Origin of the sequence: Capnocytophaga granulosa ATCC 51502 (assembly GCF_000411115.1) — a bacterium.
In the GTDB taxonomy this organism is placed as follows: domain Bacteria; phylum Bacteroidota; class Bacteroidia; order Flavobacteriales; family Flavobacteriaceae; genus Capnocytophaga; species Capnocytophaga granulosa.
In genome coordinates this window covers 403025-518367 of the sequence record NZ_KE150253.1, presented here as the reverse complement: position 1 = coordinate 518367, position 115343 = coordinate 403025, and the positions used below count along the sequence as shown (strand labels likewise).

General features: G+C 41.1%; 82 protein-coding genes and 3 tRNA genes (2 of these 85 running past the window's edge). 43 read left to right on the top strand and 42 right to left on the bottom strand.

The window, feature by feature from the left end:
• From HMPREF9331_RS07310 to HMPREF9331_RS07290, 5 genes are all read left to right on the top strand, one after another.
• Positions 1 to 511 carry the end of a TonB-dependent receptor plug domain-containing protein gene (locus HMPREF9331_RS07310; RefSeq protein WP_016420358.1) on the top strand. 2162 nt of this gene lie to the left of the window's left edge, so the window shows 511 of its 2673 coding nt (coding positions 2163-2673); its start codon lies off the left edge, out of view; the stop codon is at positions 509 to 511.
• A gap of 79 nt (positions 512 to 590) precedes the next feature.
• A complete protein-coding gene (locus tag HMPREF9331_RS07305; protein ID WP_016420357.1) occupies positions 591 to 1916 on the top strand; it encodes a DUF4876 domain-containing protein in 1326 nt (441 codons plus the stop codon).
• Between the two features lie 58 nt (positions 1917 to 1974).
• Positions 1975 to 3513: a DUF6850 family outer membrane beta-barrel protein gene (locus HMPREF9331_RS07300; protein WP_234945850.1), complete on the top strand. Its 1539-nt coding sequence runs from the start codon at positions 1975 to 1977 to the stop codon at positions 3511 to 3513.
• A gap of 80 nt (positions 3514 to 3593) precedes the next feature.
• The gene (locus HMPREF9331_RS07295) at positions 3594 to 4730 is read left to right on the top strand and encodes a cytochrome-c peroxidase (protein WP_016420355.1); all 1137 of its coding nucleotides are present in this window, start codon (positions 3594 to 3596) and stop codon (positions 4728 to 4730) included.
• Between the two features lie 180 nt (positions 4731 to 4910).
• A complete protein-coding gene (locus HMPREF9331_RS07290; RefSeq protein WP_016420354.1) occupies positions 4911 to 5999 on the top strand; it encodes a PD40 domain-containing protein in 1089 nt (362 codons plus the stop codon).
• Positions 6000 to 6068: 69 nt separating this feature from the next.
• Here HMPREF9331_RS07290 and HMPREF9331_RS07285 read toward each other — a convergent pair whose 3' ends face one another.
• The 3 genes from HMPREF9331_RS07285 to HMPREF9331_RS07275 all read right to left on the bottom strand — a co-directional run bounded on the left by HMPREF9331_RS07285 (position 6069) and on the right by HMPREF9331_RS07275 (position 12788).
• Entirely contained in the window at positions 6069 to 9683 is a 3615-nt protein-coding gene (locus HMPREF9331_RS07285; RefSeq protein WP_016420353.1) for a M12 family metallo-peptidase, read from the bottom strand.
• 147 nt (positions 9684 to 9830) lie between these two features.
• A complete protein-coding gene (locus tag HMPREF9331_RS07280; RefSeq protein ID WP_016420352.1) occupies positions 9831 to 12332 on the bottom strand; it encodes a T9SS type B sorting domain-containing protein in 2502 nt (833 codons plus the stop codon).
• Positions 12333 to 12353: 21 nt separating this feature from the next.
• On the bottom strand, positions 12354 to 12788 hold the full coding sequence (locus tag HMPREF9331_RS07275) for a DUF417 family protein (RefSeq protein WP_016420351.1): 435 nt from the start codon (positions 12786 to 12788) through the stop codon (positions 12354 to 12356).
• Between the two features lie 177 nt (positions 12789 to 12965).
• Between HMPREF9331_RS07275 and htpG the strand changes: the two genes are divergently transcribed.
• Positions 12966 to 14855, top strand: coding sequence for a molecular chaperone HtpG (gene htpG, locus HMPREF9331_RS07270; RefSeq protein WP_016420350.1), 1890 nt, complete (start codon positions 12966 to 12968; stop codon positions 14853 to 14855).
• Positions 14856 to 14868: 13 nt separating this feature from the next.
• On the opposite strand, the gene HMPREF9331_RS07265 is transcribed toward htpG, so the two are convergent.
• Positions 14869 to 18660: a T9SS type B sorting domain-containing protein gene (locus HMPREF9331_RS07265; RefSeq protein ID WP_016420349.1), complete on the bottom strand. Its 3792-nt coding sequence runs from the start codon at positions 18658 to 18660 to the stop codon at positions 14869 to 14871.
• A 243-nt stretch (positions 18661 to 18903) separates the two neighbouring features.
• Positions 18904 to 20622 (bottom strand): M23 family metallopeptidase, encoded by a 1719-nt coding sequence (locus HMPREF9331_RS07260; protein WP_016420348.1) that lies wholly within the window; start codon positions 20620 to 20622, stop codon positions 18904 to 18906.
• Positions 20623 to 20792: 170 nt separating this feature from the next.
• Here HMPREF9331_RS07260 and HMPREF9331_RS07255 point away from each other — a divergent pair, with 170 nt between their 5' ends.
• Genes HMPREF9331_RS07255 through HMPREF9331_RS07245 form a run of 3 tightly spaced genes read left to right on the top strand, consistent with a single transcriptional unit; the run spans position 20793 to position 23639 of the window.
• Positions 20793 to 21254 (top strand): FixH family protein, encoded by a 462-nt coding sequence (locus tag HMPREF9331_RS07255; RefSeq protein ID WP_016420347.1) that lies wholly within the window; start codon positions 20793 to 20795, stop codon positions 21252 to 21254.
• The gene (locus tag HMPREF9331_RS07250) at positions 21255 to 21953 is read left to right on the top strand and encodes a sulfite exporter TauE/SafE family protein (RefSeq protein WP_016420346.1); all 699 of its coding nucleotides are present in this window, start codon (positions 21255 to 21257) and stop codon (positions 21951 to 21953) included. It begins immediately after the preceding gene.
• Positions 21954 to 21965: 12 nt separating this feature from the next.
• Entirely contained in the window at positions 21966 to 23639 is a 1674-nt protein-coding gene (locus tag HMPREF9331_RS07245; protein ID WP_016420345.1) for a C45 family autoproteolytic acyltransferase/hydrolase, read from the top strand.
• On the opposite strand, the gene HMPREF9331_RS07240 is transcribed toward HMPREF9331_RS07245, so the two are convergent.
• The 4 genes from HMPREF9331_RS07240 to HMPREF9331_RS07225 all read right to left on the bottom strand — a co-directional run bounded on the left by HMPREF9331_RS07240 (position 23606) and on the right by HMPREF9331_RS07225 (position 27659).
• Positions 23606 to 24718, bottom strand: a complete 1113-nt coding sequence (locus HMPREF9331_RS07240; RefSeq protein ID WP_016420344.1) for a hypothetical protein — start codon at positions 24716 to 24718, stop codon at positions 23606 to 23608. The two genes, HMPREF9331_RS07245 and HMPREF9331_RS07240, sit on opposite strands and share 34 nt — an antisense overlap.
• Positions 24719 to 24941: 223 nt before the next feature.
• Complete coding sequence (locus HMPREF9331_RS07235) at positions 24942 to 25703, bottom strand: hypothetical protein (protein ID WP_016420343.1); 762 nt, start codon at positions 25701 to 25703, stop codon at positions 24942 to 24944.
• Positions 25704 to 25708: 5 nt separating this feature from the next.
• A complete protein-coding gene (locus HMPREF9331_RS07230; protein ID WP_016420342.1) occupies positions 25709 to 27028 on the bottom strand; it encodes a cation:proton antiporter in 1320 nt (439 codons plus the stop codon).
• 262 nt (positions 27029 to 27290) lie between these two features.
• On the bottom strand, positions 27291 to 27659 hold the full coding sequence (locus HMPREF9331_RS07225) for a hypothetical protein (protein ID WP_016420341.1): 369 nt from the start codon (positions 27657 to 27659) through the stop codon (positions 27291 to 27293).
• 365 nt (positions 27660 to 28024) lie between these two features.
• On the opposite strand from HMPREF9331_RS07225, the gene HMPREF9331_RS07220 reads away from it, so the two are divergent.
• From HMPREF9331_RS07220 to carA, 3 genes are all read left to right on the top strand, one after another.
• Positions 28025 to 31168, top strand: a complete 3144-nt coding sequence (locus tag HMPREF9331_RS07220) for a cytochrome c biogenesis protein CcsA (protein ID WP_016420340.1) — start codon at positions 28025 to 28027, stop codon at positions 31166 to 31168.
• Positions 31169 to 31175: 7 nt separating this feature from the next.
• Positions 31176 to 32627, top strand: a complete 1452-nt coding sequence (locus HMPREF9331_RS07215) for a DUF4832 domain-containing protein (protein ID WP_016420339.1) — start codon at positions 31176 to 31178, stop codon at positions 32625 to 32627.
• Between the two features lie 184 nt (positions 32628 to 32811).
• Positions 32812 to 33924: a glutamine-hydrolyzing carbamoyl-phosphate synthase small subunit gene (gene carA / locus HMPREF9331_RS07210; protein WP_016420338.1), complete on the top strand. Its 1113-nt coding sequence runs from the start codon at positions 32812 to 32814 to the stop codon at positions 33922 to 33924.
• 466 nt (positions 33925 to 34390) lie between these two features.
• Here carA and atpA read toward each other — a convergent pair whose 3' ends face one another.
• From atpA to HMPREF9331_RS07155, 10 genes are all read right to left on the bottom strand, one after another.
• Positions 34391 to 35971 (bottom strand): F0F1 ATP synthase subunit alpha, encoded by a 1581-nt coding sequence (gene atpA, locus HMPREF9331_RS07200; RefSeq protein WP_016420336.1) that lies wholly within the window; start codon positions 35969 to 35971, stop codon positions 34391 to 34393.
• Positions 35972 to 36154: 183 nt separating this feature from the next.
• Entirely contained in the window at positions 36155 to 38581 is a 2427-nt protein-coding gene (locus HMPREF9331_RS07195) for a DUF2339 domain-containing protein (RefSeq protein ID WP_016420335.1), read from the bottom strand.
• A gap of 49 nt (positions 38582 to 38630) precedes the next feature.
• Positions 38631 to 39527, bottom strand: coding sequence for a helix-turn-helix transcriptional regulator (locus HMPREF9331_RS07190; RefSeq protein WP_016420334.1), 897 nt, complete (start codon positions 39525 to 39527; stop codon positions 38631 to 38633).
• 5 nt (positions 39528 to 39532) lie between these two features.
• A complete protein-coding gene (locus HMPREF9331_RS07185) occupies positions 39533 to 39760 on the bottom strand; it encodes a hypothetical protein (protein ID WP_016420333.1) in 228 nt (75 codons plus the stop codon).
• Between the two features lie 72 nt (positions 39761 to 39832).
• Complete coding sequence (locus HMPREF9331_RS07180; protein WP_016420332.1) at positions 39833 to 41977, bottom strand: DUF262 domain-containing protein; 2145 nt, start codon at positions 41975 to 41977, stop codon at positions 39833 to 39835.
• Positions 41970 to 43721, bottom strand: coding sequence for a DUF262 domain-containing protein (locus HMPREF9331_RS07175; protein ID WP_016420331.1), 1752 nt, complete (start codon positions 43719 to 43721; stop codon positions 41970 to 41972). Before HMPREF9331_RS07175 ends, HMPREF9331_RS07180 begins: the two co-directional genes overlap by 8 nt.
• 46 nt (positions 43722 to 43767) lie before the next feature.
• Entirely contained in the window at positions 43768 to 44613 is an 846-nt protein-coding gene (locus HMPREF9331_RS07170) for a metallophosphoesterase (RefSeq protein ID WP_016420330.1), read from the bottom strand.
• Between the two features lie 67 nt (positions 44614 to 44680).
• On the bottom strand, positions 44681 to 44968 hold the full coding sequence (locus HMPREF9331_RS07165) for a cyclic-phosphate processing receiver domain-containing protein (RefSeq protein ID WP_016420329.1): 288 nt from the start codon (positions 44966 to 44968) through the stop codon (positions 44681 to 44683).
• A 147-nt stretch (positions 44969 to 45115) separates the two neighbouring features.
• Complete coding sequence (locus tag HMPREF9331_RS12615) at positions 45116 to 46741, bottom strand: PDDEXK-like family protein (RefSeq protein WP_016420328.1); 1626 nt, start codon at positions 46739 to 46741, stop codon at positions 45116 to 45118.
• Between the two features lie 5 nt (positions 46742 to 46746).
• Positions 46747 to 47961: a PDDEXK-like family protein gene (locus tag HMPREF9331_RS07155; RefSeq protein ID WP_016420327.1), complete on the bottom strand. Its 1215-nt coding sequence runs from the start codon at positions 47959 to 47961 to the stop codon at positions 46747 to 46749.
• 565 nt (positions 47962 to 48526) lie between these two features.
• Between HMPREF9331_RS07155 and glgP the strand changes: the two genes are divergently transcribed.
• The 3 genes from glgP to HMPREF9331_RS07140 all read left to right on the top strand — a co-directional run bounded on the left by glgP (position 48527) and on the right by HMPREF9331_RS07140 (position 54781).
• On the top strand, positions 48527 to 52723 hold the full coding sequence (glgP, locus tag HMPREF9331_RS07150) for an alpha-glucan family phosphorylase (protein WP_016420326.1): 4197 nt from the start codon (positions 48527 to 48529) through the stop codon (positions 52721 to 52723).
• 246 nt (positions 52724 to 52969) lie between these two features.
• Positions 52970 to 54097, top strand: coding sequence for a tetratricopeptide repeat protein (locus HMPREF9331_RS07145; protein WP_016420325.1), 1128 nt, complete (start codon positions 52970 to 52972; stop codon positions 54095 to 54097).
• 30 nt (positions 54098 to 54127) lie between these two features.
• Positions 54128 to 54781: a DedA family protein gene (locus HMPREF9331_RS07140; protein WP_016420324.1), complete on the top strand. Its 654-nt coding sequence runs from the start codon at positions 54128 to 54130 to the stop codon at positions 54779 to 54781.
• 492 nt (positions 54782 to 55273) lie between these two features.
• Here the strand turns inward: HMPREF9331_RS07140 and nrdD are convergent, their stop codons facing one another.
• Positions 55274 to 57061 carry an anaerobic ribonucleoside-triphosphate reductase gene (nrdD, locus tag HMPREF9331_RS07130; RefSeq protein ID WP_016420322.1) on the bottom strand — a complete coding sequence of 596 codons (1788 nt, stop codon included), beginning with the start codon at positions 57059 to 57061 and terminating at the stop codon, positions 55274 to 55276.
• 82 nt (positions 57062 to 57143) lie between these two features.
• Positions 57144 to 57599 (bottom strand): anaerobic ribonucleoside-triphosphate reductase activating protein, encoded by a 456-nt coding sequence (gene nrdG, locus HMPREF9331_RS07125; protein ID WP_016420321.1) that lies wholly within the window; start codon positions 57597 to 57599, stop codon positions 57144 to 57146.
• Positions 57600 to 58000: 401 nt separating this feature from the next.
• On the opposite strand from nrdG, the gene HMPREF9331_RS07120 reads away from it, so the two are divergent.
• The 11 genes from HMPREF9331_RS07120 to HMPREF9331_RS07070 all read left to right on the top strand — a co-directional run bounded on the left by HMPREF9331_RS07120 (position 58001) and on the right by HMPREF9331_RS07070 (position 73233).
• Entirely contained in the window at positions 58001 to 58204 is a 204-nt protein-coding gene (locus HMPREF9331_RS07120) for a hypothetical protein (RefSeq protein ID WP_016420320.1), read from the top strand.
• 623 nt (positions 58205 to 58827) lie between these two features.
• Complete coding sequence (locus tag HMPREF9331_RS07115) at positions 58828 to 61920, top strand: SusC/RagA family TonB-linked outer membrane protein (RefSeq protein WP_016420319.1); 3093 nt, start codon at positions 58828 to 58830, stop codon at positions 61918 to 61920.
• A gap of 32 nt (positions 61921 to 61952) precedes the next feature.
• The gene (locus HMPREF9331_RS07110) at positions 61953 to 63614 is read left to right on the top strand and encodes a SusD/RagB family nutrient-binding outer membrane lipoprotein (protein WP_016420318.1); all 1662 of its coding nucleotides are present in this window, start codon (positions 61953 to 61955) and stop codon (positions 63612 to 63614) included.
• Positions 63615 to 63844: 230 nt separating this feature from the next.
• Positions 63845 to 66952, top strand: a complete 3108-nt coding sequence (locus tag HMPREF9331_RS07105; protein ID WP_016420317.1) for a SusC/RagA family TonB-linked outer membrane protein — start codon at positions 63845 to 63847, stop codon at positions 66950 to 66952.
• Between the two features lie 21 nt (positions 66953 to 66973).
• On the top strand, positions 66974 to 68647 hold the full coding sequence (locus HMPREF9331_RS07100; RefSeq protein WP_016420316.1) for a SusD/RagB family nutrient-binding outer membrane lipoprotein: 1674 nt from the start codon (positions 66974 to 66976) through the stop codon (positions 68645 to 68647).
• Positions 68648 to 68730: 83 nt separating this feature from the next.
• Positions 68731 to 69693: a GSCFA domain-containing protein gene (locus HMPREF9331_RS07095; RefSeq protein WP_016420315.1), complete on the top strand. Its 963-nt coding sequence runs from the start codon at positions 68731 to 68733 to the stop codon at positions 69691 to 69693.
• Positions 69694 to 69784: 91 nt separating this feature from the next.
• A complete protein-coding gene (locus tag HMPREF9331_RS07090; protein WP_009642200.1) occupies positions 69785 to 70015 on the top strand; it encodes an addiction module protein in 231 nt (76 codons plus the stop codon).
• Positions 70002 to 70301 (top strand): type II toxin-antitoxin system RelE/ParE family toxin, encoded by a 300-nt coding sequence (locus tag HMPREF9331_RS07085; RefSeq protein ID WP_016420314.1) that lies wholly within the window; start codon positions 70002 to 70004, stop codon positions 70299 to 70301. Before HMPREF9331_RS07090 ends, HMPREF9331_RS07085 begins: the two co-directional genes overlap by 14 nt.
• A gap of 3 nt (positions 70302 to 70304) precedes the next feature.
• Complete coding sequence (locus HMPREF9331_RS07080) at positions 70305 to 70922, top strand: DUF4230 domain-containing protein (RefSeq protein ID WP_009642146.1); 618 nt, start codon at positions 70305 to 70307, stop codon at positions 70920 to 70922.
• A gap of 70 nt (positions 70923 to 70992) precedes the next feature.
• A complete protein-coding gene (locus tag HMPREF9331_RS07075) occupies positions 70993 to 72300 on the top strand; it encodes a Na+/H+ antiporter NhaC family protein (RefSeq protein ID WP_016420313.1) in 1308 nt (435 codons plus the stop codon).
• 18 nt (positions 72301 to 72318) lie between these two features.
• Positions 72319 to 73233, top strand: a complete 915-nt coding sequence (locus HMPREF9331_RS07070) for an alpha/beta hydrolase family protein (RefSeq protein ID WP_016420312.1) — start codon at positions 72319 to 72321, stop codon at positions 73231 to 73233.
• Between the two features lie 5 nt (positions 73234 to 73238).
• On the opposite strand, the gene HMPREF9331_RS07065 is transcribed toward HMPREF9331_RS07070, so the two are convergent.
• The 13 genes from HMPREF9331_RS07065 to HMPREF9331_RS07005 form a co-directional block, all read right to left on the bottom strand.
• Positions 73239 to 74297, bottom strand: coding sequence for a DUF6688 domain-containing protein (locus HMPREF9331_RS07065; RefSeq protein WP_016420311.1), 1059 nt, complete (start codon positions 74295 to 74297; stop codon positions 73239 to 73241).
• A 111-nt stretch (positions 74298 to 74408) separates the two neighbouring features.
• Positions 74409 to 76544: a S46 family peptidase gene (locus tag HMPREF9331_RS07060; RefSeq protein ID WP_016420310.1), complete on the bottom strand. Its 2136-nt coding sequence runs from the start codon at positions 76542 to 76544 to the stop codon at positions 74409 to 74411.
• Positions 76545 to 76630: 86 nt separating this feature from the next.
• On the bottom strand, positions 76631 to 77872 hold the full coding sequence (locus HMPREF9331_RS07055; protein ID WP_016420309.1) for a peptidase U32 family protein: 1242 nt from the start codon (positions 77870 to 77872) through the stop codon (positions 76631 to 76633).
• A 44-nt stretch (positions 77873 to 77916) separates the two neighbouring features.
• Entirely contained in the window at positions 77917 to 79356 is a 1440-nt protein-coding gene (locus HMPREF9331_RS07050) for an SGNH/GDSL hydrolase family protein (protein WP_040357157.1), read from the bottom strand.
• 72 nt (positions 79357 to 79428) lie between these two features.
• Entirely contained in the window at positions 79429 to 80106 is a 678-nt protein-coding gene (locus HMPREF9331_RS07045) for a TIGR02117 family protein (RefSeq protein ID WP_234945851.1), read from the bottom strand.
• Positions 80107 to 80114: 8 nt separating this feature from the next.
• On the bottom strand, positions 80115 to 80603 hold the full coding sequence (locus tag HMPREF9331_RS07040; protein ID WP_016420306.1) for an SMI1/KNR4 family protein: 489 nt from the start codon (positions 80601 to 80603) through the stop codon (positions 80115 to 80117).
• A gap of 22 nt (positions 80604 to 80625) precedes the next feature.
• Positions 80626 to 81309, bottom strand: coding sequence for an RloB family protein (locus HMPREF9331_RS07035; protein WP_016420305.1), 684 nt, complete (start codon positions 81307 to 81309; stop codon positions 80626 to 80628).
• A 5-nt stretch (positions 81310 to 81314) separates the two neighbouring features.
• On the bottom strand, positions 81315 to 82574 hold the full coding sequence (locus tag HMPREF9331_RS07030; RefSeq protein ID WP_016420304.1) for an AAA family ATPase: 1260 nt from the start codon (positions 82572 to 82574) through the stop codon (positions 81315 to 81317).
• 75 nt (positions 82575 to 82649) lie between these two features.
• Positions 82650 to 83234, bottom strand: a complete 585-nt coding sequence (locus HMPREF9331_RS07025) for a GrpB family protein (protein ID WP_016420303.1) — start codon at positions 83232 to 83234, stop codon at positions 82650 to 82652.
• A 24-nt stretch (positions 83235 to 83258) separates the two neighbouring features.
• Entirely contained in the window at positions 83259 to 86045 is a 2787-nt protein-coding gene (gene polA, locus HMPREF9331_RS07020; RefSeq protein WP_016420302.1) for a DNA polymerase I, read from the bottom strand.
• 89 nt (positions 86046 to 86134) lie between these two features.
• A complete protein-coding gene (locus HMPREF9331_RS07015) occupies positions 86135 to 86704 on the bottom strand; it encodes a YceI family protein (protein ID WP_016420301.1) in 570 nt (189 codons plus the stop codon).
• 84 nt (positions 86705 to 86788) lie between these two features.
• Positions 86789 to 87814 (bottom strand): FAD:protein FMN transferase, encoded by a 1026-nt coding sequence (locus tag HMPREF9331_RS07010; protein ID WP_016420300.1) that lies wholly within the window; start codon positions 87812 to 87814, stop codon positions 86789 to 86791.
• Positions 87815 to 88174: a hypothetical protein gene (locus HMPREF9331_RS07005; RefSeq protein ID WP_016420299.1), complete on the bottom strand. Its 360-nt coding sequence runs from the start codon at positions 88172 to 88174 to the stop codon at positions 87815 to 87817. It abuts the gene before it with no gap.
• Positions 88175 to 88307: 133 nt separating this feature from the next.
• Here HMPREF9331_RS07005 and HMPREF9331_RS07000 point away from each other — a divergent pair, with 133 nt between their 5' ends.
• From HMPREF9331_RS07000 to HMPREF9331_RS06980, 5 genes are all read left to right on the top strand, one after another.
• Positions 88308 to 89009 (top strand): DNA alkylation repair protein, encoded by a 702-nt coding sequence (locus tag HMPREF9331_RS07000; RefSeq protein WP_016420298.1) that lies wholly within the window; start codon positions 88308 to 88310, stop codon positions 89007 to 89009.
• Positions 89006 to 89680, top strand: coding sequence for a hypothetical protein (locus tag HMPREF9331_RS12610; RefSeq protein ID WP_016420297.1), 675 nt, complete (start codon positions 89006 to 89008; stop codon positions 89678 to 89680). Before HMPREF9331_RS07000 ends, HMPREF9331_RS12610 begins: the two co-directional genes overlap by 4 nt.
• Before the next feature lie 62 nt (positions 89681 to 89742).
• On the top strand, positions 89743 to 90183 hold the full coding sequence (locus HMPREF9331_RS06990; RefSeq protein WP_016420296.1) for a hypothetical protein: 441 nt from the start codon (positions 89743 to 89745) through the stop codon (positions 90181 to 90183).
• 47 nt (positions 90184 to 90230) lie between these two features.
• Positions 90231 to 90431, top strand: coding sequence for a hypothetical protein (locus HMPREF9331_RS06985; RefSeq protein ID WP_016420295.1), 201 nt, complete (start codon positions 90231 to 90233; stop codon positions 90429 to 90431).
• Positions 90428 to 90844, top strand: a complete 417-nt coding sequence (locus HMPREF9331_RS06980) for a type II toxin-antitoxin system VapC family toxin (RefSeq protein ID WP_016420294.1) — start codon at positions 90428 to 90430, stop codon at positions 90842 to 90844. The genes HMPREF9331_RS06985 and HMPREF9331_RS06980 overlap by 4 nt, the downstream gene beginning before the upstream one ends.
• A 22-nt stretch (positions 90845 to 90866) precedes the next feature.
• On the opposite strand, the gene HMPREF9331_RS06975 is transcribed toward HMPREF9331_RS06980, so the two are convergent.
• Positions 90867 to 91244, bottom strand: coding sequence for a helix-turn-helix domain-containing protein (locus HMPREF9331_RS06975; protein WP_016420293.1), 378 nt, complete (start codon positions 91242 to 91244; stop codon positions 90867 to 90869).
• A 133-nt stretch (positions 91245 to 91377) separates the two neighbouring features.
• On the opposite strand from HMPREF9331_RS06975, the gene HMPREF9331_RS06970 reads away from it, so the two are divergent.
• The 10 genes from HMPREF9331_RS06970 (at position 91378) to HMPREF9331_RS06925 (ending at position 101404) form a co-directional block, all read left to right on the top strand.
• Entirely contained in the window at positions 91378 to 91953 is a 576-nt protein-coding gene (locus HMPREF9331_RS06970; RefSeq protein WP_016420292.1) for a TerD family protein, read from the top strand.
• Positions 91954 to 91962: 9 nt separating this feature from the next.
• Positions 91963 to 92517 carry a TerD family protein gene (locus tag HMPREF9331_RS06965; protein ID WP_016420291.1) on the top strand — a complete coding sequence of 185 codons (555 nt, stop codon included), beginning with the start codon at positions 91963 to 91965 and terminating at the stop codon, positions 92515 to 92517.
• A 13-nt stretch (positions 92518 to 92530) separates the two neighbouring features.
• On the top strand, positions 92531 to 93190 hold the full coding sequence (locus tag HMPREF9331_RS06960) for a TerD family protein (protein ID WP_016420290.1): 660 nt from the start codon (positions 92531 to 92533) through the stop codon (positions 93188 to 93190).
• 10 nt (positions 93191 to 93200) lie between these two features.
• Positions 93201 to 93839: a vWA domain-containing protein gene (locus HMPREF9331_RS06955; RefSeq protein WP_016420289.1), complete on the top strand. Its 639-nt coding sequence runs from the start codon at positions 93201 to 93203 to the stop codon at positions 93837 to 93839.
• A 3-nt stretch (positions 93840 to 93842) separates the two neighbouring features.
• Entirely contained in the window at positions 93843 to 94481 is a 639-nt protein-coding gene (locus HMPREF9331_RS06950; RefSeq protein WP_016420288.1) for a vWA domain-containing protein, read from the top strand.
• A 12-nt stretch (positions 94482 to 94493) separates the two neighbouring features.
• Positions 94494 to 95537, top strand: coding sequence for a TerY-C metal binding domain-containing protein (locus HMPREF9331_RS06945; protein ID WP_016420287.1), 1044 nt, complete (start codon positions 94494 to 94496; stop codon positions 95535 to 95537).
• Entirely contained in the window at positions 95537 to 96919 is a 1383-nt protein-coding gene (locus HMPREF9331_RS06940; protein WP_016420286.1) for a PP2C family serine/threonine-protein phosphatase, read from the top strand. Before HMPREF9331_RS06945 ends, HMPREF9331_RS06940 begins: the two co-directional genes overlap by 1 nt.
• 2 nt (positions 96920 to 96921) lie before the next feature.
• Complete coding sequence (locus HMPREF9331_RS06935) at positions 96922 to 98430, top strand: helix-hairpin-helix domain-containing protein (RefSeq protein ID WP_016420285.1); 1509 nt, start codon at positions 96922 to 96924, stop codon at positions 98428 to 98430.
• Positions 98431 to 98480: 50 nt separating this feature from the next.
• On the top strand, positions 98481 to 101207 hold the full coding sequence (locus HMPREF9331_RS06930; RefSeq protein ID WP_016420284.1) for a calcium-translocating P-type ATPase, PMCA-type: 2727 nt from the start codon (positions 98481 to 98483) through the stop codon (positions 101205 to 101207).
• A gap of 125 nt (positions 101208 to 101332) precedes the next feature.
• Positions 101333 to 101404 (top strand) — tRNA-Arg (locus tag HMPREF9331_RS06925).
• Positions 101405 to 101791: 387 nt separating this feature from the next.
• Here the strand turns inward: HMPREF9331_RS06925 and HMPREF9331_RS06915 are convergent.
• The 7 genes from HMPREF9331_RS06915 to HMPREF9331_RS06885 all read right to left on the bottom strand — a co-directional run bounded on the left by HMPREF9331_RS06915 (position 101792) and on the right by HMPREF9331_RS06885 (position 112976).
• Positions 101792 to 102907 carry a glycoside hydrolase family 6 protein gene (locus HMPREF9331_RS06915; protein WP_016420283.1) on the bottom strand — a complete coding sequence of 372 codons (1116 nt, stop codon included), beginning with the start codon at positions 102905 to 102907 and terminating at the stop codon, positions 101792 to 101794.
• A gap of 21 nt (positions 102908 to 102928) precedes the next feature.
• On the bottom strand, positions 102929 to 103633 hold the full coding sequence (locus HMPREF9331_RS06910; protein ID WP_016420282.1) for a slipin family protein: 705 nt from the start codon (positions 103631 to 103633) through the stop codon (positions 102929 to 102931).
• 470 nt (positions 103634 to 104103) lie between these two features.
• The gene (locus HMPREF9331_RS06905; protein ID WP_009642177.1) at positions 104104 to 104337 is read right to left on the bottom strand and encodes an AAA family ATPase; all 234 of its coding nucleotides are present in this window, start codon (positions 104335 to 104337) and stop codon (positions 104104 to 104106) included.
• Between the two features lie 97 nt (positions 104338 to 104434).
• Positions 104435 to 105988 (bottom strand): RNA-dependent DNA polymerase, encoded by a 1554-nt coding sequence (locus HMPREF9331_RS06900; protein WP_016420281.1) that lies wholly within the window; start codon positions 105986 to 105988, stop codon positions 104435 to 104437.
• Between the two features lie 481 nt (positions 105989 to 106469).
• Positions 106470 to 109322, bottom strand: a complete 2853-nt coding sequence (gene carB / locus HMPREF9331_RS06895; protein ID WP_016420280.1) for a carbamoyl-phosphate synthase large subunit — start codon at positions 109320 to 109322, stop codon at positions 106470 to 106472.
• A 198-nt stretch (positions 109323 to 109520) separates the two neighbouring features.
• Positions 109521 to 109593: transfer RNA gene (locus HMPREF9331_RS06890), tRNA-Gly, on the bottom strand.
• A gap of 80 nt (positions 109594 to 109673) precedes the next feature.
• A complete protein-coding gene (locus HMPREF9331_RS06885; protein WP_016420279.1) occupies positions 109674 to 112976 on the bottom strand; it encodes a glycosyltransferase family 117 protein in 3303 nt (1100 codons plus the stop codon).
• A 146-nt stretch (positions 112977 to 113122) separates the two neighbouring features.
• Here HMPREF9331_RS06885 and HMPREF9331_RS06880 point away from each other — a divergent pair.
• Together HMPREF9331_RS06880 and HMPREF9331_RS06875 are read left to right on the top strand one after the other, a co-directional pair.
• Positions 113123 to 113193: transfer RNA gene (locus HMPREF9331_RS06880), tRNA-Gln, on the top strand.
• Positions 113194 to 113342: 149 nt separating this feature from the next.
• A protein-coding gene (locus HMPREF9331_RS06875) for an HsdR family type I site-specific deoxyribonuclease (RefSeq protein WP_016420278.1) crosses the window boundary here: on the top strand, positions 113343 to 115343 show its 5' portion. Its footprint extends 1176 nt past the window's final position; the window shows 2001 of its 3177 coding nt (coding positions 1-2001); its start codon is at positions 113343 to 113345; the stop codon falls past the right edge of the window.

The window sequence follows — 115343 nt, the reverse complement described above, 5'->3', positions numbered from 1 at the left end:
CAGCAATTTGCCCAACCAAGTGGCTAATACCAATTTTGCTGACACCGAACACCGATATATCCTATACCCTAAGGACATCACAAGTGCCGATAAGCTAAGCTTGCGCCTAACGGCTACCTATCACCTGCCTTTCTTAGGACTATTGACCTCCTTGACAATAGAGCAATTCACCTTTAGTCATCAGTTTGCTTCTATTAAGGATATCTATCCTTTGGGGTATCTAAATAGTCAGCTACAACATATTGCAATCCCAGAGGCAGAGCGAAGCAGCAGTCGCTACCAGTCCCTCCACCGAGTGGCAGGTACCACAAGCCAAGACAGACGTACCCCTATGTATCATAACTTCCACTTGCGCCTTACAAAAGAATTACAAAACGGACTCTCTCTGTCCTTTTATATCAATAATGTAGCTAATTACCGCCCCACAGTGGTGATTGCTGGTTCTGAAACACGTATGAACGAAGCCATTTCTTTCGGAGCTACTGCTACTTTCAACTTTGGAAAAATATAATCCTCGTGGTTAGTGATTAGTAATGAGTGATCAGACACTAAAAACTAATCACTAACAACTAAAAACTTAATATATTTTTATGAAGAAAATTGTTTTACTTCTATCTTGCATAGCGCTACTGAGTGCTTGCCGCAAGGACGATGAGGGCTTTGATAATAATGGTCAAAGCCAAGAGGTGTCTCGTATCTCCTACACAGTAGAGGCTACTTATGGGGACAAATTCAATAATATCAAAGCCGCTGGTGCTGTGGTAAAACTTACCGACACTTCTACTGGCCAGCAGTATGAAGCTACCACCTCTGACGAAGGAAAGGCTATCCTACAACTACTCCCTGGCACTTACAATATAGAGGTGTCTAAATCCCTTACCAAGGAACAGAACAATACCCTCCTTGGCTTTGACAATGAGGCTCATTTCTCTGCCTCCAAACAGGGAGTAACTATTTCCAAAGAAGCAAACGCTCTTTCGTTCAAGATGAGCACTGCTCGTATGGGCGATTTGGTGATCAAACAGTTATACTATACAGGTTCCAATATCCAGACAGCGGCCAAATACTATGATAACTTCTTTGAGGTACATAACAACTCCTCCGATACGCTCTATTTGGATGGTATCTACTTTGCTAAATTGACTGTATCAGCCAATGCCAAATCCAACAAAGGTAAAAAAGGATTTGATGCCGAAGGGAAATATGACTGGAGTCAAGCACAAGGCCTAGAAGGTTTAAATGAGAAAGCCAATACCGACTATGTATATGCCAAAACAGTTATTGCCTTTCCAGGTAGCGGAAAAGAACATCCTTTAGCTCCAGGCAAATCCAAGATTGTAGCGGCTTCTGCTCGTAACCACAAAGAACCTATCGCCGGACAACCTGTAAGAAATCCTGAACTAACTCTTGATTTAAGCCGTGCTCACTTTGAAGTATATTTAGATCCTTCTTTTGTCAAAGACGGAAAAACTTTGGACACCGATAATCCTGCGGTCACCAATATGGTCATACTCCACAAAAGTGGGGGAAAGGACTTCCTTTTGGATACACATGGTAGGGAAGCCTATATTCTTTTTAGAGATACTAAAGAACACTTTGATGCTTATAAGCGTGTTGCACTGCCTACAATAACTACTCCTAAGCCTGACACTGCTAAGTACGTACAGATCCCTATAGATAAAATCATTGATGGAGTCAATGCCCAACATGATGATGCTAACAAATCCTTCCCTCATAGTCTGCCCAATAGCATAGATGCAGGAGAACTCAAGGCCGAAAGTTTCTACTCCTCCGAGGTGTTTATCCGCAAAGTGAAAGATACTAAAAATGGTATTACACGCTATCAGGATACCAACAACTCTACCAATGACTTTGATAGAAAAGTAAAAGTATTTGACCTTAGTGCTTTAGATTAATTACTATATTAGTTATATGAATGAGTGTCTTAAGGCACTCATTCTTTCCATTTTTACTATGAAAAGACTCTTTTTACCCTTATTTGGACTCCTTGTAATCACTTCCTATGGGCAAATCACCCCAGATACCGATATGTTTGGAAAGATGTATGCCATATATGAACAATCTCCTATCTTCTTTACAGAAATACCTATAGAGAACTTTACTTCTAGCAGCTTATACTTAAACCATAGGGAGGGTAACCTACACCTTGCCCAAGAAGCCAAAGAACAAACAGATTTTGGTCTGCGCTCCTATGGCTTCTATAGGCATAAACGTATCAACTTCTTTGGAAAGCTCAACTTGCAACGTATCTATCAGAAAGACAAGGCGTGGACGCTTTCCGATGGGGAGGTACAGCCCAATGGTCTCATGCCTGATCCTCATTACTTTGCCGTAAGCCGACCTGCTCCATGGGTGAACCAACAGTACAATATCTTCGGAGGGGCTGGTATTCCTATCTATAAGCAGATATGGGATATGACTCTTTCTGCCCGTATCAACTACGAAGAAAAATTTCGAGAAATCTACGATCCTCGTCCTAAAACAAGCCACAATGAACTATTTTTCGCAGGACAAACGGCCTTTCATATTTCTAATAAACACAAAATAGCCCTCTCTGCCGAATATGGATACAATAAAGTAACTAATAAAATGAAATTCACCGACGAAGAGGGGCAAACACCTAACAATTTTACCAAGTATAATCGTTGGCAACTTGGTTATGGTACCTTTCAGCTTACCTCTAACGCTAATAACAAACGTAATAACGACTATTATGGCTTTTCCTTTGGCTACCATTATACAGGAGAACTACATAAACTCTTAGTGGAGGGAAGTTACAAAAACACGCTCACTCATACCTATCGCAATGGCAACGATAGTGAATTTGATGAAGATATCTTAGCGCGCCTCTATGAGGATACTTTCTTAGCTAAAGCACATTATATCAACCAATTAAAAGAAGACCAAACCCTAAGTCTGTCCCTTATAGCCTCTGACAGGCAAACCACCAATCGCCTTATGAATCGTCAAGGACGCAATTATCGTGCTTACCAAGAGGACATCTCTTTCTCTGCCAATCTGTTAAAGCGACTTGGAAAAAACCATCGTGAGTTAGCCTTAGAGGCTATCTATGAGGGGGCTTATCAGAAAGATATCATGGCAAAAACTCTTACTGATCATTCCTCCCTTGCCCTATCTCTGTTTTGGACAAAAGGATATGAGTTAGATCGCTTTGTGGTACAGCCCTCTCTAAAGACTACTCTTATCAGTCCCTTGTACAACAAGCTGATAAACCAAAACGAAGACTATCACAAGCCCTATCGTCCTACAGACTATGCCGCCCGTACATTACGCCTTTTCTATCAAGAGGTAGTCTATCCTGACTATGCTTATTTTGACAAGACTCACTATCTGCTTGACTTAGGCGTAGATTTCAAAAAACGCCTCTCAAGTGGTACGCTGCTTATCACAAGCATCCATTCCACCTACCTAACCACCTTCAAGGGAACTGATCGCTATGGTGCTGCTATCTCAATTTCTTTACTCAAATAAAATTTGTACCTTTGTCTCCCAGAGTCTAAAAGACTATACCCCTTAATTTCATAATCTTAAAACTAACTAACAACTGAAAAATGAAAAAAATATTTATTTTACCCCTTTGTATGGGCGTTTTCTTCTCCTTTACACGACTGAAGGAATCTTTGTACGAACCTGAATATATAGCACAGCTTAGAGAAGCTTATAGCAGCGGAGATTCTAAAAATTGGGAAGCTCCCCTGTTGGACGAAAGCGTAAAAGCTCGTTATGTGGAAATCGGCTCCTTACCTAAACTCTCTTTCCCTGAGAACAACCCTTATACGGATGCGAAAAAAGAATTAGGCAAGCTCCTTTTCTTTGACCCTCGCCTCTCAAAATCCAAACAAATCTCCTGTGCCAATTGTCATGATCCTGAATTGGGCTGGGCGGACGGACGTAGCCTTTCCTTTGGACATAATCGCAAAAATGGGGTAAGAAACTCTCCTTCAGTATTTAACATGGCTTACCATACCACCTTTTTTGGGGACGGCAGGGCGAGCACCCTCGAATCCCAAGCCATGTTCCCTCTTACCGACCCAGTAGAAATGGCCTCTCATGAAGTAGTTGCCCTAAAGAATATTAAGCGTATCAAAGGCTATCGTTCATACTTCAAAGAAGCCTTTGGCGATGAGACCATTACCCTTTCTCGTATCTTTGATGCCATTGCTACTTACGAACGTACCATTGTCAGTGGCAAAAGCAAGTTTGATCGCTTTATCGCAGGCGAAAAAGACCTTTTCACCGATGAAGAGGTCTTGGGCTTGCATCTGTTCCGTACCAAGGCTCGTTGCGTGAACTGCCATTTCTCTCCTATTTTTTCTGACCAGCAGTTTCACAACTTAGGTATGTCCTACTATGGACGCAAATATGAGGATTTGGGCAGATACAAAATCAGCAAAGACAAAGATGATGTAGGCCGATTCAAAACAGCTTCCCTACGTGAAGTGAGCCGTACAGCTCCCTATATGCACAATGGCCTAATATCTACTTTAGACGAAGTAATACAAATGTACGATGCAGGTATGGCGCACCCTAAGCCTCGCAAAGATCAGGAAAACGACCCTCTTTTCCCCACTACTGATCCTCTGCTACAAAAGCTCTCCCTCACCAAGGAGGAAAGAGCAGCCCTCAAGGCCTTTCTCCTTACCCTCAGCTCCCCTTTCAAGCGAGAAAGAATTCCTGAATTACCATGACTGAGGAATAAAGAGTTATAGTTTTTTAGTCAAGGAGTAAAGAAATTTAGGGTTATAGGGTTTTAGCAGGAATCCTATAACCCTTTACTCCTATATTCCTAAACTATTGTTAATCATTGATTATTAAGGATTTATATTTCATACTTTTGCATCCTATATAACCCTTAATTCTTAATTATCATGAAAAAACTTATCTTTTCAACACTCATTGCCACAGCATTATTCATTTCCTCCTGCTCCAAAGAAGGAGGCGGGAACGGCAATGCAGCTTCGCTCCCTGGTACGCTCTATGTGGATTTCGCTTCCGACGGTATTCAGTCCTATAACTTCTCCAATGGAAAGCTCAGCAAGGTAGTAAAAACAATGAACGGCCCTGGTATTACGGGCTGTGATATTACCTATGGTAGCAAGGAAATAGCACTGGCTATCAGTACTGACCGTTCGTTTGGCACTCAAGATACCCAAACTTTCTTGTTGCGCCCTTGGGACGGTAGTCATGTATGGTTCGCCTACGATGATCTTCCCAAAACGGGCAATACTTTTTCATTTAGCTTTACCTATGACCCCCAAGAGTTTTACAAGAGATGTATCATTCGACTCTCACCCAACAAGAGATTCATTGCGGTTGATTCCTATGATTGGGACGAGCGTGGGGTGCTCTTACTCAATACCGAGACAGGTAAGCTCATAGCCGACTTTACTGAGGGGCTTACCCGCGACGATTTGAGCTACCAAAGCACCCCCGTATGGACAGAAAACAACGAAATGTACAGCGCTATCAGAGGGGTACTCTATCGCTGGAAGGAGGCATACGGAGACCGTGTAGAAGAAGTACTTACGCTCAACGAAGGCAAAGGCGCCAGCTATGTAACCGTAAACCCACAAGCTACTCGTGTGGCTTTCCGCTATAACAAACACCTTTGGGTACAGAATATAGACGGCAGCAACTTGCACCAAGTAACCACTTCCCAGCTCACAGGGTCTGATAAGGCCGATGGTGAATATCATCCTGTATTCTCTCCCGATGGCAAGTATATTGCTTTTGTAGGGGCTCCAACTGTTGGTCGTGGTTGGACAGACTATGACCCCTTACAACCCAGCTACGGAGGGGTGCATGTTGTAGGTAGCGGCTATGGCTATGTGTTTGTCATTCGCGACGACGACAAGCTCTATGACCTTGAAAACGACAAAAGTGGCTTCATTGTACTCCGCCAAGAAGGCGGCATACATGGGGTTCCCTCTTACTTCAGCGGTATGATGTGGCGGTAATCAATAAGGTGGAAGATAAAAGGTAAAAGGCAAAGACTATAGGTGTTTTTACTTTTTACCTTTTATTTTTTACTTTACATAAAGAAATCCTTTCTTTAGCTGTTTTTCCCCATGGAGGGTATAGTTCATTATATAGAAATAAGTCCCTGAGGGAAGACGTTGGCCTCTTCCCACTACGCCACTTACATTGGCATAGCCTTGGAATACGTCTCCATTGTCCTGATAATGAGCACTCTCATAGACTACTAAGCCCATTTCGTTAAAGATAAGCAGCTCTATAGGCGTATTAGTATCCGTATTTTCTACTTTAAAATAGTTCTCTCCTCCCCCCTCTACAGAAACTCCATTATATACCTCTACCTCTTGTGATACAACATCAGGGGTCGGTATAGGATCAGGAGTTGGCGTTGGCTCTGGGGTCGGCGCTGGCTTAGGCGTAGGCTCTGGAGTCGGTGCTGGCTTGGGCGTAGGCTCTGGAGTCGGTGCTGGCTTAGGCGTTGGCTCTGGAGTCGGTGCTGGCTTAGGCGTTGGCTCTGGAGTCGGCACTGGCTTGGGCGTAGGCTCTGGAGTCGGTACCGGCTTAGGCGTTGGCTCTGGTGTCGGCGTTGGCTCTGGTGTCGGTGCTGGCTTGGGCGTAGGCTCTGGAGTCGGTGCTGGTTTGGGCGTAGGCTCTGGAGTCGGTGCTGGCTTAGGCGTTGGCTCTGGTGTCGGTGCTGGCTTGGGCGTTGGCTCTGGAGTCGGTGCTGGTTTGGGCATAGGCTCTGGAGTCGGTGCTGGCTTAGGAGTTGGCTCTGGTGTCGGCGCTGGCTTAGGAGTTGGCTTAGGAGTTGGCTCAGGGGTTGGTGCTGGCTTGGGCGTTGGCTCTGGTGTCGGCGCTGGCTTAGGCGTTGGCTCGGGAGTCGGTACTGGGGTCGGCGTTGGCTCTGGGGTCGGTGCTGGCTTGGGCGTTGGCTCGGGAGTCGGTGCTGGCTTAGGCGTTGGCTCGGGAGTCGGTGCTGGCTTGGGCGTTGGCTCGGGAGTCGGTGCTGGCTTAGGCGTAGGCTCTGGAGTCGGCGCTGGCTTGGGCGTAGGCTCTGGTGTCGGTGCTGGCTTAGGAGTCTCGTCCGCTTTGGGGTCAATGGTAATAATTTGTTCGTAACGGTTTTCATTATGGGCTGCATCTTCAGCAAACCATACATTGCGCTCTCCTATCTTTTTACCCTGCTTGTCATAGATAGGTTCAGAGCTTGAGGAAACATCTACTTGAGAATCACAATTGTCGGTAGCTGTAAGGGTAGGTTTGAAAGGTATTTCACTCTCATCCTTCACGGTTAGGTTCTTAGGATAAGCTGAAAATTCTGGTCGTTGGGTGTCCTTTAAGAAAATTTGTTGAACATGTCGGATAGCAGGTGCATCAGAGGCATAGGCCGTCCATACACGAGTGAGCTTGTAGGCTTTCTTATCGCCTTCGGTCATTTCTTCCTCGTATTCTATCTCTACCGAATCGCTTCCTTCTGCCTGCAATGTGGCTTTAGGAGGAATCTCTCCTGGGCATTGTACATGTATATCTTGGGGAAGATCTCCTACAAAATGTAGGGTCTTGGTAGGTATTTCCTTTTCAAAATAGATATATTGGACAAAAGTAGCTTTGTTTTTACATTTATCCGTGGCTACCCAACGGCGCAGTATATAGTCAGCATGCGATTCCTCTGAAAAGGAAACCTCTGCTCTTTTGTCAGTACAATAAACGGATTTAGCAGTAACGTTTGCTCTTTCAGGAATTTCTGTCCTTTTTACGGTAACGACAGGCTTGGGCAAATTATTGAAGATAATATCCGATTTTACCATGTCCTTCATATAGAGTTTGTCCAAATCGACAGCATAAGCTATATGATCCAGCACTTCTATCTTAAAGATACCTTCCACATAGCCAGCATAGCCTTTCCAGCCTTTTGCTTGAGGAAAAGTCACTGTTGCTTCTCCGTTATTAGGTATCCCTTCTGCTAACACATAGTCATAGGTCTTTCCATAGTTATCCGAGAAAAGAATACGTACCTTACTATCGGAAGCAAATATCTTCTTATCTACATTCCAATGTAGGGTAACATCCTCTCCTCTCTTGTAAGCTCCTGACTTACTACTTCTTACAATATTTGTAATTCTAAAAGGCATTCCATCTTTTATTTGTACTTTGGTCTGATAAACATCATAGAGAGGGGTATGGGGTTTGCCTGCTTTATAAGCCCCTACAGAGCCGTCACATACACCTAACCAAAAAGTAAAATCTCCTGTTTCGTATTCACCTGTGAATTTGTAAGGAACTTCCTTCCATTCATTTGTGCTTTTATCCTCAGTATATGGCCGATAGAAAGCAATTTTATTATCCGTAGTAGGGCGGTTGGAAGGAAAACGCGCCTTTCCAAACACCTTAAAATCAGCCTGATGCGCCATATAAAGCAAAGGATCTCCATCAGGATCACTCGCTTCTATGGTAAATTGGAAATAGGTATTAGGGGGTAAGGTATAACTTTTCTTGAGTTTGCTACGGTCAATCATCGGTGCCTTGTTATCGGAAGGCTCCCCATAAGGAATATTGGGCTGAGCAAGCCCCACGAGCTGAATGCGTGCCTTATCGGCATAATAGGCATCATGCAGATTGGTACGGTTATGAATGGTATAGATAGAAGGCAAGGAAAAATAAGTGCCATAAGGGTCATTGATATAACTCATAATAGAGTTGCCCCTATCAGGTTCGGTAAAGGAAGAGGCGGTAGCCCCTCCTATGGTAAAAGTATGCGCGGAACCCAATAGGTGTCCAAGTTCATGCAGAATGATATAGAACTCCTCATTGGCCACACAGCCTCCCTTGAGCTTACCTGTAATCTCTCCCAGATGTGCCAATCCACGATTGTCCTTATATACAGCAAAGACGATACCTGCATCGTAATTCTCCTCCCCTATGAGTTTATTAAACGCATCTGTAGCCGTATTTACAACGGTACGTACCAATGGCTTATCTGGATAGATTTCTTCTTTCTCTACAACTCGAATCAGGCGTGGATCATCTACTAATTCAAATTGATAGCCCAATTCTCGTCCGCATACCTCATTGAGCTTGGTTTGTACATCCGTCATAAAGGCCTTGGCCAGTTCCATACGTCCCTGACAGTGCCCTTTGTAAAAGCTATAATCTATCAGCATGGCCAAACGGAAAGTCCTCAGTACATGCACATTATACAACACCCGCTTGTCTTCAGAAGGAAGCGATTCTTCGGCCAAGATAGTACCAGGAGCCAGACGAGTAGGCAGCATTGCCCGCTGAGGGGTCGCTCCATCGGCACAAGCCTCACAAGAGGTGTGCAATTCTTGAGGGCTTACCCTAAGCTGTCCCTTGTCATCTGAGAGGGAATAAGTATGTCCGTTGTGCCATACCTCTCCCGATAAAGTAGTGTCATTCATAGAGATACTACCCGAAAACACCCCTTGATGATAGGCTACAAAACTACGAAAACCCTCAGAGGAAAGCGTATTATGTCGTTCCTCCCACTCCAGAGGAAGACTCCCCTGAGGAGTGGGTACAGCCCACTGCAAATGAGTGGCTTTGGAGAAATGTGCTATTACAGCACTCGTTTTCTCTTGGCCATAGAGTGCTGAAAAACAACACCCTATAAGCAACCAAAAGATAAAATAATGAATTGTTTTCACAACAAATATTTTTGTTAATAATGGATTATCAATAATGAATGTTCAGAAATATAAATCCGCCAATTCCACTCTCAAGCTCCAAGTATTCTCTTGGCTTTACTTTTTACCTTTTACTCACATACCCAAGCTCCATGTATTCGCTTGGCTTTACTTTAAATAAAGGTATCCCTTTTTTGTTTCTTGTTTTCCGTTATGGGTATAAGAAAGTATATAGAAATAAGTACCTGAGGGGAGGCTTTGACCGCTGGTGATCACACCTTTTACATTGGCATACCCTCGGAATACATCTCCATTTTGTTGATAATGCACATTTTCATAGACTATCAAGCCCATTTCGTTAAAAATAAGCACCTTTATAGGCGTATTGGGATCTGTATTTTCTACTCTAAAATAATTTTCACCTCCGTTTTCTGCAAAAACTCCATTATATACTATAATTTCCTGCGCCTCTGGAGTCGGTACTGGCTTGGGCATTGGCGCTGGAGTTGGTGCTGGCTTGGGTATTGGCGCTGGAGTCGGTGCTGGCTCTGGAGTTGGTGCTGGCTTGGGCGCTGGCTCTGGAGCTGGTGCTGGCTTGGGCGTTGGCTCTGGAGTCGGTGCTGGCTTGGGCGTTGGCGTTGGCTCTGGAGTCGGTGCTGGCTCTGGAGTCGGTGCTGGCTTGGGCGGCGCTGGCTCTGGAGTCGGCGCTGGCTTAGGCATTGGCTCTGGAGTTGGCGTTGGCTCTGGAGTCGGTGCTGGCTTGGGTGTTGGTGCTGGCTCTGGAGTTGGCTTAGGCGTTGGCTCTGGAGCTGGTGCGGGCTCAGGGGTTGGTGTCGGCTTAGGCGTTGGCTCTGGAGTCGGTGCTGGCTCTGGAGTTGGTGCTGGCTTGGGCGTTGGCTCTGGAGTCGGTGCTGGCTTGGGCGTTGGCTCTGGAGTTGGCTCAGGGGTTGGAGCTGGCTTAGGATCAGAGGGCGGTACGGATTCTTGTTTTTTAGGATTGATAGTAATCACTTGGGTATGAGTAACCTGATTGCCACAAGAGTCTGTAGCAAGCCATTGATAAGTAATTTTTGTGAGTTTGCCCTCTTTCCTTTCCTCTGTTACTGAAGGGGTTACTGTAGGAATATCACAAGGGCCTACCGCCCTAAGTGTAGCTTGAGCAGGAAGAGGCTCTCCCTCCTCTATGTTTTTATCTTGGGGTAAGGGAAGCACAAAGGCAAGTGGCAAGTCGTCATCTTTTTCGAGGATAAATCCGCCCCCCGCTTTAGGATTCTCATCGCTAACGGCAAAGGCTATATGGTCTATCACCTCTATCTTAATCACGCCTGCTCCTACCTCAAGCCCTGAAGAGCCATAGGGCTGTTTTCTTATCGCAATATTGGGTAGCGTAACTTCATAACTGCCAGTGTTCTCTACCCCATCAGCTAAAAGATAAGGATAGGTCTGTCCATGGTCATCTGAGAGCCAGATACGCACCTTAGTTCCTTCAAAAATAGGTTTGTCCACAGACCAAGTAAGGGTCAGTTTGCTCCCTCCTCTATAAGTCTTATTAGCGGTAGAGGTCGTAATTTTAAAGGGCGTTCCCTCTGTTACAACCACTTGTGTTTCAGCCAAATCATATTGGGTAATATAATCCTTATCACTATGCGGCTGGGCATCACTTACGGCCAACCAAAAGGTAAAAGTACCCGTTTGCAGCTCACGAATCCAGCTATTGGCTACCTCACTACCTGTGTGCTTATGGTACTGTCGCTTAAAGGCTACCAAAGGAATGGTCGTAGGCTGAGGAATGGTATATTGTGCTACGGAAGTCTCTTCGCCCAAGCGTACATCATGTTGCTCTGCCATATAATAGAGCTGCTGGCTATCTGGGTCTGTAGCAGGTATAGCAAAAGAGAAATAGGTATCCTTCGGGAGGGTATAGCGTGGTTTTATCTGGCTCTTATCTATACGAGGGGGAGCGGAGGCAAAGGAAACATCTTTAGAGCGATGTCCCGCCTGCTCACTGAGGTATCTTCGAATCAACTCAATACTGGATAGCGAAAAGAAATCCCTTGGGTTACCCGAACTCATAACTGATTGTCCCTTATCATATTCCGTTTTTTCGCTCGCATAGTCAAAATTCACACCACTGAAAGTATGACGTGCTCCAAATAGGTGCCCTATTTCATGAGCTATCACCTCTTTAGTAGGTACTGCTACAGCGGCTCCCTTATGTTCGTTGTGATATACGCCCCCAATATGGGAAAGTCCTCGCAGTACCATGCTTTTCCTATTATTCGTAAAATAGGTTACACAGATACCTACATCATAGTTCTCGCTACCTATAAGGTCATTGATTGCCTCCGTAGCAAGTCCTATAATATAGCTAGCATTGTGCTGGCGCTTAAAGACTTCTTTTTTAGGGTCTGTTATAATCAGTCGTTCGTCCTTTACCAGCTCAAAACGTACTCCAATATCACGCATATACATTTGGTTAAGAAAGTGTTCTGTTTCTTGCCAAAACTGTTTCACCTTATCGGTATCTTTTTCAAAAAGCCAACTGCTATACGTATTATAGGGTATATTGATCGCCAAGCGATAGACTCTTAGGGTTGGTGTATTGGCAATCGTGGGTTGCGCACTTAGTTGGGCTATCCCTAATAATAAAACACAGATAAAAAACCTCATTTTTTAGTCGTTAGTTCTTAACTACTTAGGCTTGTTCATACTTATCATTCCAAAGCCTAACATAGGAATGTCCTTTAAGATAAAGAAATCGGTAACAGGAACTCCTTCTATGTAGTAGTAGGTTTTAGCAGAGGTAAAAAGAAAGCTCAAAGTAATAAGAAAAGTAATCGTACAACCTACAAAAGCTAATTTACGTACTATCGGTGAGAATATCCCTACTATTAGTGCCAGTGCTATGGCTATCTCTATTACACCTATGAGGTTGGAAACTCCTTGCAAGCTCAGTATTTTATAAAGCCATGAGAGCAGAAAGCTATGTTCTACCAAAGGTTTAATTCCCTCTGCTTCAGTGTGTGTAAACTTGAATGCTCCTATCCAAAGTAGAATAGTGGCCACTCCAAAAAGGCTGATGTAATACCCTATTTTGTAACATAGGACGGTACTGCTATTTTTCATTTTTATAATTTATTACAGTTGCAAAATTACGATTTTTTAAGTAAAAAACAAATAGTAAATAATAAAATTTCTCATTCACTCAAAACTCAAGACTTAGAACTCAAAACCTTCCTGCCATTTTGTCAGTCTTGTAAGTGCGGCATTATCTTTGCTAAAAAGGAAAGAAAAAAAGCACGTATGAAAGGACAAATAAATGTTTCTGTGGAAAACATTTTTCCACTTATTAAGAAATTTCTATATAGCGACCACGAGATTTTCCTTCGTGAGCTGATCTCCAATGCTACCGATGCTACTCTTAAGCTCAAGCACCTTTGCCAAATTGGCGAAGCTAAAGTACCTTATGGCAACCCTATTATTGAGGTAAAGGTGGATAAAGAAGGAAAAAAAATACATATCACCGACCAAGGTATTGGAATGACCGAGGAAGAGGTGGAAAAATATATCAACCAAATCGCTTTCTCTGGAGCTGAAGAGTTCCTTAACAAATACAAGGACTCAGCCAAAGATGCAGGTATCATTGGACATTTCGGTTTGGGCTTCTATTCGGCTTTTATGGTGGCCGATAAGGTTGAAATCCTAACCCGTTCTTACCAAGAAGGAGCACAAGCCGTACGCTGGGAGTGTGATGGTTCTCCAGCCTACAGTATAGAACCTATCGAGAAAGAAGGACATGGTACCGAAATTATCCTCCATATAGCTGAAGACTCCACAGAGTTCTTGGAAGAGAACAAGATACGCCAACTTCTTGTAAAATATAACAAGTTCATGCCTATCCCTATCAAGCTAGGCATGCGCAAGGAAGCCCTTCCTCGACCTGAAAATGCCCCTGAGGACTATAAAACAGCGTATAAGGAGGTAGATAATATCATCAATAACCCTAACCCTGCTTGGACTAAACAGCCTTCAGAGCTTACCGATGAGGATTACAAGGCGTTCTATCATGAACTCTATCCTACTCAATATGAGGATCCTATGTTCAGCATTCACCTGAATGTGGATTATCCTTTCCATCTTACAGGGATTCTCTATTTCCCTAAGCTAAGCAATGACTTGCAATTGCAAAAGGACAGAATCCAGCTCTATCAGAACCAGGTCTTTGTAACTGACAATGTGGAAGGTATTGTTCCTGAGTTCTTGACCCTCTTGCGTGGGGTGATAGACTCTCCCGATATTCCGCTAAATGTCTCTCGTTCCTACCTCCAAGCCGATGGAAATGTAAAGAAGATCTCCAGCTACGTAACTCGTAAGGTAGCCGATAAACTTCAATCTCTTTTCAAAGAAAACCGTGAGGATTTTGAAAAGAAATGGAATGATATCAAAATCGTGATAGAATACGGTATGCTCTCCGAAGAAAAATTCTTTGAGAAAGCACAGAAATTTGCGCTATACCCTACCGTAAATGACAAATACTATACCTTTGAAGAGCTTTTAGAAAAGATTAAACCGCTGCAAACCAACAAGGACGAGCAGACAATCATTCTTTATGCTCAAAACAAAGAAGCCCAACACAGCTATATCGCTGAAGCAGAAGCCAAAGGCTATGAGGTACTCCTTTTGGACTCCCCACTGGTCTCTCACCTGATCCAAAAATTGGAAAGCACCCAAGAGAAAATATCCTTTGCCCGTGTAGATGCCGATTCTATAGAGAACCTTATCAAGAAAGAAGATACTCAGATCTCCAAACTTTCTGAGGAGGAAACCGAAAAGCTCAAGGACTTTGTAACCACTGCTATAGAGAATACCGCCTATACAGTACAACCAGAAGCCTTGGAGAGCGAAGCGACTCCTTTCCGTATCACCCAACCCGAATTCATTCGTCGTATGAAAGAGATGCAAGCGGTAGGCGGAGGCATGGGCTTCGGAGGCTTCCCAGAGATGTACAATTTGGTAGTAAATACCAATAGTGCCTTAGCTGGTCAAATCCTCTCCACTACTGATGAGGCTGCACGTAAGGCGCTTATCAGTCAGTCCTTTGACTTGGCACGCCTATCTCAAGGTCTGCTCAAGGGGGAAGCGCTGACAGCCTTTGTTAAGCGTAGCTTCAACTTAATGACAAGTGACAAATAATAAACATTCTCCTTTACCTTAAATAGAGGAATCCTTTCTTTGTTTCCTGTTTCCCGCTATGGGTATAGGAAAGTACATAGAAATAAGTACCTGATGGGAGGCGTTGTCCACTGGCGACAACGCCTTTTACATTAGCATACCCTGTAAATAAGTCTCCTTGAGCCTGGTAATGGTCACTTTCGTATACAATAAGTCCCATTTCATTGAAGATTATCACCTCAATAGGCGTATTAGGGTCTGTATTTTCCACTTTAAAATAGTTTTCTGAACCACTTTCAGCAGAAACACCATTATACACTTGTATCTGCTTAGACTCTTCTACTCTATCTGGAATAGGTAGCGGCTCAGGTGTTGGTGTTGGTGTTGGTTTTGATTCAGGCTTAGGTGCTGGCGCTGGCTCAGGTTTCGGTGTTGGCGCTGGCTCAGGTGTTGGCACTGGTGCTGGTTTCGGTTCAGGTACTGGTGCTGGCGCTGGTTTCGGTGCTGGCGCTGGCTCGGGTTTCGACTCAGGTTTAGGTGTTGGTTTGGGCTCAGGCTTAGGTGCTGGCTCAGGTTTCGGCGCTGGTTTAGGTTTAGGAACCAGAGTGATAGTCTGGGTATGGGTAGCCTTGTTACCACAGGCATCAGTGGCTATCCATTGGTATAATACTTTGGCAGGAGTACCTTTTACTTCTGTTTTTTGGAATGTAATGGTTACCTCTCCACAATCATCGGTTGCGGCAAGGGTTTGTTGGGCTGGTAGAGGGGTGCCTTCCTCTATACTTCTATCTTGTGGAAGCGTACCTACAAAAGCAGGAGGGGTATTATCCACTACCTTTATCAGTTGGGTATAGTGTATAGCAGCACCACAGCGATCTGTGGCAGTATACATACGCATAATCGTATAGGAATGAGGACAATAACCTTGCTGTTTTATATCCTCATGAGTGAGCGTAATAGGAGGACATCCCCCCTTTGTCTGTAGTGTCACTGCCTGAGGGAGTGCCACAGCACAGGGTTGCTCTATATCCTTGGGAAAGTCTGTTGTCAGAAACCTAAGTGGTTCTCTGGGGGTAATGGTAATCGCCTGTATATGAGTGGTTCGATTCCCACAATTGTCAGTAGCTACCCATTGGTAAATCACCTTAGCAAGCTTTCCTTCCTTAAGTTGTTGCTGCTGATAGGTAGTTACCTTTACCCCTTGACAATTATCGGTAGCCGTAAGGGTAGCCTGAGCAGGTATAGGAGTCCCCTCCTCTATGGTTAAGTCCTTAGGCAAAGATTCCACAAAGACAGGAGGTTGCTCGTCCTTAACCCTAATTATCTGTTCAAAAGTCAGTTGGTTTTGGCACTCATCTGTAAAGGTATAGGTTCGCTTAAGGGCATAACAAGCCTCGGTTGTTGAGACTGACTGCTGTTGCACCCTTTCGGTAATGACCCCACACCCCCCTTGTAAGGCTATAGTGGCGGGGGTAGCAATAGCCTCCCTGCAAGCAACCGTAAGCTGTTGCGGAGGGAGAGAGCCACTTACAAAAGCCAAAGGTGCTGGTTTAGGTTTAGGCTTAGGTTGTGGCTGGGGCGCAGGGGTTTCTCCCCCTTCAGGCTTAGAGGTAGGAAAACTTATCTTGTTCTCCCCTATGAGTATCAGTTGGGTATGAGTGATATAGTTACCACAACTATCCTCCGCCCTGAAAGTACGTTCTATGGCTGTATTGGGTGCATAGTCAGTAGTATTGCGGTGATCTTGGTAGCTTACCACAGGTGTTGTACACCCCCCTGTAGCAGTAGGCAACTGCACGGCAGGAACGTTCGCTTCTGTCCTAACTGAAATATCCTTAGGTAAGGTAGCGGCAACAAATTGTAGTGGTGCTGACGCTTTATTATCTTTCTCTAGGATAAAGCCTCCGTCCTTATAAGGTGATTTTGTAGAAAGAGCATAAGCTAAGCCGTCAATCACTTCTACCTTGATGATTCCCTGCCCTTTGGGATTGCCAAAGTAGCCATGCGTGGTACCAATGGCTACATTGGGAAGGGTAATCTCACAAGTACCATTATTGGGTGCTTCCCCCACAAGGACATACTTATAGGTCTTACCTGAATCATCAGAGAGGAGGATACGCACTTTGCTCTGTGGTGAGAAAATATCTGTATCCACTTGCCAGCGAAGTGTAAGACGATCACCTGCATGATACACCTTATTGGGCTTGTACTTGGCGCCATTGTCAAAGCCCTGTATCTCAAAGGGTTTGCCTTTTACGATTTTCACTTTAGTCTCCACTACATCATACTGGGGAACATGGTGAGGATCACTCTTGTTATGATCGGCTACCCCCAACCAAAAGGTAAAAGTACCAGGGTGATAGGAGACCGTACCCTTGGCCACTGCAAAGGTATTGCGTTCTACCTCAAACCATTCCTCTTGGAAGCGGATATGATTGCTTGCTGTACCCTTATAAGTGAGGAACTGCGCATTAGACCTAGAAGAATGGAAGCGCCTATCGGCAGGATGCGCCATATAAGTAAGCGCGTCCCCTTCGGGATCAGTGGCTGTGAGGTAGAACTGGAAATAGGTATTTTGAGGTATTACATATTCCTGTTTGAGGCGTGCGCGCTCCAAGGAAGGAGGCCTATTCTGTGTCTTAACCCCATATACTAAATTACTTCCTGTTCCCTCTACCCTCTTTCCCCTTTCCTGAGTATAGGCTCTATCGGCATAGTAGGCCATGGAATTGCCTAAGAAAGCGCGAATAATCTGAACACTGATCAGGGAGAAGAAATCACGGGGATACTCATGACCATAGCTCATGATAGACTGTCCACTATCGGTTTCTGTCTTTTCAGAATATTGTCCTCCGTTAGAGAACGTGTGGTCAGCACCGAACATGTGCCCTATCTCATGCGCTATGGTAGAGGGGCCAACGGGACGAGCGGCAGCGCAAGCCTTCTGATGCTCCTGATAGGCTGCATATACAGCGGCTAAACCATTGTAACGCTCCTTAAAATCGGTTAGAATGACTGCCAAATCGTATTTCTTTGGGTCGTACTTTTTGTTAAAGACAATAGTACCATTATTAACTACTTCATTTCCCCCTTGTATATTAGGGAAAAGAGCATCTTTGGGGGAAGTGAAGATCAATTGGTCATCGTCTATTAGTTTAAAATGAACCCCTATATCATTGCCATAGAGTTCGTTAAGGAAAGTCTCTGTGGCATACCAAAAAGCCCTTATCTTAGCCTTATCCCCATTGAAAGGTTTCTTCATAGCGTAGTAGCTATAATCCACGGGCAGGGCAAGGCGATACTCACGCCATACCCCATCGGTATGAATTAAGCTATTAGGGTAGAGCAAGTTATACGGCTTGGGTTGGGTGATAGGAGGATCGTTTTTGTCCTCATCACTTTCAGGAAACATATTGCGGAAACCCACGCCACGGCTGGCCTTAGGGGTATTTTTCTTTTGAATAGCTACTGCCCCACAACGTGTTTTTCGCTCTTGGGTGAGCTGTAGCACTCCCTTATCAGAAACCGTCAGTACATAGGCCTTCCCTCCGTAAAGGATTTCTCCAAAGAGTGTTTGCTCACTCAGCGTAAGGGTACCTACAAAGGCATCTGCATGGTAGCCTACAAAGGAGCGATACCCCTTGCTGTTGAAAGCCCCTTGGCGTTCTTGCCAATGGATAGGGAGCGGCTCCCTCATATGAGGAAGTGTAATAGACCACTCTACGGAAGAGGAGGCAAAGTGTGCATATATCGCTTGCAGATTGTCCTGTGCCTGAACTACTTGTATGCCTATAAGAAGACATAAGCAGCGTAAGATTGCTTTCATCTCAAAGAAGATTATTGAGCTGCTAATTTACGATTTTTTACTAAACAAACCTAATAAATTTTAATTTTTTATTCTTAATTTACATAAAGAACAAAAAATCAAGGCTTTTTATTAATGTATGTTTGAGATAACAAAAAAACGTCCTCAGATTTTCATAGATTTTTATAAGACATAGGCACGAGCTACAAGACAAACGACAGCGAATAGAAATTAGTCGTTTGTCACTTGTCATTAGTCACTAAATCAGGGTTTATACACCAAAGGAATGGTCAGCACACTTTCGTTGCCCACTTTGTCGGCAACGGTAAGTTCAAAAGTATAGTCTTCATCGGGGGTGAAATAGCGGTCGGCAAGGGTAAATGTGAGTGTCTTATCCTTATGCTCATACTCCATAAGCACCCATTTGCCATTGATTGTAGCGGAGAATTTGCCTATACCACTGAAATCATCGGTAACGTTCACCTTGAGCTTGTCTAGCTTGGCGATATTATTCTTTACCTTAGAAAAGTTGAGTGGCTTTATCACAGGCGCTTTTGTATCGGTTGTCAATACAAAACGCCCTAAAGTCTTCACCTTAGCCGAAACAATATTGTCCTTACGATAGGTGTATTGGTAATATTTCTTAGAATTTTTACCCTTTACGGAGGCTACACATACATAAGGAAGTTGTGCTTGGGTATATTTGGAAGCATCAAATACGACATTGTATTGATTTTTGAGAGGTTGAGTCGGCGCCAAGACAGAAAGTGTATCCCCATTTTGTCTTACCTCAATAAAAGTATCTTGGAAAAAGGTATCTTCGGGGATATATACGGACATGTTTTCCGTTTTATACATATTATCGCGCTTGGCAACAAGAGGTGTCCCCTTGCTTTCTGGACGAAGGCCTGTGATAGGCTCTTTTTTACCCTCTATAGTAAGGTTGAGAGTGGTCGTGTTTCTATTAAAATCCTCTATTTTGACCTCTACAAGGTAGGTCATACCATCCTCCACTTGGATAATTCCATCACTTTCCTGTGGAGTGGTGTAGATAGAGAGCTTATTCTGAGGTTCCCTGTATAAGTGCTGCACCCTTGCACCTGTTTTTACATAAAGAGGGTAGTCAATAAGGGTATTCAGGTAAGGGTCTTCACCCTTTATAAGTTCATCAAAGGTATAAGAGAGTTTCTCGCTGCCATTGACCCATAGGGAAATCTTGTACACCCCATAGGAGTTGCGAGTGCCTGTCATCTTATCCAAGGTATATACGCCCAAGCCTATACGCCCTTGAGCAGTAATCTTGGAAGTGAGGTATTCGTCCGTATTCTTATCCTTGCCCAAGAGTACATTGCGCTCCTCTTGTATACCCTCAATAGCGGACTCCTCTCCTATGGGATAGGCCACGAACTTATATACCAAGGGAGCTATATCATCTTCATTAGGATAGCCAAAGAGTAAAGGATTGTAGGCATTGGTAGTTTGTGTATCCCGTATCTCGTAGTGCAGGTGAGGGCCAGCGCTGCCGCCTGTATTCCCACTAAGAGCTACCCAATCGCCTTTTTTGACAGGAAAGTCGGTGGGTTTGAACTCTATTTCTACATCGTATTTCTCCAACAGATACTGGCGTTCCTTGACAAATTTCTCTATTTCAGGAGCAAACTTCTGCAAGTGCGCATACACAGTAGTATAGCCATTGGGGTGGTCTATATACATCACCTTGCCATAGCCATAGGTGCTCACTTTGATACAAGAGACAAAGCCCTCCGCAGCGGCATATATCTTAAGCCCCTCCTTGCCATCGGTTTTGATATCTAAGCCTCCATGAAAGTGGTTGGGGCGCAATTCGCAGAAATTTCCTGCATAAGAAAGCGGAATATCCAAAGGCGACCCGAAATAATCCTTAGGGAACTCCCTTTGTGAGGCTGCCTGCTGTTGGGCATACAAAAGAGAAAAAGAAAAAAATGCAATAAGAAACCTTAGCATAGTTGTTAGTTATTAATTATTAGTCATGGCTCATTGCCTCACAGTTCAAATTTGGTGCAAAGTTACTAAAATATCTCTTAGAAAAAGAAAAATAACTATCAAAAAAATCTATAGAATTATGAGCTACAATTCCTTTTTTTGTAGTAAATTTGCTCACAAAAAAGATACCTATGAAATTTACTTGGGGCACAGGCATTCTTTTGGCTATTTTGGCCTTTGCTGGATTTATTATGTACTTTTTTATCATCACTTTAGTGGATAAAAAGTATGATCATGAGCTGGTTACTGAGAACTATTACGCTCAAGAGCTGGATTTCCAAAAGAATATAGATGCCGAAAAACAAACCTTAGAGGCTCATATGCAAGTGGATATTGCTTATACTACGGGCGCCAAAGAAGGCATTCGCCTTGATTTCCCTACTGCTGTAACAGGCAAAGAAGTCATCGGGGTGATTTTTTGCTATCGCCCATCGGATAGCAAACTGGACTTTACCCTACCGATCACGACTCTTGATGGTTGTTCGCTGCTGATTCCCGACAAGTTGCTCACAAAGGGGCGCTGGAATATTCGCGTGGAATACGGCTTTGAGGGAAAGAATTACTTGAGCTTATTTGACAAAGTCAATTATTAGATGTACCTACTGGCTTTCACCTTAGGCCTTGTGGGCAGCCTACACTGCGTGGGTATGTGTGGCCCTATTGCCTTGTTGATTCCTTTGCAAAGACAGCACAAGGGCTTTCGCTACCTACAGTTAGGAGCCTATTTCATAGGCAAGACCCTCGCCTATAGCCTTATAGGGCTTCTCTTTGGCTTGGTAGGGGAAGGGCTTTTTATAGCCGAATACCAGCAAGAGTTCTCCATCTTGGCTGGGCTTGTTATGGTGAGTATGGGGCTTTTTTCGCTCTTTCATATCTCACTAAAGGGCGTTCAGAACCCCTTGCTCAAGGGCTTTGCCCTACTCAAGAATGCTTTAGGGCGACAGCTGACAAAAAAGACACTTTCAAGTTCCTTCACTATAGGTTTTCTCAATGGATTTCTGCCTTGTGGTTTGGTCTATACTGCCCTCTTTGGTGCCTTGACTATGGGAAACCTATGGGGTAGTATGGGCTATATGACGGCTTTCGGGCTGGGTACCATTCCACTGATGCTCCTGCTTGTGCTTTTGGGAAATTTCCTACCAGTGGCCTTGCGCCGCCAGCTGAACCAGTGGCTACCTATAGTGGTTATTATCGTTGGGATTCTCTTTATCCTACGTGGTCTGGGGCTGGGGATTCCTTACCTCTCCCCTGCTGATACGCACTTATTACTGCACCCTAAGGCTGATTGCTAACTCTTTATACCCATGAAAAATGTCTGCTATGCGCTCCTTCTTTTGCTTTGCTCTTGTGGGGTCTTCCACAGAAAAATAAGTCCGCCCAATGTCTCTTCATACTCCGCACAAACACCTGTGGTAGCGCATATTAAGGATTCCTTATACTACTTTGAGGATAACTATCTTATTCGAAACCAACAAGGGATATGGGAGCTATACCTTTCAGGCAATCCTCTGCAATTGGGGCTCAACTCTGGCGCACTTACCCAAAGACTTTATCATAGACAAGACAGCTTATTATTCAGCAAATTAAAAGACTTTGTTCCCTCCGAGCGCAAACAGCACTTTCTCTACCGTTTCCTTAAGTGGTTCAACCGAGATATTGACCACTATATCCTCCCTATTTATAGGGCAGAACTCTATGGGCAATCCCGCTATGCCGATAGCCTTTTCAACTACATTGCCCCCAAGTACGAACGGAGTCTATACCTACACTCAGCTCATGACATAGGCCACGCCCTACAAGATTTGATGCTGGTAGGCTGTTCCTCCTTAGCTGCTTGGGGAACTCATACCCAAGGCGGCAAGCTGCTTATCGGACGCAATTTTGACTTTTACCTCTCGGACGATTTCGCTACTGAGAAGCTCGTCCGTTTTGTTCGTCCGACGGAGGGTTATCCCTTTATGTCCTATGCGTGGGGCGGTATGATCGGAGTCATGTCGGGCATGAATACCGAAGGGCTTACGGTAACCATCAATGCAGGTAAGTCCAATATACCCCTGAAGGCACGCACCCCTATTTCGCTCCTATGTAGGGAAATATTGCAATTTGCTTCCACTACTGAGGAAGCTATTGCTATTGCCAAAAAACGAAAAGTATTTGTCTCCGAGGCGATTATGGTAGGTAGTGCCAAAGAAAAGAAGGCTGTCATCATAGAAGTATCCCCAAAGAAATTCGGTGTATATGAGGTCGATAATGGGCTACTACTCTGTACCAATCACTTCCAAAGTACCCCCTATGCCAAGGACAAAAAGAACCGCAAGCAAATCCAACAAACCCATACCGCCTACCGCTATAAGAAGCTACAGGAACTCACCCAAGGCGATACCCTTACCCCTACCCATATGGCCGCTATCCTGCGCAATACCGAAGGGCTAAAGGGCAAAGCTATAGGCTATGGCAATGAGAAGGCACTGAACCAACTCTTGGCCTATCATAGTGTGATCTTCTCACCCGAAGAGCGCATCGCTTGGGTATCCACTGCCCCCTATCAGCTGGGGGAATACATAGCCTATGACCTCAAGGAGATTTTCAAAGGAGAGACATTCGCTCCCCATACGGCATATCCACAGACCCAGCGGAATATCCCTGCCGATCCTTTTGTGCAAACACAAGCCTATAAGAATTATGAGCTATACCGACAGTTGGAAGAGAGGCTTACGAAGCAATTACGAGAGAAAGCACTTATAGAACCCTCTGATTATCGGGATCTTACGAGCCTAAATCCCGATTATTGGAAAGCTTATTACCTATTGGGGGAAGCCTATTGGGCAAATGGGCAGTACGAAGAGGCTCAGGAGCAGTATAAAATAGCCCTCACCAAGGAGATTCCTTATACTGTAGAGCGGGAACAAATAGAAAAGCGCATTCTTCTCTACCAGCCTTCGTCTCATTCTTCGTCTCCTTCGTCTTCTTCTCCATAGCCAAAGTAGTACTCTTCAAAAGAAAAATGTTCAAAAGGAATCTCACCAAAGTCTTTTGTAGAGAATTGTTGTTCTTTCTTTCCATCTTTATAGGAGATAATTCCCAAACGATGTAGTAACGCCTTGTCTTTTTCTACTTGGAAGGTGATATAATAATCTTGGTTATCATCACCATCCTCTTCTATGTTCTTAATCTGGTGTTCTATAGTGAAATATTTCCCCTTGGTTACCAAATTGAAGTGATTACTATAATTCTGCTTGGAAGGGTAATAGCAGAGATCATAAAGCAGTCGGTAGTTGTCCTCTCCTTCACTTAGCAGCAATGCATACAAGGAGGCTTCTACCCCTTCTCCTTGGGGTGTAAAGACAAAGATATGATCTTTGTAGCCATCACCATTGAGGTCTGCCGCTTTTTCTTGGTCTTTTCTATAGTCACCTGACGACTCTATACGCCTAACAAATGCGGGGATATCGGTTATATGCACCCTATCCAGATCAGGTTTCATCAGCAGTTTCCATTGCTCATCTATGGATACTATATAGTTATAAATCTTCCATAACTTATCGGATATCTCAATCAAGGGAGCTTTTGTCCATTTGCCATCCTTAAGACTATAGATGGCATACTTAGCTGGAATTTTGGCTTCATAGCCCGATGGGTCAGAAGAGGGCTGTAAATATTTTTTATCCATGACGACAAGCATCACATTGAAATGCTGAGCGATTTGCTCAGCAGACATGTCTTTTATTGGATCAAAGACTGTATCCACCCACTTTTGTTCATCACCTCTGTACATAGCCGCCTGTACTACTTTCAGATCAAACTGCTCATCTTTAGGAAAAAGATAGACATCTACCCAGCCGAAAGGATTCCCTTCTATAGGGCAAGCATTATAAACATAGTAATAACCAGATTCCTCAAATTCTGCTCGCTTATCTAAGTCAAAACGCGCACAACTGATGAGGTTATAGAGCTTTTGCTCTATCTCATCGGTCAGAGGCAATTCCGTAATGGTAGGTGTATGTTTGGGGCATCCCCACAAAAGAAGTGCTAAAAAGACTAAGAGGATTCTATACATATTATAGTTTTCTCTTTATAAGGTACAATAACAGATGCCATAAATATCTACAAATATAGACGCTATAAACTCACGTCTCTACCTTGTTTATGCTATTTTGCCTCTACGCCTACTCATATCATTTTTTACAATCCTCTTCCGATTGTCTATAACTCTTCACCCACATACCCAACTCCAAGTATTCGCTGGCTTTACTTTTCATTCTTCATTTTTCACTTTTCACTTAAAAGTATTCTATCTGTCGTTCAATAATCGTTGTGGGTTTGCCATCTTGGTATTCAAAGCGTCCTATCCAATTGCCTTTTTTATCATATTTGTACTCAAAACTCTTCTTCTGAGCAAAATTTCTATTGAGCAGTGAGAGGATTCGATCACAATCCCCATGGCTATTGTAGCGATATTTGGCCTTATTGAGAATATTCTCCCCCTTATCCACTATATGTTGTTCCTGTTCTAAGAGGCGCCCCTTATGGTCATAGGTAGAATTGAACTTGGCCGAGAAATCATCGCGTAGAAAGTTACTTTCGGTTTCTCTTCCTGCCTGATCATAGACGAAAAAAGCAGAATACTGTAACGTCCCCTCTTGGTCATAAGTCTCCTCTTTGGTTACATTGCCCCTTCCATCACAATTGAACACGGTAATACCTACTTTCTCCCTTTGAGGATCCAAGTGTAGTTTGTATTTCTTTACCTTCTGCTTGCTATAGGTATATTCGTAGCGCAAGGTCTCTGCATTGCGCTCGTCAAAGAATATTTCCTTGACAAGGTTACCCTGTGCATCAAAGGTTTTTTCTATGTTCATCTCGGCCAGAAGCGACCCTTTTTGAGCTACTGCACCATTTTCCTTGACATGGTAGCCCCTGATACGAAGTGTTTTTACCCCCTTGTGTAGAAATTCATGCTCCCAATCTGTCCTCTCTTGTGCATAAGAGTAACAGACTAAAGCAAATAGGCTAAGTACATGTAACCAATGGCTTGTATTCATTTCATTTACAAATCGTTTTGTGTATTTAACTTGCGCTGATGTGCGGCTCTTATACGCTTAAGGCGAATCATCACCTCGTCTCGGTGCAAGGCATCTTTGGCTACTTTACCCACGGTAAGTCCCTGTACCAAAATAGAGAAGAGCACCACTATATAAGTAACCTGCAAGAGGGTTTCCTTCATCACCCCCTGATCCTGAGGGATAGAAAGCACCAAAGCAATAGAAACGCCGCCACGTACCCCCCCCCATACCATGGTAATAAGGGAACCTCGCGAATAGGAGCTAACCTTGCGCAAGATTGTCTGAGCTGGGATATAAATCGCCAAGGCACGACCCAAAAGACATACCACAATGGCAATCCCGCCCAAGAGGAATTGTTTGTCTAAATTATCTATCAAAAGCATCTCAAACCCGATAAAGAGGAAGAGAATAGCGTTCATGATCTCATCCACAATCGCCCAAAACTTACTCAGGTAATCCCTATTCTCCTCACTGCTGGCCTTCTTGCCTACATTACCTACAAAAAGCCCTGCAATAACCATCGCCAAAGGCGAAGACACATGGGAAGCCTTGGCTATCAAGAAACCACCCATCACTACCGCAAGGGTTACCAAAACACTCACATGGTAGTCATCGGCCTTCTTCATCATCTCGGAGGCAATCCAACCCAAGATAGCCCCTAAAAATATCCCTCCCCCTGCTTCCAAAAGGAAGAGCTTGGTTATAGCATTAAACGAAGGTTCAAAAGTAGCGTCGGTAGCCAGCTTAAGCACTACGGCAAACATCACTACGGCTACCCCATCGTTGAAGAGAGATTCACCTGTGATCTTTGTCTCAATACGCTTAGGTACATCGGCCTGCTTGAGTACTCCCAAAACCACAATAGGGTCGGTAGGTGAGATGAGCGTACCAAAAAGTAAGCAATAGACATAAGGGATATCTATCCCTATCCAAGAGGCAATATAGTAGAGTAAGCCCGAGATAAAGAAAGCCGAAAGTACCACACTTATCGTCGCATAAGTGAGGATCGGGAGCTTATATTCTTTTAGGTCAGAGACATTGATATGCAAGGCCGCTGCAAAAAGTAGGAAGTTAAGCATGGCACTCATTAGAATTTCTGTAAAATTAAACCCCTCTAAGAATGCTTCCAACCTATGCGCTAAACCCGAAAAGATAGCCCCTCCGAAAAGGCGAATCCCTACCGATACCATCATGGCAATCACCATGATCCCAATGGTCATCGGGAGCTTTACATACCTGACATTCAGATAAGAGAACACAGCAGCTAAAACAATAATTACTGAAAAGGCGTAGTATAATTCCATAGAGTCTTTTATTTTGTTGCAAAAATACAAAAATAATAATAAATAACAAACGACTAAAGAGAATTTTATTCCTTAGTAATACGCTATTTCGTACCTGGATAATTCTACGGGAGAATCACTTATAACAAGTCTTTCTATAGGATTATGATATGTATCTTCTTGATAATAGTACTGCCTCCTATAAGTTTCTCCTTCTTGACTAACATAAACCTCTTCTACAAGGTGCTGACACTCATCATAACATTCTCGCCAACGAAGTTTCCTATACAGAAGAGTCTGGCAGTGTACTTTTAGACTTTGTCTTTTTACTTAATTTGGTTTGTGTTTTTTTAGCTTTCTCTTCAAGTAACAGCTTTTCAAGCAATTCATTTTGAGCAAACCACTCCTGATAAGTACGTCTGTAACCGGTTGTAGGTTTTGTTGCCTGTCGAGGTGTATTGGTTGCCTGTTGAGGTGTATTAGTTGTCTGCTGAGCTATATTCTCTGTTTTTGGAGGTGTTCTCACTACTTCAGAATCAGATGGTTGTACGGCAGGGGTATCTTTAGCAGTGCAAGGTAAGGCTTGGGGGACAGGCTTTTCGTCCTCTATAGAAGCTACAGAAGGCAGCTCCTGCCAATCGTCTAAGGACATAAGTATCTTAATCGCACTGAGTTGTTCTCGTATGGAGGGATAGACTGTTTTCTCTCCTTGCTGTTAGGGTTGCCCATTGGTAATAGCCCAAAGGGCTTGAATGAGTTGTTTTTTCATGACTGTAGTGTTTTAGGGTTACAGCTGACTGAACCCCTTTATTTCTTAAATTTCAGAATACAAAATTACAACATTTTAGAAGCAAAAACAACATCTTATAATAATAAAATGAAGTTGATTAACAGTAATTAGTTGTTGGCAATGTGTGGTCAGTGTCGTAACTCAAAATTCAGAACTCAAAACTCAAAACTTGTTTGCCTTTTATCATTATATTTCGTATTTTTGCCCCTTAGGAAAACACTCAAAAAATGCTTAAAAAACTCACGCAATTCCTTATTTCTACTCGCCTGATGGCAGTGCTTTTCTTGGCCTATGGGGCTGCCCTTGCTATGGGTACTTTTGTGGAAACTTGGTATAATACCGACACAGCCAAAATCTGGATCTATAACGCTTGGTGGTTTGAACTCATCATGGCGCTTTTTGTCATCAACTTTATCGGGAATATTGGCCGCTATCGCCTGCTCAAGCGCGAAAATTGGGCGGTTTTCGTCCTGCATGCCTCTTGGATCTTCATCATCGTGGGGGCTGCCGTTACCCGCTACATCAGCGACGAAGGCAAGCTCGCCCTACGCGAGGGAGAGGAGGCTGACTTTTATACCTCGGAGCTGACCTATATCACTGCTCAGGTAGATGGCTCTTACGAGGGACAACCCTTACGCAAGGCCAAACAAACCGAGGTGCTCTTCTCCGAATTTACCTCCAACTCCTATAGCTGGTCTTCTGACTTCAAGGGAAAGGATTTCCGTATAGACCTCAAGCGATTTATCGCCCATGCCGAGGCTACCTTTGTAGCGGATCCCCAAGGTGAATCCTATCTGAAGATTGTAGAGGCCGCTGGCGGAGAAGGACATGAGCACTATCTCAAGAGTGGCGCTACTGAAAACTTCCATGGCCTGCCCATCTCGCTGAACAACCCTACCGAAGGAGCTATCAACCTACAAATAACCCCTGAAGGAAGCTATATTCATACCCCTTATATGGGTAGTTATATGACCATGGGAGACCAAAAGGTATTTGAGGTAGCCAAAGATAGTATGCAGCCTCTCCAATATCGCTGCTTGTACAACATAGGCGGCATGCGCTTTGTTCTGCCTGAGCCAATGCAAAAAGGGAAAATGGTCATGGCCTCTATCCCTGAGAAAAAACAAAATGCAGGTGATCTCAGTGCCCTTATGATGACTATCACCTGCGAAGGTGAAACCAAGAAAGTGGAGGTCATCGGTAGGCGTGATGAGATCAACCCTCCCTCCTCAACAGAGGTAGGCGGACTTACCTTCCACCTAAGCTATGGTTCGGTGCGTACGCCCCTGCCTTTCAAAGTGAGGCTGGACGACTTCATCGCTGACAAATACCCTGGCACCGAGCGTAGTTACTCCTCTTTCAAGAGTAAAGTAACTGTAACCTCACCAGAGGAGACTTTCAAATATGATATCTACATGAATAATATCCTTAACTATAAGGGCTATCGCTTCTTCCAAGCCAATTTCTTCCCCGATGAGAAAGGGACTATTCTTTCTGTCAATCACGATTTCTGGGGAACCTTGCTCACTTACATAGGCTATACCCTACTCTATATAGGTCTTATCGCCAGTATGTTCTTCGGAAAGACACGTTTTGTCCAACTGAGTCAAAAACTCAAAAAGCTCTATGACAAACGCCGAGGTGCTCTTACTCTTTTGGCTTTGCTCTTTTCCGTAGGTGCCTATGCCCAACATGATTCTTTTGAACTGACCCCCAAGCAGATAGACTCGCTTATCAAGGCCACTACTGTCAAGAAGGAACATGCCGACCGCTTTGCTCACTTGGTAATCCAAGACGAAGACGGCCGTATGAAGCCAATCAATACCTTTGCTTCTGAATTGCTTAGAAAAGTCAGCAAGGCCGATACTTTCCGCGGACTGGATGCCAATCAAGTTTTCCTCTCCATGCTGCTGAATCGTCAGCTATGGTACAATGTGGATTTCTTCTATATCAAAAAAGATAACGACAGCTTACACAAGATTTTAGGTGTAGAAAAAGGCCTTAAGCGCGTAAGAGCTTTGGATTTCTTGGATAAGGAATATAACAACAAACTCAATCCTTACTTAGTGGAGGCCTATTCCACCTCCAACCCTAACCAATTCCAAAAGGAGTTCAAGGAAGTAGATACCAAGATGCACCTTTTGGAGCGCGCTCTTTCGGGGAGTATGTTGCGTATTTTCCCACTGAAAGACAGCCCTAACAACAAGTGGATTTCTCCATTGGACATCTACGAAAATCCTACCTATACGCAGGACACCCTCGAAGCAGGCTTTATCAAGCACGCTTTCCGCTGGTACCTCTCCTCTGTGAAAGATGCCGTGGAGACAGGTGATTACAGTGAGGCCGATAAGATCCTTGGCGTACTCCAGCAGAACCAACGCGCCGTAGGTAAGGCGGTAATTCCTTCCGAAAAACAGATAGAAGCCGAGATACTTTACAACAAGTATGATGTCTTCAAAAGCCTCTTTAGCTGGTACTTATATGTAGGAACAATCATGTTTGTCGTGCTTATCGCGCGTATCTTTAAGGAGCGCAAAGCGCTGCGTATCACCACCCAAGTATGTACAGGATTGCTCTTTTTCCTCTTTGCCCTACATACCGCTGGGCTTGCTTTCCGCTGGTATATCTCAGGCCATGCCCCATGGAGTGATGCTTATGAGAGTATGATCTATGTGGCATGGGCAACTATGGGTATTGGATTGTGTTTCGCCCGTCGCTCACCACTGAGCCTCGCTTCCACCGCCTTTGTAACCTCCATGATCCTGATGATTGCCCACTGGAACTGGCTTGACCCTTCCATAGGCAACCTACAGCCTGTACTCAACAGCTACTGGCTGATGCTCCACGTAGCGGTAATTGTAGGTAGCTATGGCCCTTTCACCTTGGGTATGATCTTAGGGGCTATCAACCTCTTACTCATGATTGTCACCACGGCGAAGAACCGAGAAAAAATCAAGGGTGTAGTAGATGAGCTAACTATCGTCAATGAACTAGCCCTTACCGTGGGACTTATCATGCTCACCATTGGGAACTTCTTGGGTGCCCAGTGGGCTAATGAGAGCTGGGGACGCTACTGGGGATGGGATCCGAAGGAGACTTGGGCGCTGGTGAGTATCATGGTCTATGCCTTTGTCATTCACATGCGTATTGTCCCCTCCTTACGTGGCATATGGGGCTTTAACTTTGCCAGTGTGGTAGCCTTTGCCAGTATCCTGATGACCTATTTTGGGGTTAATTTCTACCTTTCAGGACTACATAGCTACGCCAGCGGAGAGAAAGTGATTACTCCAAACTTTGTCTATTATGCGGCTGTGTTTGTCATGATTTTAGGCATTGTGTCTTTTATCAGAAGGAAGAATCTAAAAGAATAGCTTTTCCATGAAACCTATTCTTCTATTACCATTCTGCTTACTGCTCTTTGCCAATTGTGAGAAAACCAATTCTGAAGCAGCACCTTCTGTCCCTACAGATTATGATCAAATGCAAATAAAACAGTATATCGAAAGTCAGGCAAATATCCTTAATCCTGAACGAGGATTCTATACGCATCGTGGTTTCTCTGCAAGCAAGAACGAAATGCTCTCGGCAAGTGATATCCAGAAATATCGTGAGGAAGGCATCTCCCTTGTGTTCACTATATACTATCTAAAGGAATTCCGTGACAAACCTATATCTGAGGCTTTTCTTGAGCTAATCCGCCACAATATGCGGGTGCTGCGTGAAGAAGGGAATAAGGCTATTGTGCGCTTTGCTTATACTTCTTCTAGAGAAGAAAGACCTTGGGATGCCCCTTGGGAGATTACCCAAAGACATATAGCTCAACTCAAACCCATCCTCCAAGAATATTCAGACGTAATTTGTCTGATGGAGGCTGGTTTTGTAGGTGTGTGGGGAGAATGGTACTATACAGATAATTATGTATACAAACCTAAAGAGGAGGCGTATGCTCCCAGAGCACGTGTTCTTGCAGCTCTTTTGGATGCGCTCCCCTCTGATAGAATGATTGCTGTGCGTACACCTCAGGCCAAGCTCCTAACCCAAGGTATCACCCCAAAGGATACACTCAGCCTTTCGACAGCCTTCAAGGGAACACCTCTGGCTCGTATTGCCGCCCATAATGACTGTTTTTTGGCAGACGAAGATGATAGAGGCACCTTTGCTAATAACCTCACATATAGAAATTATTGGGAGGCCGAAAGCAAATATACTGCTATGGGAGGAGAGACTTGTGCACTTTCTTCCCTAGCGACATGTAGCCATGCTTTAGCCCAATTCTCTCAATATCATTGGTCTTACCTCAATCGAGACTATCATCAAGATGTTTTCAAACAATGGAAGGGAGGAAAATGCCTCAATGAAATTCAAAAGCGATTGGGTTATCGCTTTTCTCTAATGAAAGGTTACTTCACCAAAAATCCCAAAATAGGAAGCCCCTATCAGATAGAATTACTACTGAAAAATACGGGATGGGCATCTCCTTTCAACCCTCGCAGAGTGGAGTTATTGTTCATATCTGAAGAAAAACCTAATGAGAAATATAGAATTCCCTTAGCCGATGATCCTCGTTACTGGTTTGCAGGAAAAACAAATACACTAAAGACTACTTTCTTGCTACCGCGTGGCATGAGCAAAGGAAAATATACTATCTTCCTAAACCTACCCGATCCGCGAGAGCCTCTTTCCAAAAGAAAGGAATATAGTATCCAATTAGCAAATAAAGATATATGGAACTCTCAAAAGGGATATAACAAGATACAAGAGGTCACACTCTCTGAAATAGGAGAAAATAACCTAAGAGGTATCCCCTCTTTAGAAAAATTCACAGAGTAAAAACAATGCTATTTTATTTGGAATAAGGCGTTACTTACTGAAAAACATAGCCTTACAAGTCCTAGCCAATTTAGGAAATCTCTTCCCCTTAAAAGCAAGATTGGCTATCAAAATTTAATTAAAAAACCAAGTATAGTCAGAAAAATGACGTATATTTGCAGCACAGAATCATGGTGATTATCCAATGAAATATACACAAAAAAAACCAGCAATTGTCCTCTTGGAGGACGGCACTGTTTTCTATGGAAAAGCCGTAGGAAAAGAAGGTAGTGCTTTTGGTGAAATCTGCTTTAATACAGGGATGACTGGCTATCAGGAAATCTTTACCGACCCCTCCTACTTCGGGCAAATCATGGTAGCAGCTACCGTTCATATAGGCAATTACGGAGCTTTCTCCGAGGAAAACGAATCCGACGGGGTGAAGATTGCAGGACTGGTATGCCGCAACTTTAGTGAGTATGGCTCCCGCCCTATTAGTGAAGAGTCCTTAGGCGCTTTCCTTGAAAGACAAAATCTCTTTGTAGTAAGCGATGTGGATACTCGTGCCTTGGTGTCCTACATACGTGATCATGGGAGTATGAATGCGGTACTCTCCACCGAAGTGGACAACATAGAAGGACTCAAAGCCCAGCTCAAGGCGCAACCTTCCATGAAGGGCTTGGCCTTAGCCCCTGAAGTATCCACCAAGGAGGCTTATTTCGTAGGAGATGAAAATGCCCCCTATCGTGTGGCTGCCTTGGATCTGGGTATCAAGCGCAATATATTGCGCAACTTGGCGGCTCGTGGTGCCTATATCAAGGTGTTCCCACATACAGCTACCTTTGAAGAACTTAGTGCTTTTGCCCCTGATGGCTTCTTCCTTTCCAATGGCCCTGGCGACCCTGAACCACTAACCGAGGCCATTACACTTACTCAGCAAGTTATTGACAGTGGTAAGCCTGTATTTGGCATTTGCTTAGGTCACCAGCTCATTGCCCTCTCCCAAGGAGTACCTACCTATAAGATGCGCAATGGCCACAGAGGAATCAACCACCCTGTAAAAAACCTCCTTACAGGCAAGAGTGAGATTACCTCCCAGAATCATGGTTTTGCTGTTGATAAGGAATTAGCGGAAAAGAACCCCAATATAGAGATCACCCACCTACACCTCAATGATGGTACTGTAGCGGGTATTCGCCTAAAGAACCGCCCCGTATTCAGCGTACAATACCACCCTGAAGCAGCTCCAGGCCCTCATGATGCAAGCTATCTTTTTGATGAATTTATTACAAATATAGAAGCATATAAAAGAAAATAAATAACGTGAGTTCGATATACAAAAGCTCCCCCTGATTTTCACGGATTTCACAGATTCTCTATGTTTGTGTAATCATGCTGTTAAGATTTGCACTTAGTTGTTGTATCATTCTCTCTGTGGAGTCTGTAGGAGAAAAAATATAATTTTATTTATGTCGAACTCATGTTAGCTTTAGCAGATGTAGCAGGTTGTTTTTTAAAAAACACATATATGAAAATTTTTTTTATATTTCTGATTATTCTATGTTTGGCTTTAGAGGCTTTTATCTCATGTCTTCTTCTGCTAGAAAAGATAAATTTATCAAATTTCATATTGACTTCTGTAACAAATTCTCTTATTACCATTTGTTCAGTTTTGAATGTGAAGAAAATTATTGAAAAAGGTTCAAAATAGAAACCCATAAAATAATAGAAGGCTGTCCAGATATTTAGGACAGCCTCTTTTCTTACATTATGGAAACTTGAGGTTATTTTGTATAGTTCTGAGCTATATCTTTAGCTACTTTTTCCAATACAGAAGTAATCTCATTATTGATTTTTCCTGCTTTGAGTTCTGCAAGGGTATCTTGGTGAGCTGTGCGAAGGTTATCTAAGTATTCTTTTTCAAACTCACGTACGCGCTCTACTGGAACTTGGCGCAATAGGTTCTTAGAACCTACATAGATAATCGCTACTTGGTCTTCTACCTTGTATGGAGTATTAGAAGATTGTTTAAGGATTTCCACATTGCGCTTTCCTTTCTCAATCACGTTGCTGGTAGCTGCATCAAGGTCAGAACCGAACTTAGCAAAAGCCGCCAATTCGCGGAACTGTGCTTGGTCAAGCTTAAGGGTACCTGCTACCTTCTTCATAGACTTGATCTGAGCGGAACCTCCCACACGGGATACAGAGATACCCACGTTGATTGCTGGACGCACCCCAGAGTTGAATAGGTCTGATTCGAGGAATATCTGTCCGTCGGTGATAGAAATCACGTTGGTTGGGATATAAGCGGAAACGTCACCAGCTTGAGTTTCTATCACAGGAAGTGCGGTAAGAGAACCACCACCCTTTACAAGGTGTTTGATAGAATCAGGGAGGTCATTCATATTGCGAGCTACATTATCGTCCTTAATCACCTTAGCAGCGCGTTCCAAGAGGCGAGAGTGCAAGTAGAACACGTCCCCAGGATACGCTTCACGTCCAGGCGGGCGACGAAGCAAGAGGGATACCTCACGGTAAGCCATCGCTTGCTTGGAAAGGTCATCATAGATAATAAGTGCTGGGCGACCTGTATCACGGAAGTATTCCCCAATAGCTACCCCTGCAAAAGGCGCATATACCTGCATAGGTGCTGGGTCAGAAGCATTGGCCGCTACGATAGTAGTATAGGCGAGTGCTCCTGCATCTTCCAAGGTTTTAGCGATCCCTGCTACAGTAGAGGCTTTTTGACCAATGGCTACATAGATACAATACACTGGATTACCTGCATCGTAGAACTCTTTTTGGTTGAGGATCGTATCGATACATACGGTAGTTTTACCTGTCTGTCTGTCCCCGATTACAAGCTCACGCTGACCGCGCCCAATAGGAATCATAGCATCAATAGCCTTAATCCCTGTTTGCAAAGGTTCATTTACGGGTTGGCGATAGATTACCCCTGGCGCCTTACGCTCGAAAGGCATTTCGTAAAGTTCGCCTAAGATAGGGCCTTTACCGTCAATAGGTTCACCTAAGGTATTGATTACACGTCCTACGATCCCCTCCCCTACTTTGATAGAGGCGATGGTTTTGGTACGTTTTACAGTGTCCCCTTCTTTTATTTGGGTAGAAGAACCAAGGAGTACCACCCCTACGTGATCTTCTTCAAGGTTAAGCACCATTCCTTCTTGTCCTGATTCGAAATGGACAAGCTCTCCGTTTTCCACTTTGGAGAGACCGAAAATGCGAGCAATCCCATCTCCTACTTCTAATACCGTCCCTACCTCTTCTAAAGATACCGACGCATCGAAGTTTGCTAATTGTTTCTTAAGAATCGCTGAAACTTCAGCCGCCTTTATTTGTGCCATTATTTTTATGTATGAATGTATTCTTTATTTTGCCTTTATTTATAAAAGTTACCTATTGACACTTCTATAAATTTCCGTGCAAAGATACAAAAAAAAATCAAACCCACCAGCAGTTAAATCACTTTTTTTAGTGACAAGTTACTAGTGACAAATCCTATTATGGTATTAGTCACTTGTCATTGGTCACTTGTCATTATTACGTATTTTCTTATCATACTTCACATAGAGGAAGGAAGCGATCATAAGCAATACACCAAGTATGACCAATACCACCACTCTAGAAATAGTACTTAGGTGCGCTATATCATAGAAAAATAGCTTGACTAAAGTAAAGAGAATTACAGATATACTGGCTATTCGCATATAGCTTTTGCTCTGATGTATTCCCTTTACAAGCATGAACACACCATAAGACACCCATAAGATGCTCAGACCCAATTTGTAATTAGCCGTAGCTCCCAAAAGTTCTGTCCAGTGTAGCCATTCGCTACTTACCACCCATAGAACAACCCCATAAAGCACCAAATCACGTACCTTATTGTTTTTGAAGTTGATAGCCTCTGCATCGAGCAACTTGTACGTCTGCCATAACAACAGAGCAAAAGCCAATAGAGCTATATAACGGATGATTACATACATCATACCAGGGGTATAACTTAGGTATAGCCCTCTGAGTTCGCTGAGCAAATACAAGCCTTGTGTGAGCATGATCATTCCTATAACAAGATTGAAAACCAAGTTGTTAAACAAGATTTTTTCTTTGCAAATATAGCGCGTATCTATCCATGTAAAGAGTGCAAAGTAAGCCACTGTATAGACAATAAGCCACATTTGCTTAAAGTACTGCAAACTATCATAGGCTTTCATTCCTGTATCTGCTTCTACTACATATTGGTTTATCCTTATCGCCCAATAATTATATATCTCTATATAAAAAGTGGCATATAGCACTATAAATAGGAGTATATTGATCCCATAATCAAACGTTTCTGAGGCCTTTTCCCTATAACGGCTATTGATATAGGAGATCCCCGCCACTATACCCACATAAAGCAATGAGTTAAGGAAGGTAGTATTGAGAAAAGCTGTTACCTTCTCTGGAATTGAGGCGACATGTTCCTGCATTTCTATCCAATTAGTCCAAAGGCTAAAAGTCGCTAAAGGGAGTACTATATAGGAGAGCATCTCATACATACGGATTTTTTTGGTACGTCCTACCCAGAAGAGACCTCCTGCTTCCATTGCCCAGAAGAGAGTAATCCAAACCCCTTCAAAATAGATAGGTATGGTAAGTGTCCCAAAAGAAATGGCCAAGATAAGACTTAGGTACTTCAGCTCCTTGGAAGCGCCCCGACTACGGGTATAGTAATACACCAAGAAGTGGAAGAGCGCATTGGCCAAAGTGAATACCGTTAGATAATCATGTGTCTGCTCAAATACACTTTCAAAGGTAAAGGATAGCCCTAACGAATAGAATAACAAGGTGTTAGAGAGCAAAATAAGAATATCCCCTATGGTAAAAGTATCCTTTGCCCAGAGCTTGCGTACAATGAAGGCAAAATGGAAAATCAGGTAATACACCAATAGGAATGAGAAATAAAGTCCCTGGTTATCGTTGTATTTGAACACATGAAGGGTCAGGTAAAGTGCCCAAGTAAAGACAAAGGCCGAATGATAGAGCCAGCGCCATTGCTTATAGAAGGATATAATCAATATCCCTACATTGATAAAGGCCACATAGGAGAAGAGCACCCATACATGTCCGCCCCCATTGCTAAGCAAGAAAGGCACCGCATAGCCCCCTACCATACCAATAAGCGCAATAATCTGCTGGTTGTAGCTCAGAGCAAACCAAATAGTGGCAACTGTCACAAAAAACATCAGTGCGAAAGCTACCCCTGTGGGGAACATCTGGTAAAAGTCATACGCTACATAGGTCAGGAAATAGAAAATCGCCATCGCCCCACTGACGAGCACTGCACTGAATTTCTCATACTTAGGCTTTAGGTAATAGCCCACTGCAAAGAGGGCACCCCCTGTGAGGTAACCCAAGATAATACGCATGGTAGGACTGATAAGATCATGGTCTATGGAGTACTTCACCCCAATAAACACCCCAATAAGGATAATGGCAATCCCAATCTTATTAAAGAGATTACCCCCAATGAAGCGTTCCCAATCCTCTTTTTTTATCAGTTTAGACCACTCTATCACAGGTTTGTTCGTATCTTTAGAAGCAGAAGCAGCAGCCTTAGGAGGGGTAATAGGTGCCTCAATAGCTACCTTTTGGATAGGTTTTTCTATGACCTCTTCTGCCTTTGGTGTTACAACCTCTTGCGCCTTCGCTGCCGGTGTCTCTTGCTCTTTGGGCGCTGGTGCCTCTTGCACCTTTGGCGCTGGTGCTTTTTCTATAGATGGGATTATCTCTTTGTCTGTTACTGGTTGAAATACCTCTTTAGGTTTGGGTACGTCTCCCTTAGCTGGGGCAGCTGTAGAAAGCTGCTCCAACTGGCTCTGCATTAGTAAGACTTTTTGGATAATATAAGACTGGTTGCGGAGGATTCCGTCCAATTTTTTGTCCAAGGAAGCCCATTTGTCCTCTAAGCTCATAATTATATGATTTTATTAGGGACAAATGTACGAAAAATTTTCCAATTTGCTAAGTATATTGTTTGTATGCTGCCTTAAGGCGTGCTTTAACCTGCTGGGCTAAGGAGACGGGAGCGAGTACCTTTACCGAATCGCTAAAAGAGCAAAGTCGCATGACCAAGTCGTAGGGAGCTTCCCCATGGGGAAAAGCAAGGGTTAGCTGTACGCGCACCTCTTTATCATCTTCAAAAACAACTACTTGCGATGGGTGTAGCTTGAGTGTTTTAGCATATTGTCCTTGCTCATAGTTGAAAGAAAGGAGTATCTGTTGGCATGGTTCGCCTTCAGCCATGGAGATCCCATAGAAATGGTCAAAGAACGTTTCCATATCCAATTTTTGGCGTTTTACCTTTGTCTCTGTTACTCTTAGGCCGCTTATGCGGTCAAAGGCAAATGCCTTGAGCTTGAAAGGTGGTTTGTCGTCCGTAGCGATAAGGTACCAGCGTCCTTGGTATTCCCTTACAGCATAAGCCAACACCTGTCTTTCGGTGGACTCTTCCGAGTAAAAAGCCTTGTAGAGGAAAGTAATCAAGAGGTTTTTGTCAATAGCCGTAAGGATAGGGTCAAGCATCTCCAACCCTCTTTCGGGTTGGGGTTCCACAAGGAGGATATGCTGATCTTTTGCCCTTCGGTAGGCCTCCATAAGCAGGAGGTGGTCTAAGAGCAGTTGTTGGTCTGAGAGGGTTTCAGGATCTATTGTCCATACCTTTTCCTTAGCATTAAAGACAATCTCTATACCAAAGGCACTTTCTATATCATCAAAGTCTCTCCTTATGGTTCTATCACTGAAGTTTATTCCCTCTTCCTTCAATTTTTCACTAATTTTTTGTGCTGACAGACCCTTTTTATTAGCTGTAAGCAAACTTACTATACGTACTAAACGTTCTATTTGGATTGTTTTTGCCATGATTTTTAAGGGTTAGTGGTTAGTGATTCTAATAGGTGTTTCCATATGCGTATGTCAATCTCAGCGAAGCCTTCGCCTACGCCATAGTTACCAACTTCTTCCTTTAAGCGGATAGGCTGGGGGCTATTCTTTTGTACATAGTCTAAGAAATTAGCCCCTTCACCGCCTATACCTAAAATAAGCGTCCCTGTGGGGAACTGTCGATTAAGAATGTTTGTTTTTACCGTATTCATGTTTTTTAATTTTTGATTACGGTGCAAAGGTAATGCTCATGTTGGACAAGCTACGACCGACTAAGAAAAAATTTAGAGAGAAGAGGAGAAAATTTTCTGCAAGGCTTCTTCTGTGCAATCCTGTCCATTTTTGGTGATTTTGGTTTTATCCGTATTATAATAATACCAATATTCTTCATTATTATAGATAAAACTAACATTCCAACCCCAGAAGAAAGGAATTTTCTTTCCATTGACTTCTAACTGCTGTTCAGTAGTAATGATACCTTCCTCTATGGCTTTTGCCAATTTACTATTTCGTTCATGAGTAACAATATACTTAAACTGTTCTTTACGACCATTGTATGGATATAGAATATAATTCTCTGATTCCCATCGTAGATAACATTTTTCACAAATAGCAACTAATAACTCTGTTTGATATAGGTTCTTAAGTGTTTTCTTATATAATTCAATGTTTTCATTGTTTTTCTCTAAAGAAGGTTCTTCTGTGATAAATACTTCTAGCTTATTTTCATTGTCTAATAAAGTTAAAAAGTGTTTGGTTATACGATTTTCCTTTTCTTTATAAATCGTCTTTAGAATATATGCTTTCCAATTATCTTTACTTGAATCAAAGTTTAAGTTCCAAACTAAGCTCCAATGATCAAGTCTACTAATCAGAGCTCGCAAAAGAAGTGCATTTTCTCGATATTTCCCTTTTACACCATTCTCATCAAACATTTCTTTGGCTACCTCATAGCGTTTTTTGAAGAGGTCTAAGTTATTTTCTGTTTCAAGAAGTAAGAAACCTATATCCCCCTTGAACATAGAGTGGTCTTCCGCTTCCCAAATAGCCCCTTTCCATTGACTGTCAGCAACAATACGTTTTGCTTTATCTATTTCCTGGGCTACTTGATAGGAAGCAAAGTTTGATTGGATAGCAGTTTTACTAAGGTAACTATAAATATCTTGCATTCCTTCTAAGAACTCATTCATTAGTCTGATAGCTCCTATAAAAGTTTGAGCACTATCGATAGTAACATTCTCAACAATGTTACGTACTACCCTGATAAAATTTTCTCTACTTGCTTGGTCCTTAACCTTTATAAAGAGCTCACTAAGGGCATAAAAGAAAATGCGTTGAGGGTAGGTAGCTCCCTTATAAACTTCTCCTGTTCCTTTATTTTCATCTTTAATAAATTCTTCAAAAAAACCTCTTTTGTTATCAGTATTGTAATATTTCCATAGGTTTGTTTCTATTGAAATATTTTCTACGGTGCTATAGAAGTTTAAGTAAGACATAAATAGATTGAAATCACTTTCTTCAAAATCTTCAACTCTTACGCTGAGAGGATTGTTGAATAGTTCTTGGACTCTTCTTTGTTGGGCTTCACTATTTTTTTCTTTGAGTGCATAACCTATCATAGCCATACCTGCAAAGAAATTGGTTACCTCATAGTCGATAACATTCACATTTCCTCTATATTTCCAAAAAAGATCAGTATAGGCAGTGTCCATTTTTAAGGAAAATGCTTTTCCTTTTTCCCATTGTTCATCGGCTATACGTTTTGTTAGGCTTGCTTTAAAGTTTTCAAACTTAGAGAGTTGTTTGCCACGAGCATTCATCTTAAGGTAAAGCTCATCGGTAAGTTGGTGCTTTTCTAAGTCAAGCCAATAGAAAGTAATGATACCTTGCTCAAGTAAAGACCAATAATGATCTATTGTTTTGTCTTTTAATTGCTTATGAATTTCATCAAGCGTATTGAGCATACCACTTACAGTAGGGTCATGTTGCCAATCGTCATAGAACCAATTTTTGTCCTTTAGTTCAGTAGATAAAATAGCTTGGGTAAAATCTATTTTAAAATCTTCCCCTGTAGTAAGTTTAGCGGTAAAGTCCTTGGCATAATCACGAGTGGCATAGCTAAACTTAATATTCTTAAAAGCATCTATTTTTCCGATTCGTTGTGAAATATACCAATGTAACAGAAACAAAGTTGTCAGGCGTTGTTGCCCATCTATTAGTGTAATGCTATTATCTACCTCTCGACCATAGATGAAATCTAACTCAATAGGAATATTTTTATCTAATGCTTCAATTAAGCTACTAACAAAATCCTTACGAATTTTATCAGTTGTCTCGTCATTTCGTCCTTGGGCATAATCTCTTTGAAAGATTGGAATTTCTATTTTTTTGTTTTGTGCAAAGCTCAAAAATGTTGTTTTATTACTCATAGTTTTTGAAATTTTTAAGGGTTTCTTCTATTTTGTCAAGGTAATTTTTTCTATCGGTAGCACTCCAAGAGAGCAAGCTATCCGTATGAGGCGAATAATACTTTAGGAAAACATTTCGGGTACATAGTGGGATAAAGGTTCCTTCCTCATCTTTTTTTATAATAGTTGTTCTTTTTTGAGGGAAAGGAGCTTTTCCATAACCTCTGTTAGTACTGCTATCTAAAAGAGCAAGATTTGAGAGATTATCAATATCAAATGCTTCTCCCTCTTCTTTAGTGTTAGAGAAATTGTCATATATGTCTTCAATAAGTGTTCCCATTTTATCTTCCTCTTCTTTAAGATCTTCCTCTCTATTATTATTCTTTTCAACAGCTAATACCTCTTCTATTCGAGCACTATATTTCTTAATAAGTTCTTCATTCCCGCTTTGTAGCAGCCAATTTTTAAACTCCTCTAACCATTCTTTTTGCTCTTTAGTGTTATCTGCCTTAGCATGAATATGTTCTATATCCCAACTTATGTTTTGATATTGGTAAAAAGGGAAACGATTGATCTCATCTTTTGAATTTAAAATAGAAATAATATTAAATATAAGTAAGGTTTTTTTAGCCTTATCTCTATCTTTGCTATAACTAACTTTTCTTATATCTCCTATTTTTTCTATTTCTTTGCAAATTTTTTCTTTGATATGGTTTTTGAAATCCTTTTTAGAAGTACTTTTTTCTTTTACAGATAAAATATCATCTATATCTTCTCCTAAATGAATTAGTAATCCTATAAGGTGATAGAGTTCGAAATCATGATACCATTCCTTGAATCTTTGAAAAATATGCTTTATCTCTCCCCAGCGGTTAGTTACCCATTGGGAAGCCTCTTTTTGGGAGTCTTTGAAATCTTTTTCAAAAGCAAAAAATAAGGCATGTTCTCCAATTTTGTCAGGATCTTTGAAAATAGTAGAGAGCGATAGTAGTTTGTCTATGCGAGTTGCTCCAGGAGCTGTATGGGAGATAAAATACCAAAAGTTTTTGTTTTGTAATTCATTTTCTATTCTATCCCATTGCTGTGCTATCTCATTTTGTTGGAGCTGTAATACCTCAGACTGTTTTGTTCCTTTCTTTAAGTTGATTAAGAAAAGAGCCTTGATTAGTTCAGCTTCTGTCAGTGGTATTTTATGGCTGTTGATACGTGTAAAGAGTTCTATACTATCTATATTTCCCTCCACTTCATACCAAATGACTTGAGTTTTATTCAGTAGTTTATCTAAAAAACGCTTTTTATCTCTACTTTCCTCACTTTCCTCAGCAAACCAGTCTTGTATGGTTTGGTAAGCCTCAAAGAAGTGATAGTTATCTACATTATCTTTATCAGGATGGGCATCTACCCAGTCTTTCCATTCTCCAGCAATAGCTAAAGAATCAATCTCTTTTATAAACTCAGCACTTTTCTCGCGTGTTTGGTAATTCAACTCAAACGTATCTTTCCCTAAATATTTTAGGATAAGATAGATGGTAGTACAACGCTGTTGCCCATCTATGAGTTCTTTCTCCTTACTTACTTTTTCTTCCTTGATGACAATAGGTTGTAGGCAATAAAATTCATTTTCTTTTTGAGGCTCAAACTCGTAGATATCATCCAATAACTGTTTAACCTCTTCCCCTGTCCACTTATAGCCTCGTTGGTAATCCTTTACCAGGAAGTGGAAGTTCTGAAAGTCTTTAATAGCCTTTAATTCTAAGTCTGCCATAAATAATTTATTTTTAATGGGTTATTTATCTGTATATAATTATTCACTATTCGTTATTTATGGGCGAATTGTCTTTCGCCCCTACTTCTATATATCGTCCCCACTCGAAGCCTTCATTTTCCTCACGCATGACGTAACCGAGTTGGTTGGTAGTCAGAACCGTATTGCCAATTCTGAAATCGGGTTGGTTGAAGTGGTGATGGCCATAAATCCAATAATCAATGGCACTCTTTTCAATAAAATCGGTAAGGTCAAGGACAAAGGCATCGTTCAGTACGCTGCCCAAGTACATTTGCGGGTAGTACTTAAGGGTGGGAACATAGTGGGTAGCCACTACAATATGGTCTATCTCTCCTGCTTTCTTGGCTTGGGTGGCCTTTTTGACGGCTGTTTTGAGAAACTTAACCGCTGTTTTGTTGAAAGCGTTGAAGTCAGCTACTTGTAGGGAGTCTATTTCCTCTCCTTTTTCGGGGTTCTGCACAGTGATATAGTGGAAGTCGCTCATACCATACTTAATCTTGGCAGCATTCTTCCTTCCGATATGGCTCCACATTGTACAGAGAATCAGTTGGGTACGGTCGATACGCTCGGTATAGTTGTCTACCAAAAATAGATTGGGGATTTCCTTCATCGGCTGCTCATAGCGGGTAGCGGTGTAGTTGTGTGTAAAGATATAGTACTCATGGTTGCCAGGAATCCAGAACACTTTTTTGTAGCTCTTGCATAGGTCGGCTATCTCGCTCTTAAAGAGTACACGAGAGAGCTGTACAAAGGGACACAAATCGCCTGCGATGATTAGGATATCACCCACGCGCTCTATAGCGTTGTTGTCAATCCAATTGAGATTGTCCTCAAACTCAAGGTGTAAGTCGGAAAAGTATTGTATTTTCATCAAATAATGGTTAATGTTCAATGATTAATGGTTAATGAGCACAAATATACTATTTTTTATCAAAAAATTAAACCTCAAAACTTCTAAAGTTCTCCAACAAGCGTTCTATATTTTCCTTGCCTACAGGGTTTTGGCTATGTACTTGATAGTTGGGCAGAGGGAGTTGATGCACTAAGCAGTACTCTACTAAATACTTTGCACAGTCATAACCTGATAAGTCTTCCCCTAAGTCATGGTCAAAGGAAATAAAATCAGGCAAACCTTTTCTCTCAAGATAGGCCACAAACTCCTCGTAGCTATATACACGGTCAAAACCCTCTGGGGTAGGGCGAAGGTCATCTAAATACAACTGCATAATTATTAATTGTTAATTGTCAATTCTTTCTTCCACGCTGCAAAGATACACATGTAAATGGACAAACTATGACCATGTGTAATATTTTTTTGGAAAAATATCCCCACTTTTCTTAGGAGTGGGGAAGTTTTGTTATAAAGACCGATATTAAGCTATTTTGATATCTATAAAGTTAATATAATTATCCTCAAAGTCTTTAAATTTCTGTGCTAAAGTTTCTCCCTTAAGAAAAAATCTATAACGAGTATCAGGTCTTATTTCATAATTAGTAGGGATTAAATGTTTGATATCTTTATTGTCTCTATGAAGGCAATCTAAAAACATCTCTTCGTTTTCTATATAGAGATCACAAGCCAATCTATTATTAAAATCAACAACAAAACAACGATTATCATAAATCCATTTTTTAGTAACATTCTTATAATTGCTGATATTGAATGTATTTTCAAAAAGATAGTAAATCTCAAGGATATTGATATTTTTTAGTTTTTTTACTGGATTATTTAAGAAGTTGGTAAGGTCTAATTGTTCACCATTGAGAAAGTTTAAATAGTCCTCAGCATATTTTTCAAAATACTGAATAAAACTCTCGTATAAGTGCTCAGTTAGTTCCTGCATTTTAGTCTCATTAGTAAGCAACTCAATGAAGTTATCTTCGTCAGTTTTTAATTCAATACCTTCAAAAATAGGACAAAATTCATAATTTAACCATCCTTCTTTCTTGTTTTCTGGATAGGACATAGGAAAAGGAATCTGGAGGTTAGGATTTTTGTTGAATAACCCATAAAACACTCTATGTCCAAAGTGTTGAGCTGTTGTTAACGGGTTAAATTCTTCTATGGCAATACTGCCATTATCATTGAAAAATTTAGGCTTTATGAATATTCTGCCTCTATCGCTTAGGCTGTTAAGAGTACCTGTATGGAAAATATGCCACTTAGAGTTTTGATTTTGTAAGTAGCTTGATATTTTACGACTTAAATTTTCGATAATGACGTTAATAGGATTGTAAATAGCTTTTTCAAAACTTTTATAGATAAGGCTACTTTCACTATAGTTTTTTAGAATGAGGTCTTGAATGTCTTTTTCCATTTCTTTGTTAATAGTTTGATAGGTGAGCTTTTTGATAAGATTGATGTATTGATTAATAGTTTCTCTAATAATAGCATTATCAGCAACTTCTTTTTTACAAAGCTCAAGCCATTCTACAATGTGTTTTTTGTAAGATATGTTATAGATAATACAATCTTCGCTATGAATACTACTTGGCTTATCCCCAAAAAGTGTTAAGAAGAAAATATGATGTTGTTTAGCTGCTTTTTTAGCATAGTTGTAGTATCTTTCCATCTGATTTTCCTGCTCCCCTGCATATATTTTGTTCTCAATACAGATAAAGTTTTCTTTACCTTCAGAGATAGCAATATCTAACCGTCCCCCTTCTTCTTTGGTTTTAGGAGCTATATATTTTTCTACTTCAACAACTGACTTTTTAGGATTTAACTCTATGGGTGAATTTAAAAAATTATTATTATCTTCTATTCTCCTTAGATCATTGAAGTATTTTATAAATAATTCTAAAAATTTCTCTTCTTGAAAATGACTTCCCTTAGGATTAAGTAGTTCTGCAATAAAGCGAGAATGAGTGTTCACTTCATCTGTTTCCATTCGTAAAATAGAGAAAATATTAAAATCTTCATTAGTACTTTTTTTAACTATTTCATAAGCCCTATTAATGTTGGATAGATGTTTGAAGAGTGATACTATATTTTTCATTTTGTTTACTCTTTAGGATCTACATTTATTGTCTTGAAAAGCTCAACTACTTTAGGATTGTTTGTATATTTGGTAATTACTTCTTTTATTCGTTTTACCAATTGAGTATTATTATAAAATTGCCAAGGTAAATCAACTTCATCAAATTCAAAACAATCATCTTTCAGACACATAACATAATTGCTATTAGAATCCTCTATCCATTGAAAATCTTCACCAAAAATTTCCTCAAATTGGGTTTTATATTTATCTTTTACTTTATAGAGCTTTTGTCCCCAAATTGAAATTCCATATTCGGAAGGGTAGAACAAGATACACATATCTGTCCAGTCACTTCCTTTAATTCCCCAACGGAAATCATAGGGAGATAATGTTTTTCTTTGTCCCCAAAAGTTATCTGAATTTTCAACTTTCATTTCTTTCTCAAAGTCTGTTATCCATTGAGATTTTAAATTTTGAAATTGATTTACAATCTCATTGAGATTTTTCCATTCTTCAATGGTTTCTAAGTGTTTCTTTAAAATTTCCATATATTGTTTGTCTTTTATTTTTGTTTTACTCCAATAAGTTATATAGTTGTTGATAAAGTATTTAATAATATTACTTTCACTTATGCTATTAGCACATTCTGTCAGCCACTCTTTTATCTCTTTTACATATGTCCAAGTCGTAATAATATTTTCATTAAGTTTTTCAGGATATTCCTCTGCCGATAGATAATTAGGACGTTCTTTGGTCTGTTCTGTAGGGTTACGATCATACCACCAACCATCAGGTAAATATACAATACGAGAGTAGTTTTTGTCTTCAGCTCTCTCCATATCTTTATGATGAAATTGGAATATAGCACTATCCCAATAGCGGTATAATTGATTATTTTGGTTTACAGCTCCATTAGATTTGTTCTCAATTACAATACTAATTGAGTTAGATTGTAAAAGAATATCAATATTATTCCTTTCAACAAACACTTTCCATTCTTTCTCATTAAAGTTAGTTATATCAAATTCTAATTTATCAAGAAAGAGTTTTAGGAAAGCTCCTCCTTGTCCATGTGTTTCCTTTGGATCCAAGAGAAAAGCTAAAATACGACTATGCTTAGTTTCAGTAATTTTCCAAAACTTATCTTCAATAAATTGGAAAAAATTAAAACTATTACCTCCTTTTTGGTTCTGTCTTTGAATCTTGTCGAATTCTTCTAATAATTCTTGTATTTTCATTTTTAATATTTATTTTTTCCTCTTAAAAACACACTAAGCGCAGGCTTCCTTCTACTTCGTCCGGAGCCCGACCAAAGGCTAACACAAAAGCAAAAAGGAATACCTGCGCTTATAAGGCAGGCATTTCGTCCTTTGCTTTCCTTGTGCTATTGAAATGTTTGGTCGTATTCCGGAGCGGGAAAATCAAAGCGAAACGCTATATCATGATATTTCTATGGTATGTTTATCTCAAATATTTAAGTGTTTTAAAATTTGCGACAAATATACAAAATTTTTATGACATGTATTTCCTTTTTGCCTATAAAAATCTATGGATTTATAAACTTCTTTCTTCCACGATGCAAAGATAGCCGCCTAACTGGACAAACCGTGTCAGGGTAATTGTTAATTATCAGCTGTCAATTGTTAATTATTAGTGGTTAGCCCTCATAACAATTAACGATTGACCGTTAACCATTAATCGTTGATAATCAAGTTGTTGAAAAAAAGAGATTAAAAATCAGTTGTTTTACTTTTTTTCCTTGTAAATATTATTTATATTTGCAGAGTGTTAGAACCATAATCAATGAAAGAAGAAATAACAATGGATCCGAATTATTTATTTGAAATTAGCTGGGAAGTATGCAACAAGATTGGGGGCATACATACCGTATTGGCAACACGTGCTGCACTGCTCAGAGACAAGTTTGCAGACAAGTATATTACCATAGGCCCTGACCTATGGCAACACAAGGAAAACCCTGAGTTCGTACAAGATGACGCGCTTTTCCCTTCATGGCTCGCTCGTACAAAGGAGGAAGGCCTACGCGTAAGAACAGGGTATTGGAATATAAAAGGAAAACCCATTGCTATTTTGGTGGATTTTTCCCATTATATTAGCGAGAAAAATGAAATTCTTACCTATTATTGGAATACCCAACAGCTGGATTCGCTCAATGCCTCTTGGGACTTTACCGAGTCTGCCCTCTTTGGCTATGCCGTAGGAAAGGTCTTGGAGAGCTTTATCCGTTTCCAAGTAGGGGTACGCGAACGTGCCATTGCCCATTTCCATGAGTGGATGAGTGGTACTGCCTTACTCTATCTCAAGCAGGAAGTTCCACAGGTGGGTACCGTATTCACTACTCATGCGACCGTCTTGGGTCGTAGCATAGCTGGCAATGGCTGGGCACTGTACAACTATTTGGAGGAGTACAAGCCTACCGAATTGGCCTACCGCTTCTCCGTACAGCATAAGCACTTCCTAGAAGCTAAGGCTGCTTGTCAGGCCGATGTATTTACTACTGTAAGCGATATTACTGCTCGCGAGGCCGCACACTTCTTAGGCCGTATCCCAGAGGTGGTTACTCCTAATGGCTTTGACGAAGGTCATATAAGCGATCGTACTAGCTTCCTTGAAAAACACAAAAGAGCTGCCGCTAAGCTCCAAGAAGTAGCCCAAAAGGTTACAGGAACTACCTTTGAAAAGAAACCTTTCTTTGTGGCTATTAGCGGACGCAATGAGTTCAGAAACAAGGGAATAGATGTCTTTATCGATGCTCTTCAAGAAATCAATAAGGATGCTACCTTTGACCGAGAAGTGGTTGCTTTCATTCTTATTCCTTCGGCTTATGAAGGAACTAACACCGTTGGGCAGACTTATACGACACATTTGGTAACTGATGAATATCACAATACTATCATATCCAAACTAAAAGAAGCACAATTCTTTAACCAACTGCAAGATAAGGTAAAAGTGGTGTATTGTCCGAGCTATCTTTTGGGCAATGATGGGGTGTTTGACCTCTCCTACTACGACCTTTTGACAGGGATAGACCTTACTGTATTCCCGTCCTACTATGAGCCATGGGGCTATACACCTTTTGAGAGTTTATGCTTTGGGGTGCCTACCATTACCACTACCTTAGCAGGCTTTGGCTCTTGGGCTTTGGCGCATTTCCCCAACGAAAACTTGGCCTTGAAGGTGCTCCGTCGCGATGACAGCAACTACCAAGAAGTGGTGGTAGGAGTGGTAAGCCAAATAGAAAAAATTGCCCGCCTCTCCCCTACTGCTTACGAAGCACTATGGGAAGATGCCCAACAGATAGGAAAGGCAGCCCTTTGGGATAAGTTTTTTGTTTATTACCAAAAAGCCTACGAACTCACCCTCAATAAGTTACAACCACGCTTGGCCAACCTACCTATAGCTGATACCGATGTGGAAGTATGGGAACAATCCAAGGTAGTCAATACGCCTTTCTGGCGCAGTGTGATCGTACACCGTGCTACTCCTGAGAAATTCAAAGCCCTTGAGGAATTGGCTAAAAACCTTTGGTGGTGCTGGAACGAAGAAGCTGAACAACTTTTCAAGAGCATAGATCCTGAAGAGTGGCGTCGTGCACATAAGAACCCTATTTTGCTACTTGACTCCATTTCACTCAGTAAGTTCAAGGCCTTGGAGAACGATGCTACCTTCATGGCACGTTTGGATAAGGTATACAAAGACTTCTTGACTTACATGGAAAAGAAGAAAGAGATGACCAATCCTTCCATCGCTTACTTCAGCATGGAATTTGGTTTGCACTCTTCGCTAAAGATCTACTCTGGAGGTTTGGGTATCTTGGCCGGCGACTACCTCAAGGAAGCCAGCGACAAGGCTACCAAGATCACAGGGGTGGGCTTGCTTTACCGCTATGGTTATTTCACTCAGAAGATTTCTGCCTTTGGTAATCAAGAGTCCGAATATGAAGCACAGGATTTCACCAAGATTCCTGTTTCCCCAGTGCTTGACAAGGATGGCAAATGGCTAAAAATCTCCTTGGCCTTGCCAGGTCGTACCCTCTATGCACGTGTATGGCGTGTGGATGTAGGGCGTATTGAGCTTTACCTCTTGGATACTGACTATGAGGACAATAACGAAGAAGACCGCACCATCACTCACCACTTATATGGAGGTAACTGGGAGAACCGACTCAAGCAAGAAATGCTTTTGGGCTTGGGTGGTATCAAGGTACTCCGCAGCTTAGGTGTTTCCTATGATATATACCACTGCAACGAAGGACACGCCGCCTTAATTGGTTTGGAACGTTTGAACAAATTTATCAACGAACATCACCTTTCTTTCTCCGAAGCGGTAGAAGTGGTTCGTGCCTCTTCCCTCTTTACAACGCACACCCCAGTACCTGCGGGGCATGATGCCTTTGAGGAAACTATGCTACGGGCTTTCATAGGCGACTATGCCGAAAAACTCCATGTGGATTGGCAACAGATTCTTTCCCTTGGTAAGATCAATGTGAATGATCCTCATGAGAAATTCTCCATGAGCTTCTTGGCTGCAAACCTCTCTCAGGAAGTCAATGGGGTGAGTATGCTCCATGGCGAGGTAAGCCGTGATATCTTCAAAGATATGTGGAAAGGCTACCTACCAGAGGAACTCCATATCAGCTATGTAACCAATGGAGTACACCGTCCTACCTGGACTTCGCCCCTATGGAAAGAAGTGGAAGAAAAGTACTTCAAGAAGGAGATTGGCGCCTATACAGAAGCATCGTTCGAAGGTATTTACGATGTCCCTGATGAGAAAGTAGCCCAAATCAAGCAAGAACTCCGCTCTAAGCTCATACGCCGTATCAAGCACAACCTAACCGATAGTCAAAATATCACCTATTTCACTCCTCGTGAGATTGTGGAAGTATTTGATTCTCTACGTGATGATGTACTTACCATAGGTTTTGCCCGTCGTTTCGCTACTTATAAGCGTGCTCACCTGCTCTTTACCAATCTAGACAGGCTTGATGCGATTATCAATAACCCAGAACGTCCTGTACAGTTTATCTTTGCTGGAAAGGCTCACCCTGCCGACAAGGCTGGGCAAGACCTCATCAAGCATATAGTGGAAATATCCAAGCAGCCACGCTTCTTAGGAAAGATCATCTTCCTCTCTAACTATGACATGGACTTGGCCCGTACCCTGATCCAAGGGGTGGATGTATGGATGAACACGCCTACACGTCCGCTCGAAGCCTCTGGTACTAGTGGAGAAAAGGCCGCTATGAACGGGGTGATGCACTTTAGCGTACTCGATGGCTGGTGGGTAGAAGGTTACCGCGAAGATGCCGGCTGGATGCTTCCTCAAAAACGTACCTATGAAAACCAAAAGTACCAAGACGAACTCGATGCTGAGCTGATCTACAACATCATAGAAGACCAAATCGCTCCTGCTTTCTATAACAAGGACAAAGAGGGCAAAGGTATTTCCATAGAATGGTGTAACTTTATCAAGAATACCATAGGTAAGGTAGCTCCTAAATTTACAACCTATCGTATGCTTACTGATTATGAAAACCAATACTACTATCCACAGCAAAAACGCTCTAAACTACTTAGATCCAACAACTTCGAGAAGGCTATTGCTCTTTCTCAGTGGAAGAAGAAGGTTAGCCAAGAGTGGGCACATATACGAGTGGAGAAAGTGGTTGCCCCTAAGCGAGACACCGAACTGATCTCCTTGGGTAAGAAGTATGAGGCCACTGTAGACCTCTACCTAAGCGAACTTACTCCTGAAGATATAGGCTTAGAACTAGTGGTTACTCGTAAGGAAGAAGGTACGCTAAAGGTAGACCAACTCATTCAGGCAGAACTTATTTCCTTCTCTGGCCGTGTAGCTACCTATAAGCTCTCCGCTGCCACTGAGGGTGCAGGCCTCTTTATGATTGCTTTGCGACTCTATCCTAAGCATGAACTCTTGCCTCACCGCCAGGATTTCCCATTGGTGAAATGGCTCTAAAAAAGTTTTGAGTTTTGAGTTTTTTTAATTACTCAGATTAAAAATTCAAAACTAAAAACTAAGCACTAAAAAGGCTGTCCTTCGGGGCAGCCTTTTAAAGTTATCAACAAAATAAAAAGTTATAACCAACTTTGTCGGAGATAGGATAAAAAGTTGTATTTTAGCTCCCTGAAAAAATGCACTTTATACAGCGGGCAACTTCTTGATTATAAGAGTGTTCGCTGTAGCCAATTACTTAAAATAACAATGTACTCAAATAAAGATGAACGCGGGGAGGTGATTTCTCGTTATGAGACCCTGCTTAGCGAACATAAGGTAGGTTTTTTTGAAAGCTATCAGTATGAGGATATTATCCTTTACTATTTTGAAAATGCCAAATATGCCAAGGCCAAACAGGCCATAGACACAGCCCTTAGCCAATTCCCCTTTGTAGCTGCTCTTAGGCTCTTACAGGCCGAGATGCTGATCTATGAGGATAACCTTCAGCAGGCAGGTGATATCTTGGACGAAATCCTCCACGAGGAGCCTTACAATGCCGAGATATATGTGCAGCGCGCCCACTTATATTCTAAAAAAAATAACCATACCAAGGCCATAGAACTACTCCAGTATGCCCTTTCCTTCAGTGATGACCCTTCGGATATTGATTCTCAGATTGCCATGGAGTATATGTATATGGAGTCGTATGCCTTGGCCAAGAAATATTTCAAACGCTGCCTAACTCGCGATCCTGAGGATTATTTTTCCCTACAACAACTCCTACACTGTTTTGATTTCTTAGGCGAAAACGAGCAGGCTATACAGTTCCTTACTGCCTTCCTTGACAACAATCCTTATTGCGAAGTGGCCTGGCATAGCTTAGGCAGGCAATATATGGTACAGAACAATTTTCAAGAGGCACTCAGGGCGTTTGATTTTGCCATTATCAGCGATGACACCTTCACAGGCGCCTATTTTGAAAAAGGAAAAGTATTGGAACGCCTCAAGGAATACAAGTTGGCCATAGAGAACTATAAAATTACCCTTTCTCTGGACGACCCCTCGTCTTTTGCCTATTTGCGCATTGGCAATTGCTATGAGAAGTTGGGCGATAGAGTGATGGCCGAGCAGTATTATTTCAAGGCTGTACACGAAGACCCACAGTCAAGTAAGGCTTGGCTAGCCTTGGTGGATTATTATGCTAGGGAGAATGATTATGAAAAAGCCGAAAAATACGTCAATCAAGTACTGCTCAACGAAGGAGACAATCCTACCTTTTTGCGTCGTTGTGCTGAGATATACGCCCATGTAGGCCGCTTGGAAGAAGCCAAACAGATATTCAACCAAGCCATGGATCTGGGGCGTTATTCTTACGACCGTCATACAGACGAGTGATTAAACACAAAACACTAAATAAGAACATATATGGAACATTTCCAAAGCTGGAGCGACCTTGTAAATCCAGAGTTTTACATTAAGTTAGGTGGATATTGGTTGGTATTATTCATCATCTTTGCCGAGACAGGGCTTTTCATAGGCTTTTTCCTCCCTGGGGATAGTCTCCTATTTATTTCTGGTATCTATGCTGTACCTATGGTAAGGGATACCTTTGGTATTACAGGTAGTGATTTCTTGGATACGACCATCATAGCCTCCTCTATTGCTCTGGCGGCTATCATAGGTAATATGGTCAGTTATTGGTTTGGTAGGCGTAGCGGACATGCGCTTTACGAACGTAAAGATTCGTTCTTCTTCAAGCGCAAATACCTACTCAAGGCCGATGTTTTCTATAAACAGCATGGTGCCGTTGCGGTCATCGCTGCTCGTTTTCTCCCTATTGTACGTACTTTTGCCCCTATCGTAGCGGGGATTGTAGGGATGCGCCGAGGCCAGTTCATGGTATACAATATTATAGGTGCCATAGCATGGTCTTTTACCCTTGTTTTTATGGGACACTACCTAGATAAGCTCTTTATAGACCAATTTGGCATAGATCTCAAAAAGCACTTAGAGCTAATCGTCCTCTTCATTGTACTGATTACCACTGCACCTGTACTCATTAAACTAATTAAAAGGTAAAAAGTAAAAGGTAAAGTAAAAATCCGAATCAATAGTAGAAGAACAATTGTATAGTCTAATTCATTAAGGGGCTGTCCGAAAATCCAAAACACTGCTTTTTGAAGTGTAAATAACACTCAATTTAAATCTTATTTTATTGATAATCAGTTGTTTTTGGGTATTGCTGTAGGGGCAAAGTCCGCGAAAGCGGAGTATGTGAGGCAATTCGCCCTCTAAAAACAAGGCTTTTCGGACAGCCTCTTAGATAGTTTGCTAATAGTGTTTTATAGTCAATCATATTTAGAATACGAATAAATAAGGCAAGGAATTCATTCCTAATTTGCGCTCTTTCAAGGGCGAATTGCCATTCGCCCCTACACCTGCTCATGCTAATTTTTCGCAAACCATTTTTGTTTGACTATAACTATTGATTCGCATTAATAAAAAATGACCAATGACGCCCCTAATAATTAGGTTATCATTGGTCATTTTTCACTTTTTACCTTTTACTTTTTACTTTTTACTTGTAGAAAGGTGGTAGTGTCTGAGCTTGTGTTCCTTCTGCCTTGCGGTGCTAAAGCAAGATACACGCTTGAGGTAGCCAATCACACGAGTGGCATGATCCACATTCTCGCTGTGGCACTCTGGGCACTCAAAGAGTGTACGCTTATCTATATGGTTGCATTCATTACAGATTGTAATACGAATATTGAAACAGAAATAGTTACAACCCGCTAAAGCCGTTGCATTGAGCAGCTTGAGGAAGCCCTCTTTGTTGGGTGTCTCTTCCAAATTGAGGTGCAGAGCAGACCCCCCGTCTAAGTACTCGATAAACTCCTTGCCGTGGAGGATAATCTTGTCCAAGACATTTATATGGTCGTCTTCCACTGCATAGAAATAGGAATTATAACACTCACGTGGAGAGAACAAGCCTGATTTCTTGTCCCAAAGGGCGTTCTTCACTCCTAAGTTTTCCGCAGGGACAAACTCGGTATTGAACATATAACCATATATCTGGCGTGCCTTGCGGTTTTCATCATAGATAATCTTGAGGTGGTGGCGTACAAACTCCTTATACTGCTCATTGTTGGTAGGGGCAATATCCAAGTATTCGGCGGCCTCTACCATACCATTAATACCAATTGTCAAGAACTGCTTGTCAAGGGAGATAAAGCCCGCATCATAGACCGGTAGCAGTCCTGCATTTTTGTACTCCTCTATAAGTTTGCGAAACGCCACTTGGTACTTATGTATTTTGCGTACCTCTTCGGCAAGGTTGCGTTTTTGCTGAATGAGGCGGTTCATATTTAGCGTAATCACATTGATAGACCCCGTAGCCACGCCCCCTGCCCCTAAGGAATAACTAAAGGTATGGTCGGAAATCTCGTTGCGCAAGCGGCAGCAGGAAGCGAGGCTATCGGCACTCTCGGACTGATAGACAAAGAAGGAGTTCCCCTCGCTGAGTTCCCCAGCACACATATTGGCAAAATCTTGATCCACAGGCTTGCCCTTAGCCGTAAGCATAGCCGCTGTTACCACAGGGAAAGTGAGGATCGCTTTAAGGCGTTCGGCATTGAACCACTTGAGGAAAAAGTGTTGCAACTTGAAGAGCCTATCATAGCTAGGGCGGCTCATATCAGGGAAAACAAACTCACCAAACATGCTGTCAAAGTAAGGCTCATCATAGAGGGAGATATTCCAAAAAACAGACTGGTAGCCACGGGCTGCCGCAGGTTGGTTAATGGCATAGACTACATGCTGGAGGTGATTCTCTATCAGCTTGGGGTGTGTTTCCAAATAATCCTCTCCATAGTCCTTGGTAGCAAAGTGGTCAAAATAGAGCAAAAACTCCACTGTAGCCAAAGCCCCTGCGAACTGAGAGCTAATGGCAAAGACCAGATTGACAAACTCCCCACAGAAGCTCTCCAAGTGCTTAGGGGCACGACTCTCCCCTCCGAGCTTTATCAGCCCGTCCAAGAGGAAAGGATACATACTGATAGACACGCAATAAGGCTTTAGAGAAGTCTCATCATGCACATAGATCTCGTGCGCCTCTATCTGGCGAATGTATTCCCCAGCGAGTTCTTCCCCGAAAAGCTCCGCTATCTTGCGGCGTACCAGTTCGCGGTTGATTTGGATATTGATATCCTTGTTGATTTCCGCCTCCATGGTAGCGATGTTCTTGCTTGTTACATTGGCATTAGCATCTACCTGAGAAGCGGTAGCGGCATTTTCCGCATGCAGATATTGATTTATAAATTCAATTTTCTGCTGGATTTGATTTTGTGTAAGTCGAATCATAGGAATTTGATTTATAAGTTATTAGTGGTTAGTAGTTAGTTGTCAGACTGACTACTGTCTTCTGTCCTCTGACTTCTGACTACTAATGATGAAACATTTCATTGAGTATTCTCCCAGTGCTTACCTCTATAAAGCGCTGGTTGGTAGTAGCTTCTGATAGGCCGCCTAAGGCCTCTATCCAGGGGCCTGCCTTAAGCCAAGTAAGTTCCTTTTTGATAGCTGTAGATACCTTCTCTTCTGTAAGTCCTGTATAGAGGCAGGTATGCAGCCCATAGGCACGGGCAATTTGTAGTTTGTGGATAAGTGCTGCCTCTTCCCATTCGCCCCCCATAAAGAGCACACAGGAGATCATATCCTTATAGCGCTCAAGGGTAGTGATAAACACCTCATCGGTCAGCGGAGTTCCTGTACCCTTTTTCCACAGAAAGGGCGAATGACACCCCTTGCAGCCCAGCGGACAACCAGTTACACTCACACATAAGCTGATTTGTCCAGGCACCTCTTGCAGAACTATTTGTAGGTCAGCGTAATAAATCATATACATGTCTTTTTTTGTGGTATGACAAAGTTAAGGAGAAAAAAGAGGGCTTTTCCCCCCAATAGGATAAGTTATTAACCGAGTTTTCAACAAGGGTTAATTATTTGTCAATAGGCATTGGTTATCTGTAATTAACGTGAGTTCGATATAACGAAAGCTCCCACAGATTTTCACGGATTTCACAGATTTTCTATGTTTGTGTAATTGTGCTGTTGCGATTTACACAGATTTTTATAAGGCCAAAGGCCTTATTTATCCGTGGAAATTAAGGAGTTATACTTAGTTGTTCTATCATTCTCTCCGTGAAAATCCGTGCAATCTGTGGGAGAAAAATATAATTTTGCTTACGTCGAACTCGCGTTAATTAATATTGTAACTTTGGGTGCTAAAACAACTATATTATGGATACATTAGTAGCCCCTCCCAACACCCAAGCCTCCTCTATTGAAAATTGGTATGATGAAAAACAAATATTCCCTAAGCAGGAAGAGACTTGTTTTACAGAAGCCCAAGCTGAGTCTATAAAAAAGGGTATAGAACAAGCTGACAAAAGATTATTAACACCTCATACTGAAGTCAGGAAAAAAGCTCGTGAGATACTATAAAAATTTATTTATTTAAGTTTCGCAAGTTCTGTAACTTATTGACTCTCAAAACATCCCCCCCTCCCCCCCTCAAGGGGGGGGGGGAGTTAGTAAGTAATAGAGGCTCAATAAGTTATAGAAGGAAAATTTTCCTAATAAACAAATTAGGCTATTTCAACGCCCTTAAAGCTCCCCCTTTGGAGGGGGGTGGGGGGGAGGTTTTTACAAATAATTGATTATTAATTGTTTATAATTTCAATAATAGCCTAAAAACGACTTGCGAAACTCAATTTATTTAGAAAACACTATTGCTGATTTTTTAAAACGCAATAAATTGCGCCTCTACACAGATGATAGCTAAGACAATTCTTGGTGAGCATAGTCTTCTGTAGAGGCGCAATTTATTGCGCCTTAACGAATTGGACTATACAATATTTTCTACTATCGATATTATTTCTACCTCTATCAAAAACAAGATAAAAACCTCCTTATTTCCACTAAAAAGCAAAAAGACTTGATTTTACGCATCCTAGGAGCAAAAAGGCGAATTTAACGCAAAACAAGCGGAAAAACACATCGTTTTTCCTTGCTGATCCAGAAAAAAGACGTACCTTTGGGGCGCTAATTAAAATTCATAAAGAGATATGAACTTAAAAAAATTATTCTTATTGTGTTCCCTTGTCTTTACGACAATGGCTTTTGCACAACAAACCGTAAAGGGTAGTGTAAAAGACAGTAAAGGGAAACCTGTGGCGGGTGCTACTGTGATCGTGGTGGGTACCAGTCGCGCAACCACTACCTCCTCCGAAGGAGGGTATTCTATTGAGGCTCAGGCCGAGGAAACCCTACAATTCAACGCTCAGGGGTATCAAAACATTCAAAGGAAAGTGGGATTAGAAACTACTATTGATGTAGTACTTCCCCTTACTTCCGAAGATGCTAAAACAGTAGGAGCTCTTGGTATAGAGCGTGATGCCAATGCTACAGGGTACTCCGAAACTACCCTTGAGGGAGGCGACAACCTCAAAGGAAAAACCGCAGGACTTGCCGCCGCAGGAAGTGGTATGGGACAGACTAAGATGACCCTCCGTGGTACAGGTTCTGTAACAGGAAGTAGCCAGCCGCTGATCGTTATCGATGGGGTGCCTATGGCTGAAATGGGAGATGGTTATGGAAACTCTGCATCCGAAATTAACAAAGATGACATAGAGTCCGTAACAGTACTTACCGGTGGTGCTGCTACCGCTCTCTATGGTAGCCGTGGTGGTAATGGGGTTATCCTCTATACTACCAAATCAGGTAAGGGAGGAAAGACCAATATTGATGTCAACTCTTCTGTAACATTTGAAAATGCTTATATAGCACCTAAATTACAAAATGAGTATGGTGGTGGATCTTCTCAAAGTTTCACTAAGCAAACAATAGAAGGACGTGAATACAATATAGCAGATTATGGTCCTGATGAAAGCTGGGGTCCTAAATATGATGGTACTCCTTACCTACCTTGGTATGCTTTTGATAAAAGATTCCTTGCTGACCACTATCTAAAACCTGTTCCTTGGCAAGCTCCTAAGAATGACGTAGACAAATTCTTCCGTACAGGGGTTACTACTAACAACTCTATTTCTATCACACGTTCTCTTTCAGGTACCAACCTACGCTTCTCTGTAGGAAATAGTGAAACAACAGGAATTGTACCTACTACCAAAATGGAGAAATCAAACGTGGCTTTTAGCTTTACTTCCGACCTATCAAGCAAGCTCAAAGCAGAAGGAGGTTTTAACTATTCTATCACTACCCGCCATAACCCTGGTTATACTTATGCAGACGCTTATTCCAATGGCGGGCTTCCTATCCTCTTATATGGATATACACAACGTCAGTTAGATTATAGAAATCTTGAAAGATTCTACAAATCAGAAGATATTAATAATCCTCAACGTACTTGGAACAGAAATGCTTGGAATGATCCATCTGCTCGTTTTAGCAATAACGTCTATTGGCTTCTTAATGAGGTTACCTCTGATGATAAAAACCATCGTATATTTGGTAACATTGGTTTCACCTACAACTTCACAGATAATTTCTTTTGGGTAGGTAAGATTTATGGGGATATCTATGCTCTTAAAACAGAAGGAAGAACAGCTAAAGGTACTTATCAGAACACACCTGACTATAACAAATATACTTATATCAATTCAGGATTTAACTACGAAACTCGTTTGCACTATACACCTAACTTAGGAGAGAATTTTTCCTTGACAGGATTCATTGGAGCTGCTCGTTCAGAAAATAGATATGATAAAACAGGTGCTGCTACCCAAGGAGGCTTGATCGTACCTAATTACTATTCTATCGAAAACAGTTTACAGAAACCAACAGCTACTACTTATGCTTCATGGACTCGTACTAATAGTGTTTTCGGGATGGCTTCTTTAGGTTATAAGAGCACTTTATTCGTAGAGGTTACAGGACGTCAAGACTGGTTCTCTACTGTATCTAAACCTATTTTCTACCCTTCTGTAACGGCTTCTTATGTGTTTTCTAATTCCTTCAAGAATCTTCCTTCATGGTTCTCTTATGGTAAAATCCGTGCAGGTTTAGCTCAAGTAGGTAATGATGCTTCTGCTTATGTGCTTAAGACTTACCCTGTGATAAATAATCTCTTCCATGGAACACCAAACTATGGAGTGCCTGACACACAAAACAATCCTGACTTACTTCCTGAAATCAAGGAAACTAAAGAAGCTGGTATCGACCTTCAGTTCTTTAACAGCCGTCTCTCTTTAGGATTCTCTGTATATGACATTCTCTCCAAAGACCTTATCCTTTCTCTTCCTGTAGATGCAGCAAATGGATATACTTACAAAAACATTAATAGTGGAGAAATGTCTAACAAAGGTTTTGAAATCACTCTTTCTGCCACTCCTGTACAAACAGATAAGTTCGGTTGGTATATTGATTGGAACTTTTCAAAAAATATCAATAAGCTAACCAAGTTATACCCAGGTCTAGGACGTTATAGAGTAACAGGAGACTACTATGGTACTGTAAACCTTTATGCAATAGAAGGACGTCCTTTTGGAGAAATCTATGGGGCTGGATACGAATATGATGACCAAGGAAATCGTTTGGTAGATGAAAGAGGACACTATGTTCGCTCTAACCAAAAATCATTAGGAAACATCAACCCTGACTTTACTACTGGACTTACCAACACCCTTACTTATGGCAACTTTAGCCTTTCCTTCACTTTTGACTACCAACATGGAGGTAGCTATTTTGCAGGTGCTTATATGTTGGGTATGATCGCAGGTACCGCTCGTGAAACAGTTGCTAATGGTATGCGTGAGAAAGATCTCAATGGTCCTGAAGGTCAAAAAGGGATCGTCCTACCAGGGGTATTCAAATCAGGTCCTAAAGCAGGAAAACCTAATGACATAGCTATCAGTCCAAAAGAATATGGTACTACATTCATGTTTGATTTGGATGAACAAAGTGTATTTGATGCTACCTATCTAAAATTACGTAGTGTATCCCTTTCTTATGATGTGCCACTACCTGAAACCAAGCATATCAAAGGCTTGAACTTTACCCTTTCAGGATATAACCTATGGACTGGAGCTTTGGCTTGGGATGGTATGGATCCAGAAACAGCTGCTTACAACTATGGTATGGGTAACTCTTCCTTGCCAACTACTAGAAGCTTTAGTCTCGCAGTAGGCTTAAAATTATAAAATTAACAATTAATAAACAGATTACAGAGAATATGAAACGAATCATAATATCCTTATTGTCTGTCGGACTGCTTTTTAGTAGTTGCGAAAAAGATTTTGAAGAGATTAATAAGAACCCTAACCAACCTGAGGAATACCTTACCTCTGCTCTATTTGGCAATGCTTCCTTTGGATTCTTATACAATCTACGCAAAAATGAGAACTCCGCTTCTTTGATGCGTACTTGGATGCAATATACTTCAGAGACTACCTATACCAAAGAAAGTCGTTACCAGTATAAAGAAGGAGCTGGAAATAATCTTTGGAAACAAATCTACAAGCGTGCTGAAGTTCTCAATAAGATTATAAAACTCAATACTGACCCTGAAACTAAAGGGGAAGCAGCTATCTTTGGAAGTAATTTAGGTCAAATATGTGCTGCACGTACTATGATGGCCTACTACTTTAGTATATTGACAGAGACCTTTGGAGATGTTCCTTACTATTCCTATGGAAGTAGAGAAAATCAAAAATTCCAAGCCCTACAATTGGATAAATATATTACTCCTGAATATGCTGATGAAAAAGACATCTACTTAGATATCCTTAAAGAATTAGGTGAAGTAAGTAATGATCTTAGCACCCTAAACGAAGATGACGAAGTCTTCTCTCAAGGTGATTTCATCTTCGGTTCTATAGGTAAGCTAAAACGTTTTACTAACTCTTTGCGCTTACGTATTGCTAACCATGTTAAAAACGTTAGTGATGCAGAACTTAAGGCAGCTGCAGAGGCGGTAATTAATCATTACGCAAGTAGTAATGAAAATGAACTTCTCAGAGAAGGAGAGAATGTGACCCTCCTTTTCGAAGATAACTATGATTATTGTGCACCTATCTATAATGATTATTTTATAGACCAACGTATGGACTATGTGCCTTCTAATACGTTTGTAAAATTCCTTATAGGAACCAATAAGCATGCCCAAGATAGAGGATTATCTTTTGGAGTAGACCCTCGTGTACAGAAATATTTTGCCCCTGTGGGAACTGGAAAACAAGATGCTCTTAAAGGAGCGTATGATGAATCAACCACTATAGATACAACCCAATATAAGGGAATGCCTTATGGTATGGCTGAAGGTACCACTGAAAGCCAATTCGGTGGAGGAACTAAAATTTCTATTTTCAGTTCAACCATACTCAAGGCTGATTATAAAGAAGTCATTATGGATTATTCTGAAGTGTGCTTCATCCTTTCTGAGATTAGAGGTTGGGACAATAACTGGTACAAAGCTGGTGTAAAGGCGTCTATGGACAAATGGAATGTAGACACAGCAAAAGCTACAGCCTTCATCAATAGTCTCCCTGCCGCTACTGCAGAAACTGTAATGACTCAAAAGTATGTAGCTCTGTATATGAATCCTAACGAAGGATGGACAGAGTATCGCCGTACAGGTTATCCTAAATTCTTAATCAAAGTAGGAGAAAGAGTAAAAACAAATTACCTCCTTGATGAAGATGGATCTGCTACAGATATCAGTAACAATAGTTACAAATTTGAATCTATGTATGAAGGCAATACAGGAGTCCCTGAAAGAGTGAACTATCCTTTGGAGTACAAAGGACTTAATCAAGCTAATTATGACAAAGCTAGAGCGAAAACCAATGGAGACTCTATGATGCACCGACTCATTTTTGCAGAGAACAGGCCCTAATAGGTAGAAATACATTTTAATCCTTTTTGGAGAGCAGTCTTTGGGACTGCTCTCTTTTTTTGTTTAAATCAGCTATAAAAGATATAAAAAGCTTTTTTAATCATGTTTTAAGTATATTAGTTTATAAAAACAAACTTATATATGATTTTTTTATTTTTTAAATGAGACATATTGTTGTTTAAAGAAAAAATTGTATCTTTGGGTTATTAATCTAACTATTTATTAGAGATATGAGACTTAGGAATCTATTCTTATGGGTATTCCTCCTCACCTCTACGCTTACTTTCGCACAACAGACCATTATAGGGAGCGTAAAGGATAGTGCAGGAAAACCAGTGGCTGGTGCTACCGTACTTGTGGTAGGTACTAGCCGCAATGCAACAACAAACACTGAGGGTATGTATGCCATTGAGGCACAAGGGGAAGAAACCTTACAATTCACCGCTCAGGGTTACCAAAATGTAGAGAGGAAAGTAGGCCTCGAAACAACTATTGATGTAGTGCTCGCACTCCTTACCGAAGATGCTAAAAAGGTAGGTGCCCTTGGGGTAGAGCGTGATGCCAATGCCACAGGTTATACCGACACTACGCTGGAAGGAGGAGAAGACCTCAAAGGAAAAACCGCAGGACTTACCGCTGCTTCCGCAGGAGGTATGCAAGGCTCCAAAATGGAACTCCGTGGTAAGGGTAGTGTTACAGGAAGTAGCCAACCGCTCATTGTTATTGATGGGGTGCCTATGGTGGATTTAGGAAGTAAATATGGAGATGTTTCTTCCGAAATCAACAAGGACGATATAGAGTCTGTAACCGTCCTTACTGGTGGAGCTGCTACGGCTCTCTACGGAAGCCGTGGAGGTAATGGGGTGATTCTCTATACTACCAAATCGGGCAAAGGAGGAAAAACCAATATAGATATCAACTCTTCTGTGAGTTTTGACAATGCCTACATTGCTCCAAAATTGCAGAACGAATATGGTGGAGGTTCCAGCCTGGACTTTGTCAAACAAACTATCAACGGAACTACCTATAACCTTCCCCAATACGATGTTGACGAAAGCTGGGGGCCTAAGTATGATGGTACTCCTTACCTACCTTGGTATGCTTTTGATCAAAAATATCTCTCCGAACACTATCTAAAACCTGTACCTTGGCAAGCTCCTAAGCATGACGTAGATCAGTTCTTCCGTACAGGGGTTACTACTAATAACTCTTTCTCTGTTACACGCTCTGTATCGGGAACCAACTTGCGTTTCTCCTTGGGGAACACCTCTACCTCAGGAATCGTACCTACCACTAAGCTTGAACGTAGCAACTTGGCCTTTAGCTTTACTTCTGATTTATCAAGCAAACTCAAAGCAGAAGGTGGTCTAAACTATTCTATCACTACACGTGACAATCCAAACTATACCTATGCCGATGCCAATGATAATAGTGGATTCTCTACCGTAATCTATGGATATACACACCGCCAATTGGATATGAGAAATCTAGAGCGCTTCTATAAGGCTCCTGATGGCTCCCAACGCACTTGGAATAGAATTAGTTGGGAAGATCCTAAGCCTAACTTCGCTGATAACCTCTATTGGATGCTCAACGAAATTACTCAAAATGACAAGCGTCATCGCTTTTTCGGTAATATTGGGCTTACCTACAACTTCACCGATAACCTTTTCTTGGTAGGAAAGATGTATGGTGATATCTACTCCCTTATGACTGAATCAAGAACAGCTGTAGGCTCTCACGACACTTCTCAATACCAAAGATATATGTATGAGAATGCTGCTTTCAACTACGAAACACGCCTACACTATAATCCAAATCTTGGAGAAAACTTTTCCTTAACAGGATTTATAGGTCTTTCACGCGCCCAAAACAAATATGCTTATGCTGGAGCTGCTACTCAAGGAGGACTTATCGTGCCTGACTTCTATTCTGTAGACAATAGTAAGGAAAGACCAAGAGGATATACTTACTCCTCATGGACACGTACCAATAGTGTATATGGTATGGCTTCTTTCGGCTACAAAGGCACTGCTTTCGTAGAAGTTACAGGGCGCAATGACTGGTTCTCTACCGTATCAGTACCTATCTTCTACCCTTCAGTAACTTTCTCTTATGTATTTACCAATTCTTTCAAGAACTTACCTTCTTGGTTTAGCTATGGTAAGCTCAGAGCAGGCTGGGCACAAGTAGGAAACGATGCTTCTGCCTATGTTCTTAAGACCTATCCAGATGTTTATCAGTCTTTTAGAGGATCTCAATACTATTTAGTTCCTACCGAAAAGAAAAATCCAGATCTCCGTCCTGAAATTAAGGAAACCAAAGAGGCGGGTATTGACCTTCAGTTCTTTAACAGTCGCCTTTCTTTAGGCTTCTCTTACTATGACATTCTCTCCAAAGACCTTATCCTCTCCATGCCTGTGGATGCCTCCAACGGATATACTTACAAGAAGGTAAACAGCGGGGAAATGTCCAATAAGGGATTTGAAGTAACCCTTTCTGCAACTCCTATACAAACCGACAAATTTGCTTGGTATCTAGATTGGAATATTTCAAGAAACAGAAACAAACTCATCAAGTTAGCCCCAGGTTTGAGCCGTTACAAAGTTACTTGGGACTACTATGCAAACGTAGAGTTATACGCCATAGAAGGCCGTCCTTTCGGTGAAATGTATGGTGGTAATTATGTATATGATGATGCAGGAAACCGCTTGGTAGATGAAAATGGGTTCTATCTTCGTTCAAAAGACAAAGAAGTTTTGGGCAACATTAACCCAGAATTTACCACAGGTCTTACCAACACCTTTACCTATGGAAATTTCAGTCTCTCCTTTACCTTTGACTACCAACATGGAGGAAGCTACTATGCAGGAGCTTACGCCTTGGGTATGTATGCAGGTAGTATACGAGAAACTGTGGCCAATGGTATGAGAGAGCGTGATGCCAATGGGCCTAATGGACAAAAAGGTATAGTGCTCGATGGAGTTGTTGCACGTGTAGAAAGTGACGGCACTATCGTATCTACAGGAGTAAAGAATACCAAAGCGATTAGCCCTAAGGAATATGGTAGTACTTTCTACAAAGGAATAGACGCGCAAGCTATATTCGATGCTACTTTCCTAAAACTTCGTAGTGTATCTCTCTCTTATGAAGTACCACTTCCTGAAACCAAACATATCAAAGGCTTGAACTTTACCCTTTCAGGTTACAACCTCTGGACAGGCGCCTTGGCATGGGATGGTATGGATCCTGAAAGTGCTATCTATAACCAAGGTATGGGGAACTCTTCCTTGCCTACTACCAGAAGTTTTGCCCTTAGTGTAGGATTAAAATTATAAACAAATTAAATTAGCCTAACAATGAAAAAAAATATAATAACTGCCATATTAGGTACGACTCTCCTACTAGGAAGTTGTACCAAGGATTTTGGAGAGATTAACAAGAATCCGAATGTGCCAGAAGATTATCTTACCTATGCCTTGTTCAATGGTAATAATCAAGCACTTATGTATAATCTCAGAGGATATGACAATATGGGGAAACAATCCCTTACCTGGATGCAATATGCCTCCCAACCTATCTATACCAAGGAAAGCCGCTATCTACTTGACCCTGACGGAGGAAGTACCATTTATTACCAGATGTATGGACGTGGTATAGGATACAAAGAGATTATCAACCTAAACACCAATCCTGAAACAAAAGATTTGGTTTCCGTCTATGGAAAGAACAACAACCAAATAGCAGCAGCCCGTATTATGCTCGCTTATGTCTTTAGCCTTGGAGTACAAGCTTTTGGGGATATACCTTATTATTCCTACGGAGATCAGGACAATCCTAAGTTCCAAGCCTTACAGACAGATAAGTATGTAACCCCTGTATTTGCCCCACAAAAGGATGTCTATTTAGACATTCTCAAGGAATTAGAAGCGGCTACTGCACAAATAGAAAACGACACCTATGTATTCTCTTCAGGAGATGTGATTTTTGGCACCCCTACCAACTTGAAAAAGTTTGCTAACTCCTTACGTTTGCGTATTGCCAATCACCTCAAAGGAGCTACCGATGCCGTCTTGGGCGCTCCTTTGGCTGAAAAAGTAAGAGCTATTATCACTTACTATAAACAAGGGCATGACGATGAACTCTTAGATGCTAACTTCAAGAGTGCAGAACTGATCTCTGAGAATAATTACACCTATCCTGCCCCTATGTATTACGATTATTTTGTAGGAAACCGTGTAGACTACCTGCCATCATCCAACTTTATAAAACTCCTTTCAGGAACAAATAAGAAGGCTAATACTAGAGGGCTCAATTTTGGAGTGGATCCTCGTATGGAAAAATACTTTGCCCCCAAAGGAATCGACAAATGGACTATAAATAGTGGATATACGATTGATGAATCTGCTGATATTGATACCCTTGCCTATGTAGGTATGCCTTATGGTATGCAAGAAGGTAGCGAAGCTGCCAACCAATACAAAGCTGGAGAAGAAGTTTCTCTTTTCTCCCAAGAGGTACTAAAAGCTACTGCTCCTATTGTCCTAATGGATTACTCAGAAGTATACTTTATCCTCTCTGAAATCAGGGATTGGGATAATGATATGTATAAGAAAGCGGTAGAGGCCTCTTTCGACAGATGGGGTGTAAGCTCAACAAGAAAAGCAGGTTACACTATTGCTGACATAAGCAGCCTTACAGAAGAAGCTAAAAAGGAACGTGTACTCACCCAAAAGTATATTTCCCTATATATGAACCCCGATGAGGCATGGGCTGAATATCGTCGCACAGGCTATCCTAAGACTTTGATAAATGTAGGGGAACGTGTAAGAGCCAATCTCCCTGCTTCCAATCCTTCTTACTATGTCTTTTTAAAGGACCCTTCAGCAACCGATGTAACAGGTATTCCCGAAAGGATTAACTATCCTAATACCTATAAGGGGCTTAACCTAAATTATATAGAAGCCCTTAAGAACATGGAGGCTTCAGGAGATAGCCGAGGAAAACGACTCATATTTGCTACTCGCCCTTAATACATAAAATTCTTACCCAACACAAGAGGCCGTCCTTTTAGATGGCCTCTTGTCTATATAATCAAATTGACAAATTTTACTTCATGAAACTCATCACTAAAATATCTATTCCTTCGGTGGCTGAAGCTAATCAACTCTCCTATACAACCCCTGTGGTGAGTATGGGTTCGTGTTTTGCAGCGCATCTACAAGAAAAGTTTGACTACTACAAATTACCATCTTTTGCACATCCCTTCGGTACGCTCTTTCACCCCTTGGCAATTGAGCGCAGCCTAGAGCGAACATGCCTTGGGCAACCCTTTACTAAGGCTGATTTCTTTCTACAGGACGATCTATGGCTGTCCTTGGACTTGCATTCCCAATGGGCTAACACCTCACTCCCCTCCCTCTTAGACCAACTCAATCAGCAGATTGCCTCTCTACAAAAGGCGCTTGCTAAGACTTCTTTTTTGGTAGTTACCTTAGGTACGGCTTGGGTGTATGAACACTTACCCTCAGGGAATATAGTGGCCAATTGTCACAAACAGCCCCAAACGCTTTTTAAGAAACAGTTACTCTCTTTGCCTGTGATAAAGACTTCTTTAGAGCACATTGTACAGTTGGTTCGGGAGCAACAGCCAAATATCAAGGTTATTTTTACCGTCTCCCCTGTACGACATCTCAAAGACGGAGCACAGGAGAATCTGCTTAGTAAGTCCTTACTTATCTGTGCAATCCATGAGCTTTTGGGGACAGGCTCCCCCAAGAAGGCGGAAGATCTCTTTTACTTCCCCTCTTATGAGATCCTGATGGATGAGCTTCGGGATTATCGCTTCTACAAAGAGGATATGCTACACCCCTCCGAGCAAGCTGTACAGTATGTATGGGAACGCTTCACTGAGGCTTTCCTTACCCCCTCCGCTCAGTCTCTTATGCAGGAAGTGGCAGCTATCCAGCGGGCTTTGGCGCATCGCCCTTTTAACCCCGAGGGGGAAAAACACCTGAAATTTCTCGCGAGTCTTCAAGAAAAAATAAAAATGGTAGAGGCAAAGATTCGTAACCAATGACATATGACAGGTGACAAATTATGCTAACTGATATATTGGCACATTTTTTGTGGTCATATCAATTTAAGGAATATATTATCATATCAAAATCATGGAAACTCTTACTATCAAACCTCCTAAAGGAATTAGCTTAGAAGATGCTAGAATTGCCCTTGAAAGACTCAATTTTCAAATTGTTGAAGAACAAATCTCTTTTTTTATCCCTGAAGACTACAAAAAAGAACTACACAGACGTAATGAGGAGCTAGAAACTCATCCCGAAACAGGTATTTCTTTGGAAGAAGCACGAAAAATAGTTTATAAAAAATATGGAAGAGTATAATGTTATTCTATCTTCTTTAGCTAATCAAGAGTGGGTAAATGTAATTGATTGGTATAATAGCAAAAAAGAAGGATTAGGCTTTGAAGTTTTTGATGAGATTGATGAATATTTAGTAAAACTAAAATCTACTCCTCTTATACACCGTAGGATTGATGGAGAAATAAGAATATCTTTGACTCCAAGATTTCATTTTGCAATATTCTATATTATTGTTGGAAATACTATACGTGTAATAGGAATTCGAAATCAAAGAGAAAATTATTCTGACGTTTTTAACCGATTATAACCCATGAAAAAACTATTATTAGGCTTAGTGATAGGCATTATTGCTGTGTTTGTACTACAATATTTCTTTAAAAAGGAAAAAGACGAAAGTGTACTTACCGAAAATAGTGCTCTCATTGCTCAAGAAATCAAAAATGTAGGCAAATTGGTAGTTACCGAAGGCTATTTCTCGGAGGTCATGACCTACCAAGATGCTAAAAAATACTTCAACAACTGGGTATCTTTTGACAAAAAAGCACTCGTTGTGGTCAATGCTGAGGCTACAATCGCCTATGACCTACACCAGCTCCGTTATGAGATAGATGAGGCCAACAAGGTAGTACGTCTTTTGTATATTCCCGAGGCAGAACTCAAGATATATCCTAAGGTACAATACTACAACTTAGAGGAAAGTTCCTTTAACCCCTTTACTGCCGAAGACCATAACAAGATTCAAAAGCGTGTTACCGACCTTATTACCAAAAAGATAGACCAATCTTCCTTTCGAAGCAATGCTCAAAATCGCCTCCTTACAGAACTCTCCAAACTGCTAATTCTCACCCACTCCATGGGATGGAGACTCGAATATACAGATACTCCTATAGAAACGGAAAGCGATTTATTACTACCACTTAAAAAATAATTCGCAAATTTGCGTTATGTTCTAATTATTTTTTCTACCTTTGCACTTTATTCTATAAAATCTTTTTACGATGTCTTTAGAACCAAAAAAAGCAAATGGTATCGCCCTTCTGCCCCTGATCATCTTTGTTGCGATCTTCTTATGGAGCGGTGTGCAGTATAGTAGTTTCTATGAGTTTCCTGCACCTATTGCAGTGTTGATAGGGATTGTGGCAGCTTTCTTTATCTTTCATCGCAATGGTATCAATGAGAATGTCAATGGCTTTATCCGAGGTTGTGGCAATCCAAGTATCTTGATGATGTGCCTAATTGCCTTGTTCTCAGGAGCCTTCAGTGTGGTTACCAAGAGCATAGGTGCTACCGATACCTTTGTGGAAATCACCAAGAACTACCTTTCATTGCAATACTTATATGCAGGCGTTTTTGTCATAGCCTCATTCCTCTCCTTTGCCTCTGGTACTTCGGTGGGGGCTGTGGTGAGTTTGGCTCCTATTGCGGCGGGTTTTGTGAGCTTGCCCAATGTAAATGTGGAGCTTATCGCTGGTTCGCTCTTAGGGGGGGCTATGTTTGGCGACAATCTCTCTTTTATCTCCGATACGACCATTGCCGCTACCCAATCACAGGGTTGTGAGATGAAGGATAAGTTTCGTATGAATGGGAAAATAGCCTTGCCTGCTTCTGTACTTACGGTATTGACGCTCATTATTATAGGTGTTTCTATTCACCCCAGCGGACATTCGCTCAGTCAGGGAGATGCTCCTATCCAATGGGTGAACTTACTCCCTTATATCACTGTAATCGTCTTGGCCATCGCAGGGCTTAATGTATATGTTACTTTCCTTATTGGCACCCTTATTTCGGGACTTTTAGGCTTTTGGTATGGTAGTTTTGACGTCTTAGGCTATTGTAAAACGGTCTTTGATGGTTTTGCCTCTATGAACGATATCTTCTTAGTATTCCTTTTTACAGGTGGTTTGGCTTATCTGATAGAAAGAGAGGGAGGTATTTCGTTTCTAACCCAAAAGATAGGAAAGTTTATCAACACCAAAGGGCGTGCTTTCTTCGGTATTGGTTTCTTAGTTGCCCTAATTGACGCAGCTGTAGCCAACAACACCGTAGCGATTGTCATCAGCGCCCCTGTAGCAAAGAAAATCAGCGAGGAATATAAGATTTCTCCTATACAAACGGCTTCTATCTTGGATATTTCTTCTTGTGTTGTACAAGGAATCATCCCCTATGGGGCTCAGGTACTCTTACTTATCAAGCTCTTAGGCACCGATGTCAACTATAGTAGCATGATTGCTCAGAGCTTTTATATCTGGCTACTGCTCCTCTGTATGATCGTCTTCTTTCTTAAGGGCGCGAAGAGTAAAGAATAATCTAAAAATACATATATCATGAAATGGTTTATCTTATTATTTTTCATCTCTTTAGAGGCTTTCTCTCAAGAGAAAAATTATGATAGCCTGCAAGTGAGTATAGACCCAGAAGTGCAGGGTACTTTACTCTCTCCTAAAGGAGAGAATCAGCCTCCTTTGGCGATATTGATAGCAGGTTCTGGACCCACTGACCGCGATGGGAATCAAGCTCTATTCAAGAATAATTCTCTAAAATATCTTGCTGAAGGATTGGCTCAAAAGGGTATTGCAACTTTTCGTTATGACAAACGTGTTATTGCTCAAATAAATAAAGCAACTGTACAGGAAGAGAAAATGACCTTTGAAGATGAGGTGAATGATGCGCTTTTGGTTGTAAATCATTTTAAGGATAAGTATAAGAAAATTATCCTTATAGGACACTATGAGGGATCACTGATAGGACTTCTTGTTGCTCAAAAGGTAGTAGTCTCTAAGTTTGTTTCTATCTCAGGAGCAGGCAATAGCAGCGCTACACTGATAGAAGAACAGATAGGTAAAAATGCTCCACAACTCAAGGAGGAAAGTCAGAAAATCATTAGCCAGTTAAGAAAAGGGGAACTCGTGGAGAATATTTCTCCCTATCTGGCGCCTGTCTTTAGAAAAAGTGTCCAACCTTATTTAATTTCTTGGTTCAAATATGAACCTGCCAAAGAAATCACTAAACTACAAATACCTATCCTCATCGTTCAGGGGACCAATGATTTGCAAGTGGAGGATAAGGAGGTACAACTACTTAAAGAAGCTCAGCCTAAGGCACAACTTCTTCTTATAGAAGGTATGAACCATGTACTAAAAAAAGTAAAGACATTGGAAGAAAACCAGCAATCTTATCTAAATCCTGATCTACCTATTCCTGAAGAATTGGTAGAGGGTATAGCAAGTTTTATAAAGTGAAAAACTCAAAACTGATACTGTTTCTCTATTTTTCGCTCTGGGGACAGACAAAAAGTATATAAGCAAAGCAAAAAGATCCACTCTAAAGGCTTCATCAGCAGATAAGTAATATTGGATGCTGTGGGAGTCTTTATTTTTTGGGAGAGGTTATACCCATACTTATCATAATTGGTACGTAGGAAATGGTGCAGCTTAGGAGAGAAATCTGCGATAAGCTCTTCAAAAGCATTGGCAATCTGTAGCTGGCGATTCACAATAATAGGCCTGCCCCCTCGCTTGCCCCAGCGCAACGGTTTCACTAAGCGTGGACTGCCACAAGCTGCTACTGTACAAAGATAGTGCCCTCTATGATCTAAGTAAGGAGGGTGATCATGTTGGGAAAACTTCCATTCGGTTGTCTCAGTAAAGCCTTTGACTACCGCATCATAGTCTTGGCCAAAAATCATCAGCAAGAGGGTCAAAAGTACAAAGATAGGAAAGACCAAGAGAACCGACCATGTAAGCACCGTAAATCGGGAAGAAAGGAGCAGATTGAGCTTATTGAGCCAGCGGTTTTTAAAGGTTTTAACAGAGAGTTCTTCCCTGACGGCCATAAGGGTACGACCTATAACCAATATGGCTATCAGGCTACTGAATATAGGAAACGAAGCTAATTCCTCTTCACGGTGATTCTCCCCTAAGAGCTGGCTGGCAATCGCTACATTGATAGCAATCCCTATATAGAGAAAGCATAAGCAAAGTACCAAGGGCAGTGGGGGCAACTTGGCCTTACGAACCCAAAGTGTCCAAAGCGCTATATGATACAAAAGAAAAAAGATTAGAAAAGTAAGCCTATACTGCCCCGAAATAAAGGTATAGTTATCATCTATAGGGTCTATAGCTTCCGTATATTCAGCACTGAACAACGAACCAAAAAACAAGAAAAATAAAAACCATAACACATATAATAGTGCTATAGGATATTGCCAAAAAGGAACATTTCGCTTATACAAATAAACACCTGTATAGAAAATTATAGCTAATGATGCTATAAGAATGACGAAAATGAATATAAAGCCCAACATAAGTCTTCAGAATTTAAGAAAAATCGCCTTGAAAACTTCTATTTACTATTAAATAAAGATTTTTCAAGGCGAAAAAATAACAATTAAATAAACAAATATAATGAAAAAACTCTACTTTACGAGTTTCATTTCATCTACTAAATAACCTGCACCAGCATACTTGTCTATCACAAAAAGTACATAGCGCATATCTACCATGATGTTACGACAAATCTTAGGATCATAGTGAATATCACTCATAGTACCTTCCCATACACGGTCGAAGTTTAACCCAATAAGATTTCCATGAGCATCAATAGCGGGACTACCTGAATTACCTCCTGTCGTGTGGCAAGTGGAAAGAAAACAAAGCGGCATCTTTCCGTCCTTTGTTCCATAACGTCCGTAATCTTTTTTAGCATACAGTTCGCGAAGTCGTGCAGGTACATCAAACTCATAATCCCCTGGTACATACTTCTCCATTACCCCGTCCAAGGTGGTAGTAGCACTATAGGTAACCCCATCGGCAGGGGCATAGCCTGCTACTTTTCCATAGGTAACTCTTAGGGTACTATTAGCATCAGGGAAGATTCTATCGGAAGGTTTAGAAAATTCCAAAATAGCTTTCATATAAGTGCGTTGGAGTGCCTGAATCTGAGTATCCAAACGCTGATATACGGGATATACTTGGCTGTCATTCATCTGAGCAAGCTCCATGACAAACTGTACTGCCACATCATTCTTTAAGGCCTGCTTATATGCATCGGCAGGAAGGGCGAGTACCTTGGCAATACCCTCATAAGAGGTTACAAAGGAGTCGGTATAGAGTCTCTCTGTAAGCTGTTTTGCATCAAAGTTTTGCAAGCTACTAACAAGTAATTGTTTAGGCATATTCTGTGCATAGAAAGCAATCACTTTTTCAAATACAGCTTTATCTACCTGCTTGTCATTGTCCTTGAAAACAGACTGGAAGGTCTTGAGCAAGTTTTCTTTTCTACTCTCAAAGGACTGTTCGCCTTTGCTTTCCAGCACTTGCTGGAGTTGTAACAAGCGAAAAGCATTGGTAAGCAGATCCACATTGCGGAACATCAACTCACTATAGAGGTTATAGGCCAAGTTGTAGGGTTCTATCTCCTTGTAAAGGGTGGCAAACTGAGGGAGCAGCTGTCCATACTGAGCTTGTTTGTTTGCCTTTTGCAACATTTGGGTAAATTTCTCCTCTTGTTGTTTTTTGAGAGCTACGGCATCAGACTTCTTTAGTCCCTTAGTCTCCCCTATCCATTTTTTCCAATAGTTGGCCACGCGGGCGAACTTGGCTGCGTATTTAATCTTAATTGCCTGATCCTTACGCATATATTCATCTTGTACCTTTAGAGCTACATCACGAATGCCTATTCTGGCTGGGTTGATCACATTTTGGATCTGCTCCACAGCTACCGCTGGCAAATACTCTTGAGTAGTACCAGGATAGCCGAAGACCATCACGAAATCACCCTCCTTCACACCCTTAAGTGAAACAGGGAAAAAGTGCTTAGGTCTATAGGGTACATTGTCTAAAGAGTACTCCGCAGGGTGGTTGTTCTTGTCTGCATAGACACGGAAGAGGGAAAAATCCCCTGTATGGCGTGGCCACACCCAGTTATCGGTATCTGAACCAAACTTACCAATAGAAGAAGGGGGTGCCCCTACTAGGCGAACATCCTTGAAGGTCTCTGTGATAAAGAGAATATATTGATTCCCATAATAGAAAGCCTTTACACTCCCCTCTTGCCAAGCCTCTTTGGGGGCATCCTTAATTACCTGAGCGATATTCTGTTCTATACGTTGGGCTTTCTCTGCTTCATTGAGTTGCTCTGTTCCCTTGAGTACTTGCTGGGTAACATCTTCTATACGAACGATAAAGGTTACTTTAAGGTCCTTGTTAGGCAGCTCCTCAGAGAGGTTCTTTGCCCAAAAACCATGTTCCAAATAGTCGTTTTGGAGGGTAGAATGTGCCTGAATCTGCCCATACCCACAGTGGTGATTGGTCAGCAATAGGCCACGATCGGAGATGATCTCCGAAGAACACCCTCCATTGAAGTGAGGAGCCGCATCCTTAAGACTTGACTTATTCACGCTATAGATGTCTGTAACAGACATCTTCATGCCCAAGGTCTTCATCTCCTTGGCATTCATTCCTTCCAAAAGCGAAGGAATCCACATACCCCCCTGCTGTGCGTGAAGTACAATCACACTGAAAAACAGGGCTACTTTTAAAAATCTCTTCATATAAAAAATGATTAATGTTCTATGTGGGTGGCGCTTCTCTATATGGGCGATACCTCCATGTAAGGGCGAATTGCCATTCGCCCCTACTATGCTTTTACAATCTTATACAACTTATCCGAAGGACGAGTACGGAAATCGGTAAAGAAGGTGCAGGAATCACCTTTTTTAGCATTATCGGCTAGCACATCATTCACATACATATCCTCCAAGACCAGCTCTTGTACCCCCGTGGTAGGGCCAGTGATAAGGAGCTTGTCTCCTCGCTTGATATCGAAGGCCTCTATCTTAAACTCGGAAATACTTGTCTTCGGGAAAAAGTGCATAGCCTTACCTATATATACCTTTTTCTGAGTGGCTTGGGATCCTGGTGCTCCGCTCCATTCGCCTAATTTCTGGCCAAGGTAATAGCCCCCCCAGAAGCCTCGGTTATAGACAGTAGCCAAAGCCTCCATCCATACCGCTACTTTCTCTTTAGTATAAGTACCTGCATAATAGGCATCTATCGCTTCTCTATAGGTGCGAATCACAGTAGCTACATATTCAGGGGCACGTCCGCGGCCTTCTATTTTGAGCACCTTAGCCCCTGTATCTATCACTTGGTCTAGGAAGTCCAAGGTGCAGAGATCTTTGGGGGACATCATATATTCGTTGTCCAACTCTATCTCAAAGCCACTTTCTTGGTCTATAACAGTGTATTTTTTACGACAGTTCTGCTTGCAAGCCCCTCTATTAGCCGAGGAATTATGCGAGTGCAGGCTTAGGTAGCACTTACCTGAGACCGCCATACAGAGTGCCCCGTGGCCAAAGATCTCTATCTCTACCAAGTTGCCCGATGGGCCTTTGACTTGGTCTCGCTCTACCTGTTCGCAGATTTTCTTAATCTGACGGAGAGAGAGTTCTCGGCTCATGACCATAGTATCAGCAAAAAGTGCGTAAAACTTGACCGTTTCTATATTCGTTATATTAATCTGGGTAGAGATATGCACCTCCATCCCTATTTGTCGGGCATAGGCGATCACGGCCTGATCCATAGCAATCACCGCAGTAATGTCGGCCTGCTTTGCCTTATCTAACAAGGTTTTGATAATAGAAAGGTCATGATCATAGATGATCGTATTGAGCGTCAGATAAGTGCGTACATTCTTTTGCTTACAACGATGGGAGATTTCCTGTAAGTCGTCCAAAGTAAAGTTGATACTGGAGCGTGCTCTCATATTGAGCTGCTCCACTCCAAAATATACTGAATCAGCCCCATTGTCCAAGGCTGCTTGTAAAGATTCAAAGCTCCCCGCAGGAGCCATCAGTTCTATCTTTCCTGATGAAGTCATTAATAATGGTTAATGGTTAATGATTAATAGTTAATGATTGATGGTTAATCATTATTGTAAAAGTTCATAATAGTATTTCTATGTAAGAGGCTATCCCTGGAACTTTCTATTTGTTGTTCTAACTCCTCTGGAGTGGCTTTAGGATTTTTGTAACCTAAGTAGCGCTTCATCAGCTCTCGGTAGAGGAGTTGGGCAACCTTTTTGGTTCCTCGTGCATTAAAGTGTGTATAGTCCTTTCCTGCCAAAGGAGGGTTGGCTTTTACCCATTTGAGCATGGAGCCTTCCCCTCCCATTAGCTCATAGAGATTGATAAAACCTGCTTGGGTATCTGCCGCATAGGCCTGTTGTGCTAAGGAAAGCGGCACCACTGCTGCATCTGTTTTCATCTCGGTGCCATACTTAGAGGACTTATCGGCTGTGGAGATAATCAGAAAAGAGGCCTTGGGAAAGCAGGTACGCAACTGTTCCACTACCTTGGCCATTCCCTTCTGATACCAACTGTAATCTAAAGAACCATAGTTGAGCACATTAGCCCCAAAGTGTAGTACAATAAGGTCATAAGTACCTAAGGCTGTATCAAAGTCCCGCATCAGTGCCGTGTTAAACAACGAAAGAGGCAAACCCGAATTCCCTCTACTGGAGAAGTTATCCACATGTACCCCACTGAAATCCGCAGAGTTGACCCCATAGATGGGAATAGAATCCGCCTTAAAGAAATTGATACGTACCCCCTTTACATTACCCTGGGCTAGAGTAATCGTATTGAGCAACTTATCTGTTGTCAGAGGCTTTACCACACGTGTTGTGTCCCCTGGGTAACGTATTTCTATATAAGCATCATGATTGGCAGACTTTCCATAAAACAAGGTAGGGGTATATAGTTGAGAGATATGCGCTTGCTGGGAAGCATAGTATTCTACCCAGGCGGGAGATCCCTTGACAAAGAAGACTTGCCCTGCTACCCCAAAAGGACGGGTAGGGCGCTTTACATTCACATAAGATTCTCGTTTCCAGTTACCTGAATAGGTATGTCGCACACTCCCTCTGGAGGCAGCCGACTCTGAAGTAATAGGCAAGAAGCCGATACCATTTCCTCCGAAATTCATTTGGAAAAGAGCTCGTAAGTCCTGTACAATAAAGTCTCCATCGGTCATGGAGTCCCCAAAATAGCCAATACGTATATGTCCCTCTCCAGTACGTTCTAAGTGTTGTAGTTTCTCAAAGAAAGGGGTGAGTTGATCCGCTACTTGTGGGGAAAGTGTATCTACCTTCTTGGCAATAAGGCTATCCTGAGGTTTATTGTCCAAAACCTCGTCTATATCCTTACCCGCAAGTGCCTCCAGCATCAGGCTATCCACAACTATATGAGTAGAGGAAGTACCTTCTGGGAAAATACGTGTAGGCAAATACGGCTTTAACCCTACAAATATAAGGGTCGCCAAGGCTAAGATATAAAAAGATTGCTTGAAATAAGACGAATTCACAGGGAATAAAGACTATAAAAAACCAAGGAGCAAAAATACGAAATTAATGATTAATGATTAATGATTAATGTGTTAATTTTTTTCTTGATAATTTCGCATCACTCCAGAGGCAAAAGGTGTCCATACACAAGCGCGTATTCCGCTGTTTTTGAGCATCTTATTTGTCCAAGTATTACAAGTGAAAAACAGCTGATAGTGTCCCTTGGCCTCATAAAAGGCATCGGTGTCACCATAGACCGCATCGGTAGGCACCAGCACGCCCCTACCCTCTTGTAACACAAAGGTTTGCGCAATATGGGTCACCAACTGCCTATACTGGGCGGCACTAAGCGAGAACGATACTGATTGCTCATCGGTAGGAATTTCATTATAAAAAGTAGCATGCATCAGGGTACCTCCCTGCCCTGTAACCGCCTGAAAGGCAGTAGTGAATTTTAGGTCTGCCCAAGTGGGTGTTTCCAAGTAGAATTTCCTGCAACCCCAGCCTAAAGCGATATAGCGACTTTGGCCTTTGCCTCGTGTATCTTGCTCACTGACAATTGTTTGCCAATCAAAGAAAGCATTCTTTACAGGCATCACAATATCGGTATGTGCTCCATTGGACAACAGCCAAATCGTCTCTTCCCCCTGCAAGACTTCTTCCGTATTGACGGCAATGCGAGAGAGTACCGCTGCCGAAAGCAAATAAAGCAACAGAAAGGCAACAAAACCTGCTATGCTATAACCGAGGTATTTTAAAACTTTTATCATCTTTTTCATCATCCCTTACAAATTTCCATTTCTTCTTCAAGCCACTGAGAGAAAGGCATAAGATCCGTATCCTCTTCCCATTCCTCAGGAGGAACATCAGAATAAAAAATACCAAACTGATCTTCTTCGCCCAATACAAATCCTGCCTGATGACCTACATTGGGATAGCAGACTAAAAGGATATGAGGGAATAAATAGACACCTGTCCCTTCAAAGACCTCTTTAGCATAGCTCTCCCATTGTTCTGGTGCATAGAACTGATGGGAAAAACCCCTTTCATCCTCAAAAAGGGTACAAGCTCCCAAGGTAAGGAGGAAAGTTTTGAAGTCCTCAGGTAGGCGAACGTTATATTGCTGTTCAAAGTTGGCAAGTTCTTCCTCGGTAACCTTTGCTTGTTGGGTAAAGCGGTAGGTTTCATTGCCATAATGAACAGGCTTTCCTGCACTTTGTCGCAATAGGTTTTGTAGTATTGTAAGGTTTTCTTGAAAGGTGCTCATGGTCTTCTATCTTTGTAATATACTATGTTCTTTTGTGTTCGTTGAGTAAGCGCACTAACTGATATACTAAGGTTACTGGTTTTTGTTGGTGATATGGCAGATGCTTTTGCTTAAGGTACAACTTTTCAGCACGCATAATAGCTTGTAATTCAGAGGAATTACTATCCTCATGTAATAATGTATAGAGTCTCTTACAGAAGTCAATCTTTTTGCCATTCCTTACATAGTTCATCTTAAAACATTTTCCTAATTGCTCATAGTAATATTCTCTATTTTGAGTGCTTTGTATATCCTTATAATGTAGCAATAGCCATAGTTCAAAACAATCATTGGAATAAGCTACATTGTAGTCTAAAGATTTGGCCTTATCTATAGAATTATCAAAGAGGGTAAAGTCCTTATCCGTATTTTGCACATCCATATCAAACACACACCATATCTCATCGAAGGTAAAATCCTCATTTTTTACAATCTCTTGAGTGGCTTCTACCAAACTCATCTTAGATTGTCCTTGTAGGTTTATACATCTGACAGATAGGGAAATCACAGGAAATCGGTTAAAATACCATTCCTCTGTCTGTCCTTCACAAACTATTAGTATGGTTTTATTAGCCTCCCTATCAGACTCATACTGATAGCTATTTTTTCGTTTTTCCCAAGGTTTTCCTTGGTCTATAACTTTTACCGCTTTTGTCTTCTTACCCATACTACTTAGGAATTGGCTGCTAATTCTGAAAAATCTTCTACCAAGGGTATAGCCCCATACTTACCATGTCTGTAATCTTTCTCAAATGAGGCTTGGGCTCGTATTCCATTTATTTGTGCTAAGCTGTATAAGTGGCTCGCTCCTGCTTCGTCCTTTTCAACAAATTCAATTTGGTCACGCCTTAGAAAGCTACTTGATAACAAAGATGTGTCATGGGTGACAAAGATAAACTGTGTTTGTTTGTTCTCTTCTGAGTTAAATAACTGCACTATTCGCTTGGTCAGAAGAGAATGAAAACGTGCATCAAACTCATCAATTACTAATGGGCGACCTTCTTTCACCGCTTCATAGATGTAGGGACTCAGTTCAAAAAGCTTACGAGTACCCTCTGATTCGTATCTTTCAAAAGAAAACCTCCCATGAGCTAACCCTCCCATATATTCCTTTTTAGAAACGAGTAGTTGTGGTTTTTTCTTTTCTTCAAAGTTATCAGATTTTTCAGCTTCTATGACTTCTAAGTCTTGGATAGAGGTATCTCCTTTTTTTAATATATTGAGAATAAACTCTTTCTTAGACGCTTCTTTCAGGGCTTCTGTTGCATAACTCATCATGGTAGGGTTGCTTAATCCACTAATGATATTAATGCTGTTTAGATTACTTGTAATCTGCTTGGATATCTTTCCAAAACCAAAGGAAGCCAATACAGTAAGAAACAAATTAGTAGGCAAAAGCATTTCACCAGAGTCTTCTCCTTGTTGGGTAAGGTTCATATAAACGACCCCTTCTGCAAAATTTGTCTTATCTATCTCATTGATAGCATTGTCCTCACGAATAAAATAGCAAAGTTCTCGCCTTCCTTTCTTCCCATAGAGCCATTCGGAGGTAATCTTGCCTGTTTTGGCTTCAAATCCATAACGATATCTTACCTCTTCTATATAGAAAATCATCTGAAAGAAAGTCGGTTGGTCTATGGTTTCAGCACTCACAAAAGAATCTATAAGAGAAAGCACCTTGCTATCTCTCACTGAATCGGATACGATTTTTAGAAAAGCCTCCAGCGCTTTCACTACATTGCTTTTTCCACTGGCATTCGCCCCATAGATAGCTTTCGTCTTTAGGAAAGCCCCCTCTTTGTACTTGAAAGTATGTGTAGGCTCCAAAGCAATATCCTGAACGGAAGTCAGATTTGCTTTAGAAAGGCTTATTGTCTGTATCTCTTTGAAAGAACGGAAGTTACCAAAACTAAAATCTTGCAGAATTACCATAATATCGCTTTTTGCATATTTATTGCAAAAATACAAATAAGAAATGATTTGACAAAATTTTTCTTAGGATAAGATCTATTCATAACGTCCTTTATAGAGTTCTTTGGCTATCTGTGTGTATTTTGTTATGAAATCAGTCTTATGAGCTGTATAAGCATCCCTATCATGTTCATAAGGTTTCCACAAGGAAATCTTAAGCGCCTCATATTGCCTTGCCACTAACAAATGTTCCTGCAAATAGTCCCGAAAATACAACTCATCATTATCTCCCCAATAACGCAAATGCAAGTGAAATACCTTATTAGCAAAGCCCTGTAGGGTATATCCTTTGTTAAAAGAGAGTCTTGTAGGAGACTCATTCATACAAAGATAACCTACCTGAAGAAGTATCTCTTTTATCTGTAAAAGTGGAGTGGTCAAATCCAACTCCACTAATATATCTATAATCGGTTTTGCCCATATTTCACCAATGGCAGTACTGCCTACATGACTAATCCTAAGCACTTTATCAGAAGGTAATCTTTGCAAAAGAAATGTTTTTTCTTCCTCAAACCATGCTTTCCAATGTGGGTTATAAGGTGAAAGAATGATGGGAAATAGTTGCCATAGTTCTGCAAGCGACATTCTTAACAACGGATTGGTCTGTTCATCATTAATCATTAGTCATTAGTCGTTAGTCATTATTTAGTGTGCTTCTAACCAATTATTTCCTGTTCCTATCTCCACGATAAGAGGAACGGAAAGCTTGTAAGCCTGCTGCATTTCTTCACGGATAAGCGGGGTTACCACTTCTAATTCGGGTTTAGGTACATCAAAAAGCAATTCGTCATGTACTTGTAGGAGCATGCGGGTAGACAAGTGTTCCCTCTCAAGGCGCTGAGCTATACGCACCATGGCTATTTTGATAATATCGGCAGCACTTCCTTGTATAGGAGCATTTACCGCATTGCGTTCGGCAGCACCTCTGACTACCTGATTGCGCGAATACACGTCAGGCAAGTAGCGACGACGCCCTAAGATAGTCTCTACATAACCATGCTCACGAGCAAAAGCTATCTGTTTTTCTATATATCCCTTGAGCTTGGGGTAGGTTTGGTAATAGGTATCAATAAGCTCCTTGCTTTGGCTACGAGTAAGAGAGGTTTGTTGGCTCAGTCCAATGGCCGATACCCCATAGATAATCCCAAAGTTGACCGTTTTGGCATGGCTACGCTGCTCCTTGGTGACCTCTTCTATGGGCACTGCGAAAACCTTCGCCGCCGTGGAGCGATGGATATCCTGTCCCTGAAGGAACGCCTCTATCATGTGGTCTTCCTCACTCAGGGCAGCGATGATACGCAATTCTATCTGAGAATAGTCGGCTGAGAGCAGGGTATAGTCCTCATTGCGAGGAACGAAAGCCTTGCGAATCTGGCTGCCTCGCGGGGTACGAATAGGGATATTCTGCAAATTGGGTTGGTTACTGCTAAGCCTACCTGTGGCTGTTACCGCCTGCATAAAGGTCGTATGTACCCGCCCTGTACGCGGATTCACCTCACGAGGAAGGGCTTCTATATAAGTGCTTTGGAGCTTCTGCAAGGCTCTAAATTCCAATACATTGGCTACAATAGGGTGCTCAGAGGCCAACTGAGAGAGTACCTCCTCGGAGGTCGCATATTGTCCTGTCTTGGTCTTCTTGGGCTTGGAGAGCAATTTCAGTTTTTCAAAGAGTATATCCCCCAACTGCTTAGGTGAAGAGAGGTTAAAGGACTCGCCTGCTTGGTCAAAGATGGTTGTCTGTAGTGCTATCAGATCGGTATTGATTTCTTTGGAGAGTTCCCCCAAGAAATGGGTATCCAAGCGAATCCCCTCATATTCCATTTGTGCCAACACTTTCACCAAGGGTGCTTCTACCTCGGTAAAGAGCTTGACCATCTGGTCTTTTTCCAATAGCGGAAGGAAAGTATGTTTGAGCTGGAGGGTAACATCGGTATCCTCTACCGCGTACTCTTTTTGCAATTCAGCGGGTACAGCACGCATGGTCAGCTGTCCCTTCCCTTTTTTGCCAATGAGGGTATCTATGGCAATAGGAGTATATCCCAGATAAGCCTCCGAGAGCAAATCCATGTTATGACGCATATCTGGATTGAGCAGATAGTGGGCAATCATGGTATCAAAGAGCTGGCCACGAACTTCAATTCCGTAATTGGTCAATACTTTCAGGTCATACTTAAGGTTTTGCCCTATCTTGAGAATCGTTGTGGATTCGAAAAAGGGTTTCAGCACCGAAAGCCATTGCCCTGCCAAGTCAAAATCTTCTGGAAAGAGGATATAATAGCCCTTATGCACCTCCCATGAAAGCGCCAAACCGACAATCTGCGCTTCCAACTCGTTAAGAGAGGTCGTTTCAGTATCAAAACACACCTCTTTTTGTACCAAAAGCTCAGGCAGCAAAGCCTCTACCTCCGCCTGAGTGGTGAGTAGTTGGTATTGGTGCGGTACTTCCTTAATCGTTTTGAGCTTTTGGGTTGGTACTGCTTCGGCAAACATGGGCTGGGTAGCCACAGGCGAGGAAAGTCCCGCCAAGGAAAACAAATCAGGTTGGGCAGCAGGTGCCACTCCGAAGGCCTTTTGTAAGGTAGCAAGCATAGTACGGAACTCCAATTCCTCAAAGATAGGCTTGATCTTATCCATCTGAGGTGCAGAAAGTTCGAAATCCTTTTCGTCAAAGGTAACAGGCACATCCAAGAGAATACGTGCAAGGGTTTTGGAAAGCAACCCTTTTTCCTTATTCGCCTCTATATTCTCTCGGAGCTTACCCTTGAGCTTATCGGTATTGGCTAAGAGGTTTTCTAAAGAGCCATATTCCTTAAGGAGCTTTTGGGCTGTCTTCTCTCCTACCCCTGGTAGGCCAGGGATATTATCCACCGCATCGCCCATCATCCCCAAGAGGTCTATCACCTGCTCAGGGTATTCTACTTGAAAATTCTCCTTGACCTCTTCCACCCCCCATATCTCTACCTCATTGCCTCCACGGGCAGGCTTATACATAAAAATATGAGGAGAGACCAGCTGGCTATAGTCCTTATCTGGAGTTACCATATACACGGTATAGCCCTGTTTTTCAGCCTGTTTGGAAAGGGTCCCTATAATATCATCCGCCTCATAACCTTCCTTTTCTATGATAGGAATCCGCATAGCTTCCAGAATCTGATGTATATAGGGAATGGCCAAGCGAATCGCCTCAGGCGTCTCATCTCGGTTGGCCTTGTATTCGGGATAAATAGCTGTGCGCTGCTGACTCCCTCCCTTATCAAAGCATACCGCCAAGAGGTGAGGTTGCTCCTTGCGAATAACCTCCAATAGTGAGTTCATAAACCCCACTATGGCCGAGGTATTCATCCCCTTGGAGTTGATACGAGGGTTCTTGATAAAAGCATAATAGCCCCTGAATATCAAGGCATAAGCATCTAATAGAAATAATTTTTTCATCTCAGTATATTCTTTTTATAAAAAAACCTTTGGCAAAAAGGCTTCACCAAAGGTCTCTCTAACAAAAACACAAAATTCACAAACACAGATTAGAAGGTAGGCATCACAAAGGTATGAATCGTGAAATTGTCCTCAATGGCCTTATCTCCTAAGTTGGAGAAAAAGCTACCTGAACCATACTTGATGTCATACTGCGTACGGTTGATTACCACCGTGGAGGCAAAGCCCTCAACAGCTGTTCTAAGTAGTTCCACGGTTACAGGCTTGGTGATTCCCTTGATGGTAAGATCCCCTTCTGCCTTATAGCCTGCTTGGGTCTTGGTAACTGTCTTTAGCTTCAAGGTAGCAGTAGGAAATTTCTTAACCGCAAAAAAATCGTCGGACTTAAGGTGTCCTTCCAATTTTGCTTTTCCCTTAGCGTCCATATCCTCATCAGTAACAGTTAAGGTGTTCATATCCACCACAAAAGAGCCACCAACGAGTTCGTTGTTCTTATAGGTAAATTCCCCTGAACTAAAGGTAAGAGTACCCTTATGACCTGCTCCTACTACTTTTTTAGCCTCCCACTGGAGATTGCTAGCTTGCAGATGGAGCTTTTTGACTTGCCCCATAGCCACCGCAGCTACAAATAAGGCAATAATGCTTAGTATTTTCCTCATAAAAATTAGTATTTATCACTGGGCAAAGATAATAATAAAAATGGAATAAACAAGGTAAAAGTCAAAAAATTAATATACAGATGCCTACTCTTCAAACTCTACCTTAAAGTTCTCTGTTACATACTTTTGTATCTGTCCCTTATGCGCCTCATCGGAGTAGAGCAATACCGCCCTAAGCTCCTTATGAGCTTTAAGAAATGCCTTAGCTGGCTCAACCCCGCCCAAGGCCATAAGAGTGGTCGCATAGCCATCGGCCAGCATAGCCGAAGGAGCTACAACTGTGGCACTCAATAGGTTACTGGGTTGTGGACGACCTGTCTTAGGATTGATAGTATGTACATATTTCTGCCCTGTTAGGGAATCCGTCCAGAGCTTGCGATAATTACCCGAAGTAGCCAACCCACAATCGGTCAGCTCCACCGTGGCAACAATCTCCCTATCTTCATCAGGCTTTTGTAAGGGATTGTCTATGCCTATCGTCCAAGACTTGCCCTTGAGGGTGTTTCGCCCATGAATAACTAGCTCGCCCCCTACCTCTACAATAAAGTTGGTGATCTGCTTGGAAAGGAAATAATCGGCAATCACATCGGAGGTATACCCCTGTGCTATCGCATTGAAGTTCAACTGTATATTAGGATTATCCTTTCTTATAAAAATACCTTTGGGGGTGTCATTGATATGTACCTTGTCCATACCCGTTAGGGCAAGCAAACTATCTATTTGCTTTTGGGTAGGAGGGGTATGGTTTTCCTTTTTGCCAAAGCCCCAAGCGTTGATCAGCTGTCCGATAGAGGGGTCAAAGGCTCCTTTACTCTGCCAATATATGTCAAAAGAAGCTGAAATAACTTTCTCAAAATGAGGATCTATAGGCAGGCGTTCGCCTTTGTTTATCTTACTAATCAAGGAGTTATCTATATAGGTAGACATAGATAGGTCTATCACCCGCAGTATAGAATCCACAGCCGTTTTCTCCACTGGTTGGTGAGCAATATAGGTAATCCCATAGGTAGTGCCTTGTGCCTCTCCCCTTATATAATAGACGTTTTCCTTGGATACTTGCTGACAAGCAACGGCGAGAACCGCTGCAAATAAGATGTATAGGTATTTCATTTATTCAATCTTTAATAATCCTCTAAAATCAACTTGGTAGGACTTACCCTGTTCCAATGGAGCCAAAGGGTTCTCTACATCATAGAGTCCTACCCCAGCCCAATAGGTGTCTGCCTTATGCTCCGCTGCCTTGCGGCGTACTTTTTCCATAAAGGCTGGGTCATACACATCGGGATCGTCCCCTTGCAGAATAGGGCGTACTATAATAAAACTCTTCTTCCCCATGGGGTCTATACAGACAAATTGTGGGTTCTTCTTTCGGTCACTATTGACCAACAGAAACTCCCAACCTAGCTCCTGCAGGGCCTCCCCTACGATATTCATCGCTAAATTATGTAATTCTTGTTCCGTTAGTGGCATTTCTTTATTGTTAATGACTGTGGGCTGACTACTGGCTACTGATCAAAGGGCAAATGTACGAAATTAATAGAGAATTACGACGAAAAACTGTTATTTTTTTGTACCTTTGTCTTCTCTAACAAACCGTCCTTTCATGCCACAAGACAGCTGCTTTACCTCCTTGCTATTTGCCTTGCAAGATGTCCCCTATGGCGATTTTACCCATAAGCTCATCCCTACCCTCTCCCGTGAGCGTATCATCGGGGTACGCCTGCCTGCACTACGCAAAGAGGCCAAGAACCTCGCTAAGCAACAGCCCGAAGCCGTAGCGCTGTTCCTCAACTCACTTCCCCACTACTACCATGAGGAAAACCTATTACATGGCTTTCTTATAGAACAAGTCAAAGCCTTCGACCAGGCCATCGCCTATACCGAAGCCTTTCTACCCTATATAGACAATTGGGCGGTGTGTGATACCTTTTCTCCTAAGCTCTTTCTAAAGCATCCCAAAGAGACCTATACCCATATCCTCCAGTGGCTCAAAAGCTCACAGCCCTACACCATTCGCTATGGCATAGGGCTGCTGTTGTCCAATTATTTAGATGACTACTTTGAGAGCGAAATGCTCTCCCTTGTCGCCAGTATCCAGTCAGACGAATATTATGTCAATATGATGATTGCTTGGTATTTGGCCACTGCCTTGGCCAAGCAGTACGAAGCGACCCTGCCCCTTATCCAAAGCCAAACCCTCTCCCCCTTTGTCCAGAACAAAACCATCCAAAAAGCCCGCGAAAGCAGGAGGATAAGCGAGGAGGTGAAGGATTTTTTACTTCAATATAAACTCCCCACCTTATGAATCTCTGGCATATGCAACTACACCCCACGAGGGCTACTACTTGGACAGCCGAAGACACCCGCCATATCGTCGCCACAGGCTATATAGGTTGCTCGGGGAAGGCAGTACAAACCTTTGGCAAACTCCTTGTAGGTGATTTGGTATTGGTACGCTATGGGGCGCAAGTAGTAGCCTTGGCAGCAGTGGAGGATACACCTCGCTTGTTGCGGGATTATGAAAAGCACCCCTTACACTGGTTCACCCATGGCTGTCGGGTAAAGCCGCTTGCCTACTATGACAACCTAAAAATAGGCGGTCGTGGCTGGTATCTGCCCACTACACTCCAACAGATAAAACCTGAGAATGAAGTAGCTTACGCCTTTGTAAAGAACTTATGGGAAAAGACAGACAGTCGTCTGCTCTTTTCTGTAGATTTCAACGAACTAATGGCGCATGATTTAGTACTGTTTTCTCAAAAAGATGAGCGAGAAAATGTATGTGGAGAGCCTATACCCTTGTATGAGGGGCTGAGGGTAAATATCTATATGGACGACGGAGACGACAAGGGTAACCGTGATGACCTCATTGCCAGTGGCTATGTAACAGCAAACAAAACAGGACACTATCCCTATGTGAAATGGTGTTGCCAAATAGATGAAAAAGGTATTCGCAGTGAATCTGAAATGAAATAAGAATCATTTGCTATTATATTTCCTGAAAAAGTTGTATATTTGCCCCACAAATACTTACAAATATGCAGTATACTATTGACATAGATCCTATTATTTTCCAGAAAGCACAGCTCTATGCGCAGGAAAAAGGCATAGACTTCAACAAATACGTGGAAAAACAGCTTACCCCTTCTCGTGCTCAAGGCACGAAGAAAACCCTTGTAGCGCTCTTAGGGGTTATCGTAGGGATATTAGCTTTATTTGTTTTTGTAGCCTCTCTATTGCCTTTCTTAGGAGAAATAGCTTTTGTAGGAGGGGCTGTAGTCATTTTATTATCGGGAGTAGGGCTATATTTTGCTTTTATCTATGGCTTAGCTAAGGGAATACTTATTCTTTCTCTATTGGCTTCTGTAGCTGCCACAGGGATTTCTATCAAAAAATTTATTGACTATAACCAGAACAATACTTCTGAGAATCATCATAGTGAATCTAGTCATGGACACTGGTGGGGTGATGATGATTAAAATCGTATATTTGCACCCATATTACTAACCACTAAAAACTGACAATCATGCAATACACTATAGACATAGATCCTGTTATAGTTGAAAAGGCACAAAACTATACTAACGAAAAAAGAGAAAAAGGTGACTTTGACAAAGCTTTAGATGCTCTTATAGGAGTTCTTTCTGAAGAGGTTTTTGAAAAAAAAGATACTGATAAAGAAGATTTTACAGATGTTATTTTAGAAAAATACTATTCATTAGGATGAAAAAAATATTTGTAGATACTAATATTCTATTAGATTTACTCTTCCAGCGAAGAGGTTTTTTCTTAGATGCAAAAAGATTATTCAACTATAGTAAAAGTAGAAATATAGATATTTTTATTTCTGCTATATCTATTAACACCATCTATTATCTGCTCCAAAAGAAATTTACTAAAGAACATTCTAAACATTTATTAGAATATATTTATGACATTACAGATATTCTTCCTTTTGACGAGAATATCATCTTCTTAGCTCATCAATCCTCTTTCAAGGATTTAGAAGACGCTTTTCAATATTTTACCGCCAAAGAACACCATATCCCCTTGCTCATCACTCGCAATCTCAAAGACTTTGCTGTAGAAGACCTCTCTGTACTCTCTCCCCAACAGTTCTTAGAAATCATGGCAAAATAAATCAAGTCCCCTATAAGCTGTGCTACGATAAGATTTTACTCTTTAGAAACTCTACTTCTTTCTGTAACTGAAGAATAAGTTCATCTTTAGCCCTAATGAGTTGTTCTGTTATTTCCTTATTTTCCTGATAAAAATGCTCTATTTTTTGTTGATAGACTGTATCATTATGATAATTATTCTGCACCATACGTTCGTCATCAATATCCAACAATTCACTCAGAGGCATTTCCAAAATGACTGATATTTGAAAAAGTCGCTCTACAGATAATTTTGTCTCCCCTATCTCCAATTTTCGATATGCAGGTACGGAAAGATGTAGTTCTTCCGCCATATTCTCATAGGAATATCCTTTCCTTAATCTCCCTTGCACAATTTTGTTAATTACTTTTTCTATTTCCATAATACCTAAGGTTAATTTTCCGACCGCAAAAGTATAAAAAAATAACGAAAAAGTAAAAATTATATCAGAAAAGTTTACTCAACAAACTGTTAAATGTTTTAACTTTGTACTTTAAAAATCAAATAAAATTTTTATGGCTATTAATTTACAAAAAGGTCAGAAAATCGATATAGGTTTACAAAGTATGACCATTGGTTTAGGTTGGGATCCTAATGAAGGAACAGGATATGATTTTGACTTGGATGCCTCTGCTTTTATGATTGATAACAGAAGGCTGATGCCTGCAGAAGCTTTCTTTGTCTTTTATAACAACACAGATTCTCCTGATGGCGCTTTACATCATACCGGAGATGATCCTACAGGAGGAAATAGTGAAGAAGGGGATGATGAAAGTATTGAAATTGATCTATCTAAGGTAGACAATCGTATTCAAGAAATTCTCTTTGTTGTCACTATTCATGAAGCACAAGCTCGTAAACAAAATTATGGACAAGTACGCAATTCTTATATACGTATTGTAGATAACACTACTGGGCAAGAAGTCGCTAAGTATGAATTAGGAGAGGATTTTTCCATAGAAACCGCTGTAGAATTCGGCCGTTTATACAAACACAATGGCAAATGGAAATTCGAAGCTTCAGGTATTGGTTATAAAGAAGATTTAGCTTTCTTCTTGTCTAAATATTATAAAGGACAGATTATTAAATAATCCAAAACTATGGCTATAAACTTACAAAAAGGACAAAGAGAGAGTATCAAAGCTCCCAAATTTACTATAGGATTAGGCTGGGATACCAACAGCAACTCTACAGGAAGTGAGTTTGACTTAGATGCCTCTGCTTTTATCTTAGGTGAAAATAAAAAAATTCTTTCAGATAAGCATTTTATTTTCTATAATAATTTAAAATCTCCTAATGAAGCTGTTATACATACAGGGGATAATCGTACTGGAGATGGTGAAGGTGATGATGAACAAATTATCGTTGACCTATCAAAGATTGAAAGTCAAGCCTGCGAAATATGTATTGTTGTTACAATCCATGAAGCTGATACACGCGGACAAAATTTTGGACAAGTGCGTAACTCTTTTATACGAATCTTTAGTACTGATAGTGGTGAAGAGTTATTAAAATACGAACTTGAAGAAGATTTTTCTATAGAAACTGCTGTAGAATTTGGCCGTATTTACAAACACAATGGAGAATGGAAATTTGAAGCCGTAGGTATGGGTATGAAAGGAGGATTACAAGATTATTTAAATAAATATAACTAAAAACAAATTAGATATGGCTATTAATTTACAAAAAGGTCAAAAAATAGACCTAAGAAAAGATACAGGAGAAAGATTACAGAGTTTTTGTGTCGGAGCCAATTGGGGAGCTATTGAAAATAAATCCCTGTTTGGTTTGATAAAAAATACTAAAAATGTAGATTTAGATCTCAGCTGTATAGTTATTGATGAAAATAATAATTTTTGTGACCATCTATACTCCCCCTTATATAGTGAGAGTGTTCTTCGCAATCTTGGATTTCCTAAGGGTAAACTAACTACTCTTGATGGTGCTCTCCATCATACAGGTGATGATTTAGAGGGAGATAAAGGAGGAGATGATGAACTTGATAATGAAATTATCACTGTAGATCTTAATAAAGTAGCTAAGAAAGTTTCTAAAATCTTTTTCTTTCTTAATAATGTAGGAAGTGAAGATTTTTCACAAATCCCTTATGCTAAGATACGTATGTTTGAAGGAACTCCTGATCGAGTAAGATCTGTATTTGCTTCATATAATGTGTCTGCTGAACCCTCTTTTGCTGGGAAAAGAGCTCTTATTCTAGGAAAACTTTATAAAAGAAATGATGAATGGAAATTTGATGCAATTGGTGATCCTACCGATGATAAATTTTTTACACAAACTATCCAACGTATATTAAGAAACTATTTATAAATTTATAAAAATGAGACGATTACCTGTTTATTTATTGTTAGATACATCAGGCTCCATGTCTGGTGAACCTATTGAAGCTGTAAAAAATGGAGTACATATGATGATCCATTCATTACGCCAAAATCCACAAGCTATTGAGACAGCTTTTGTAAGTATTATTACTTTTGATTCTGATGCTCAACAGATTATACCACTTACTGATTTAGCATCCTTTCAAATGGTTGATATAAAGGCTAGTGGTATGACGTCCTTAGGGGCAGCACTTAATCTATTAGCAGACAAGCTTGAAAATGAAGTAACTAGGACTACTCTTGAACAAAAAGGAGATTGGAAACCCATTGTCTTTATCATGACTGATGGAGTCCCTACCGATGATTGGCAATCTGGTTTAAATAAACTAAAATCAGTAAACAAAGGACTAGTGGTAGGTTGTGCCGCAGGAAATGGAGCTGATGATCAAGTCTTAAAACAAATATCTGACTCCGTTGTACGTCTTAATAATACAGATGCTGAGAGTATTGCCAAATTCTTCCAATGGGTATCTGCTTCTATTGCTACCTCTTCCACTAAAGTAGAAGAAACTGGCATAGACCTTACTAAAAAAGACCAATTACCACCTCCACCAAGTGAACTAGTCATTATTGCTTAACCAATGAATAGACGATTATTAGCATACTTCTTACTAGACACATCTGGTTCAATGAGTGGTGAGCCTATACAAGCCTTAAATAACGGCTTTTATGGGCTCATCAACATGCTTAGAACTGACCCTCAGGCCATGGATTCCCTATACATAAGTGTCATTACTTTTGATAGAGAAGTACATAACCTAATCCCTTTAGTTGATTTAGCCTCTTTTCAACCTATAGAGATCATATGTCCTGAAAGTGGCCCCACTCATACAGGAGAAGCTTTGAAAATGCTTTGTGAATTAGTTAACAAAGAACTTGTCAAAGGTTCTACTAATCAAAAAGGAGACTGGAAACCATTACTATTTATATTTACCGACGGGAAACCTTCTGATATTCAAAAATATAGAGAATATATCCCTAAGGTAAAGGCTTTAGATTTTGGCGTCATAGTAGGTTGTGCTGCCGGCCCTAAAGCAGAGATATCTTATTTACAAGAACTTACTAATGATGTAGTAAAATTGGATACTACTGATGCCAATATGCTTACCTCTTTTTTTAAATGGGTTAGCTCTTCTATTGAAATGGGAGGAAAATCTCAAGGAACAGGACAAGCTATGCCGCTGCCTCCACCTCCCCCCGAATTAAATCTAATTGTTTAAAAATCCAAAAACATGAGACGATTACCTGTTTATTTCTTAATAGACGTTTCTGAGTCAATGATTGGGGAACCTATTGAACAGATAGAAGTAGGTATAGGAACTATTATCAAAGAACTCAAAACAGACCCTTTTGCTTTAGAGACTGTTTGGATTTCAATTATTGGTTTTGCTGGTAAAAGTAAAGTAATTACTCCCTTACAAGATATCATCTCGTTCTATCCTCCTAAAATACCTATCGGAAGTGGTACTTCTTTATCAAAAGGATTAGATACACTTATGAATACTATTGATAAAGAGGTTACTAAAACAACTCTAGAGCGTAAAGGGGATTGGAAACCTCTTATATTCCTTCTTACAGATGGAGTTCCTACAGATGATACTTCTAATGCTTTCAAGCGTTGGAATGATCATTATCGAAAGAATAATAATTTGATTATCATCTCCATAGGTAATAATACAAATTATAATCTCATGGGACAACTTTCCGAAAATGTACTTCAATTTAATAATTCGGACTCCAATTCATATAAAGAATTTTTTAAATGGATATCAACATCTATAAAAACAACTAGTGAACAAATAAACCATACAAACAGAGAGGGAATTAATATTATTAAAACAGTTGATGATACTATAGAAACTATAGATTTAAATAAAAAACATGAGATACCCGATGAAAATTTTGTCGTTGTATGTGGAAAATGCACTAATACAGACAAACTATATCTTATCAAGTTCAAAAAAAATTTAAAAAATTCTGTTTTTCATGGTATGAAAACGATTATATATACCATAGAAGGCACTTATAAGATAGATGAAAAAACTTATAAAGAATTCTCAGAGAGAACTAATTATAATTTAAAAATATCAGCTGAAGCACTTATAGGAAATCCATCTTGTCCTTGTTGTGGAAATAATTACGCATTAGCTACTTGTTCTTGTGGAGGAGTACATTGTATATCTGGAGAAGGTGAAAATACTTGTCCTTGGTGTAATACTACAGCTTATTATGGAGCAACAGACGAAGATTTTAATATTAATCGAACTTTAGGATAATGGAAGAAATCATAAAAATAATGTTAAAAAAAGAAAATGAGAAACATGGTAAGATCTTTGATAAAGTACTTTCCATACTCACAAATTCAGAAAAGATCAAGGATAGTTTTGACCTTTTTAGTGAACAAGTAAAAGAAAAATATAATATAAACTATGAAATAGAATCTTTTCAGGAAAAGCATTTTCCTATAACAAATGCTAATGCTAAAAAAGATTATTCTTTTACCTTTGATTTACAAGAATTTCCCAATATAAAAATCACAAAAATAGATAATATTGAGGTCTTTAATTTATCTTTTGATGACCAAAGCAATACTATTACTGGAAAACCTTTAGTTGCTGCAACTACTCAATTAAATATCTATTTTTATTGTACAACTGATGATACTAAAACAATATACAGAAAGACTATCCCTTTTATAATCAATGCTGATCCTAAGGATTTATGGCAAAATATGCCTTTCCCTAAAGATTCTCTTTTCTATAAAGAAGATGAAGTTTCCTATTCAGGAACTTTCCTAGATAAGAAAATTGTCATCGCTTCTAAAAGAGGACGTTCTCATGCTCACCAAGGAAGCTCTCGAGATGATGATTTCTACACTATAAAACTCCCTAATGAATGGGAGACTATAGCCGTTGCAGATGGTGCAGGCTCTGCTAAGTTTGCTAGGAAAGGTTCTGAAGAGGCTACTAAGTATATTTGTAATAGCTTCAATGATGAAATTTTTATATCCTCTATTGATAAACTTGTTATAAAATACTTCTCCGAAGAACTTACACAAGAAGAATTATTGAAATGTAAAAATGATCTTATAAACACTATCTATCCTAAAGTTAAAGACCTATTGTACAAACACCTAAAAGAAATCTCTGAGAACGAAAATATTACAATTAAAGATCTAAATACCACCCTCATATTTGCTTTGTCCAAAAAATTCCCCTTCGGATATGTTCTCCTGACTTTCGGAGTCGGAGATTGTCCTATCTGTATTCTTGATAAAGATGAAAATAAAGTAGAACTATTAAATATACTAGATATTGGAGAATTTGGGGGAGGAACTCGCTTTGTTACTATGCCTGAGATATATTCTAATGAGACTAGTATACCCATAGGAAAAAGATTTGGCTTATTTAAGTTTGAAGACTTTTCAAAACTATTTTTAATGACTGATGGTATCTATGATCCTAAATTCATTGTTGAAAATAATCTCACACGAATGGATAAATGGAAAGATTTTTTAAGTGATCTGAATGGGCAAAATGAAGATTGTACAAAAGTTGATTTCCTAAATGATGAGAATATAGCCGAACAATTGCTCCATTGGTTAGATTTTTGGAGCAAAGGAAATTCAGATGATAGAACTTTAGCTATAATTTATTAAGTATGAAGACCATAAAAGTATATTCTACTATAGATAATTCAAAAAGTTACGAATACATAGATGATGGTAATCCCAAGCAGGGCGGTGTCAAAGATGTATATTTTTCTCCTGATCGTAAGTATGTTGTTGCTTTCTTTAGAGACCCTTTAGATTTTAATCAGAAGGAACGTATCAAACGTATTGTGTTCCTATATCTAGAAAATATAAAAAAAGGGAACGCTCCGGACTATTTTCTTAATGATATTTTTCGTTGGCCTTACGATGCCGTCGAAAAGGATGGTAAAATAGGGGTCATAGTTCCCATTTATGATAAAAAATTTTTCTTTACAAAAGGACGCGCTTCCGATGATGGACTGAAAGGTGAGGAAAAAAAAGGAAAATGGTACACTACTCCTTCCTTTCGCAATACTAAATACCCTCTTTGCTTAGACAAATCTGAGCTAGGAGACTGGCTAAGTTATTTCCAAATAGCTATCAATATATGTAGAGGTGTAAAAAAAATGCACCAGATGGGTCTCGCTCATTCTGATCTATCTTACAACAATATATTAATAGACCCTGTCACTAAATCTGCTAATATTATTGATTTAGATGGTCTAGTAGTCCCCGGACTTTTCCCTCCAGAAGTGTATGGAACCCCTGATTTCATCGCTCCTGAAGTACTCAAAACAATGCACTTGGATTTCAAGGATAAGAATAAAAATCTCCCTAATCAAAGGACTGATTTACACGCCTTAGCCGTACTAATATACATGTATTTATTTAGGAGACATCCTCTCAAAGGTAGTAAAGTTTGGGATTTAGATCCTCTCAAAGATGACCGCTTATCTATGGGTGAAAAAGCAGTCTTTATTGAGGATCCTAACAATCCTATTAATAGAGTAAAACCTGAGCAACTCCGTAAGTGGGATATTTTTTGGGGTGATCCAGCTAAGCTCCCCTACACTATAGCAGGTCCCTACCTAGCAGATCTTTTCAAAAGAGCTTTCGTTGATGGACTACATAATCCTATGCTCCGCCCTATTGCTAACGAATGGGAAACAGCCCTTTTGAAAACCGTTGATTTAATACAACCTTGCAATAATCCTAATTGTAGTGAAAAATGGTATGTATTTGATAACACAACGCGCCCTAAATGCCCTTTTTGTGGAACACCTCATAAGGGAAGCCTGCCTATTGCAGATCTATATTATAATTCAGGTAAAAATATTTGGAAACCTGAAAACCATAGAATTATGATATATCATAATCAGTATCTCTTCAAATGGCATGTGTCTCGAAAAGTATTAAGAAATGAAAACCTTACTGCTGAAGATAAGAAGCCTGTAGGATATTTTACCATTCATCAGAATAAATGGGTCCTTGTCAATCTATCACTAAAGAATATGAAAGATGTCTCTCTTAACAAAGAAATTCCCATAAACACTATGGTTGAGCTAACCCACGAAAAGAAAATTATGCTTAATGACGAAGAAGGTAGCCGATTATTATATATCACACTTTTGAATTAATTTTTTTTATCACTAAAAAGATATAACTTTGCACTCTCAAAATGAATACTATGTCTGAAAAACATCACTACAAAGGGCTTACTGATGCCCAAGTTGTTGAAAGTCGCCAAAAATATGGCGAAAACACCTTCACTGCTGTGGAGGGCGAACCACTCTGGAAACAGTTCTTAGAAAAATTTACCGACCCTATCATCATCATCTTATTGGTAGCTTTGGTCTTTTCTTTTGGCGTTTCTTTCTACGAATATACGGTACATGATACTGGTATCCACGCTTTCTTGGAACCTGTGGGTATCCTCTTTGCAATCCTCTTGGCCACTGGTGTCGCCTTCTACTTTGAGCAAAAAGCTAACAAACAATTTGAAATTCTCAATCAGGTCAATGACGATATTTACTACAAGGTCATTCGCAATGAGCGTATTACCCAAGTGCTAAAGAAGGATATTGTCGTAGGGGATATTGTGATTATTGAGACAGGTGAGGAAGTGCCTGCCGACGGGGAGTTGCTTGAGGCGGTATCCCTACACCTGAACGAATCCACCCTTACAGGAGAACCCCTCGTCCACAAGAGTACCAACCCTGAGGACTTCGAGGCGGAAGCTACCTACCCTACCAACTATGTATGCCGAGGCACTTCCGTGGCCGACGGACATGGTATCTTTGAGGTAAAGAAAGTGGGGGATGCTACCGAATACGGCAAAGTGTTTGAGGGCGTACAGATTGATGATTCTGTAAAGACCCCTCTCAATGAGCAGTTAGACAATCTGGCCGACCTGATTACCAAAGTAAGCTATGGGATTGCTGCCCTTGTGATTGTTGGGCGATTGATTGTTTATTTTGCCGATCCGACCCAAAACTTAGACAATCTTGACTGGGTATCTTTCGGGGGTTATCTGCTTAATACAGTAATGATTGCCATTACAGTGGTAGTGGTAGCCGTTCCTGAAGGGCTGCCTATGAGTGTCACCCTAAGCTTGGCCTATAGTATGCGTAGTATGATGGCTACCAACAACCTCGTACGCAAGATGCATGCTTGTGAGACCATGGGGGCTACCACGGTGATTTGTACTGACAAAACAGGTACGCTTACCCAAAACCAAATGACTATCTACGAGACGTACTTTAACCAGTTGGCAGATAGTTCCTTAGCCGACCGACTCATTGCTGAATCTATGTCGGTCAACTCCACTGCTTACCTTGACTTCTCCGATAAGGACAAACCGAGTGTGTTGGGCAACCCTACCGAAGGGGCGCTCCTGCTCTGGCTCTATAGCAAGGGTACCAATTACCTGCCTATACGTGAGCAAAGTGAAGTATTACAACAACTTACCTTCTCCACCGAACGCAAATATATGGCGACCCTTATCTATTCGCCTAACTTGAAAAAGAATATCCTATACGTAAAAGGAGCACCTGAGATTGTAATGACTTTCTGTCAGTCTAGTGGAAAACTAAATTCCGCTATCTCCCAAGCCGATTTTGAGGCGAAGCTACTCCAATACCAAAACCAAGCCATGCGTACCATTGGCTTTGCTTACAAGGAAATAGACGATCCTAAAGCTATTATCTCTGAAAATGGTAAATTGGTAGTCAAAGACCTACAGTTCATCGGTATTACTGCCATTTCTGACCCTGTTCGCCCTGATGTGCCTGCGGCTATTGAGGAATGTATGCAGGCGGGTATTCAGGTGAAGATTGTAACAGGTGACACCCCTGGTACTGCCAAGGAGATTGCCCGACAGATACGTCTGTGGGACGAGAGCTGTACCGACCGTAACCATATCACTGGGGTTGAGTTTGCCGCTATGAGCGATGCCGACCTCTTGGAGCGTGTAGGTGACCTTAGGGTAATTTCTCGTGCACGTCCGCTGGACAAGGCTCGTTTGGTGAATCTGCTCCAGCAGAAGGGCGAAGTAGTAGCTGTAACAGGCGATGGTACCAACGATGCCCCTGCGCTTAAGGCTGCTCAGGTAGGCCTTTCCATGGGTGATGGTACCTCCGTAGCCAAAGAAGCCAGCGATATTACCATCTTGGACAACTCCTTCAGTAGTATCGGAAAGGCGGTTATGTGGGGGCGTTCGCTCTACCTGAACATTCAGCGCTTTATCCTCTTCCAGATGACGATCAACGTAGCCGCTTGTATCATTGTGCTTATTGGGGCTTTCTTAGGGGTAGAATCACCCTTGACCGTCACTCAAATGCTATGGGTGAATCTTATCATGGATACTTTTGCTGCCTTGGCCTTGGCTTCCTTGCCACCGAGCCATAGCGTAATGCATGACAAGCCACGTCCACGCAAGGCAAATATAATTAGCCGCCCTATGGCCAAAGGAATTTTTGGGGTAGGAGGGTTCTTTGTACTCTTGCTCTTTGGATTTATCCAATACTTTAAGAATGAAGATATTACCACCCTTGCACAATTCTCTTTAGGGGATTACTTCAGTCATTTCTTCCATTTTGGAGCACCCAAGGGAAGCCTATCCCCTTATGAACTTTCGTTGTTCTTCTCCATTTTCGTACTGTTACAGTTCTGGAATATGTTCAATGCCAAGGCTTACCGTACTGGCAAGAGTGCTTTCCATAACATAGGCAAGTGCCAAGGCTTCTTGATGATAGCCGTGGCCATTATCTTAGGTCAGATTTTCATCACCTCTTTTGGGGGAGAGATGTTTAGCGTTACTCCTCTCAAATTAGTAGATTGGGCAATCATCATTGCAGCAACTAGTGTGGTACTATGGATAGGAGAAATCCGCAGAGCCGTAGGCAAGAGGCAGTAGTCTGTAGTCAGTCTAACCACTAATAACTACCCTCTAAACAATTAACAATCAATCATTAACAATTAACAATTGACAATTAACAATTAACAATTGTTTTTCGTATCTTTGCAACCTCATAATTGAGGGGTCTCATAGTTCAACGGATAGAATAGAAGTTTCCTAAACTTTTGATCCAAGTTCGATTCTTGGTGAGACCACTTTTAAAAAAACTATCTTGACTTAACCTCAAGATAGTTTTATTTTTTCTCCAAACTAATCTTACACAAAATAAAATTAATAGATATTGCCAATAAAACACCTATAGGAAGCGATAACAATGCTATAGAAAGAGCTGCACTGATATAAAAAGATGACATATATCTTTGTACAAGGTAAAATAACTCTTGATAAGCATAGCAAATACCCCATACTATAGGAAAACGCATAGGAGCACGAGTAAGTTCCTCTTCGCCATAAAGAAAAAATCCTATGAAAAAGACAATCAATACGGACAATAGCACGCCCATAAGGTAAAATAGCCTAAAATCCTTAAGTAACTTACAGCTCATCTGTGTGTGATAAATGATTATTATATCCTAATAGATTTACTTAAGAGACTCTGGTACTTCCAAGATCTCTATACTCCCTACTCTTATAGCATTTTCAACCAAGTGCTTTGTATATTCAGGATAAGGTTGTCCTGCTGCAGGTGCCCCCATATGGCATTCCCCATCAGAGCCGCCGCCTCCATTGATCCACAGATAGGCATCGGCATGAGCGCCTGTAGTTCGGGTAGTACTGCGTGGCCCCAAAGCGGCATTGAAGTTGTTACAAGAGTTATAGGGTGCATTTGCATTCTGGTGCTTAGGTCGGTTAATGCCACTGCGCCCTGTATCTATCACATAATGCATGTCCTTAAATCCTTTGCCTGCCAAGTAAGCGACAAACTTCTCCGCTCCTTCCTGTTCCTCAAGCGTTCCTCCCAACCCTGATACATTTAGAGCAAAACCACGCATATATTGTAAGCCTCCGTCTATAATCGCTTGGGCGATCGCTTCGGGGTGATTTGTCGTCAGTACTGCATTGCCTGCATGGATATAGGTAACTACATTGGGATTGTTTTTCTGTAAGGTTTGCCCCACATAGGAGAGCATTTCAGCTCGTTCGTTATAGGCCTGAGTACCCTTTTTATGTCCGCAATAATTAATAGCATCAGGCTCTACAATCACCACTGCACGGCGTTGCCCAATGATTGCGCTCACCCTATCTATCCATACCTTATAGGAGGCCGCGGTAGGGTGTCCTCCCTTAGAGAAAGAGCCACAATCACGATTAGGAATCCCATAAAGCACTACAATAGGCGTCTTTTGTGCCTTTTCCGCCCCCTCTACAAAGTTTTTCAGCCAGCCTTCATTCTTCTCTTTGGTAGGGCTAACTCCATCATACCAACCTCCACAAGGCGTACCATATACTTGGTAATAGAGCTTTTTAAGTTCCGCATTGCGTTCGTTCTTTACCACACTAAGGCGAGAGGGTTCCAAGTAGAAATCCCAATCGTAAGCCGCTGGCTTTTGAGTGGGAGCAGGCGGAGGAACCACGGGCGGAGAGGGGGGCACAACTGGAGGAGTAGGTGTCTGTGTAGTGGAGCCTTTGTTATCTCCTGATTTTTCGCAGGCTACCACAAGCCCTAGAAAAGCTACAAAAAATAGTGATTTATACATAGTTTTTAAATTTATAGGCTTCTATACTTTCTTCATGGGCACTTCCCCTATTACAAAGGTATGTTTGCCCTTGTCGGCTATCTTGGTGATCGTCTCTAAATATTGGAAAAACTTGATATTCTCATCGCCTTTCATCAGTTCCGAAGCATTCTTGAGTGCTCTGGCGGTAGCCACGGCGGTACGTGCATTTTCAAGTTCGGAAGTAGCACGTATTTTGCTTTCCAAAACACGTGAGAAAAGATCTTGCACACTCTTAGGGAAAGTAATATCTATCAGCTGTGCTTTTATGATCTTGAGTCCCAAAGCGCCTACTTCATGGCAAAAATCGGCTTCTTTGAAGTCAGTAATATCATTTCGGCATTCGTTTAGCTTTTCACTGGTAAAGGCTGATATCTTCTGGCGTAGCAGCACTTGTGCGGCCGCTGCTATTTGTTGTTCAGCTACCGAAAAATTACTCTCTTCTACACCAAAATTATCGGTGAATAGCTTGGCATTGTCCAATTTGTAAAGCAAGTAAAACGAAAAGCGCAAAGCAATATTATCAGCCGTGAGTACCTCCTGATTGACGACCCTTACACTTCTGAGCTTCTGTGATAGAGATATGATATATACTTTCTCCCACGGACTAAACTTATAGATGCCCGCAGGTAGTTCCCTCTGAAAAATATTCTTCTTAAATAGTAGCCCTACACAACCTGGCGCTACCTCTAATTCTTTATAAAACATATAGATACAATTGATGATTCGTAAAATAAGAAAGAGAAGACCTCTAATGAGCGGGAAAGCTTGATTGAGCCTTTCAAAGAGCGAAAGGCGGTATCCTCAGCCTTGCAAACGCTCCTTAGAGTGAGCCGTAGCTCTGTCTTATCTTTCTTCCCAAATAAATAAATGATTTTTTTGGAGTCATCTTCCCCTTTTGTTGTCCGCAATACCTTATTTTGATAGGAAGACGATGTATATAATAAGTGGCGGTTTGTTTTCCTCTGCAAATATACAATTAAAAACCAAAAAGACAATCCCCTATAAGTGGTTTTTCCCTATACCCCCAGCAGCCCGTAAGCCATAAGGCTAAGAGTATAAGTGTGATGAATAGAATGGGTTTTATCATAAGAATAGGTTTTTATTGTTTTAAATAGCGAATAAGGTTTTGGGTAAGGCTCCCTTTGCTCATTCCTGCAAAAATAAGCTCATCACCCTTATACATTGTTAGTTGCTTGGTCTCTCTTTCCTCGGAAAAGCATCTTATCCTCTCCCCCTTTCAGCGCAATATATTCCCTTAGGCTACGGTTATACAGCCTATTGAGCAACTCAAAAAACGATATAAAATTACTCTTCCCACTCCCATTAGCCCCAATAAGGATATTGATAGGAGAGAGATCTAACTGTATGTTTTTAAAGGTTTTATAACCTGTTAGGTGAAGGTAGTTCATAGTAGGTAATTAGTTTAATCCAGATTCCAATATAGATCATTCATCACTTCAGGATCATCAGTTCCTGCGGCTTTAGAAAGTCCAAAATATAATATTCTTAGTGAAGAACTCTCTTTAAAGCAGGTTTGTGGCAATTTTTAAGTAATTTATTGATATTTTTCCAGTGCTTTTTTATTTGATTACTAATCTTATTATTAGTCATCCTACTTATAGCCTTCTTTGCATAAGTTATATAGTTCCCATAATTATATGTATCATATTTATACAGTCTTTTTTCTACCTCATTCCATACTACTTTCCTATTTCTTTTAGCCCCTTTATAAGAGAATTTTTTTAAAATCCGCCTTTTAAAAATCGGTTCTTCATACTTATAAGAATAAGATTTTGCCCTACTTATGTGTCTTTTCATTTTTCTATAATATCCTGAAAGACTTGATTTTTTTAATCTTATATTTTCTCCATCAAATTCAAAACCTAAATAAGTTAGATTCTTATTCCTATTAATAGTATTCTCAAAAACTTGTGCGGATGTCAATTTATCTTTCTCTCTCTTAAATTCAAATACTTGAGTTTTTGCTCTCTGTATCTCTAATTTATACTTTGTAATCTCTTCCATTACAAAATGACAAACCTCTTCTCTGTATTCATTAGGACAAACAACAATAATATCATCTGAATATCTTTTATAATGTCCTCCTATTTTTTGTATGTAACTATTAATATCCTTATCAAAATCTACTAAATAGATATTTGCTAAAGTAGCACTAATGGGAGAACCTTGTGGAATCCCAAATGTTCTTGGTATAATCTGATCCCCTTTTTTAATAGTTTTAAAAGGATGAACTAATTTATGCTTAACCTCAAGAAACTCTTTTTTTTCACAGAAAGCTATTGCATTTTGATTCCTTAAGAATTTTATCCTACTAATCTTCTTTCTTTTAACTGGCTGCTGTATCCCGTTAGCTGCTATTTTTTGAGTGAGAATTTTATCTTGAAAAAAACTAAAAATATCCACTAAATCTACATAACTGAAACGCGTAATATTTTTATATACATTAAAATGATCCATAGGTAATCTTTCCACAGAAAGAATCTTTTCCCATTTCTCTCTTAATATTTTATGATCCAAGTTATCAAAAAAACTAGTAATATCAAAAGCTATCACATAGAAAAAATCCTTAGGATATTTCTTTATTAAATCAAAAACATCATTTGCTATCTCGATATTAGATTTATTAGAGCTATTAGGGTTCTTTTCATCAATTGGGATACTCCTATAAGCACAAACAACATCATTTAATTTATATTTCTTTATAAGTTGCTCATATTTATCAGACAATTGATGCGAATAATAGCTAAAAATAAGAGAATCTAAATGGCTTGCATAGAAAAGTTCTCTTTTTTTCTGACCTTTTACTCTTTGTATTTTATTAGTCCCTTCCCCCTTTATAGGATTTCCTTCCTTATCATATTCCTTTCGAAACTTACGAACTAATGATGTTTTATGAATAAAAGGCAAGAATGAATGTTTAGCTATATTCTTAGGACTAAGTATATAAGACATTACCCTTTTTTTATCTTTAATAGAAATAGGTCTTCCTATATGAGGATATTTTTTTAACTTAAACCAATCTTTCTTCGCTTTTTTCATACTTTCTTTATAAAAAGAGTAGTGAAATCCAAATGCGGAGCCGTGCTTTTTAAGAAGATAACACTATCTTCATAGAACCATGTATGCTAATACGATATACTAACCAATTAAAATCGATCAATATATCACTCCGTCTTCTATTTGGGTAGAAAAATATTAATGCTATATTTGCACATTCGTACTAAACCTAACATTATGAAAGTTATCCTTCTTATGCTTAAGATATTAATCTTAGCTGGACTTGCTCAAAGTAGAATTATTTCTCTCGAGATTTGTCCCTATGAAATGACATTTCCCTTATAGTTTTTCATATAAGGCTATAGGATTTCTCCTAACCAAGAAACACATAGTTCGGCTATTTCACTACTCTTATTTTTACATCTTCAAATCATATTCTAAATCCCTCCGCAAATATACAAAAAATACTTTGCCAAAGTCAAGATTTTAGCAAAGTATTTTTATCAATATGTAAGCCTTGCGACTATTTACTCAAGTACATCTTCCTCCTTGTATAAATATCATAGAAAGCATCATCTTTAAGGCTATCTATAAACAAAATGCTTTCACCAGTGGATTTCATCTCTGGGCCGAGCTTCTTATCTACATTCGGGAATTTGTTGAACGAGAACACAGGTTGCTTGATAGCAAAGCCCTCCAAGTGTGGGTGAAAATGGAAGTCAGAGAGCTTCTTCTCGCCCAACATGATCTTAGTGGCATAATTCACATACGGCTCCTTATAGGCCTTGGAGATAAACGGTACCGTACGCGAAGCACGTGGATTGGCCTCTATGATATACACTACATCGTCTTTTACGGCAAACTGTACATTGATAAGCCCTACAGTGTTGAGTGCCAAGGCTATCTTCTGGGTGTGGTCTTTGATCTGTTGGATCACAAACTCACCCAAGTTGAACGGCGGTAAGGTCGCGTTACTATCGCCTGAGTGGATACCACAAGGCTCTATATGCTCCATGATACCAATGATATACACATTCTCGCCATCACATATCGCATCGGCTTCGGCTTCTATGGCGCCGTCCAAATAGTGATCAAGTAGGAGCTTGTTATTAGGTATCTTACGCAAAAGATCTACCACATGGGCTTCCAGCTCTTCCTTGTTGATAACAATCTTCATACCCTGCCCGCCCAATACATAGGAAGGACGCACCAATAGCGGAAAGTCTAATTCGTCTGAGAGCTTCAGTGCCTCATCAGCCGTTTCAGCTACACCAAAGCGTGGGTAAGGAATGTTGTTCTCTTTCAACAAGGTAGAGAAACTTCCTCTGTCCTCTGCCAAATCCAAGGATTGGAAGCTGGTACCTATGATTTTGATACCATATTTGTCCAATTTCTCGGCCAATTTCAATGCGGTTTGTCCACCGAGCTGTACGATGACCCCTTCAGGCTTCTCATGCTGGATAATATCGTAGATATACTCCCAGAACACAGGCTCAAAATAGAGCTTGTCAGCGGTATCAAAGTCTGTAGATACCGTCTCTGGGTTACAGTTGATCATAATGGTCTCATAACCACATTCTTCCGCTGCCAATACCCCATGTACGCAGCAGTAGTCAAACTCAATCCCTTGCCCTATACGGTTAGGCCCTGAACCAAGTACGACCACCTTCTTGCGGTCAGTAACCACACTATCATTGGCTACGTATTCCTTGCCGTCAGCAGTGCGGATAGGCGCCTCGAAGGTAGAATAATAGTAAGGAGTTTGCGCCTTGAACTCGGCTGCACAAGTATCAACCAATTTGAATACGCGGCGTATATTCAGCTCCTCACGTTTCTTATGTACCTCACTCTCCCAGCAACCAAGCATATAGGCGATTTGTCGGTCGGCAAAGCCTTTTTGCTTGGCTTCAAAAAGGAGTTCTTTAGGTAGGGTATCTATTTTGTAGCGCGATATTTCTTTCTCAAGGGCACAGAGCTCCTCGTATTGTTTGAGGAACCACATATCTATCTTGGTGATTTCATGAATACGGCTCAGCGGAATACCCATCTGTACTGCATCGTATATCACAAATACCCTATCCCAGCTAGGGTAAGTAAGTTTTTCAATGATTTGTTCGTAGTTCTTCTCTCCTTTGCCATCGGCTCCCAAACCATTACGCTTGATTTCGAGCGATTGGGTAGCTTTCTGTAAGGCCTCTTGGAACGAACGTCCTATACCCATGACCTCCCCTACTGACTTCATTTGTAGGCCAATAGTACGGTCAGAGCCTTCAAACTTATCAAAGTTCCATCGTGGTATCTTCACAATCACATAGTCCAACGTAGGCTCAAAGAAAGCAGAAGTGGATTTGGTGATTTGGTTTTGCAATTCGTCCAAATGATAGCCAATAGCCAATTTGGTCGCTATCTTAGCAATAGGATAACCTGTAGCCTTAGACGCCAAGGCGGACGAACGCGATACACGTGGATTGATTTCAATAGCGATGATATCTTCTTTCTCATCGGGAGATACGGCAAACTGTACGTTGCAACCACCTGCAAAATCACCTATGCTGCGCATCATCTTGATAGCCATATCACGCATACGCTGGAAAGTGCGATCGGAAAGGGTCATCGCAGGAGCTACCGTGATAGAGTCACCCGTATGGATACCCATCGGATCCATGTTTTCTATGGTACAGATAATAGCTACATTGTCATTCCTATCGCGCAGCAGTTCCAGTTCGTATTCCTTCCAGCCCAAAAGTGCCTTATCAATAAGCACCTCATGGATAGGGGACGCTTCCAAACCGCGATTAAGGAGCATGTCAAAGTCCTCTTTCTTATAGACGATAGAGGCACCCGTACCGCCCAAGGTAAAGGACGGACGTATTACGAGCGGAAAACCAAAGCGTTGGGCAATTTCTTTCCCCTTGAGGAAGGACATTGCCGTTTCTGAAGGCGCCATTGGGATTCCTATCTCGTCAAGTAACACGCGGAATTTCTCACGGTCTTCGGTGATTTGGATCGCATCAATATCCACCCCAATGATTTCCACTCCGAAGTCCTTCCAGATTCCTTTTTCGTCTGCCTCTATACAGAGGTTAAGGGCAGTCTGTCCGCCCATAGTAGGCAGAACGGCATCTATTTCGGGGTGAGCCTTGAGGATTTCCACCAATGATTTAGTGGTAAGGGGTTTGAGATAGACCACATCCGCCATGGAAGGGTCGGTCATAATCGTAGCAGGGTTGGAGTTGATCAGTACGGTTTTGATACCGTCTTCGCGCAAGGAGCGCAACGATTGCGAGCCTGAGTAGTCAAACTCACAGGCTTGCCCGATGATAATAGGTCCTGACCCTATAAGCAGAACACAATGTAGGTCGTTTCTTTTTGGCATTTGTTAAGTGCTTTTTATGAAAAAACAGCTATATCTTTCAGACGAAAAATATAGCTATTGTATTATTAAAAAAGAATATCCCCTCGTATCTCTTATGAGTACTGCTTAAAGGATAAGGGTGTGTCTTAGGGGTGATATTCTTTAGAGCATCCATTTGATAATTAACAATTTACAATTGATAATTGACAATTAAAAAAGAGCGAAAAACGGGTCTCGAACCCGCGACCTCAACCTTGGGAAGGTTGCGCTCTACCAACTGAGCTATTTTCGCTTACCTTTTACGCTGCAAAGGTACTAATTATTTTTTGAATAGAAGCCTCTTTTGTTTAAAATCTTATTTCTCTCGACTTACTACTTTGCTTGAGTAGCTGTATCCGAAGCAGAAGTGGCGGCTTGTGGTACTTCCTCCTTGGGCTGCTCTGAGGCTTCCTCTTCATCGGTAGCAAAACCATAAGACCTGCCCAATTCCTTCAAGCGGTTGATATACTTCTTATAGGTAGCCGATTCCTTCTTATAGAAAGCCTCATCCTCCATAATAGGAATGAGCAGTGCCTGATAGCGCCTTAGATCATAAGCTATCTCATCAGAAAGCCTGATAAAGTTGATTTCTGAGAAAGTAAGATAATACTCAATCTTCTCTTGGTATTTCTTGGCTACTTCAAGGAATAGCTTGCGGGCTTTCTCTGGCTCCTTCACCGCATAATAGCCTGATATAAATGGCTCTAAGGTAAAGTAATACCCTAAGTTACCCACAGGAATACGCGTGGTAGCTATATCTATAACATCCTTAGCCTTGTCTTGTTTGTCTTCTGCCAAAAGGGTCTCTGTAAGGCGAGCAAGATTGCCACGGAAGACGATACTGTTGCGGCGAGTTTCTGGATCATGGTATATATTCGGATCGTCCATATTACCCCAGTCAAAGCTCTTTACGATCTTATACATCAGGTCGGCATCTATACGTCCCATATCATAAGGGTTGTCCTTATCAATAGGGGTTTTGATAGGTACCAATTTGTAGGCCATACCATCGAGCTGTAAGTAATCACGCATCCATATATATTCCTCATCACTATAGCTACCCCCTGTAAAGTAGATCGGACGCTTCCAATCGTTGTTGGCCAAAATATCAAGCATCAGCAGGCGGTTCTTACCCATACCTACCGAAGGGAGCTTGATGTCTATATAATCCACAATCTTATCGGCATCTTCAGGTTTTACAATACCACTCTTAAGGACATTTTCTTTATTGACAGGAATACGGATTCTATTGGTCGGATAGCTGGCATAGACAAGGTCAGGCGCCTCACCATTGCGATCAACAACCTTCTTTGTCTTAGGATCATCACTTCCCACCCATGCCATAAAGTCTGCTATAGGCCATATCTTATCGGTTCTCTGATCAAAATAGATTACATCCCGCACTCCGTAAGCATATTGTCTATGTACCAGCTGGGACGGAATCGGCTCACTGGTATATGCCTTGTGCTTCATCTGGTCTATATACCAATCGGTTCCCAAAAGGGAAGTGTTAATCACCCTCACATCGGTGCGATAATGCTCCACCTCCTGCATATACCACATTCCAAAGGTATCATTGTCCCCTATGGAGAAGATCATTGCTCCGTTGTCCTTGGAAACGGAATCCAAATAACTCTTACCCAAGGCACGTGCTGTATAGCGGTTGGAGCGGTCATGGTCGTCCCAGTTCTCTGCCAGCATACGGGCAGGAACCACAAGCAAGCAGAGCGATACTACCGCAGGTGCCATGCCCTTGAAGGATATTTTCTCTTCCAAAAGGGAATAAAGGGCATATACCCCCATTCCTATCCAAATGGCAAAGGTAAAGAACGAACCTACCAAGGCATAATCTCTCTCTCGTGGCTCAAAAGGTCGCTCATTAAGATACACCTTTAGTGCCAAACCTGTAAAGAGGAAAAGCACAAAGACCACCCACCACTGGCGTTTGCTAGAAGTAAACTGAAAGAACAAGCCTACCAAGCCCAGTAACAGCGGCAAAAAGAAATAGGTATTACGCCCACGGTTATTTAGGGCATCGGAAGGGAGGTGATCCTGCGGATAGCCTGTATGCCACTCATCTATAAAGGAAATCCCTGAAATCCAGTTGCCATGATTATTGCTAATTTTCCCTTGTATATCGTCCTGACGACCCACAAAGTTCCATAACAGATAGCGCAAATACATATAATTAAACTGATAGGAGAACATAAAGCTCAGATTGTCCCAAAAAGATGGTTTCTCTACAATAAATACCCCTTGATAGCGACGAAGCAGCTGCGCATATTGCTCATAATCTCCTGCATATAGGACTGCCTGAAGTTGTCGGCTGAGTTGTTCTACCTTTTCATTTCCTATATATTCAGGGCTGATTCTATACTTTAGCGGACTGGTCAGGCTCATATAGTTGGCCGCATGCTCACCACTCCACATACGGGGCAATAGTCCTATATGGTCAGGGTGTGGCGCATCCAAAGCATCTTTGTAGTTATTTACTATAATATATTTGTGTGTCTTGTAATCGCGCTCATACTTAGGCTTTTCATCTATATAACCCTCAGGAATGGCAAAGCTGTCTGAGTACATAGGCCCTTTGAAGAGGTATGTTTTCTGGTATTGCTCCAAGTTGTAGTAAGCCAAGAGCAAGCGTGCATCGGTAGGGCTGTTCTCATTGATGACCGTACCTGCATTGGCTCGTATGGGGATCATCAGCCAAGAGGAAAAGCCTACGAAAACAAAGAGCAGACAGAGGGTTGCGGTTTGTAACAAGCGTTTTTGGTGTTTTTGTGCTTTCCATAAGGTAAAAGCAAAAGCTCCTATAATCCATACTCCTGTAAAGATAGTACCCGAATTGAATGGCAAGCCCAACTGATTGACAAAATACACCTCTGTATGACCAAACAAAGCCAAGGTATAAGGTAGTATCAGCTTGAAAATCAAGAGCAATATGGAAATAGAAATCACATTGGCCAAGATAAAGTTCCTGACATTCTTCTTAAAATGGGATTGGAAGAAATAGAGCATCCCTATGGCTGGAATGGTAAGCAGCGCCATAAAGTGTACCCCAAAGGAGAGTCCCACTACAAGGGCAATGAGCAACAACCACTTATCTCCTCGTGGAGAATCAAGGTTATCTGTCCATTTAAGCCCCAGCCAGAACATGGCCGACATGAAAAGCATCGCCATAGCGTACACCTCCGCTTCGGTAGCATTGAACCAAAAGCTATCGGAGAAGGTATAAGCCAAAGCGCCCACTACCCCACTGCCATACAAAGCAATTACCTGTCCATTGGAAAGGGTCTCCTTCTGTGCAAGAGCAATCTTTTTGGCGAAATTGACAATGATAAAATATAGGAATAGTATGGTAAAGGCGCTGGAGAACACCGAGATGAAATTCACAAAAAGGGCAGTCTTCTCAGGCGAAGGTGAGAAAGAGGCAAAGAAAGCCCCCACCATCTGGAAAAAAGGTGCTCCAGGGGGGTGTCCCACTTCCAACTTAGCCGAGGTTGCTATGTATTCTCCACAGTCCCAGAAACTTACGGTAGGCTCTACCGAAAGCCCATAGGTAAGTAAGGCTATGAAGAATACCCCCCAGCCTATGATCAGATTATACTTATGAAAGTCCTTTTGTAAGTTCATTTTTATCTTTTTAGAAAAACGGAGCGAAGTTACACATTTTTATCTGATCTACCTAATAAAATAGAGAGAAAAATTTTTTTTATTTTTTTCACTCAACCTATTGCAGGTTTCAAAAAAAGTTGTACCTTTGCACCGCAATTGAGAGATGGTCTATGGTGTAATGGTAACACAGCAGATTTTGGTTCTGTTATTCAAGGTTCGAGTCCTTGTAGACCAACTTTTTATAAATAATTCTTCTGAATTGGGTTAATCATATTATTATAGTTTAAAGTTATTTAGAAAGAGGCTACCTGAATAAGGTAGCTTTTTTTATTGTATCATATCGATAAAGTTTGTATATTTGCAGAGTTTTTAAGAAATGAGGCTATGTCTAACTTCAACGAAAATACCCGCGTACAAGTACCCGCAGCACTCCATTTGTGCAAGTTGGGTTATACTTACATTGATACCTCTCTATATAAGTACGATCCACATACCAATATACTCTCCGATATATTCATAGCTTCTCTTGTGAGGATCAACCCTGATTTGGGAAAGGAAAAAGCACGACAGCTTCTAAACAAAATCATCTCTATAACCAATAATGATGATTTAGGAAGGGAATTCTACCAAATGCTTTCTGCCAATAGTGGTATTAAGCTCATTGATTTTGACAATCCCTCTAACAATGTATGGCACCTCACCACAGAATTCTCCTGTGGAGACAAAAGTGCTGATGAGTCTTTCCGTCCCGATATTACTTGTTTTGTCAATGGGCTCCCCTTGGCCTTTATTGAGGTAAAGAAACCTAACAATTCCCAGGGAATCATTGCCGAAAAAGAGAGAACTAACTCCCGAATAAGTAAGCCTTATTTTCGTAGGTTCTTCAATATCACCCAACTGATGATCTTCTCCAACAATCAGGAGTATGACAATGAAAGCAGAGAACCTATATGGGGGGCTTTCTATTGCTGTACGGCTAAGGAAAAAGCTTTTTTCAATGTCTTCAGAGAAGAAGATAAGGACTATGTAGCCAATTATCCTTATCTCCCTATTGATGAACAGACAGAACGCTATATACTCAAGCACCGCAATGCCGTAACTATCCGAAGTTTCCCGGAATATAGTACCAATAAGGAGGTAACGACCCCTACCAATCGCATCCTTACTTCCATGCTTTCAAAGGAACGTTTCCTATACCTGCTAAGATATGGTTTTGCTTATGTCAATCAGACCATTACCCTACCCGATGGCTCCAAGGGAACACGATTGGAGAAACATGTAATGCGTTATCAGCAGCTTTTTGCCTCCTTAGCTATCCAAAGAAGATTGGAGGAAGGGGTAAAAAGTGGTATTATATGGCATACTCAGGGCAGTGGCAAGACGGCTTTGGCTTATTATACTGTAAAAGTACTTAACGATTTCTATGCTCGAAAGAATATAGCTACCAAATTCTATTTCATCGTAGATCGCATTGACCTCATGGAACAAGCTACCGATGAGTTCGCTGCTCGCGGACTTGTAGCGCGAAATGCTAAAAGTCGAGAGGAACTCATGAAGGATATCAGCAATACTGCACTAGTGGTCAATAGCGAAGGTAAGCTCGAAATCATGGTAGTCAATATCCAAAAATTCAAGGAAGATAAAGCTAAAGTACAGATAGCTGACCCTTATAATACACGCCTACAACGTATCTTTTTTATTGACGAAGCACACCGTGGGTATAACCCTAGAGGGAGTTTCTTAGCGAACCTCTTAGAGGCGGATACCAATGCCATAAAAATAGCTCTAACAGGCACCCCTTTATTAAAAGAAGAAAGAGCCTCTTGGAAAGTCTTCGGTGACTATATCAACACCTATTATTATGATAAGTCCATAGCCGATGGCTACACCCTCAAGCTCTTGCGCGAACCTATAGAAACTGAAGTTAAACAGCAAATAGAAGAACTTATTGAGGAAATAGCAGGAGAGGTAAAGGTAAAGAAGAAGGATTTTGATAAGGACAAAATCATTGAGCATGAGCGCTATCTTGAAGCCTTGTTAAATTATATAGTAGAGGATTTCAGAAAATTTAGAACCGAAATGGCAGACCCTACTGTGGCTGCTATGATTGTATGTAAGACCAACGCCCAAGCGCGAGCTCTTTATAGCCTTTGGCTGAGAAAATTCCCCAAAACTGACCAAACTATTCATTCGGAAGTACAGGACTATTGGTTAGCCGCTGAGCCTATCCCTACTTATAATACAAAAAACAAACCGCTTACAGCCTCTCTTATCCTACATGATGAGGGAGATAAGCAAGAGCGTAAGGATTATATCGATACATTCAAGAAGGAAAACAACATAGATGTCCTTATTGTCAATCAGATGCTCCTTACAGGCTTCGAT

Bases quoted from the DNA above. Each gene is read 5' to 3' on its own strand.
- HMPREF9331_RS07175 (WP_016420331.1), bottom strand. From the start codon at position 43,721: ATGGCAGACTTAGAATTAAAGGCTATTAAAGACTTTCAGAACTTCCAC.
- HMPREF9331_RS07295 (WP_016420355.1), top strand. From the start codon at position 3,594: ATGAAAAAAATATTTATTTTACCCCTTTGTATGGGCGTTTTCTTCTCC.
- HMPREF9331_RS07000 (WP_016420298.1), top strand. From the start codon at position 88,308: ATGCCACAAGACAGCTGCTTTACCTCCTTGCTATTTGCCTTGCAAGAT.
- HMPREF9331_RS07010 (WP_016420300.1), bottom strand. From the start codon at position 87,814: ATGAAATACCTATACATCTTATTTGCAGCGGTTCTCGCCGTTGCTTGT.
- HMPREF9331_RS07070 (WP_016420312.1), top strand. From the start codon at position 72,319: ATGAAATGGTTTATCTTATTATTTTTCATCTCTTTAGAGGCTTTCTCT.
- HMPREF9331_RS07040 (WP_016420306.1), bottom strand. From the start codon at position 80,603: ATGAGCACCTTTCAAGAAAACCTTACAATACTACAAAACCTATTGCGA.
- HMPREF9331_RS06915 (WP_016420283.1), bottom strand. From the start codon at position 102,907: ATGTATAAATCACTATTTTTTGTAGCTTTTCTAGGGCTTGTGGTAGCC.
- atpA (WP_016420336.1), bottom strand. From the start codon at position 35,971: ATGGCACAAATAAAGGCGGCTGAAGTTTCAGCGATTCTTAAGAAACAA.
- htpG (WP_016420350.1), top strand. From the start codon at position 12,966: ATGAAAGGACAAATAAATGTTTCTGTGGAAAACATTTTTCCACTTATT.
- HMPREF9331_RS06960 (WP_016420290.1), top strand. From the start codon at position 92,531: ATGGCTATTAATTTACAAAAAGGTCAAAAAATAGACCTAAGAAAAGAT.
- HMPREF9331_RS07235 (WP_016420343.1), bottom strand. From the start codon at position 25,703: ATGAATACAAGCCATTGGTTACATGTACTTAGCCTATTTGCTTTAGTC.
- HMPREF9331_RS06885 (WP_016420279.1), bottom strand. From the start codon at position 112,976: ATGAACTTACAAAAGGACTTTCATAAGTATAATCTGATCATAGGCTGG.
- HMPREF9331_RS07305 (WP_016420357.1), top strand. From the start codon at position 591: ATGAAGAAAATTGTTTTACTTCTATCTTGCATAGCGCTACTGAGTGCT.
- HMPREF9331_RS07225 (WP_016420341.1), bottom strand. From the start codon at position 27,659: ATGTCCTTAGACGATTGGCAGGAGCTGCCTTCTGTAGCTTCTATAGAG.
- HMPREF9331_RS07055 (WP_016420309.1), bottom strand. From the start codon at position 77,872: ATGACTTCATCAGGAAAGATAGAACTGATGGCTCCTGCGGGGAGCTTT.
- HMPREF9331_RS07110 (WP_016420318.1), top strand. From the start codon at position 61,953: ATGAAACGAATCATAATATCCTTATTGTCTGTCGGACTGCTTTTTAGT.
- HMPREF9331_RS07215 (WP_016420339.1), top strand. From the start codon at position 31,176: ATGAAACCTATTCTTCTATTACCATTCTGCTTACTGCTCTTTGCCAAT.
- HMPREF9331_RS07290 (WP_016420354.1), top strand. From the start codon at position 4,911: ATGAAAAAACTTATCTTTTCAACACTCATTGCCACAGCATTATTCATT.
- HMPREF9331_RS07300 (WP_234945850.1), top strand. From the start codon at position 1,975: ATGAAAAGACTCTTTTTACCCTTATTTGGACTCCTTGTAATCACTTCC.
- nrdG (WP_016420321.1), bottom strand. From the start codon at position 57,599: ATGATTTATTACGCTGACCTACAAATAGTTCTGCAAGAGGTGCCTGGA.
- HMPREF9331_RS07240 (WP_016420344.1), bottom strand. From the start codon at position 24,718: ATGTATAGAATCCTCTTAGTCTTTTTAGCACTTCTTTTGTGGGGATGC.
- HMPREF9331_RS06935 (WP_016420285.1), top strand. From the start codon at position 96,922: ATGAAGACCATAAAAGTATATTCTACTATAGATAATTCAAAAAGTTAC.
- HMPREF9331_RS07115 (WP_016420319.1), top strand. From the start codon at position 58,828: ATGAACTTAAAAAAATTATTCTTATTGTGTTCCCTTGTCTTTACGACA.
- HMPREF9331_RS07035 (WP_016420305.1), bottom strand. From the start codon at position 81,309: ATGGGTAAGAAGACAAAAGCGGTAAAAGTTATAGACCAAGGAAAACCT.
- HMPREF9331_RS06940 (WP_016420286.1), top strand. From the start codon at position 95,537: ATGGAAGAAATCATAAAAATAATGTTAAAAAAAGAAAATGAGAAACAT.
- HMPREF9331_RS07085 (WP_016420314.1), top strand. From the start codon at position 70,002: ATGGAAGAGTATAATGTTATTCTATCTTCTTTAGCTAATCAAGAGTGG.
- HMPREF9331_RS07120 (WP_016420320.1), top strand. From the start codon at position 58,001: ATGGATACATTAGTAGCCCCTCCCAACACCCAAGCCTCCTCTATTGAA.
- HMPREF9331_RS07265 (WP_016420349.1), bottom strand. From the start codon at position 18,660: ATGAAAGCAATCTTACGCTGCTTATGTCTTCTTATAGGCATACAAGTA.
- polA (WP_016420302.1), bottom strand. From the start codon at position 86,045: ATGAAAAAATTATTTCTATTAGATGCTTATGCCTTGATATTCAGGGGC.
- nrdD (WP_016420322.1), bottom strand. From the start codon at position 57,061: ATGATTCGACTTACACAAAATCAAATCCAGCAGAAAATTGAATTTATA.
- HMPREF9331_RS06980 (WP_016420294.1), top strand. From the start codon at position 90,428: ATGAAAAAAATATTTGTAGATACTAATATTCTATTAGATTTACTCTTC.
- HMPREF9331_RS07180 (WP_016420332.1), bottom strand. From the start codon at position 41,977: ATGAGTAATAAAACAACATTTTTGAGCTTTGCACAAAACAAAAAAATA.
- HMPREF9331_RS06965 (WP_016420291.1), top strand. From the start codon at position 91,963: ATGGCTATAAACTTACAAAAAGGACAAAGAGAGAGTATCAAAGCTCCC.
- HMPREF9331_RS07145 (WP_016420325.1), top strand. From the start codon at position 52,970: ATGTACTCAAATAAAGATGAACGCGGGGAGGTGATTTCTCGTTATGAG.
- HMPREF9331_RS06950 (WP_016420288.1), top strand. From the start codon at position 93,843: ATGAATAGACGATTATTAGCATACTTCTTACTAGACACATCTGGTTCA.
- HMPREF9331_RS12615 (WP_016420328.1), bottom strand. From the start codon at position 46,741: ATGAAAAATATAGTATCACTCTTCAAACATCTATCCAACATTAATAGG.
- HMPREF9331_RS07170 (WP_016420330.1), bottom strand. From the start codon at position 44,613: ATGAAAATACAATACTTTTCCGACTTACACCTTGAGTTTGAGGACAAT.
- HMPREF9331_RS07275 (WP_016420351.1), bottom strand. From the start codon at position 12,788: ATGAAAAATAGCAGTACCGTCCTATGTTACAAAATAGGGTATTACATC.
- HMPREF9331_RS07230 (WP_016420342.1), bottom strand. From the start codon at position 27,028: ATGGAATTATACTACGCCTTTTCAGTAATTATTGTTTTAGCTGCTGTG.
- HMPREF9331_RS07245 (WP_016420345.1), top strand. From the start codon at position 21,966: ATGAAAAATGTCTGCTATGCGCTCCTTCTTTTGCTTTGCTCTTGTGGG.
- HMPREF9331_RS06900 (WP_016420281.1), bottom strand. From the start codon at position 105,988: ATGAAAAAAGCGAAGAAAGATTGGTTTAAGTTAAAAAAATATCCTCAT.
- HMPREF9331_RS07060 (WP_016420310.1), bottom strand. From the start codon at position 76,544: ATGAAGAGATTTTTAAAAGTAGCCCTGTTTTTCAGTGTGATTGTACTT.
- HMPREF9331_RS07025 (WP_016420303.1), bottom strand. From the start codon at position 83,234: ATGATTAATGATGAACAGACCAATCCGTTGTTAAGAATGTCGCTTGCA.
- HMPREF9331_RS07090 (WP_009642200.1), top strand. From the start codon at position 69,785: ATGGAAACTCTTACTATCAAACCTCCTAAAGGAATTAGCTTAGAAGAT.
- HMPREF9331_RS07030 (WP_016420304.1), bottom strand. From the start codon at position 82,574: ATGGTAATTCTGCAAGATTTTAGTTTTGGTAACTTCCGTTCTTTCAAA.
- HMPREF9331_RS07260 (WP_016420348.1), bottom strand. From the start codon at position 20,622: ATGCTAAGGTTTCTTATTGCATTTTTTTCTTTTTCTCTTTTGTATGCC.
- HMPREF9331_RS06975 (WP_016420293.1), bottom strand. From the start codon at position 91,244: ATGGAAATAGAAAAAGTAATTAACAAAATTGTGCAAGGGAGATTAAGG.
- HMPREF9331_RS07190 (WP_016420334.1), bottom strand. From the start codon at position 39,527: ATGGCAAAAACAATCCAAATAGAACGTTTAGTACGTATAGTAAGTTTG.
- HMPREF9331_RS07045 (WP_234945851.1), bottom strand. From the start codon at position 80,106: ATGATAAAAGTTTTAAAATACCTCGGTTATAGCATAGCAGGTTTTGTT.
- HMPREF9331_RS07255 (WP_016420347.1), top strand. From the start codon at position 20,793: ATGAAATTTACTTGGGGCACAGGCATTCTTTTGGCTATTTTGGCCTTT.
- HMPREF9331_RS06990 (WP_016420296.1), top strand. From the start codon at position 89,743: ATGCAGTATACTATTGACATAGATCCTATTATTTTCCAGAAAGCACAG.
- HMPREF9331_RS06910 (WP_016420282.1), bottom strand. From the start codon at position 103,633: ATGTTTTATAAAGAATTAGAGGTAGCGCCAGGTTGTGTAGGGCTACTA.
- HMPREF9331_RS07105 (WP_016420317.1), top strand. From the start codon at position 63,845: ATGAGACTTAGGAATCTATTCTTATGGGTATTCCTCCTCACCTCTACG.
- HMPREF9331_RS06970 (WP_016420292.1), top strand. From the start codon at position 91,378: ATGGCTATTAATTTACAAAAAGGTCAGAAAATCGATATAGGTTTACAA.
- glgP (WP_016420326.1), top strand. From the start codon at position 48,527: ATGAAAGAAGAAATAACAATGGATCCGAATTATTTATTTGAAATTAGC.
- HMPREF9331_RS07140 (WP_016420324.1), top strand. From the start codon at position 54,128: ATGGAACATTTCCAAAGCTGGAGCGACCTTGTAAATCCAGAGTTTTAC.
- HMPREF9331_RS07155 (WP_016420327.1), bottom strand. From the start codon at position 47,961: ATGAAAATACAAGAATTATTAGAAGAATTCGACAAGATTCAAAGACAG.
- HMPREF9331_RS07095 (WP_016420315.1), top strand. From the start codon at position 68,731: ATGAAACTCATCACTAAAATATCTATTCCTTCGGTGGCTGAAGCTAAT.
- HMPREF9331_RS06945 (WP_016420287.1), top strand. From the start codon at position 94,494: ATGAGACGATTACCTGTTTATTTCTTAATAGACGTTTCTGAGTCAATG.
- HMPREF9331_RS07250 (WP_016420346.1), top strand. From the start codon at position 21,255: ATGTACCTACTGGCTTTCACCTTAGGCCTTGTGGGCAGCCTACACTGC.
- HMPREF9331_RS07280 (WP_016420352.1), bottom strand. From the start codon at position 12,332: ATGAGGTTTTTTATCTGTGTTTTATTATTAGGGATAGCCCAACTAAGT.
- carA (WP_016420338.1), top strand. From the start codon at position 32,812: ATGAAATATACACAAAAAAAACCAGCAATTGTCCTCTTGGAGGACGGC.
- HMPREF9331_RS12610 (WP_016420297.1), top strand. From the start codon at position 89,006: ATGAATCTCTGGCATATGCAACTACACCCCACGAGGGCTACTACTTGG.
- HMPREF9331_RS06930 (WP_016420284.1), top strand. From the start codon at position 98,481: ATGTCTGAAAAACATCACTACAAAGGGCTTACTGATGCCCAAGTTGTT.
- HMPREF9331_RS07220 (WP_016420340.1), top strand. From the start codon at position 28,025: ATGCTTAAAAAACTCACGCAATTCCTTATTTCTACTCGCCTGATGGCA.
- HMPREF9331_RS06905 (WP_009642177.1), bottom strand. From the start codon at position 104,337: ATGAACTACCTTCACCTAACAGGTTATAAAACCTTTAAAAACATACAG.
- HMPREF9331_RS07080 (WP_009642146.1), top strand. From the start codon at position 70,305: ATGAAAAAACTATTATTAGGCTTAGTGATAGGCATTATTGCTGTGTTT.
- HMPREF9331_RS06955 (WP_016420289.1), top strand. From the start codon at position 93,201: ATGAGACGATTACCTGTTTATTTATTGTTAGATACATCAGGCTCCATG.
- HMPREF9331_RS07015 (WP_016420301.1), bottom strand. From the start codon at position 86,704: ATGAGGAAAATACTAAGCATTATTGCCTTATTTGTAGCTGCGGTGGCT.
- carB (WP_016420280.1), bottom strand. From the start codon at position 109,322: ATGCCAAAAAGAAACGACCTACATTGTGTTCTGCTTATAGGGTCAGGA.
- HMPREF9331_RS07075 (WP_016420313.1), top strand. From the start codon at position 70,993: ATGTCTTTAGAACCAAAAAAAGCAAATGGTATCGCCCTTCTGCCCCTG.
- HMPREF9331_RS07005 (WP_016420299.1), bottom strand. From the start codon at position 88,174: ATGCCACTAACGGAACAAGAATTACATAATTTAGCGATGAATATCGTA.
- HMPREF9331_RS07185 (WP_016420333.1), bottom strand. From the start codon at position 39,760: ATGAATACGGTAAAAACAAACATTCTTAATCGACAGTTCCCCACAGGG.
- HMPREF9331_RS06985 (WP_016420295.1), top strand. From the start codon at position 90,231: ATGCAATACACTATAGACATAGATCCTGTTATAGTTGAAAAGGCACAA.
- HMPREF9331_RS07100 (WP_016420316.1), top strand. From the start codon at position 66,974: ATGAAAAAAAATATAATAACTGCCATATTAGGTACGACTCTCCTACTA.
- HMPREF9331_RS07065 (WP_016420311.1), bottom strand. From the start codon at position 74,297: ATGTTGGGCTTTATATTCATTTTCGTCATTCTTATAGCATCATTAGCT.
- HMPREF9331_RS07165 (WP_016420329.1), bottom strand. From the start codon at position 44,968: ATGCAGTTGTATTTAGATGACCTTCGCCCTACCCCAGAGGGTTTTGAC.
- HMPREF9331_RS07195 (WP_016420335.1), bottom strand. From the start codon at position 38,581: ATGAGCTTAGAGGACAAATGGGCTTCCTTGGACAAAAAATTGGACGGA.